108 protein-coding genes, 1 tRNA gene, 1 other RNA gene and 2 pseudogenes (2 of these 112 only partly in view) are annotated in these 115,343 nt (G+C 39.0%); 48 read left to right on the forward strand and 64 right to left on the reverse strand.

What is annotated here, in order from left to right; all coding sequences use genetic code 11:
- From LEPBI_RS05290 to LEPBI_RS05300, 3 genes are all read left to right on the forward strand, one after another.
- Positions 1-1,014: the 3' portion of a PAS domain-containing sensor histidine kinase gene (locus tag LEPBI_RS05290; protein ID WP_012388081.1), read on the forward strand. The gene continues 1,596 nt to the left of window position 1, outside the view; only the last 1,014 of its 2,610 coding nucleotides appear in the window; its start codon lies beyond the left edge, outside the window; the stop codon is at positions 1,012-1,014.
- 66 nt (positions 1,015-1,080) lie between these two features.
- Positions 1,081-1,497 (forward strand): response regulator, encoded by a 417-nt coding sequence (locus LEPBI_RS05295; RefSeq protein ID WP_012388082.1) that lies wholly within the window; start codon positions 1,081-1,083, stop codon positions 1,495-1,497.
- 671 nt (positions 1,498-2,168) lie between these two features.
- Complete coding sequence (locus tag LEPBI_RS05300; RefSeq protein ID WP_012388083.1) at positions 2,169-3,401, forward strand: adenylate/guanylate cyclase domain-containing protein; 1,233 nt, start codon at positions 2,169-2,171, stop codon at positions 3,399-3,401.
- Positions 3,402-3,869: 468 nt separating this feature from the next.
- Here the strand turns inward: LEPBI_RS05300 and LEPBI_RS05305 are convergent, their stop codons facing one another.
- From LEPBI_RS05305 to LEPBI_RS19435, 5 genes are all read right to left on the reverse strand, one after another.
- Positions 3,870-4,736 carry a GGDEF domain-containing protein gene (locus LEPBI_RS05305; RefSeq protein ID WP_012388084.1) on the reverse strand — a complete coding sequence of 289 codons (867 nt, stop codon included), beginning with the start codon at positions 4,734-4,736 and terminating at the stop codon, positions 3,870-3,872.
- Between the two features lie 505 nt (positions 4,737-5,241).
- Positions 5,242-5,460, reverse strand: a complete 219-nt coding sequence (locus LEPBI_RS05310; RefSeq protein ID WP_041769683.1) for a hypothetical protein — start codon at positions 5,458-5,460, stop codon at positions 5,242-5,244.
- Between the two features lie 15 nt (positions 5,461-5,475).
- Positions 5,476-7,380: a methyl-accepting chemotaxis protein gene (locus LEPBI_RS05315; protein ID WP_012388086.1), complete on the reverse strand. Its 1,905-nt coding sequence runs from the start codon at positions 7,378-7,380 to the stop codon at positions 5,476-5,478.
- 49 nt (positions 7,381-7,429) lie between these two features.
- On the reverse strand, positions 7,430-8,593 hold the full coding sequence (locus tag LEPBI_RS05320; RefSeq protein ID WP_012476192.1) for a hypothetical protein: 1,164 nt from the start codon (positions 8,591-8,593) through the stop codon (positions 7,430-7,432).
- A gap of 148 nt (positions 8,594-8,741) precedes the next feature.
- A complete protein-coding gene (locus LEPBI_RS19435; protein ID WP_420804595.1) occupies positions 8,742-9,056 on the reverse strand; it encodes a DUF1801 domain-containing protein in 315 nt (104 codons plus the stop codon).
- Between the two features lie 360 nt (positions 9,057-9,416).
- Here LEPBI_RS19435 and LEPBI_RS05330 point away from each other — a divergent pair, with 360 nt between their 5' ends.
- The 3 genes from LEPBI_RS05330 (at position 9,417) to LEPBI_RS05340 (ending at position 12,817) form a co-directional block, all read left to right on the forward strand.
- Positions 9,417-11,099 (forward strand): 7TM diverse intracellular signaling domain-containing protein, encoded by a 1,683-nt coding sequence (locus LEPBI_RS05330; RefSeq protein WP_226992887.1) that lies wholly within the window; start codon positions 9,417-9,419, stop codon positions 11,097-11,099.
- Between the two features lie 91 nt (positions 11,100-11,190).
- Positions 11,191-12,099 (forward strand): hypothetical protein, encoded by a 909-nt coding sequence (locus LEPBI_RS05335; RefSeq protein ID WP_012388089.1) that lies wholly within the window; start codon positions 11,191-11,193, stop codon positions 12,097-12,099.
- 13 nt (positions 12,100-12,112) lie between these two features.
- Positions 12,113-12,817 (forward strand): response regulator transcription factor, encoded by a 705-nt coding sequence (locus LEPBI_RS05340; RefSeq protein ID WP_012388090.1) that lies wholly within the window; start codon positions 12,113-12,115, stop codon positions 12,815-12,817.
- Between the two features lie 141 nt (positions 12,818-12,958).
- Here LEPBI_RS05340 and LEPBI_RS05345 read toward each other — a convergent pair whose 3' ends face one another.
- The 3 genes from LEPBI_RS05345 to LEPBI_RS05355 all read right to left on the reverse strand — a co-directional run bounded on the left by LEPBI_RS05345 (position 12,959) and on the right by LEPBI_RS05355 (position 15,248).
- A complete protein-coding gene (locus LEPBI_RS05345) occupies positions 12,959-13,390 on the reverse strand; it encodes an LA_2478/LA_2722/LA_4182 family protein (protein WP_012476193.1) in 432 nt (143 codons plus the stop codon).
- A gap of 96 nt (positions 13,391-13,486) precedes the next feature.
- Positions 13,487-13,912, reverse strand: a complete 426-nt coding sequence (locus tag LEPBI_RS05350) for a DoxX family protein (RefSeq protein WP_012388092.1) — start codon at positions 13,910-13,912, stop codon at positions 13,487-13,489.
- Between the two features lie 208 nt (positions 13,913-14,120).
- On the reverse strand, positions 14,121-15,248 hold the full coding sequence (locus LEPBI_RS05355) for a hypothetical protein (protein ID WP_012476194.1): 1,128 nt from the start codon (positions 15,246-15,248) through the stop codon (positions 14,121-14,123).
- A gap of 142 nt (positions 15,249-15,390) precedes the next feature.
- On the opposite strand from LEPBI_RS05355, the gene LEPBI_RS05360 reads away from it, so the two are divergent.
- The 3 genes from LEPBI_RS05360 to LEPBI_RS05370 all read left to right on the forward strand — a co-directional run bounded on the left by LEPBI_RS05360 (position 15,391) and on the right by LEPBI_RS05370 (position 19,248).
- The gene (locus LEPBI_RS05360) at positions 15,391-16,341 is read left to right on the forward strand and encodes an MBL fold metallo-hydrolase (RefSeq protein ID WP_012476195.1); all 951 of its coding nucleotides are present in this window, start codon (positions 15,391-15,393) and stop codon (positions 16,339-16,341) included.
- A gap of 60 nt (positions 16,342-16,401) precedes the next feature.
- Positions 16,402-17,991: a hypothetical protein gene (locus tag LEPBI_RS05365; RefSeq protein ID WP_012388095.1), complete on the forward strand. Its 1,590-nt coding sequence runs from the start codon at positions 16,402-16,404 to the stop codon at positions 17,989-17,991.
- Positions 17,992-18,111: 120 nt separating this feature from the next.
- Positions 18,112-19,248 (forward strand): MBL fold metallo-hydrolase, encoded by a 1,137-nt coding sequence (locus tag LEPBI_RS05370; protein ID WP_012476196.1) that lies wholly within the window; start codon positions 18,112-18,114, stop codon positions 19,246-19,248.
- Between the two features lie 12 nt (positions 19,249-19,260).
- On the opposite strand, the gene LEPBI_RS05375 is transcribed toward LEPBI_RS05370, so the two are convergent.
- Complete coding sequence (locus tag LEPBI_RS05375; protein ID WP_012388097.1) at positions 19,261-19,677, reverse strand: SRPBCC family protein; 417 nt, start codon at positions 19,675-19,677, stop codon at positions 19,261-19,263.
- A 152-nt stretch (positions 19,678-19,829) separates the two neighbouring features.
- On the opposite strand from LEPBI_RS05375, the gene LEPBI_RS05380 reads away from it, so the two are divergent.
- From LEPBI_RS05380 to LEPBI_RS05410, 7 genes are all read left to right on the forward strand, one after another.
- Positions 19,830-20,717 carry an Ig domain-containing protein gene (locus LEPBI_RS05380; protein WP_012476197.1) on the forward strand — a complete coding sequence of 296 codons (888 nt, stop codon included), beginning with the start codon at positions 19,830-19,832 and terminating at the stop codon, positions 20,715-20,717.
- Between the two features lie 71 nt (positions 20,718-20,788).
- On the forward strand, positions 20,789-21,415 hold the full coding sequence (locus tag LEPBI_RS05385; protein ID WP_226992888.1) for a hypothetical protein: 627 nt from the start codon (positions 20,789-20,791) through the stop codon (positions 21,413-21,415).
- Positions 21,416-21,471: 56 nt separating this feature from the next.
- Positions 21,472-22,005, forward strand: coding sequence for a hypothetical protein (locus tag LEPBI_RS05390; RefSeq protein WP_012388101.1), 534 nt, complete (start codon positions 21,472-21,474; stop codon positions 22,003-22,005).
- Positions 22,006-22,044: 39 nt separating this feature from the next.
- The gene (locus LEPBI_RS05395; protein ID WP_226992889.1) at positions 22,045-22,536 is read left to right on the forward strand and encodes a hypothetical protein; all 492 of its coding nucleotides are present in this window, start codon (positions 22,045-22,047) and stop codon (positions 22,534-22,536) included.
- Complete coding sequence (locus LEPBI_RS05400; protein WP_012388103.1) at positions 22,533-23,036, forward strand: hypothetical protein; 504 nt, start codon at positions 22,533-22,535, stop codon at positions 23,034-23,036. The genes LEPBI_RS05395 and LEPBI_RS05400 overlap by 4 nt, the downstream gene beginning before the upstream one ends.
- 63 nt (positions 23,037-23,099) lie before the next feature.
- On the forward strand, positions 23,100-24,188 hold the full coding sequence (locus LEPBI_RS05405) for an alkaline phosphatase D family protein (protein WP_012388104.1): 1,089 nt from the start codon (positions 23,100-23,102) through the stop codon (positions 24,186-24,188).
- Between the two features lie 13 nt (positions 24,189-24,201).
- Positions 24,202-24,768, forward strand: coding sequence for a TetR/AcrR family transcriptional regulator (locus tag LEPBI_RS05410; protein ID WP_041769976.1), 567 nt, complete (start codon positions 24,202-24,204; stop codon positions 24,766-24,768).
- Positions 24,769-24,776: 8 nt separating this feature from the next.
- Here the strand turns inward: LEPBI_RS05410 and LEPBI_RS05415 are convergent, their stop codons facing one another.
- The 6 genes from LEPBI_RS05415 to LEPBI_RS05440 form a co-directional block, all read right to left on the reverse strand.
- Positions 24,777-26,555, reverse strand: coding sequence for a TPM domain-containing protein (locus tag LEPBI_RS05415; protein WP_012388106.1), 1,779 nt, complete (start codon positions 26,553-26,555; stop codon positions 24,777-24,779).
- A gap of 11 nt (positions 26,556-26,566) precedes the next feature.
- Positions 26,567-27,352, reverse strand: coding sequence for a DUF4349 domain-containing protein (locus LEPBI_RS05420; RefSeq protein WP_012388107.1), 786 nt, complete (start codon positions 27,350-27,352; stop codon positions 26,567-26,569).
- 53 nt (positions 27,353-27,405) lie between these two features.
- Positions 27,406-29,154, reverse strand: a complete 1,749-nt coding sequence (locus LEPBI_RS05425; RefSeq protein WP_012388108.1) for an N-acyl-D-amino-acid deacylase family protein — start codon at positions 29,152-29,154, stop codon at positions 27,406-27,408.
- A 104-nt stretch (positions 29,155-29,258) separates the two neighbouring features.
- A complete protein-coding gene (leuA2, locus tag LEPBI_RS05430; protein ID WP_012388109.1) occupies positions 29,259-30,443 on the reverse strand; it encodes a 2-isopropylmalate synthase LeuA2 in 1,185 nt (394 codons plus the stop codon).
- A 198-nt stretch (positions 30,444-30,641) separates the two neighbouring features.
- On the reverse strand, positions 30,642-32,075 hold the full coding sequence (locus LEPBI_RS05435) for a sodium:solute symporter (RefSeq protein WP_012388110.1): 1,434 nt from the start codon (positions 32,073-32,075) through the stop codon (positions 30,642-30,644).
- A gap of 20 nt (positions 32,076-32,095) precedes the next feature.
- Positions 32,096-32,695: a CBS domain-containing protein gene (locus tag LEPBI_RS05440; RefSeq protein ID WP_012388111.1), complete on the reverse strand. Its 600-nt coding sequence runs from the start codon at positions 32,693-32,695 to the stop codon at positions 32,096-32,098.
- A gap of 105 nt (positions 32,696-32,800) precedes the next feature.
- Between LEPBI_RS05440 and LEPBI_RS05445 the strand changes: the two genes are divergently transcribed.
- From LEPBI_RS05445 to LEPBI_RS05460, 4 genes are read left to right on the forward strand one after another with little or no spacing between them, the layout of a single operon-like run.
- Positions 32,801-34,720 (forward strand): AMP-dependent synthetase/ligase, encoded by a 1,920-nt coding sequence (locus tag LEPBI_RS05445; protein ID WP_012388112.1) that lies wholly within the window; start codon positions 32,801-32,803, stop codon positions 34,718-34,720.
- Complete coding sequence (locus LEPBI_RS05450; protein ID WP_012388113.1) at positions 34,717-36,291, forward strand: acyl-CoA dehydrogenase family protein; 1,575 nt, start codon at positions 34,717-34,719, stop codon at positions 36,289-36,291. Before LEPBI_RS05445 ends, LEPBI_RS05450 begins: the two co-directional genes overlap by 4 nt.
- 3 nt (positions 36,292-36,294) lie before the next feature.
- Positions 36,295-37,536, forward strand: a complete 1,242-nt coding sequence (locus tag LEPBI_RS05455) for a sensor histidine kinase (RefSeq protein ID WP_012388114.1) — start codon at positions 36,295-36,297, stop codon at positions 37,534-37,536.
- Between the two features lie 20 nt (positions 37,537-37,556).
- On the forward strand, positions 37,557-37,979 hold the full coding sequence (locus LEPBI_RS05460; RefSeq protein WP_012388115.1) for a MaoC family dehydratase: 423 nt from the start codon (positions 37,557-37,559) through the stop codon (positions 37,977-37,979).
- Here the strand turns inward: LEPBI_RS05460 and LEPBI_RS05465 are convergent.
- Together LEPBI_RS05465 and LEPBI_RS05470 are read right to left on the reverse strand one after the other, a co-directional pair.
- Complete coding sequence (locus tag LEPBI_RS05465) at positions 37,963-38,328, reverse strand: DUF1292 domain-containing protein (protein WP_012388116.1); 366 nt, start codon at positions 38,326-38,328, stop codon at positions 37,963-37,965. The genes LEPBI_RS05460 and LEPBI_RS05465 overlap by 17 nt on opposite strands.
- Entirely contained in the window at positions 38,328-38,621 is a 294-nt protein-coding gene (locus LEPBI_RS05470; protein WP_012388117.1) for an HNH endonuclease, read from the reverse strand. The genes LEPBI_RS05465 and LEPBI_RS05470 overlap by 1 nt, the downstream gene beginning before the upstream one ends.
- A gap of 49 nt (positions 38,622-38,670) precedes the next feature.
- On the opposite strand from LEPBI_RS05470, the gene LEPBI_RS05475 reads away from it, so the two are divergent.
- Positions 38,671-39,783 (forward strand): acyltransferase family protein, encoded by a 1,113-nt coding sequence (locus LEPBI_RS05475; RefSeq protein WP_012388118.1) that lies wholly within the window; start codon positions 38,671-38,673, stop codon positions 39,781-39,783.
- Here the strand turns inward: LEPBI_RS05475 and LEPBI_RS05480 are convergent.
- Entirely contained in the window at positions 39,780-41,156 is a 1,377-nt protein-coding gene (locus LEPBI_RS05480; RefSeq protein ID WP_012388119.1) for a flavin monoamine oxidase family protein, read from the reverse strand. The two genes, LEPBI_RS05475 and LEPBI_RS05480, sit on opposite strands and share 4 nt — an antisense overlap.
- Before the next feature lie 82 nt (positions 41,157-41,238).
- On the opposite strand from LEPBI_RS05480, the gene LEPBI_RS05485 reads away from it, so the two are divergent.
- Complete coding sequence (locus tag LEPBI_RS05485) at positions 41,239-43,377, forward strand: 7TM diverse intracellular signaling domain-containing protein (RefSeq protein ID WP_012476199.1); 2,139 nt, start codon at positions 41,239-41,241, stop codon at positions 43,375-43,377.
- Here the strand turns inward: LEPBI_RS05485 and LEPBI_RS05490 are convergent.
- The 8 genes from LEPBI_RS05490 to LEPBI_RS05530 all read right to left on the reverse strand — a co-directional run bounded on the left by LEPBI_RS05490 (position 43,374) and on the right by LEPBI_RS05530 (position 51,283).
- Complete coding sequence (locus LEPBI_RS05490) at positions 43,374-44,300, reverse strand: 50S ribosomal protein L11 methyltransferase (protein WP_012388121.1); 927 nt, start codon at positions 44,298-44,300, stop codon at positions 43,374-43,376. The two genes, LEPBI_RS05485 and LEPBI_RS05490, sit on opposite strands and share 4 nt — an antisense overlap.
- A 2-nt stretch (positions 44,301-44,302) precedes the next feature.
- On the reverse strand, positions 44,303-44,926 hold the full coding sequence (locus LEPBI_RS05495; RefSeq protein ID WP_012388122.1) for a helix-turn-helix domain-containing protein: 624 nt from the start codon (positions 44,924-44,926) through the stop codon (positions 44,303-44,305).
- A gap of 39 nt (positions 44,927-44,965) precedes the next feature.
- Complete coding sequence (rsmI, locus tag LEPBI_RS05500; protein WP_012388123.1) at positions 44,966-45,652, reverse strand: 16S rRNA (cytidine(1402)-2'-O)-methyltransferase; 687 nt, start codon at positions 45,650-45,652, stop codon at positions 44,966-44,968.
- Positions 45,649-46,476, reverse strand: a complete 828-nt coding sequence (locus LEPBI_RS05505) for an HAD family hydrolase (RefSeq protein WP_012388124.1) — start codon at positions 46,474-46,476, stop codon at positions 45,649-45,651. Before LEPBI_RS05505 ends, rsmI begins: the two co-directional genes overlap by 4 nt.
- Positions 46,477-46,482: 6 nt before the next feature.
- Complete coding sequence (locus LEPBI_RS05510) at positions 46,483-47,268, reverse strand: M23 family metallopeptidase (protein WP_012388125.1); 786 nt, start codon at positions 47,266-47,268, stop codon at positions 46,483-46,485.
- A 312-nt stretch (positions 47,269-47,580) separates the two neighbouring features.
- Positions 47,581-48,822, reverse strand: a complete 1,242-nt coding sequence (locus tag LEPBI_RS05520) for a sterol desaturase family protein (RefSeq protein WP_012476200.1) — start codon at positions 48,820-48,822, stop codon at positions 47,581-47,583.
- An 18-nt stretch (positions 48,823-48,840) separates the two neighbouring features.
- Positions 48,841-49,719 (reverse strand): 16S rRNA (adenine(1518)-N(6)/adenine(1519)-N(6))-dimethyltransferase RsmA, encoded by an 879-nt coding sequence (gene rsmA / locus LEPBI_RS05525; RefSeq protein ID WP_012476201.1) that lies wholly within the window; start codon positions 49,717-49,719, stop codon positions 48,841-48,843.
- Complete coding sequence (locus LEPBI_RS05530; RefSeq protein ID WP_226992890.1) at positions 49,673-51,283, reverse strand: ComEC/Rec2 family competence protein; 1,611 nt, start codon at positions 51,281-51,283, stop codon at positions 49,673-49,675. Before LEPBI_RS05530 ends, rsmA begins: the two co-directional genes overlap by 47 nt.
- Positions 51,284-51,395: 112 nt before the next feature.
- Here LEPBI_RS05530 and LEPBI_RS19220 point away from each other — a divergent pair, with 112 nt between their 5' ends.
- Positions 51,396-51,548 (forward strand): hypothetical protein, encoded by a 153-nt coding sequence (locus LEPBI_RS19220; protein WP_226992891.1) that lies wholly within the window; start codon positions 51,396-51,398, stop codon positions 51,546-51,548.
- On the opposite strand, the gene trpS is transcribed toward LEPBI_RS19220, so the two are convergent.
- From trpS to LEPBI_RS05565, 7 genes are all read right to left on the reverse strand, one after another.
- Positions 51,545-52,513, reverse strand: a complete 969-nt coding sequence (trpS, locus tag LEPBI_RS05535; protein WP_012388129.1) for a tryptophan--tRNA ligase — start codon at positions 52,511-52,513, stop codon at positions 51,545-51,547. The two genes, LEPBI_RS19220 and trpS, sit on opposite strands and share 4 nt — an antisense overlap.
- Positions 52,510-54,483 (reverse strand): hypothetical protein, encoded by a 1,974-nt coding sequence (locus tag LEPBI_RS05540; protein WP_041769978.1) that lies wholly within the window; start codon positions 54,481-54,483, stop codon positions 52,510-52,512. The genes trpS and LEPBI_RS05540 overlap by 4 nt, the downstream gene beginning before the upstream one ends.
- A 2-nt stretch (positions 54,484-54,485) precedes the next feature.
- Positions 54,486-55,067: a LolA family protein gene (locus LEPBI_RS05545; RefSeq protein WP_012388131.1), complete on the reverse strand. Its 582-nt coding sequence runs from the start codon at positions 55,065-55,067 to the stop codon at positions 54,486-54,488.
- 23 nt (positions 55,068-55,090) lie between these two features.
- Positions 55,091-56,050, reverse strand: a complete 960-nt coding sequence (locus LEPBI_RS05550; RefSeq protein WP_012388132.1) for an electron transfer flavoprotein subunit alpha/FixB family protein — start codon at positions 56,048-56,050, stop codon at positions 55,091-55,093.
- A gap of 10 nt (positions 56,051-56,060) precedes the next feature.
- Complete coding sequence (locus tag LEPBI_RS05555; RefSeq protein ID WP_012388133.1) at positions 56,061-56,822, reverse strand: electron transfer flavoprotein subunit beta/FixA family protein; 762 nt, start codon at positions 56,820-56,822, stop codon at positions 56,061-56,063.
- Positions 56,823-56,890: 68 nt separating this feature from the next.
- Positions 56,891-57,190: an LIC10362 family protein gene (locus LEPBI_RS19440; RefSeq protein WP_012476202.1), complete on the reverse strand. Its 300-nt coding sequence runs from the start codon at positions 57,188-57,190 to the stop codon at positions 56,891-56,893.
- A 17-nt stretch (positions 57,191-57,207) separates the two neighbouring features.
- Positions 57,208-58,035: a hypothetical protein gene (locus tag LEPBI_RS05565; protein ID WP_012388134.1), complete on the reverse strand. Its 828-nt coding sequence runs from the start codon at positions 58,033-58,035 to the stop codon at positions 57,208-57,210.
- 84 nt (positions 58,036-58,119) lie between these two features.
- Between LEPBI_RS05565 and LEPBI_RS05570 the strand changes: the two genes are divergently transcribed.
- Positions 58,120-59,466 carry an adenylate/guanylate cyclase domain-containing protein gene (locus LEPBI_RS05570; protein ID WP_041769979.1) on the forward strand — a complete coding sequence of 449 codons (1,347 nt, stop codon included), beginning with the start codon at positions 58,120-58,122 and terminating at the stop codon, positions 59,464-59,466.
- Between the two features lie 3 nt (positions 59,467-59,469).
- On the opposite strand, the gene LEPBI_RS05575 is transcribed toward LEPBI_RS05570, so the two are convergent.
- Positions 59,470-60,942 (reverse strand): HD domain-containing phosphohydrolase, encoded by a 1,473-nt coding sequence (locus LEPBI_RS05575; RefSeq protein ID WP_012388136.1) that lies wholly within the window; start codon positions 60,940-60,942, stop codon positions 59,470-59,472.
- A 374-nt stretch (positions 60,943-61,316) separates the two neighbouring features.
- Here LEPBI_RS05575 and LEPBI_RS05580 point away from each other — a divergent pair, with 374 nt between their 5' ends.
- The 3 genes from LEPBI_RS05580 to thrB all read left to right on the forward strand — a co-directional run bounded on the left by LEPBI_RS05580 (position 61,317) and on the right by thrB (position 65,120).
- Positions 61,317-62,501, forward strand: coding sequence for an acyl-CoA dehydrogenase family protein (locus LEPBI_RS05580; RefSeq protein WP_012388137.1), 1,185 nt, complete (start codon positions 61,317-61,319; stop codon positions 62,499-62,501).
- Between the two features lie 92 nt (positions 62,502-62,593).
- Complete coding sequence (locus LEPBI_RS05585) at positions 62,594-64,132, forward strand: phytoene desaturase family protein (protein WP_012388138.1); 1,539 nt, start codon at positions 62,594-62,596, stop codon at positions 64,130-64,132.
- Positions 64,133-64,166: 34 nt separating this feature from the next.
- Positions 64,167-65,120, forward strand: coding sequence for a homoserine kinase (gene thrB, locus LEPBI_RS05590; protein ID WP_012388139.1), 954 nt, complete (start codon positions 64,167-64,169; stop codon positions 65,118-65,120).
- Between the two features lie 7 nt (positions 65,121-65,127).
- Here the strand turns inward: thrB and LEPBI_RS05595 are convergent, their stop codons facing one another.
- Both LEPBI_RS05595 and LEPBI_RS05600 read right to left on the reverse strand, forming a co-directional pair.
- Positions 65,128-65,766, reverse strand: a complete 639-nt coding sequence (locus LEPBI_RS05595; protein ID WP_012388140.1) for a hypothetical protein — start codon at positions 65,764-65,766, stop codon at positions 65,128-65,130.
- Between the two features lie 2 nt (positions 65,767-65,768).
- A complete protein-coding gene (locus tag LEPBI_RS05600; RefSeq protein WP_012388141.1) occupies positions 65,769-66,086 on the reverse strand; it encodes a hypothetical protein in 318 nt (105 codons plus the stop codon).
- Between the two features lie 163 nt (positions 66,087-66,249).
- Between LEPBI_RS05600 and LEPBI_RS05605 the strand changes: the two genes are divergently transcribed.
- Positions 66,250-67,299, forward strand: coding sequence for a DsbA family protein (locus LEPBI_RS05605; protein ID WP_012388142.1), 1,050 nt, complete (start codon positions 66,250-66,252; stop codon positions 67,297-67,299).
- Between the two features lie 29 nt (positions 67,300-67,328).
- A complete protein-coding gene (locus LEPBI_RS05610) occupies positions 67,329-68,312 on the forward strand; it encodes a malate dehydrogenase (RefSeq protein WP_012388143.1) in 984 nt (327 codons plus the stop codon).
- A 163-nt stretch (positions 68,313-68,475) separates the two neighbouring features.
- On the opposite strand, the gene LEPBI_RS05615 is transcribed toward LEPBI_RS05610, so the two are convergent.
- A complete protein-coding gene (locus tag LEPBI_RS05615) occupies positions 68,476-69,147 on the reverse strand; it encodes an alpha/beta fold hydrolase (RefSeq protein WP_012388144.1) in 672 nt (223 codons plus the stop codon).
- A gap of 340 nt (positions 69,148-69,487) precedes the next feature.
- Between LEPBI_RS05615 and LEPBI_RS05620 the strand changes: the two genes are divergently transcribed.
- Positions 69,488-69,922, forward strand: a complete 435-nt coding sequence (locus LEPBI_RS05620; protein WP_226992892.1) for a MarR family winged helix-turn-helix transcriptional regulator — start codon at positions 69,488-69,490, stop codon at positions 69,920-69,922.
- Here LEPBI_RS05620 and prmC read toward each other — a convergent pair.
- The 7 genes from prmC to fusA all read right to left on the reverse strand — a co-directional run bounded on the left by prmC (position 69,870) and on the right by fusA (position 76,662).
- Positions 69,870-70,757: a peptide chain release factor N(5)-glutamine methyltransferase gene (prmC, locus tag LEPBI_RS05625; RefSeq protein ID WP_012388146.1), complete on the reverse strand. Its 888-nt coding sequence runs from the start codon at positions 70,755-70,757 to the stop codon at positions 69,870-69,872. The genes LEPBI_RS05620 and prmC overlap by 53 nt on opposite strands.
- Before the next feature lie 6 nt (positions 70,758-70,763).
- A tRNA-Arg gene (locus tag LEPBI_RS05630) sits at positions 70,764-70,836 on the reverse strand.
- A gap of 2 nt (positions 70,837-70,838) precedes the next feature.
- The gene (locus LEPBI_RS05635) at positions 70,839-71,471 is read right to left on the reverse strand and encodes a Crp/Fnr family transcriptional regulator (protein ID WP_039936944.1); all 633 of its coding nucleotides are present in this window, start codon (positions 71,469-71,471) and stop codon (positions 70,839-70,841) included.
- A gap of 8 nt (positions 71,472-71,479) precedes the next feature.
- On the reverse strand, positions 71,480-72,535 hold the full coding sequence (locus LEPBI_RS05640; protein WP_012388147.1) for a tetratricopeptide repeat protein: 1,056 nt from the start codon (positions 72,533-72,535) through the stop codon (positions 71,480-71,482).
- A 25-nt stretch (positions 72,536-72,560) separates the two neighbouring features.
- Positions 72,561-73,790 (reverse strand): amidohydrolase family protein, encoded by a 1,230-nt coding sequence (locus tag LEPBI_RS05645; protein ID WP_012388148.1) that lies wholly within the window; start codon positions 73,788-73,790, stop codon positions 72,561-72,563.
- Positions 73,787-74,440 carry an LIC_10271 family cell wall hydrolase gene (locus LEPBI_RS05650; protein ID WP_012388149.1) on the reverse strand — a complete coding sequence of 218 codons (654 nt, stop codon included), beginning with the start codon at positions 74,438-74,440 and terminating at the stop codon, positions 73,787-73,789. Before LEPBI_RS05650 ends, LEPBI_RS05645 begins: the two co-directional genes overlap by 4 nt.
- Before the next feature lie 101 nt (positions 74,441-74,541).
- On the reverse strand, positions 74,542-76,662 hold the full coding sequence (fusA, locus tag LEPBI_RS05655; protein ID WP_012388150.1) for an elongation factor G: 2,121 nt from the start codon (positions 76,660-76,662) through the stop codon (positions 74,542-74,544).
- Between the two features lie 126 nt (positions 76,663-76,788).
- On the opposite strand from fusA, the gene LEPBI_RS05660 reads away from it, so the two are divergent.
- From LEPBI_RS05660 to LEPBI_RS05680, 5 genes are all read left to right on the forward strand, one after another.
- Positions 76,789-78,315 carry a TrkH family potassium uptake protein gene (locus LEPBI_RS05660; protein ID WP_012388151.1) on the forward strand — a complete coding sequence of 509 codons (1,527 nt, stop codon included), beginning with the start codon at positions 76,789-76,791 and terminating at the stop codon, positions 78,313-78,315.
- Positions 78,316-78,384: 69 nt separating this feature from the next.
- Complete coding sequence (locus tag LEPBI_RS05665) at positions 78,385-79,395, forward strand: hypothetical protein (protein WP_226992893.1); 1,011 nt, start codon at positions 78,385-78,387, stop codon at positions 79,393-79,395.
- Entirely contained in the window at positions 79,392-80,291 is a 900-nt protein-coding gene (locus tag LEPBI_RS05670) for a decaprenyl-phosphate phosphoribosyltransferase (RefSeq protein ID WP_012388153.1), read from the forward strand. The genes LEPBI_RS05665 and LEPBI_RS05670 overlap by 4 nt, the downstream gene beginning before the upstream one ends.
- 2 nt (positions 80,292-80,293) lie before the next feature.
- On the forward strand, positions 80,294-80,806 hold the full coding sequence (locus LEPBI_RS05675) for a TlpA family protein disulfide reductase (protein WP_012388154.1): 513 nt from the start codon (positions 80,294-80,296) through the stop codon (positions 80,804-80,806).
- An 18-nt stretch (positions 80,807-80,824) separates the two neighbouring features.
- Entirely contained in the window at positions 80,825-81,598 is a 774-nt protein-coding gene (locus LEPBI_RS05680) for a hypothetical protein (protein WP_012388155.1), read from the forward strand.
- 28 nt (positions 81,599-81,626) lie between these two features.
- On the opposite strand, the gene LEPBI_RS05685 is transcribed toward LEPBI_RS05680, so the two are convergent.
- Positions 81,627-82,502 (reverse strand): hypothetical protein, encoded by an 876-nt coding sequence (locus LEPBI_RS05685; RefSeq protein WP_012388156.1) that lies wholly within the window; start codon positions 82,500-82,502, stop codon positions 81,627-81,629.
- Between the two features lie 57 nt (positions 82,503-82,559).
- On the opposite strand from LEPBI_RS05685, the gene LEPBI_RS05690 reads away from it, so the two are divergent.
- From LEPBI_RS05690 to hemH, 5 genes are all read left to right on the forward strand, one after another.
- Positions 82,560-83,108, forward strand: coding sequence for a polyhydroxyalkanoate synthesis regulator DNA-binding domain-containing protein (locus LEPBI_RS05690; protein WP_012388157.1), 549 nt, complete (start codon positions 82,560-82,562; stop codon positions 83,106-83,108).
- Positions 83,109-83,149: 41 nt separating this feature from the next.
- Positions 83,150-84,034 (forward strand): HEAT repeat domain-containing protein, encoded by an 885-nt coding sequence (locus tag LEPBI_RS05695; RefSeq protein ID WP_012476205.1) that lies wholly within the window; start codon positions 83,150-83,152, stop codon positions 84,032-84,034.
- Between the two features lie 66 nt (positions 84,035-84,100).
- Complete coding sequence (gene cysK, locus LEPBI_RS05700) at positions 84,101-85,015, forward strand: cysteine synthase A (protein ID WP_012388159.1); 915 nt, start codon at positions 84,101-84,103, stop codon at positions 85,013-85,015.
- A gap of 68 nt (positions 85,016-85,083) precedes the next feature.
- A complete protein-coding gene (gene topA / locus LEPBI_RS05705; protein WP_420804596.1) occupies positions 85,084-86,988 on the forward strand; it encodes a type I DNA topoisomerase in 1,905 nt (634 codons plus the stop codon).
- Complete coding sequence (hemH, locus tag LEPBI_RS05710) at positions 86,978-88,066, forward strand: ferrochelatase (RefSeq protein ID WP_012388161.1); 1,089 nt, start codon at positions 86,978-86,980, stop codon at positions 88,064-88,066. The genes topA and hemH overlap by 11 nt, the downstream gene beginning before the upstream one ends.
- Here the strand turns inward: hemH and LEPBI_RS05715 are convergent.
- From LEPBI_RS05715 to LEPBI_RS05745, 7 genes are read right to left on the reverse strand one after another with little or no spacing between them, the layout of a single operon-like run.
- Positions 88,037-89,248 carry a protoporphyrinogen/coproporphyrinogen oxidase gene (locus LEPBI_RS05715; protein ID WP_012388162.1) on the reverse strand — a complete coding sequence of 404 codons (1,212 nt, stop codon included), beginning with the start codon at positions 89,246-89,248 and terminating at the stop codon, positions 88,037-88,039. The two genes, hemH and LEPBI_RS05715, sit on opposite strands and share 30 nt — an antisense overlap.
- Entirely contained in the window at positions 89,245-90,585 is a 1,341-nt protein-coding gene (gene hemN, locus LEPBI_RS05720; protein ID WP_012388163.1) for an oxygen-independent coproporphyrinogen III oxidase, read from the reverse strand. Before hemN ends, LEPBI_RS05715 begins: the two co-directional genes overlap by 4 nt.
- Positions 90,582-91,625: a uroporphyrinogen decarboxylase family protein gene (locus LEPBI_RS05725; RefSeq protein WP_012388164.1), complete on the reverse strand. Its 1,044-nt coding sequence runs from the start codon at positions 91,623-91,625 to the stop codon at positions 90,582-90,584. Before LEPBI_RS05725 ends, hemN begins: the two co-directional genes overlap by 4 nt.
- A 3-nt stretch (positions 91,626-91,628) precedes the next feature.
- The gene (gene hemL / locus LEPBI_RS05730; RefSeq protein ID WP_012388165.1) at positions 91,629-92,906 is read right to left on the reverse strand and encodes a glutamate-1-semialdehyde 2,1-aminomutase; all 1,278 of its coding nucleotides are present in this window, start codon (positions 92,904-92,906) and stop codon (positions 91,629-91,631) included.
- Positions 92,903-93,856 carry a porphobilinogen synthase gene (gene hemB / locus LEPBI_RS05735; RefSeq protein WP_012388166.1) on the reverse strand — a complete coding sequence of 318 codons (954 nt, stop codon included), beginning with the start codon at positions 93,854-93,856 and terminating at the stop codon, positions 92,903-92,905. The genes hemL and hemB overlap by 4 nt, the downstream gene beginning before the upstream one ends.
- Positions 93,853-95,388 (reverse strand): type 2 periplasmic-binding domain-containing protein, encoded by a 1,536-nt coding sequence (locus LEPBI_RS05740; RefSeq protein ID WP_012388167.1) that lies wholly within the window; start codon positions 95,386-95,388, stop codon positions 93,853-93,855. The genes hemB and LEPBI_RS05740 overlap by 4 nt, the downstream gene beginning before the upstream one ends.
- A complete protein-coding gene (locus LEPBI_RS05745; protein ID WP_012388168.1) occupies positions 95,381-96,253 on the reverse strand; it encodes a Rossmann-fold NAD(P)-binding domain-containing protein in 873 nt (290 codons plus the stop codon). The genes LEPBI_RS05740 and LEPBI_RS05745 overlap by 8 nt, the downstream gene beginning before the upstream one ends.
- 109 nt (positions 96,254-96,362) lie before the next feature.
- Between LEPBI_RS05745 and msrB the strand changes: the two genes are divergently transcribed.
- Positions 96,363-96,743 (forward strand): peptide-methionine (R)-S-oxide reductase MsrB, encoded by a 381-nt coding sequence (gene msrB / locus LEPBI_RS05750; protein WP_012388169.1) that lies wholly within the window; start codon positions 96,363-96,365, stop codon positions 96,741-96,743.
- A gap of 40 nt (positions 96,744-96,783) precedes the next feature.
- Here the strand turns inward: msrB and LEPBI_RS19320 are convergent, their stop codons facing one another.
- On the reverse strand, positions 96,784-96,906 hold the full coding sequence (locus tag LEPBI_RS19320) for a hypothetical protein (protein WP_012388170.1): 123 nt from the start codon (positions 96,904-96,906) through the stop codon (positions 96,784-96,786).
- Between the two features lie 133 nt (positions 96,907-97,039).
- Complete coding sequence (locus tag LEPBI_RS05755) at positions 97,040-97,498, reverse strand: LEPBI_I1174 family sigma 54-regulated protein (RefSeq protein ID WP_012388171.1); 459 nt, start codon at positions 97,496-97,498, stop codon at positions 97,040-97,042.
- Positions 97,499-97,603: 105 nt separating this feature from the next.
- On the opposite strand from LEPBI_RS05755, the gene rnpB reads away from it, so the two are divergent.
- An RNA gene (gene rnpB, locus LEPBI_RS18770) (RNase P RNA component class A) lies at positions 97,604-97,952 on the forward strand.
- A 1,151-nt stretch (positions 97,953-99,103) separates the two neighbouring features.
- Here rnpB and LEPBI_RS19445 read toward each other — a convergent pair.
- Positions 99,104-99,493, reverse strand: a pseudogene (locus tag LEPBI_RS19445) (nuclease-related domain-containing protein); the annotation flags it as partial.
- 43 nt (positions 99,494-99,536) lie between these two features.
- On the opposite strand from LEPBI_RS19445, the gene LEPBI_RS05770 reads away from it, so the two are divergent.
- Entirely contained in the window at positions 99,537-100,136 is a 600-nt protein-coding gene (locus tag LEPBI_RS05770) for an LBF_1134 family protein (RefSeq protein ID WP_012476206.1), read from the forward strand.
- A 4-nt stretch (positions 100,137-100,140) separates the two neighbouring features.
- On the opposite strand, the gene LEPBI_RS05775 is transcribed toward LEPBI_RS05770, so the two are convergent.
- Positions 100,141-100,734: a precorrin-2 dehydrogenase/sirohydrochlorin ferrochelatase family protein gene (locus LEPBI_RS05775; protein ID WP_012388175.1), complete on the reverse strand. Its 594-nt coding sequence runs from the start codon at positions 100,732-100,734 to the stop codon at positions 100,141-100,143.
- Entirely contained in the window at positions 100,731-101,525 is a 795-nt protein-coding gene (gene cobA, locus LEPBI_RS05780; RefSeq protein WP_012476207.1) for a uroporphyrinogen-III C-methyltransferase, read from the reverse strand. Before cobA ends, LEPBI_RS05775 begins: the two co-directional genes overlap by 4 nt.
- A 164-nt stretch (positions 101,526-101,689) precedes the next feature.
- Between cobA and LEPBI_RS05785 the strand changes: the two genes are divergently transcribed.
- A complete protein-coding gene (locus LEPBI_RS05785; protein ID WP_012388177.1) occupies positions 101,690-103,453 on the forward strand; it encodes a diflavin oxidoreductase in 1,764 nt (587 codons plus the stop codon).
- Positions 103,454-103,460: 7 nt separating this feature from the next.
- Positions 103,461-105,128, forward strand: a complete 1,668-nt coding sequence (locus LEPBI_RS05790) for an NADPH-dependent assimilatory sulfite reductase hemoprotein subunit (RefSeq protein ID WP_012388178.1) — start codon at positions 103,461-103,463, stop codon at positions 105,126-105,128.
- 200 nt (positions 105,129-105,328) lie between these two features.
- Here the strand turns inward: LEPBI_RS05790 and LEPBI_RS05795 are convergent, their stop codons facing one another.
- The 7 genes from LEPBI_RS05795 to LEPBI_RS05825 all read right to left on the reverse strand — a co-directional run bounded on the left by LEPBI_RS05795 (position 105,329) and on the right by LEPBI_RS05825 (position 112,004).
- The gene (locus tag LEPBI_RS05795; protein WP_012388179.1) at positions 105,329-106,561 is read right to left on the reverse strand and encodes a sulfate adenylyltransferase subunit 1; all 1,233 of its coding nucleotides are present in this window, start codon (positions 106,559-106,561) and stop codon (positions 105,329-105,331) included.
- Positions 106,561-107,469, reverse strand: coding sequence for a sulfate adenylyltransferase subunit CysD (gene cysD / locus LEPBI_RS05800; protein ID WP_012388180.1), 909 nt, complete (start codon positions 107,467-107,469; stop codon positions 106,561-106,563). Before cysD ends, LEPBI_RS05795 begins: the two co-directional genes overlap by 1 nt.
- Positions 107,470-107,475: 6 nt before the next feature.
- Positions 107,476-108,201, reverse strand: coding sequence for a phosphoadenylyl-sulfate reductase (locus LEPBI_RS05805; RefSeq protein WP_012388181.1), 726 nt, complete (start codon positions 108,199-108,201; stop codon positions 107,476-107,478).
- A 68-nt stretch (positions 108,202-108,269) separates the two neighbouring features.
- A complete protein-coding gene (locus LEPBI_RS05810) occupies positions 108,270-109,334 on the reverse strand; it encodes a sulfate/molybdate ABC transporter ATP-binding protein (RefSeq protein WP_012388182.1) in 1,065 nt (354 codons plus the stop codon).
- Position 109,335: 1 nt separating this feature from the next.
- Positions 109,336-110,139: a sulfate ABC transporter permease subunit CysW gene (cysW, locus tag LEPBI_RS05815; RefSeq protein ID WP_012388183.1), complete on the reverse strand. Its 804-nt coding sequence runs from the start codon at positions 110,137-110,139 to the stop codon at positions 109,336-109,338.
- Positions 110,136-110,963, reverse strand: a complete 828-nt coding sequence (gene cysT / locus LEPBI_RS05820) for a sulfate ABC transporter permease subunit CysT (protein ID WP_041769981.1) — start codon at positions 110,961-110,963, stop codon at positions 110,136-110,138. The genes cysW and cysT overlap by 4 nt, the downstream gene beginning before the upstream one ends.
- A gap of 3 nt (positions 110,964-110,966) precedes the next feature.
- A complete protein-coding gene (locus LEPBI_RS05825) occupies positions 110,967-112,004 on the reverse strand; it encodes a sulfate ABC transporter substrate-binding protein (RefSeq protein WP_012388185.1) in 1,038 nt (345 codons plus the stop codon).
- Between the two features lie 179 nt (positions 112,005-112,183).
- On the opposite strand from LEPBI_RS05825, the gene LEPBI_RS05835 reads away from it, so the two are divergent.
- The 3 genes and pseudogenes from LEPBI_RS05835 to flgE form a co-directional block, all read left to right on the forward strand.
- Entirely contained in the window at positions 112,184-113,836 is a 1,653-nt protein-coding gene (locus LEPBI_RS05835) for a flagellar hook-length control protein FliK (protein WP_012388186.1), read from the forward strand.
- A gap of 29 nt (positions 113,837-113,865) precedes the next feature.
- A pseudogene (locus tag LEPBI_RS05840) lies at positions 113,866-114,372 on the forward strand (flagellar hook capping FlgD N-terminal domain-containing protein); the annotation flags it as partial.
- Positions 114,373-114,488: 116 nt separating this feature from the next.
- Positions 114,489-115,343, forward strand: partial view of a flagellar hook protein FlgE gene (gene flgE / locus LEPBI_RS05845; RefSeq protein ID WP_012388188.1) — the 5' portion only. Its footprint extends 540 nt past the window's final position; 855 of the gene's 1,395 nt are visible here — the first part of the coding sequence; it begins with the start codon at positions 114,489-114,491; its stop codon lies beyond the right edge, outside the window.

A 115,343-nucleotide genomic window follows, 5' to 3' on the forward strand; every position in this document is an offset into this window, starting at 1 on the left:
AAGATTATCTCCTTTAATAACAAATCCGTCGAATTCGTAAAAAAAGAGTTAGGTCATACATTATGTAACGGCGATTTTTTTCATGATTATTTAAGTGATAAGCATAATGGAATTTTTGATCATCTTTTGAGAGCATTAGGAGGCGAAGAGTTCGGTTTTGAAGTTCAGTACAAACAATATGATAGGAGTGTAAGTTGGTATTATTTCACGATCAATCCCATCAAAAATAATATGAATCAATCGATTGGGGTTTTGCTATCTATCGAAAATATTTCAGAATTCAAAAAGGAAGAGATGCAACGTTTAAAGCTGACAAATGATTTCATTCAAAGAAATAAGGACCTCGAACAGTTTGCTTATATTGTATCTCATAATTTACGTGCGCCTGTTGCGAATATCATCGGTTTAGCAAGAGAGCTAAACGAAGATTCGTTAGAAGAAGAAAATCGTAAATTATTTGGGAAAGAATTGTCGGTAACTGTTTCAAAGTTAGATGACGTGATTCGGGATTTAAATTTTATATTGCAAGTCAAACGTGAAGTTTTTGAAAATAAAGAAACTATTTTCTTCCAAAAACTATTATTTGAAATTTGGAATAGTCTCGAGACTTTAGCTGAGAAAGAAAATGTAACACTTCAAACTGATTTTTCCGAATTAGAAAAGATTGAATCAACAAAAACATATCTTTATAGTATATTTTATAATTTGTTAACAAATAGTATAAAATATAGGCGCCCAGGTCAGCCTACTTTGATACAAGTGTCCAGTAAAAAGAAACAAGATTCCCTTTTACTGGTATTTAAAGATAACGGAATGGGAATCGATTTGGAAAAGAAAGGCGACCAACTGTTTGGGATGTACAAAAGGTTTCATTTGAATACATCCATAGGAAAAGGAATGGGTTTATTTATTACTAAGACTCAGGTGGAAGCCATCGGTGGAAATATTTCTGTTAAAAGTAATGTTAATATTGGAACCGAGTTTGTAATTGAATTGCCTTTATTGAATGAATGAATACAATTGCGATATTAATCGAACCATATTTTTTACAAAATCAAATTCAGGGCGCACTAGAATAACATGAATTTTCCCAATCGTTTTTTGTTAGTTGATGATGATCCTGTAAACAATGTTTTAACCAAACTCACGATCAAAAGAACATTTAATAGTGTTGAAATCATAGATTTTACTGAGCCAGATGAGGCATTGGCGTTTATTAAGGAGGAATGTGAAAATAGTCCGACCCCTAGTTTATTATTATTGGACATCAATATGCCTTCCTTATCTGGTTGGGAAGTCCTAGAACGACTTTCCGAAATTGAGGGCGCAGTTAAAAAATATTTTGTTATATTTATGCTTTCATCTTCCGTGGATCCTTCTGATCGAGACCGTGCACAGAAGAATCCCATAGTGACTGGTTATTTCGAAAAACCTTTGTTACAGGAACAATTATTAGAATTACCTCCCATGTTTCACTCAAACCTGGAAGAATCTTAGAAACACTTTTCCCATAACAAATTTCCCGTTTTGATGAGTGAAATGTTCTCGCTGAAAATCTAAATTTTGTGAAGGTATTCGAGTCACGAGCATCGAAACTATCTGAAGCGTACAAACTTGATTATGAATGAGGAAACGGTAATCGTTTTTATGAGACATAATCCGGGTGCGAATTGACAAACCCCCACCCGAGTTCGGGAGGAGGGGAGTGGCTCGTGGGATGTGCCACTTTTTCCCCTAACACAATTCCAATCTTTGCGAAACCATCTTACTATTTCCTGAAATTTTTTTTTAAATAGTTCGTATTTGGGAGGAGGATTGGATTCCCTTAATTGAAAAGAAGGATCCTTTTCTCAAATTTAGATTCGAATCCATTGTAAATGGTCTTCCTGGAAATGGTTTGAGTTCATGGAAGGAAGAGGCATTTTTTTTGACGATCGATTGCCTATTTCATTTTCAGTGGAATGAATTTTGAAAATATATACGATCTATAGAAATACATTTATCATTTGTTTATGGTAGAAGATAAGAGATTCTTGGATTTAGTTGTTAGTAGATTCATTTGAGTTGATTTGAATCTATTTCCATTGGATCAAATGAATCCGTGATTTTAAAAATTCGGTACAGACAAAGAGTTGGTTTTTTTGATCCTTACCAAGGCGGAGCATTGAATGAAACAATCATTAGTTGAAGAAATATTAATTGCCAGAGAAATGAAAAACGAAAAGACGGTGGCTCTTGTTCGATTTGTTTTATTTTCTGTCACATCCATAATGGATTTTGTATCTTATTTGGGTTGGATCAACTATACAATCGTGACTCCAAGCTTTATCACCGTAGCATTAGATTTTGTATTTTTATTGTTTGCAAGTATAGTGTTATTTATCGTAAATTTTTTACCTTATCAACCGTATCTAAAATTTTTCACAATTACTTTGGATTATTTTATTATTGGGTTAATGATTTTTTTGGATCCGACGATCCAGAAAGGAAATGGTTTGATATACTTTATTGCTATGACTAGCGCAATTTTCGTTTACCAGTTCAACCAATTGAGACATTCAAAAACGGGAACAATCTACGGAGCTTTTTTAGCTTTTGTTTATTTTGTGGTAATCTCATTCGGTTTAGGGGAAGAGTATCCATTTGATATTTTGCCAATGATGATTGGACTCGCAATGATCCTAGGAGTTGGTTATGTGACAACTGTTTCGAATATTGAAATGGTGAAAGAGGCCAATACAAAACAAATGATGGAAAGATATTTACCTTCCCAACTCGTAAGTGAATTTTACAAAAATAAAGTTCAGTTGGAACCTGGTGGAGAAAATAAGGAAGTCACCATACTTTTTTCCGATATTCGTTCCTTTACTAAATTTTCAGAACAAAGGACTGCAGAAGAGGTGGTTCTTTTCTTAAATGAATATTTGTCTCGAATGACCGATGTCATTTTTAAATTTAATGGAACTATAGATAAGTTTATCGGTGATGCGATAATGACTGTCTTTGGAGCTCCTTTTAAAAATGAGGATGATGCTCTTCAGGCCGTCAAAACAGCCGTGGAAATGATTCGTGAACTTACAAAATTAAATCAAAATATGGATCTAGGAAGTGACGATTTAAAAGTTGGTATTGGGATTCACACAGGTGAGGCGATTGTGGGAAACATTGGATCCGATCGAAGATTGGATTACACCGTAATCGGTGATAATGTGAATTTAGCTTCGAGGATTGAGGGGTTAACAAAACATTACGGGTGTTCGATTCTTATATCGGATACAACCTATCTTCAAATTGAAGGAAAGTATGGAGATCCGGATGGGTTTGTTGTCCGAGAAATTGATCTAGTGGTCGTGAAAGGAAAATCGAAAGCCATCACGATCTATGAAGTCGTAGTTTTATAATGTCGTAATCAAGTGAACATTAGCTGATACCAAAAACACTTGTAGTCGCAATAAAAATTCCAAAAATCTAAAACCTAAATTGATGCGAGTCATAGCTTTGTTCCTGAAAAATTTTTCGTCAAAGAAATGATTTCCCAGGAGTGGGCAAAATGTACGCGAGAATCGGATTTGGGGGCTCGTCCCAGTGGAGTTGCGAAAGGCAACGGCAATCAGCTTTATGTGACATAATGCAGATGAGAATTGACAAACCCCCACCCGAGTTCGGGAGGAGGGGAGTGGTTCGTGGGATGTGCGAATTCCCCCTATACACCATATCCACTCACTTCAATAGAAACTTTCTCAGATTCACAAATTAATTTCAAAAGAGTTCACATTTCGGGCATCGAGCTGAATTTTTCTTTTTTTGTGAGCGGGTAAACATTCAGATCTATCAGGATTCATTGGAATTTTGTATCCAGTTGTAATCTTTTAAGAGGGAACATTTTTTTCCGAATAGATTTGGTTTCTCCCATTTCGTTTGGCTTCATATAAATATTGATCCGCTTGATTGATCACCACTTCTGGGTTGATCCCTTGTTCGTTGCATACAGAGATTCCTACACTCGTGGAGCATTGGATTCGTTTATCTTTGGCATAAAAGGATAAGGAATGAAAGCTTGTTCGAATTTTTTCAGCGACGACGATCGCGCCGTCTAGGTCAGTATTTGGTAAGAGGACCAGGAATTCTTCTCCTCCCCATCGAGCAGGGAAGTCTTGTTTGCGTAGTGAAGTTTTGAGAACAGTTGCAAATTCAATTAAAACCTGATCTCCAAATTCATGTCCATAAGTATCATTGATGGATTTAAATAGATCTAAATCAAATAGTAAGAATGCAATTGGATATGGACCTACACTTCTTTGTTTTCTTGCGAGTTCTATTTCTAAATTTGAAAAAAATGATCTACGATTGGAAATCCCAGTCAATGGATCTGTCATTGCGATCGCCAATAATTTTTGATTCACATCAGTTAATGAAGAAAACAATTTGGATACAATTTGGTTTACGATGAAGGCACTCCCACCTAACAAAATTGAAGAAATGAATATACTCATTAAAGTGGGTTTCACTGTAGGCATTAATATATTTACTGAAGGCAAAATTTCAAAATAAACCAAAAATCCCATCGCACTAAACAAAACAGTAGCAAGAAAAGCATTGTATATTCCGTAGTTTCTATCGAGAGACATACTACTAAGTGCAATGGATCCAAGATATCCTAAAATGAAAAAAGAAGTAATATGTCCAGTTCCAAATGCAAGAACAGTTAACCATATCAGATCAAATGTAGCTGGCACATACCCACTCCACCAAATCTCCTCTTCAACTAACAGATCATAGTGAATTCACAAAAACCAAACAATCGCAAACACTAGATGAATGGAGCCAATAGCGACTATCCAAGGCAATTGAAAATTGTAAAAGACTACTACCATCAACATAGTGTACATACAACGCGCTAAGTTTGCTGTTTGGAATTTCTCCGAAGGAGAATTGGATCTGATATTCAGTTTATGTTCTGAGTTTTTTATTTTCATATCTGATAGAATTAGGTTTTAGAATTTAAGTATCAAAAATTGTGTCATTCAATGTGCTAAAAATGATCAACGTTCAAAAAATAAATTCCGACAGTTTTGATTTGTCCGTAGATTATGGACGAATGTTTGGTTCAAAATAAACAGATCTCTTTAAAAATCTTTTGAAAATAGAAGCTGATTTTAGAAAAAATATGCATCTGAAAACTGAATATTTTTTAAGACAAAGTTTTCAATCAAAGTAGATTGGAAAACAAAACGTGACTTATCAAATGATGTTTCGGATGAAATAAAACGAGTCTTCTCGTTCGGATGTTTCACTTTGATGGCTCTGAATGAGCGGACCAAAAAAACATGGGAATGGATCGTTCGAAAGAATTGACTGTGCGATAATGTTGCGATGGGTTCCATCTCCCAATTCAAATTCCATTAGAATGGAATCGATGGATTTTGAATTGAGAGAGATCGATTCTATGGCGTATCCCACATTTTTTAGTTTCCTTTATTCTAATTTGAATCTAAATTGTTCCACTAAAACCATGAGATGTTCTGCTTGCCGGCTCATTTCATTTGCAGTGGCGGACAATTCTTCTGAGCTTGCCGCATTGTTTTGTGTACTTTCATTCACTAATGTCATTGCATCTGTAATTTGCTGAACACCTACAGCTTGTTCTTTGGAAGAAAAAGAAATGTCTTGGACTAATTCTGCCGTTTTGCTTATCGAAGGTACAATTTGATTCAGCAGTTGACCGGCTTCTTCCGCCGTCACTAAACTTGCATTTGCTAGGTGGCTAATTTCTTTGGCAGCGGCTTGGCTTCTTTCTGCTAACTTTCCGACTTCAGAAGCAACAACAGCAAATCCCATTCCTTGTTCGCCAGCTCTTGCGGCTTCAATCGCCGCGTTTAATGCAAGTAGGTTTGTTTGCCCAGAGATTTCATTGATGATTCCAATTTTTTCGGCAATTTTTGACATTGCTAATACAGTTGCATTCACAGATTCTCCACCCTTGATTGCATCATTTGCAGATTTTTTTGCAATATCATCGGTTACCTTTGTATTTTGGTTGGTTTGTGTGATGGATGCGGACATCTCTTCAACAGCGGCTGTTGTTTGTTCGATGCTTGAGGCTTGTTCGGATGTTGCCTCTGCCAAGGATAGTGAGGTGGAAGAGATTTGGCTGGATGCCTGCGAAATGACGACTGCCGAACTTCGAACTTCAGATAATGCTTGTGATAATTTTTCTAATGCATTATTTAAAGAGTTTGCCAAAGTTTCAAAATCACCTTGGTAATTTTGTGATACCCTTTGTGTTAAGTCTCCATCTGCCATTGCTACAAGTACATGGTTCACATCATCAATAATATTGGAGCTAGTTTTCGCCAAGAGGTTTACACTTTCTCCTAAATCTTTAGCAAATCCTTGTTTATTATTTAATGAAACTCTCGTTTTTAAATTCCCTTTTCCGGCAGCATCAACCACTTGTTGGGTTTCGCTTATCATTAGTTTTAATCTTTCCACCATCCCTTTTATCGAATACAACATACTGATGTTATCTTTTGGTAAAGTTTGAATCGTTAAATTTAAATTTCCTGAAGCGACTTCAGTCACAATTGTATTGGCATATGCAGGTTCACCACCCAAATACTTAAACAATAATCGTAATTCATATCCCGCATACGTTAAAATACATAATGTGATGAATACAAATATGATCACGATCCAATTCCAAAAGTTTTGGCTGGATATTGCGTCATCAACCTTGGATTGAGTACGTTTGTCCAAAAGATCAAAAAATTCAGATACTGGTTTCATGATTTTTGCTTTGTTTTTGTGATATTCGTCATTATGCATTAAACGACGAGCTTCTTCTAAATTTGGTTTGTTTTTGATAGTAAATTTACCATTTGAATCGACATACAAACCTTTTACCATATTCATTGCAATGGTTTCTGTATTCACTAGGGCATCTGATTTTAATTTTGCTTCATCAAGTTTTGCCAATTCTTTTTCTGAAAATCCCTTCTCTTTCATTAAATCTAAAAGTGCGATTGTTTTGGAACTTGGACGAGGTGCTGGTTCTCCTGCCGCAACAAAATCCCAATAAATATTTTCGTATTGTGTGGGTCTAGGTTTGACTCCGTTTCGAATATCAAGAATATCGAAGTATTGTTTTTCCCATTTAGGATCGCCACCTGAGATTACGAAAGTTCTAGCAAGTCTAGTCAAGTCATCAGAACTTTGGCGTAATTCATCTGCTAACAAATAAGATTCATATCGAGAAATCGTAGCCTCTGCTACAACTTCCGAAGCTTTTCTTAATTGCATTGTAAAGATGACAAGTGATAACATTGCGATCGTTATCGTGATAAAAACTGTTCTAAATATAGAACGCATATTTTCTTTCATTTTTATTTCCTTTCTTATGTTTATATGATTAATGTTTGCAAGAATTGACTTAGAATTTCATAGAATATCCAATTTGAACCACAAAGGTATTCTTTACAAAGTCTTGTTGTTGGTATCGATAGATCAATTTTTGTCGCAAATCTCCATCGATGGGTAAATTTCTAATTGTATCGATATTGATTTGGTTTTCTAATCCGTATCGTTTTGAAGGATCAGTGATTCTTTGGTCATTTTGATTGTTATCAGAATATGGAACACCAGTTTGTGGATTGAATATGGCATTGTCCCATAAGTATGTATCAGGTCGATAGATATGGATACCTTTTACAAAAAATCCCCAAAAACTGAGTTTCAGGCTTGTGTTCACATCCGAGATTCCTCTTCGCTGTAGATCATAATCATTTACATATTGGTAACCGATGTGAGTGGCTGGAGTGATGGAAACATTCTCCGATATTTCAAAAGGATGAGAGAATGATAAATTTGAATAAACACTCCCTGTTCCGTAACCATTAAATTCAGAAGTAAATTTATAGTATGTTGCAATCGTTGGGTTGATATATTTTAAGAAAGCAGTTCGCCAAATGAATGCATAGTCGGATGTTGCAAATCTTGAATTATCACCAACGTTGATAAGAACATATAAACCTGTCGAAAAAGATCCAGCTCTGTTTTCCCAATTGAAATAAAACTCACCTAAAGCGGAGTCACCTAGTGCATTTTTTTCAGGTCTTTTTTTGATTTGATTTGGATCGTAAGGCAAAGAACCGGTGTTGAGTGAATGGACTACTGTAGATGTTTGGTCAATTCCACCAGGTCTATCTTGGTAGTAGTAGTCATTGTCTCTGTTTGTCCTACCTACCGTAGGATTGAAAAACATCATATTCGTGCTAAATCTTTTATCACCAGTATTGAAAGCGAGCTCAGTTGTCAAAAACCAAGCATCAGGTACGGATTTGTATTCTGTATTATTTCGCCTCGCGAGACGATCTCCATAAACACTGATCCCACGAAAATTATTCTCGTTTGCCATATATTGAGTCAACACCACGACATGTTCCTTGGTTTCCTCTGCATCGTTAGCCAAATCTTCTTTAACGGTGACGACAGACTTTTTATTGTTTAGATTCGATTGTTGCGTGTTGTTTTTCGTTTTCGATTGGGCAAAAAGAAACCCACCTGAGAATAGGATGAAAAGTAAAATGGCTTTCATGATGAAAATTATGATTCCCTGTCTTGTTCGAATTTTTAAGGATGGGAACCGAACAATTCGTAACAATCCTTACAGATGCGTAACTTTAGTAGCACTATTTACTCCTGCAAGCAAAAATGTATGAATTCCCTTGTATTCGAAAATAATGTTATGATTGTGAATGCCGAGGGATTTGCGCTAGGATATCTACGGGTTCAGTGTTCTCTTTTGATACCTGCCAATCAGGTTTGGATTTTTTTACCAATGATTTTGGCAGTGGCTTTTCGACTTTGAATTGGATCACAGTGGAAGACCAATCGAATCCTGAGAGAGTTTTTATCTTATTTTTGAAGACATTCCCCTCCATTATAAAAAACGATAGGTGGTTTTTAGATGATCGAAACCCCACAGCCCTTTTCCCGAGATAATAAAAGAAGGGAACACCACGACTTAATTTTTCTTCTAAGTTAGGTGAATAGACAATATTTGGTCACGTAAATTTCTAAGGATTGTTTGTTCTTGGATTGGTAGTTTCTGTAGATAAGCGAGGATTTCTATTGTTTGGTTCATCGTCGATCTCAATCTGGTAGAAAAAACTATGTTATTTGATGATTGCAAGCATATTCGCAAACATTCTTTTGGAACCAGGTAGGGTTCGAAAAAAAACTTCTTTTCCTTTACAAGATTCCAAAATGAATTTACGATTTCCACCGTAATGATTCACGTTAGGTTCTATTTCCTACTTTTGTTTCTTCCGTTTTCAATTCTATTGTCTTCTCCAATCAATTCAAGATTCACAACCAGTCTGAAAAATGGCCAAGGGGAATACCCCATAGGTTATCATATGGAAATTTTGAGCCTTTCTCCTGAAACAAAAATCAGTTTTGAAGATGTTCGAAAATTCAAATTATTTGAGGAAAGTAAATCCTTGTCTCCCAATTTTGGATTCACCAAAAATGTCTATTGGGTTCGTTTTGAATTATACAATGAATCAAAAGAAAAAGATTGGTTCATTCATCTTTCCTATCCTCTTTTGGATAAAATTGAATTTTACGAAGGTAATGAAACAACTTGGAAAAAAACCATCACAGGTGATTCGTATGTTTTTTCACAAAGACCCATGGAGGAAAAAAGTTTTATTTTCCCAATACGAATTAATTTCAAAAAAAATCACACATATTATTTTCGATTTGAAAGTGAAGGCACTGTCCAATTTCCGATTACAATTTATTCTCATGAAAGATTTTTAAAACTAAAGGAAAAGGAAAATCTATCTCTCGGGATTTATTATGGAATCTTATTTGTGCTCATCATTTACAATTTGATTTTACTTTTTATGCTGAGAGATTTTGGGTATCTCTATTACCTTTTATACATCAGTTTGTACGGACTCTCTCAGTCTGTTTTAAACGGATTGGCATTTCAAATCTTTTGGCCAAATTCTCCTTATTGGGCCAATATCAGTTTGCCTTTCATTGGTGGTTTTTCCTTATTTTGGGGGATTCAATTTACTCGGAGTTTTTTAAGTACAAAAAAACACACACCAACATTAGATAAAATATTAATGCTGTTAATGGCATTAATGTTGTGTTTGATGTTGTCTTCATTTATTTTCTCTTATTTTGTTAATATTTACCTTCTTGCCTCCCTTGTTATGTTATTTGCAATATTTGTATTTCTAGTAGCAGTTGTTTGTTGGGATAAGGGATATAAACCTGCTAGATATTTTTTGATTGCTTGGGTTGCTTTACTCTTTGGGGTAGGAATTTATTCACTCAAAGGTTTTGGTATCTTACCTGCAAACCTTGTGACTGAGTATGGTTTACAAGCCGGTTCTGCAATTGAGATGTGTTTATTGTCGTTAGGTTTGGCTTATAAAATCAAACTTGCAAATTCTGATAAAAATAAGGCAGAAAGAAAAATTGCTGCTTATAAAGTTAAATTACAGGATGCAAAATTGGTATCCTCTCGATTGGAAGTGGAACTTTTAAAAAATAATATCCACCCTCATTTTTTGCTAAATTCGATCAATGCTACAATTATCTGGTTGGATGAAGATCCAGAGACTGCAAAACAACTGTTAACGGCTTTATCTGAAGAATTACGTTCAATTTTAAAATTAACCAATAAAAAGACAATTACTGTGACGGAAGAAATCAATATCTGCAAACGATATTTAGAAATTATGAGTTTGCGAAAGGAATCGAAATTTGAATTTAAATCGGAAGGAATTACGATCAAAGATATGATCCCTCCTATTGTTTTACTCACATTGGTAGAAAATGGTCTGACTCATGGTTACCAAGGGAAACACTCTGGACTCTTCACTCTAAAGAAAAAAAGAGAAAAAAATAAAACAAAGTACATACTGTTCAATGATGGTTTACCTACTACAAAATCTGATTCACTCGGAACTGGTATCAAATACATCAAATCTCGCTTGCAGGAAGCCTTTCCAAACCGATGGGACTTCTCTTCGAAAGTGGTTTTGGGGGGTTGGGAAAATACGATCACATTGATGGATTGAATTGGTGCCATTCGCACCTTAGAAGTGCATCCTGCACTTTTTTTTTGGTAATTCTTTTGATTGTCTCTATTCTTCATAGAGGGATAATCAAATGAAAACAAACTTAATTCTAATCTACTTTGTATTTCTTGTGACAAACATAAGTATGGCGGAACCTGCGGGCAAAAAAGAGGATAAAGGTACAATCAACCAACAAACACAGCAAAATGAAGACAAAAAAATAGATGATGCAGAAGTGGAAAAATACTACGCAAAATTAAAATACCCACCAGGATTTTACCAAGGTGCATTTTTGATAAGCTTTATGGGTGGTGGAAGTTTAGCTCCAAGTGGATCGTTCATTAGTCATGAAAAAAATTATGATAGTGCCTTACAATACCGAGTTGTTACGAAAGAAGTCAGTCAAGATTATTATCCCCAAGGTGTGGTACGAAACCAAGATCCTGGTCTCTATTTCAAACCTACTTATACGCCAGGTGTCGCTTCCCAGTTCGATTTTGAATATGGATGGAAGGAAAAAATTGGCCTTGGTTTTACTGTAATGCAAAATTCTTTGAAGGCGAAAAGGCAAGATATCATTCCTGGTTTATCGTATTATAAAGAATATGTGGATCCTTTCCCAAGGGAACGCACTATTTATCGAGGTAACTCGATGAGTTTTCTTGCGACCTATCATCCTATACCGAGGAATTTTTTTGATCCATATCTTGTGGTCAGAGCAGGAGTTGTTTCATTTACAGGAGAAGCACATGCAGGCTTAAACCATGATAAATTTGTTTATAGTAACCAGATATCGAGTGGAATTGGTAGTATCGTTGGAGTTGGCGGTGGTTTGAATATTTATTTGGGTCGATACTTCGGTATCAAAGCGGAAGTCGATTACTACCGGGAATTTTTAAAAGCGGATCAATTTTCCATGCGAACCTTAAACTCATACCAAGCTATGATTGGAGTTTTTGTGAATTTATCAAATGTTCAATACCGATTAGAACAATATTAATACGAGGATTTTTTTGAAAATATTAATTGTAGAAGACGAGGAAGTAGCCGCAAGGGGTCTAGAGCGCTTGTTACGTGAACTTTTGGGTAAAAAAATCTCGTCTTTACATGTAGAAAAAAGTTTATTAGGTTCACGATGTTTCCTCCAAGAGAATCCGATAGATTTATTATTTTTGGATTTAAATTTAGATGGTGATTTTGGATTTGATTTACTTAAAGAGTCATCAGCTGCATCTTTTATCACAATCATAACCTCAGGGAATACGGCAGAAGCAATTCTAGCTTTTGAATATGGTGTTTTGGATTTTGTTCCAAAACCAATTTCGAGAGAAAGACTGGAGAAGGCTCTCAAAAAATATTTTTCCAACTCCGGTCAGAATCAAACCAAATACATTGGAATCAAAGAGGATCATCATTTGAAACTGATCCCAACAAAAGAAATTTTGTACATCGAGGCTGATGATAAAAAGGTAAAACTGTTTCAAAAAAATGGAAAGATAGTATCACATTATAAAAGTTTAGAGTTATTATCCAAAATTTTACCTGGCAATTTTAAAAGGATCCATCGATCTTACATTGTAAACCAAAGGTACATCAATCAGATTTTAGTTTCCCCTGGAGGATCCTATCAAGTGGAACTCGTGACAGGTATCAAATTAAAAATGGGTAGAAATTATTATAAGGATTTGAAAGCCACTTTGTATGCAAAGGTTAGCTGATCTAAATTCACGATCTTTCGCCGATTTCTTTCAAAAGACAAATATATTGAATACAATGAAAAACCATCCTAATTGAATGGTTTTTCATAATATTAGTAAAATTCTCTGAACAATCGCTTTCGGGAAAGATTATTAAATGATTTAGTTACCGGAAAGTTTTTGAGCTTCTTCACATTCTGGAATCTTCATTTGATCCTTTGAGCCTTTAAATGATTCGCAGGTGAGTTTCCCGAAGGCGCTGATACATTTTTCAAATGCTTCTACTTGTTCTGCAGTGACTTCCCTTTTTTCTTCGATTCTTTTTTTCTCAGCTTCCTTCATTTTTTGATCGAAGAAGGAAATGCAATTTTCTTCAGATAACATGAAAGGAGGGATCATATTACGGTAGGCAGGTGGTATTTTTGCAAATTCATCTTTGGTGCATTCAATGGTTTTGGAACACATTGTTTTTTGGAACTTTGGGACCAAATCTTTCAGTTTTGCTTCTGGTGATTGGGAAAGTTTGTTACAAGCAAATACAAATAGAAGCATAAACAGGAACAGAGGGATTTTGTTTTTCGAAAGAAGATTCATACGTACATCCATGGTAAGATTTTGACCAAATTTACAATCATTCAAATGTTGAGAAAAGAACAATTTATAAACTCGGTCCATGTACTTAAAATCAATCTAACGATTTTTTGATTTTTCGAGCAAATATCGTAAGGCACCTGTTGAGTAGAGAGCCCAAAGGATAAGAACAGGTTGGAAAAACAATCGAATGAGTCGTTTTGTATCTGTATCGAGTCCAAAGGCACTGATTCCATTTGTGTATTGAGAAATGTTTCCTGGAAAAATAAGGACAAAAAAGATGGAAAGAAGGATACCAACTCGAATTCTTTCTTTTGCCCAAAATAATAAAGCGAGGCCAAAGCTGATTTCAACAACTCCTGAAGACAATACTACAAAGTCCATGAAAGTGGGATCTTGTGGCAACCAACGAGGGACTTGCGCTAAAAATTCTTGTCTTTGGAATGTTAGGTGGCCCACACCCGCAAGGGTCATAAAAAATCCAAGGATTGTCCTTAGGATATTTTGGAGTAAATTTGTTTGCATGATTTTTTCCTCGATACCTTAGACGGAAAATTCATTATGAAACGTTTGGTTTTCATTTGATTCTCAAATTAGTTTAAAAATTCTATCTGCTATTTTGCTTTCCTCAATGGATTCGATTGACACAGGGTCTTACAAATTTTCATTCAACCTCTAGAGTTTCCTGTTTTTTTGATTTTTTAGACTGGAATGGGTATTCATCAAAAAATTTCTAAATATCGATGGGAATGTATGCGGCAATTTCAAGACTATTGAAATTATAATGAATGTTCCCTGCTTTAAAGGAAGTAGTCATGAACGTTAAGCGATAGTTGATAAAGTTGGTTGGAATTTCAGCATACAATACGACTGGAACAAAATAAACTTGTTTTGCAGAAACCGTCCCTCGGTTAATGGAAGAAATGGTTAATAATTCAAGAGGAGTGGCGTCACGAAACATCAATGCTGAGAAAAAAAGTTGTGATGGGTTTACATTCTTAAAATCGATATCACCTTTTGCGGCTAAGTAGATTCCGAGGTTTTGTAAATTATCACCTTGTCCTAAGTTTGCCATGAGTATCGAACTCACTGGATCAGTTGAAATGTCTTGTTGGTTTAAGAGCGATATTCTTCCTACGATATTCGCATAATTATCAAATCCACCGGGTTGTCCTCCGAAGGAAAGTGGCAATACATCTAAAAATGTATTTTGGAAATAGGTATTCCCTGAAAATCGAATTTGTCCCATACCAGCACCGAATCCAAGCCGAGCGTGATCGATTCCTTCCTTTCCAAAATAAAATGCGGGAGCCACAAAGGAGTAATTCCCTGAAATTTTTGTACCAATGTCATCGTTTATGATTTCTGTTTCCGTAGAACTAGAACCAGATGATCCTGAACCACCACTGCTAGAACCAGAAGAAGAACCGGAGCTGGAAGAAGAGCTCGATTCAAAAAAAGATAAGTCTCCTTCGTATCGTTGTCTGGAAATAACAAATGGTTTGGTTCTACCAAGGATGGTGAATCCAAAATTTTCGGAAATTTGGAAATCAATCGACTTTAAATCAAAAAGATAATCCACATTCTGAGCCAAACCAAGGTCAGCGGCCATATCGGCTTTGCCTAACCTTGATTTGATGAGCATCTCCGAAAATCCATAAGTCAAACCAGGATATAACGAGATGTAAGCAGGTCCGTTTTTTTTTCGTAAATTGAAGAGTCCATAACGATCTCCGCTTGTTCCAACAACTTTTGAATTTTTCACTTGAGGATCTGCGCCAATTTCATCAGAATCTTCTTGCGCTTGGAGAATTGTAGAAGAGAAAATCAAAATGAATATTAGAATGTGACGATAGAACATAGACAAACACTTGCTAGTTACTATTTAAAAGCAAGTCTTTGTAGGAATTTATGATCTAAAATAGAGAAATGGGATTTTTTTTTAGAGACAGTTTTTTACCAATGAGTTGGAATCGAGTTTCCTGAGGTAGGTGAGTATTTTTATGGCAGTTTCAATTTTTTCATTTATTTTTGTCCTCTTTGTTTCCTTCATTCCCATTGCATGCCAAGTCAGTTCCCATGACCATAAAACATTACCAATCGAATCGTCCTTAGAACCAATCGCTCGTCCTATCAAAACCCAAATAATGGTAGAGTTTCAGGTGATCAAAGCTGCCGATTGGGAAGTGCCACTTGCGGGATTACTCAATTTAAACGACCCAAATGCAAAACTCGCCAATTTAACTGACAGACCGGAACCCATCTCCATCTACTTTTATTTGATCAAACATCCGAAGTTTGGGGCCTTTCTGATAGATTCAGGTATCGGGGAAAGTTTTACAAAAGGAAAAGACCATCTCCTTGTCAGTTCGATTGTTGCATCGCAAATGAATTTTGATAAATTAAAAATATATGAAACAACAAAGAATTTTTTGACCAAAAATAAGATTTCTTTAAAAGGAATTTTTTATACACATTTACATTTAGATCATGTGATGGGGGCGTATGAAGTAGAAAGGTCGGTTCCTTTTTATGTTGGTCCCAATGAAGTATCCAATAAACAATTTATTAATTTATTTGTGCAAGGTTCAACGAATCGTCTTTTGGGTGAGAATCCAAATTTAATCCAACTTGATTTTGGTAAAAATCAATATCAAGTTTCTGTTTTAGATTTTTTTGGTGATCAAAGTTTTTTTGTCATTTCTGTTCCAGGCCATACTCCTGGTAGCTTAGCATTTTTGATCCCTTCAAAAGAAGGAGGTCATTTGTTACTTGGTGATACATGCCACACACGTTTTGGTTGGTTACAAAATGTGATCCCAGGCTCATTCACTGCAGACTCAGAATCAAATCGCAAAAGTTTGGATGGATTAAAATTCATCGCAAGTTCCTACAAACCTAAGTACATTTACCCAGGGCATCAAGAACGAATCGTTTCGATAGATCTAAAATAATCTATTGATTCTTTTAAAAAACCTAAGATGTTAATTCCTGGTTTTAATTGAGGTCAGCCTATGTTTTTGATCAGATTCTTTGTATTATTTGTTTTCTTACCTTTTATTACTTTGGAAGCTGTGGACCAAACCAATTGGAAAAAAGCAGACAATTTATTAAAAAAACAAGATTACCAATCTGCGTTTCAGCTTTCCGAAGCAATCATCAAATCCGATCCAAAGGATAGTTTTGGGTGGTGGCTTAGGCTCAGTTCATCATCCCAATTAGCAACTAAGAAGGGGAAGTGGCCGGAGGAATGTTTTCAGAGTGCCAAAGAACATGCCCAATTAGTCCCAGAAGAGGAGTCTTCGAGTTTTACCACGGCAATCTGGTGTTTGAATCATGACGCAAGGTATATGGAGATGGTATCTCTCATTCCCAAAGTTCTTCCAAAATCTCGCGAAAAAATTGGGAATGGAAATTATGGATTATTAATCAATACATTAACAATCGCCTATATCAAGTTAAATGATCGAAAGAACGCGAGAGACATCCTATTTGCTGGACTTACTCAATTATCTGGAACACCCGAAGCGATGAATACTGGTTATAATGTGGGTGAACTATTTTATGATACCGATATCTCGCTTAGTGAAAGAGAAAGGTGGCATGAATTGTTTCAGAAGAATTTATTTAAAGAAAAAATTTCGAATCCACTCATTCCCTCCATATCATGGAATACTTCGTTACTAGCAGATGAATATGTAAAGCAAGGGAAATATAATTTTGCTTTTGACACCATTTCTATGTTATATCCTGACATGGATACTCATGTGTCATCCTATTGGAATTTTTTAAGAGACCAACTCCTCATCAAATACAAAGCACTTAAGTTCCGAACCAAAAAACTAAAAGAAGAACCTCGCCGTAAATTGAAAATGGTTTTTATTGTGATCCCAAGGACTCGTCTTTTGGATCCACTCCCTTCAAAATTAAAACCATACCAAAACATTGATGAAGATGTATCAGAAAAAGCTGTTTCCGATTTATTACTCAGTTTTATTTATTTTAGAGATTCATTTGAAGAAGTATCGAATGGAATCCATTGGGATTACGAAGTGATTCGGACCGATTCCGAAATCAAAACTACCAATTTCAGTGATGAATCCTTTCGTTATGTGATGCAACCTTCCATTGAATCCATCCAACCACCCCTTTCAGAAGATGTCCTTCACCAGATCAAAGCCAGTGATGGTGTGATTGTGGTCTGGCCTGGCACAAAACAACCAGAAGGTGTTCTCATCACAAATGGAGGTGGGACAGAGTGGAATTATGGAACAGTGTCTGATCCTGAAATACGATTGACCATCCTTTCTGATTCCAATAAAAATATCTCTTCAGGAAACCATGCCAACCATCCCATTTTTATTTACCATGAATTGTTTCATGTATTAGAATGGGCCTACCACAAATCCAATTTCCCTAAAAAAGACCATCCATATATGAGAAAAAAGGAATGGCCAAAAGATTACCAAGGGATCACGGAATGGGATTTTTATTCGGAAACGTTTCAGAAACGGATGATGACAGAAGACAAGATGGAGCGTTTGTATTGGTTCGGTAGAAAAGAAGGTTTTTACGGAATCAAAGTAAAGGAAGAAAAAAAGTGAAGTTTCCGAGATAAAAATCAGGATTTTGGTAGGAATAGGCAAAAGAAAAATAAAAAACAATTGGATATTGAACTTTCGGGAATTGATTTTCCATCGGCAAATTGTCTAAAGAAAGATCATATGTCAGGAAAAAATACTTTGCCTTCCGCTCTCGTCTCAATTTGTTTTGGTTTCATTTTAACGTTAACCTTTGTTCACTGTAAGGCATTTGGGAAAGACCCTGAAGGTGCCCATAAAGAAAAAATCCAAAAGTCATCCCATTTTGATCCAACTCGCGAACAATTTGTCAACCGCAGACCCGATATTTTAGAGAAGATGAGGGAAGGACAAAACTTTTTTTCCCTTTTCGTTAAGTTTATGTTTGGTGGTGACAAAAACCAAAAACCTTCCGCGAAATTACCGGAAGAAAAACCAAACTTTAAGGAATTTTTGGAACCGGACGAAAGCATTAAATTCATTTGGTTTGGCCATTCCACTTTCCTTGTGAATATCGAAGGCACCATTTTATTTTTTGATCCAGTTTTTTCGGAATCCGCTGCTCCATTTAGTTTTATGGTCAAACGTTTTCAAGATGCAGTGGTCAAGTTAGAAGAAATACCAAAAGTAGATTACATCATCATTTCGCATGACCATTATGATCACTTGGATATGGAAACAATTGAATTTTTCAAATCAAAACAAACACGTTTCATCACACCACTTGGAGTCACATCTCATATAAAGGAGTGGGGTGTTTCTGAGGATCGCCTAACGGAACTTGATTGGTGGGAAAAGCTGGATTTGGGAAAAATTCAAATCGTTTGTACTCCTGCGCAACATTTTTCTGGGAGACGTGGGATGAATGGAAATAAAACTCTTTGGTCTTCCTGGACCATTCTCGGACAAAAGGAACGATTTTACTTTAGTGGGGACTCAGGTTATGATATTCATTTCAAACAAATCGGGGAAACGTATGGACCTTTTGACCTAACTTTTATCGAAAATGGGCAATACAATCCCATGTGGGAAGCCGTTCATGTTTTGCCTGAACAAACCGCAAAGGCCCACTTAGATTTAAAAGGGAAAGCATTGGTTCCTGTGCATTGGGGAATGTTTAATTTATCCTTACATAGCTGGTATGAGCCTGCCGAAAACATTGAAAGAGAAGCCAAAAAACATAACATCAATTTGTTGACACCAAAATTCGGACAATTGGTCAAACTAAAAAATCCAAATCTCTTGGAACGTTGGTGGAAAAAATACATCGAACAAAATTAATGTTCGCTGTATTTAAGAATGTGTTTCGACGTACTGTTTGAAATTATTTAAAATGGACTGCCAACCATCCTTTTGCATCTCGATTGGATTTTCATTTTCAGGTTCAAATTTGACTATGACTTCTGTGTTTGATTGATTGTCGAGGAAGGTAACTGTCACTTTCCTTTGGTCAGTCATGGTATATGAGAAAAATTGAAATTCTTTGATCTCGTCAAAGATTGCTTCGAAATCAAATCCAAAACTTCCATCTTTTGCTTCCATTCGCGCAAGGTAAGTCCCACCTTTTGTTAAATTTACCTTTGCGGAAGGACAATGCCAAGAAGGATCTGCAAAATTCCATTTTGTAATGTGAATTGGATTTGTATAATAGTCCCATACTTTTTTAGTGTCGGATGCAACAAGTGCATGAATTTCAATACTATTTTGCATAAATTAAAATTGAATGAAGGTTTTTCCAAATGAGTCAACGATAATTTGTCCTTTCATCAGAAAGGAATGGAAAGCCTCCCTTTGCGAAACAAGTTTTTTAAAACCAAAACTTAATAAAGTATACCCCTCTCCTTTGATAGGTGGTGTACCCAATGCAAAAAAAAATTCCTACATTCTGTTATTTCAATGTAAGTTTCGTATGTTTGTTCCTCTTTTGTTTGGTGGAATGTTCAAAACCAAACACTCAGTCTCTTTCCCATTGGATCGCAAGTTTGGTCCTACTCGAAACTGACCAAACAAAAGAATTGAACGTAGGAGCAGAGGAGATTCCAGATGAAGGACGAACCAGTCTATATCAGATCTATTCCTTCACTCCGGACATTTTGATCGAAAATACAAGTTTTGTGATGACAGGAAAAAATTTAGATGCTCTTTCCAAGTCCGATGTATTTGGAGAGAGTGCCACTAAGTTGGTCACATTTTTTGAAACTTCGGAAGAACAGATCACGGGTTATCTTAGGTTCTGTCCTGCAAAGAAAATTGAAGTGGAATTGGTAACTCCAAACGTTGGCCGTAAAATACATTACATCCCTTGTCTCGGATCCTTTCGGTATTCTCCTTCATCTTATTTGTTAGAACAAAACCAACCTGTCTCTCTCTTCGGACCTCTAGAGTCGCATCCATACTTGCAAACATTACGTTCTTTGGGAACGATCTCATTTAGCATCAATCCGATTCTTCCCAATGGACTTGTTTTTGACGAGTCAACAGGTGTCGTATCGGGGATTCCTACGGTAACGACGAAGAATGAATTTTTGGTTTTTACTGTTACGGCACAGTTAGATCAAAAGCCATTGGTCAAAATCACATCTCCTCTAAAATTAATGGTTCTCACACCAGAAGAAAAAACGAACAGAACATGTAGGGCCATTTCTGCCACTTCGACTTGTAATGTTCCTTCCCCATATACTTGTTTCAATAGTAGCCAATGTTTTACGAACCAAATGGCGTGTATCACGGATCCTCAATGCGGATTCTAAAGGAAACCACAAAACCTCTGTTTACAAATCAAATCCCATCCGAAACCATGTGATTGTCAGGTGGTCACAGAGTGAAGTATTTTGGAATTTTAATCGTTTCTTTCGGTCTATTTGTTTTACCAATCTTTGCGATTGATGAAAGTAAAGAACCTCAAGTTCAATATACAATCGAAATCAATGGAAAAGAATATGACCTAACAGCAGACGTTCCCAAAAAAATAAATGGAAGTTTTCAAAATTTAAATCTCCTTCTGAAAGCGGGCAAATGGAAGGAATTTTCATATGGTGGAATCCAATTTGTTTACTTTGCTTCTTTTACATGGGAAGCAGACATCCAATCAGATTCAGAGAAAACTTGGGTTCTTTCGGGAAACGATTTCAAAATCATGTATTTTGTTTTGCCAGAGCCGATTACCATGGAGGACTATGTGGATTCTTTTTCAGAAAGGATGGGAAAAGAAAATACACAAATCTTGGAAACGAATGATCGGTTTGGAAACGTTTCCTATTCTGGTAAAAAATTATTCGTGAAACTGGCAGGAGTGGACTTAGTTTACGAAATTTATTTCATCCCGACCAAAGAAGGTTCTCGCATCCTCATCTTCCAAGATTCGCCAGAAAGTACCGACAAAATGAGCCAAGAAAAAATACAAATGATGGATCAGATTCGAAAAAATTTCAAAATTCTGAAACCATAATAGAACCAAACACATACATTTTTTACCTACCTATGACAATCATAAGTAGGTAAAGTATGCGTAAGATTCATTTCCTTTTCCCCCTGTTATTTGTACTTCTTGTACAATGTTCTCCTGATGAAGAAAAAGGAATCATTCCTGGGACCAACATCACAGGTGATCCACTCACGGATGCACTGTTACTGGGTGTATTGTCTGTTCCGCCATGCCAATTTCTCACAACACAAAATGTGAATGCACCCGTTGTCGTAGGAGAAGGGGGAGGATCTGTTTGTAGCACCGAACTTTTGAATGGATCATTACAAGTTTCGACGACAGGTACATACCAAATCAGCGCAACCGCTGGAAAACAAACCCTTTCTTCGTCAAGGTGTCAGTCCAGTTATTTTGACTTTCATATCTCCTTAAAAGAGGGGAGTTCGGAACTCCACTCATCGGTCACACCTGGTATGGCGAATGTGACGTTAACTGTCGGGACCACCTATACATTACAAGCCTCAGGTATTGTGGATCCCAATTTATACGACTGCCAAGGTCGGTCTGTGACCTCCACTGTCACACCTTATCGGATCAATTTTCGTAAGCTCTAAAGTTGTTTCACTCACACTCTCTTTAGGTAGTTTCCGCAATTGCGGAAACCTACCATCGCTTTCCCACCGTTAGGAGGTTACACTCGACTCATGAGGTGGATCGTCTGTATGTTCCTTTTCTTTGTTTCCTGTACAAGTTTTGACCGGATGGTTTTTTTGGGTTATGTCGATGATTCAATCAAACGAAAGAGAAATGATTACCGACAACGGCAAGTTTCCCTTGGATACAGTTTTGAATGTTTGATTTTACCCAATTCTTACTTTCCCTTTCCACGAGTCGAACCTTGTTATTATGGTGATGTGCGTGGTTTTCGATATGAAAGTTTTGTCAGAGTAGAAGGACGAATTCACGTTTGGTATGTTCCGAGTTATGTCTATGAGGGCCATTCTAATTTAGAGTTTTACCAAGACGTGACACTTGGAAGGGGTCCCTTTCACAATCGTGCATTGAAGGAGAATATCCTCCGACAATCGATGCAAGAATCTAGAAATCAAAACCGTAAGATTCCTACCATTCAGTATTCCAAATGAAACGACCGGCCATTCCATTTCGCATGGTTTTGTTACTATTCATCATTTTGATTGTATGTTGGTCTTGTATTGGCCGCCAAACCAACCATAATTATGAAACATTGTCGGAACCCGCAAGACCTCACAGATTTTCAAATGTAAGTTTTGCAAATAAATATGGATACAATTCAGAATGTTTGGTGCTTATGGAAGGTCCCTTACCGAGCCGATTGGAACCTTGTGTTGTTGGGGATATTCGTTCTGCTACGATGATGTACAAAGAGACGGAAGTAACGGTGTCAGGTGACACAGCACAATTTGAATGGCAGATGACAGGAATCGTATACTCTCCTTTTGTGAATGAAACATATTACCAAAATTTTATTTTATACCGAGGTTCTTTCTTTCGGAAATTAAGTTATAAAGATTATCGGCCAGTAAGAAATGAGTATGGCCCACCATATTTTAGAACACCTTCTTCTGGATTTCGAAACCCTGGATATTATCGGTATGGGAGATGAGGATTTACGATTGACGACAAAAGAAAAAAAAACAAACTCAATGTTAGGAATCCAATCCTTATATTGCAGATGATAACAAAAAGCCAAATCCTATTTCCTATTTTTGTGTTTTTGATTTTCATAAGTCAAAAACCAATTTTTGCTAAAGATTCAAATTCGCTTTCGATTGGATTTGGTTCCTGTTTACACCAGGATAAAGAAAGTCCCATCTTAAACACAATCCTTGGAAAAAAATTAGAGTATCTGATTTTACTTGGAGACATTGTATATGCGGATAGTTTGATTGCGGATGAAAAAATTCCTGCATTTGAAAAACAATTCAATCGGAAAGAATGGAAATCTATACAAAAGAACACTCAATTATTATTCACTTGGGATGACCATGACTACGGTTTGAATGATAGTGGTGGTGAATATCCAGACAAAGTGAAATCCCGAAATCTATTTTTATCTTATGTGAAACCACGCATGCCCAAAAAAATTACCTTCGGAACCAAAAACAAGGAAGGAGTATTTTATTCATATTGGGTTTTATTTCATGGAAAAAAGATACACATTGTTGTACCTGATACACGCTATTTTCGTTCCCCTTTGCAGAGGAGTTTTCTTTCTTACTTCACTGGCAAAAGCCATTATAAACCATCAAATGAAACGAACCAAAACCTTCTTGGTGATGAACAGTGGATTTGGTTAGAAGAAGAGTTGTCCAAACCTTCTGACTTGCTGGTCTTTGTTTCCAGTATCCAGGTGTTACCGACAGAACAACCATTTGAGAAATGGAATAATTTGCCAAATGAAAGAGAAAAATTGATTCAATCATTATACAAAGCAAATACGAAGGATATGGTGATTCTTTCTGGGGATCGCCATCTTGCTGAAATTCATGAATATAAAAATATGAATCATCCAAGGTTAGTTGAAATCACATCGAGTTCCTTTAATTTGCCACTTCCTTGGTTGCCTTTAGAATATGATTCTGAGTTAAAGTTAGGTAAGGCCTACAAAAATGAAAATTTTGGAATCCTCCAAATATTTTGGAACGATGGGAAATTACATTGGAAATCTACCATTCATGATAAAGAAGGGAATTCTGTTTTGGAATATGACCCTTCCCAAGAAACAGTTTCCAATCAATCAAAGGGAATCGAATAGGAGAGTTTTGAGTTTGAAACCAAAAGAAAAGATTTTAGAAAGTTCATTTGCATTGTTTAGGGAAAAAGGTTTCCAGGCGACCGGCATTGCCGAAATTTTAGAACGAGCAGGTGCTTATAAAAAAACCCTTTATGATCATTTTAAATCCAAAGATGATATTGGATTTGAGTATTTAAATTATTTATCGGAACAACAACGTATCGTGATGCTTAAGGTTCTTGGAAAAGCGAATGACCTATCTGATTTTATCGAAAAATGGGTTAATTTTATCGTACGGAACCAAAGGAATACTTCTCGGAAAGATTGTCCCATAGCTTTGTTCTCAGGTGAGATTTCACACTTAAACCAATTTGATACGTATAGAAATCGAGCTGTACAACACGTATTAGAAACGGTTGAATTTTGTATTTTAAAGTTCGAACCTAACCTTCGTTCTGATCTTGTCAAATCACTGAGTTATGAATTGTATATGAGTTACTTGGGCGGTTTACGTTTGTATGCTTTAACCAAAGATCGTAAAGTGATTGAACGTATGAAATCTCAAATGATCCATTCCGCACAAAGATTGATCAAAGCCTAAAAATTCGTTTACCAACTACCGCTCGCACCTCCACCTCCTGACCTTCCCCCTCCTCCTGAATAGGAGCTACTTGAAGATCGGTAACTAGAACCGGAGTTAGAACCAGAACTAGAGGAAGATGGAGTGAAAAAATCTTGTGTGCTTGTACTAACTTTGTTTGCCCAACCAATTTTTCGAAAGAATGTAACGAAGAGATAACTTAAGATTGCGGATGCAAACAGAAGTATCATCTGGTATAGGTTAGGTGAATCAGGGATAAGCAATAGTTTCCCTCTTACAATTTGACCAATTATATAAAACAAACCATAAAAGAATAGGATCCCTTCACCTGAAGCCAAACCAACCCAGGTGACAAAAAACATAAGTGCAAATATCAAGTTGAATATGAAATGAGCTTCTGCCATTTTATATTCATTAGATCCACTCTTAATTGTTGCTTCTGTGACTCGGCTTTCCACTAAAGATTTCTGATCTTGCAAATGATTGAGATAGGAATCGATTCCCTCCGCACTTCGGATGCTCATCCAATCAATATCTGCGGATTTGAAATCAGAAGCGATCGCCGAATTCACCATCTCGTTCAAAGTATGGTTTATGATTGTTTTGGGGCTATTTCCATCGGGGCCTTGGATGATTGAATATTCATCCGTAAACACAAAGATTTTTTTTTGGTTCAACGAAAAGAGTAAGGTAATTCCTGGTGATTTACCAAAGTTAAGGTTATGGAAATTTTTTGCTTCGTCGGAAAGGTCATACTTTGTATCTAGAAGTAGGATCTGAATGCCAACTTTATATTTATTTTCTAGTTTTTGAATCGTTTCATTTGTTCTGGTAAAAGAGAAAGTTTCCAAAGCGCCATAGGGATCAAAGATTCCTGTGCCTTTTTCCAATTCAAACTTTTGGTTGTGTTTGATATGATCTAACATATCTAAAAAAGCACGGTAAGTAAAATTGGTAAAATCACCACTATGTCTTTCCTGATATCGATTTCTAAAAATAGTTCTGATTTTGTTTTGACTCAGAGACCAATTGAATTCGGGGCTTGTGACGATCGATCCTAGATAATCAGAATTGGGTGAAGTAACAAACACGATCGATTTTGTATTGGAACTAGACTTTTGTCGGTGTAGGTATAATTTGTTTGTTGCTGCTTCCACTCCAAATTGAGTATCCAAAGGTAAGATACAAAAGTAAAAATCCACCGATTTTAAGCTTTTGATTTCTCTTTGAAGAAATGGAATCGTATCGGGGTGCAAATCACCATTTGTATCACTAAAGGAATTTGGACAATTTTGATTGGTGAGATTCGGGGAACCGGAGTGGAGGTGCTCTAAAATGGCACGTGTTCCATTCAACATTGCTAGTGAAGGATTCCCTGATTTGATATTGGGAATGACTATTTCGTCTATGATTCGTTTGGCGACTAGATCGGTAAGAACCGATTCCAATCCATAACCGACTTCGATCCTTACTTTCCTTTCATTTGGAGCTAGTAGGAATAAAATTCCATTGTCTTTGTCTTTTTGACCTAGTTTCCATTTTTCAAATACGGCAATCGCTTCCTTTTCTATTGTATCTTCGTTTAATTTTTTTGTGATGAAAACTACGACTTGATTGGTCGTGGCCTTTTCTGCTTCGAGAAGCATCGTTTCTAGTTTGGATTTTACCTCCAAAGGAAGGTAAACACTCGGGTCGATCACAGGACCCGTAAGTTCTGGATATGGGTCCTTGGTTCGTTGGCAATATAATATATGGAGAAATGCTAAACAGACAACATATAACTTCATACAAACGTTCGTTAGGTTTCTTTTGGAATTTCCTGAACAAACAACCAAATGATTCCATCTTTTACTTTCCCAAGTCCCAAGTACAAATAATAAAAAGGATATCCAAGTGGTCCTGGTTTGTAATCCTTTTGTACAACAGGTTCCCATTTTTGCCGAACATGTACGGTTACAGTGGATAGTTGGACAGCAGAAGAAAGATACTTTAGTTTTCCTTCCCATCGTTCTATGGATTCGGAAATTTTGCTTAGTTCTGCCTCAACCTTTAATGTCTCTTCCAAAGTTTTCGCTGATTTTAATATTTCCAAAAGCCGGGTGCGCATCTTTTGTGCGTTTTCCAAACGAATCTCGGTGTCCAAGTAATCTTCCGTCACGTCTTTTGCGGATACGTCTTCTGAGTAGTTATGGGATTCTTTTTTTAAGGTGAGTAAAAATCGTTTTAGATTTTCTTGGGGGATCTTCAATTGTATGGTCCCTTGAGAACTGTATTGTAAAGCAAAACCTCCAAAGGATTCTGCGAGTTTGATGATCTCAGTGACTTTGGGTTCCACTTCTTTGGATTGTAAATTCACAACAACGGTATACACCATCATCCTAGGTTGGGATTTGGTTTCTTTTGGTTTTGATTCTGATTTTGGGGATGGAGTGACTCCCGCAGACTGTTTCGCTCCTTCAAAATCGTCATACCGATTCGAGACGGCGGATTCCCGTTCCATAGACTTGGAACTCGAACATTGGATTGTAAAAAGCAGTAAGGTGATGAGGAAAGGTGGAATGAAAAAAATTGACTTTGTCTTCATGGTTTGGTTGGATACTGAATCTATTCGAAACCGTACCCAACTTCAAACCTTTTTTAGACTCCGATTTGAGATTCTAAAAAGCGGCCATAACCGGATTCTTTACCCAAATTTGAAACAGGTTTTCCTCCATCCACAGCCAATTTCCCGTTGATGAATACTTTTTTGATGGTGTCATCATTTCGACGAACCCAACGTTTGAAGTCCTCCATAAAAGGCATAGGAGCTTCCACGTCCTTTGCAAGAGATTCATCTAGTTTGTTTGGATCAATGAGAACAAGATCAGCACGTTTTCCTTCTTTAATATAACCTGCATCGATGCCAAACCAATCCCCAATTTCGCCTGTGAGCCTATGGACTGCTTTTTCCATAGTCATAAATGGTTTGTTTTCAAGTTCAGCATCGCGAACAAGTTTTAACATACGAAGAGGAAAGTTATAATGTGCCATTCCTCGTAAATGGGCACCTGCATCCGAAAATCCGATGAGGATATCTGGGTAAGAAACTATTTTTTGTAATGGTTCCTTTCTATGGTTTGCCATCACAGTATACCATCTAACATCGTTTCCATGTTCTGCCACCAAATCCAAAAAGGCAGTGACTGAGTGGACTCCTCTCTCTTTAGCTACTTCATCGATCGATTTGCCGATGAGTGATTTATCAGGAGCATCCACAATTTTTGTTTCTCTAAAATTTCTATGGAACACTCGTGGGAGGAACCAATTTGTCCATTGCCTTTTGAACCAAGAGCGATACTTTGGATCTTTCATCAATTGTTTACGTTCCAATTCGTCTTCAATGTGATTTGCTTTGGCACCTGCAGCAAATTCTTCAAACACAACCACGTCCATACCATCTGCATACAAATCAAATGGTTCAGGCAGGGCTTGGAACCTGAAATCAGATCTAAAAATAGTATTGGTGATACGACCGATCACTCCCAAAAGTTTATACAATCCTGGATCAAATTTAACATCCATTAATGATATAATGGTTGTCTTCAATGGTTTTCTAAAAATCCCAAATGCTTCCTTTAGAAACATTAAAACATTGATTTTAGTCGAAACATTTGGAACACCTTGGAAAATTTTTCCGCGTTTCCTAAGAGTTCGATTTAAAAATTGATATTCACTCCAATTGGCAAAAGTAGAGGGAAGAGGCCTTGATCGAAACCGAGATCCATCCATTTTATCCCAAACCAATGTATTGATAGAAAGTCCCATAAAACCGGCATCCAATGCTTCTTCCAGGTGTTGGTTCATTTGGTTTAACTCTTGTTTGGTTGGTTTTTCTCCTTTGGTTAAAGATCGTTCCAGTCCCATCACATGAGCTCGAATTGCGGAGTGACCTGCAAAGGAGGTGACATTGGGACCAAGCGGAAGAGAGTTTAAGTGTTTTTTATAATCAACGGCAGAGTTCCAGTTTTTTTTACTCTCTAAAATGGATAATACGTTTTTTCTAGGTATGGCTTCAACACGGCTAAACATATCGGCAAGATCAGTTGGATCACCTAACGCCAAGCTAAGCGAACAGCTCCCTAGAGAAATGGTTGTGACGCCATGCCTTACCGATTCCGAAAGATCCGGAGCCACTTCAATTTCAGCATCATAATGAGTGTGGAAATCAATAAAACCGGGAGTAAGCCATTGGCCTTTTGCATCAATGACTGTTTCCCCTGGGTTTGGAATCAATTCAGTCTTTGAAATCGTATCTACGATTCCGTTTTTAATCCGCACATCCCCAATGAATGATGGATTTGTGCTGCCATCAAAGATACGTGCTTGTTTGATAAGAGTCTCTGCCATGATACCTCCAGAAAAACCAAACGAAATTATGGCAGATTGACAAAGATTTGTCAACGATTCCCGATCATTTGCCTTAAGTTTCTCTGGACAAAAGCCTTCTTTGTTCACTGATAGGTGAGTAAAGATTGGCTAAGTGCCACTAACTCTGCTTCGGTGATTTCTCGATTGTTTTCACGAGATGAGATCGATTTGGCCAAAGAGAACAAATGGTGAATTCCTTCTTTTGAAACTTGGATCCCTCTTTGGTGTAATAAAAACTCTATCGCTTTGTGTCCTGATTGATTGGTGAACGAAATCGTTTCTTTGTCCATTCGGCCAACAAATTCAGGTGAAAAGGTCCGATACGCACCTTTTGATTGGTGTAGGGTTTTTGTCACACCATCTTGATGGATCCCAGATCTATGTGAAAAGATATCCTCTCCGATGATCGGTGTTTTTTCTCCGATCGGAATTCCTGTTAATTCGGAGATTCGTTTTGCAGTAGGATAAATTCTTTGGAAGTTGATATTCAAATTTTCGCCATTCTGGTGTAAGGCGATTGCCGTTTCATATAAATTGGTATTTCCAGCTCTCTCACCAAGACCATTTAAGGCCACTTCGATTTGTTCTGCACCCACATAGACGGATTCAACTGAAGTCGCCGTTGCCATACCCAAATCATTATGAGTGTGAATTGATATGATGGCTTTGTCTTTTACGACATCTTTGATTTCTTTGACCATATTGACAAAAACCATCGGCCGATACCTTTCCACGGTATTCGGTAAATTGATGATGTTGGCACCAGCTTCAATGGCCGTCAAAAATGCTTCTTTCGTGAATGCAAAGTTTTCAATGGCATCTCCAAAATGTTCTCCTGAAAATTGGATTTCGATTCCAGGTCCCACAATGGAGCGAGCAAAGGAAATGGAATTCCGAATTTTTTGAAGTACCTCTTTTTCAGAAATCTTTAACACATGTTTAATGGAAAAATCACTGACTGGGTAAACGATGTGCATACGAGGACAATCTGCTTTTTGGATGGCTTCCCAAGTCACAGCGATTTCGTTTTGATTGGCTCTCGATAATGCTGCAATTGGTTTTCCTTTGGGAGCACGTTTGGACAAAACCTGGCAGGTATGGAATTCGGTTTCATTTGAAGAAGGGAATCCAACTTCGATCCCATCCACGTTAAGTTCGACGAGCAAATCAAAGACTTCGATTTTTTCATCGATGGTCCATGGTCGTTTTAACGCTTGGTTTCCGTCCCGTAAGGTGACGTCTTGGATGTGAATGGTTTTTGGTTTCATGGTTCCTCCGTATCCGCAAAAAGTTGTCACTTCCGACCGGGGGACCAAAATAAAAAAAGCCCACTTCCCGGTTGGGAGTGGGCTTTGTCACATAGCACTCTCTCCCTCGAATTATAAGATTTCGAGGAGGAGGAGAAGCTGAATGTGTGCGAATGATTTCATTGTTACTTTTTAGACGATCGGAAAGCTCTCATTCTGTCAAATTTTTTTTATCAATCGGGCAATGGTCACGAGTCCGTATAAGGTTACAAACCCGATGGGGACAAGGAGAGTAAAGGATAGTTTCCATCCAATTCCCATCGCAAGAGTGATAAGGATGCTTAGGATAAAAAATAAGGAAAAAACACGACCAGAGATGGGGAGGTCCCGTTTTCCTTTGGCGAGGAAAAAAACCGCAACCGAGGGACCTAAGGTATAAGAAAAGATGGTGAGGCCCATTTCTAGAATCCCTTTTTCCCAAGTCTCGACAAGGAAGTAGGGGATGAGGCTTGCAAAAAACAATAAAACACCAAAAAACAAGGATAATACCCTTGGGCTAAACCATTTGTCCATATCCCAATCCCTTGCCCACGTGAGGGAAAGGGAATTGATGGTGGAACTGAGTGTGGACATGGCACTTGCAAGGATGGCAGCTACGAGGATGCCAAGAAAGGGTGAGGGGACTTCACTGATGATAAAATGGCTAAATACCTTATCTGCTGGTATGGATTTTCCATCATAAAACACATACAGCAATGATCCGATGCACAAAAAGAGTAAAAACTGAAAGAAAACAACGATACCACTTCCAATCAAAATCTTTTGGCCTGAGAGTAAATTTTTTGTAGCTATGACTCTTTGGACAAGCATCAAATCCGTTCCATGGGAACCAATGGAGATAAAGGCACCTCCAAGGATAGCAAAGAGGATAAAATAGCTATTATCTCCTGTTTGGTTGTAATCAAAAACAAATACTTTCCACTTTCCTATTGAATCCAATTTTTGTAACGTATCCATTAGAGTTGTGCCACCCAATTGGGAAAGAATCAAAACTAGAGCAAATACCCCACCAAAAATATAAATGATCCATTGGAGTACATCGGTAAATACAATCGCCCTAAATCCACCAAACACTGAATAAATGATAGTCACAATGCTTAAAATAGTAAGAGCGATGATACCCAATAGTTCTGGTGAGATTGAAAAACCCATTCGTTCCAAAAGGAAGGCAATCGGTAAAGAACTCACATACAAACGGATCCCGTCACCAAGTAATCGAGAAATGGTAAAAACGAAAGATAATGTTTTTTGAGGAGATTTTCCAAAACGGTTTCCCACATATTCATAAACTGATATGGTATTTCCTGAAAAATAAGAGGGGAGTAAATACAAGGCAACGATAGTCCTTCCAATGATGTAACCCATTGCAATTTCTAAAAATCGAAAGTCACCTTTATAGGATAAAGAGGGAATACTTAAAAAAGTTAAACTAGAAGTTTCTGTGGCAACGAGAGATAATAAAAGAAACACCCAATGGATTTCTTTTTTGGCTAAATAAAAATCTTCTTCTTTTTGGTTTTTTTTAGCAAAGTGAAAACCAAAATAAAAGACTACTAAAAAATAAAACACTAAAACAATCAAATCCCAAATCATAAATTACCTTTTCATTCACTTTAAACAATCAAACTCAAATTGGGATATTTCAAAAGAAGGCGAAGTAAATCGGACCTAGTGATGATTCCAACTGGTACATTATCGTCATTTACGATTGGCAAACAACCAATTCTTTCTTCGAGTAAAACTTTAGTCACCTGTCTAATTTCTGCACCAGGAGACCCAACTAATACCCGTTTGATCATAATATCGGATACAGGATTTTCTTTTTCATAGGATTTGGTTTTATCGAGTAAATCTCTGTCTGAAACAAAACCTACTAGTTTTCCAAAATCGTCTATGATGGGTAGGTGGCGGATTCCTTTTTCCAAAAGAAAGTCAAGGCAGGCCTCGATGGTTTCATCTCTTCCTTTCGTTAGCACGGGGTTTGTCATCATTTCGTGGAGGAAAAAAACCGGTTTTTCACCGGGAGCGGAAGACTCCTTGTACACATCACTTGGTTTTCTGTGTAGGAAGGAACCTGTGGGGGTGGTTTGGGGTTCACCCTCACCAATTTCACTCGGGGCAGATTGGCCTGTCGGGTGAATTTTCGGGACTCGGTCTGCGTGCGTGAGAGGGGGATTGGGGGAAATGCGACCATCATGGATCCAAAAGAACATAATTATGCCCTACCTTTCTGAAAAGTTTGTCAAAAATAAGAAAAAACTTGCAAAAAACGAACAGTGGTTTTTTATCCATTCTACATTTCCTGTAAAAAGAACCAAATGAAAAGGCAAGAACCCATGAATGAGAACTACCAAATCCTGTACCAAGCATTGGAAAGAGTTGCGACTTCCTTCCCAAACAAAGTTTCCTTTCGGAAACGAAAGTCCGCTACCGAATTTCCTGGGATCAGTTTTGGAGAATTGAAGGAGTTTGTCGACCACTTGACTTTGGGATTCATCGAGCTCGGAGTGGAAGTTGGTGACCGGATTGGATTTTTTTGCGATGCTTCTGTCAATTGGTTGCGAACAGACCTATCGATTCTCACCGCAGGAGCAGTTGTCGTTCCGAGAGGCACAGACATTGTCCGAGAAGAAATTTTATACATCTTAAACCATTCGGAAGCAAAGTATTTGGTGGTTCAAAAACCAAAAGACAAAAAAAGAATCGAAGATTTGTTAGGTGAACTTCCTCACTTAAAACAGATTTTTGTTTTGGAGAATGAACAAGGTGAACTCATCTCTGGTCCCGATTCGATTCTTTTCTTGGTCGAAAGAGGTAAATCCATAGGGAAATCTAGTGGACTTCTCAATTTAACAAATCGAATCAAACAAATTGATCCGGATGCTCTTGCCACTCTCATTTATACTTCCGGAACCACAGGGAATCCCAAAGGGGTGATGTTATCTCAAAAAGGTTGGATCACTGCAATTCAAAATACAATTGTTAGGTTGGATATGAATTCCAATGATAATGCTGTGAGTTTATTGCCACCATGGCATGCATTCGAAAGAGCGATTGAATATGCAGGAATCTTTCTTGGTTTGGATTTTTTAATTTCCAACATGACCAGTTTAAAAGACGACCTTCGTGATTTTCGTCCTACAATTTTTCCATCGGTTCCGAGAATCTGGGAATCCGTTTACAATGGGATTATGGCAAAGGTAGCAAAAGAAGGAGGTTTCAAAGAAAAATTATTCCACTTTTTTTTGAAAGTGGGAGCCACTTGGGCCAGATTTTTTGCTATGTTTATGGGATTTGAATTTGAAATCCAAAAACCAAACTTCCTGGTGTCAATTTGTAAACGTACTTATGCATTAGTCATTTTGATTTTACTCTCACCGCTCAAACTGCTTAGTATCAAAATCTTTTCAGCGATCCATAAAGCATTGGGTGGAAGGATTCGGATTTGTATCTCTGCTGGTTCTGCCTTACCAAGTGTTGTCGATGGATTTTTATCGGCCATTGGACTCAAAGTATTGGAAGGTTATGGGATGACAGAGACTTCTGCGGTTGTTTCCATTCGTTCCAATACCAAACCAACAAAAGGAACAGTGGGAATCCCAATTGATGGGTATTCAATTCGTTTAAAAGACGAAACTGGTAAAGTGCTCACCAAAATCGGAGAAAAGGGCACTTTATGGATCAAATCGAAACAAATTTTAAAAGGTTATTATAAGAGACCCGAACTCAACCAAGTTGTATTTGATGCGGATGGATTTTTTGATACGGGAGATCTCATGATGATCTCTCATCGAAATGAACTTGTGTTTGCTGGAAGGTCAAAAGATACAATTGCTCTCATCGGTGGTGAAAACGTTGAACCAATCCCAATTGAGGACAAACTATTAACATCACCTTATATTGACCAGGTGATGGTTGTAGGTCATGATAAAAAAACTTTGGCAGCATTGATTGTACCAAATTTTGAAGCTGTGGAATCAAAAATTCAAGGAATCTTAAAAGAGAAAGCAATCGAATGGAATACAAATCCGAAGGTGAGAGAATTGTTCCGATCCGAAATTTCAAAAATCATTTCACGCGATAATGGTTTCAAATCTTTTGAAATGATTCCTGCAAACAATTTTTATGTGGTTCCACGGCCATTTGACCCAGATGTCGAAATGACTCGCACTCTTAAAATGAAGAGAAACATCATCTCTGATGTATTTTCAAAACAAATCGAAGGAATTTACCAATGATCAATCCAAAACTAAATCCTTATCTAAATGATGAGGAACGAAGTTTTTACAATACAGTGTTTCAATTTTCAGAAGAAAAAGTGTATCCTACTTCTGAAGAAAGAGATGAAAAAGAAATTTGGTCAGACGAACTTTGGAAAGAGTTCTCGAAGGCTGGACTCACAGGTCTCACGATCCCTACCGAGTATGGTGGTGAGGGTGCCAGTTGTTTACTTTGTTCCATTGCAACCGATGCTTTTGCATCAGGATCTTTGGACGGTGGCATTGGTTTGTCTTGGGTGGCCCATCTTGTCATCGGAACAATGCCCATTGTTTTCCAAGGAACCGAATCTCAAAAAACAAAATACCTCACAAAACTAGCGACAGGTGAATGGATGGCAGGTTTTGCACTCACAGAACCTGCCTCTGGTTCCGATGCTGCATCCCTTCTCACGAAAGCCGAAGAAGTGGAAGGTGGATGGAAATTAAATGGGTCCAAAACTTTTATCACGAATGGTCCTGTTGGGCAAGTTTTTATTGTGATGGCGAGAACTTCTGAAAAAGGAAGGGGACCAATGGGAATTTCTGCCTTTATCGTGGAAAGTGATACACCTGGGTTTAAGGTAAGTAAGGTTTTAAAAAAATTAGGCCATCATACTTCCATGACGGCTGAATTAGTTTTTGAAGATATGATCATTCCAAAAGAAAACCTACTTGGACCTTTAAACACTGGTTTTATGAGAATTGGAAAGGAAACATTGGAATGGGAAAGGACAGTATTTGTCGCAGGACTTGCCGGTGCGATGGAGTTCTGTCTCCGAAAGGGATTACGTTATGCGAATGAACGAGTCCAATTTGGAAAACCAATTTCTAGTTTTTATGGAATGAGAGATATATTAGTTCGTAATTGGGTGTACATCCAAGCAGCTAGACGATTGATTTATTGGGTAGCGGAAAGAAAAGACAAAGGAATCCCATCTCCACTTGAAAGTAGTTTGGGGAAATTAATTTCCTCTGAACTTGCGGAAGATGTCGCTAAAGACACTGTACAATTGTTTGGTGGATACGGTTATATGAAAGAGTATGCGGTGGAACGATTTTACCGCGACGTCAAATTAGGTACAATCGGTGGGGGAACAAGTGAAATCCAAAGATCCATTATTTCGTCATTGTATCCAGGAAAGGAGAAATTCCAAAAGGAATTCAAACGAATTGAATCTCCAAGCAACACTTCTGACAAAATTCAAAATATATTATTTGAAATCGTTCTCAAAATGGACACTGAACCCAATCATAAAAAGCAGCAATCAATTGAATTTGCCTTTGCTGATGTTTTATCTGTATTTGTGATCCTGTATTTATCAGAAATTGACTCACACAAAACGATAGATTCTTATCCAACCGAAGAAAAAATGATAGATCGGAAGTTACTTTCGTATTATCTTGTGGGTAAGTATTTGATGTCTATGAGTCGATTAAACCAATTTGTGCCAAAAGAGTTAGCGGATTTGTGGAATCATTATACACAACTGAGTACCTCCATCGAAGAGATGGTTCATACTCGCTATAGTTCACTCCAGGAGTTCGCCTAAATTGTGAAAGCAGCCGCCCGAATTGCAATTTTTTATCTGTTTTTCGGGTATCTGTGGATTTACTTTTCAGACTACACTATCTCTATTTTCTTTTTGTCTGCTGAAGATACGAGAGAGATCCAAAGTTTTAAAGGATGGGGATTTGTCACCATCTCCGCCTTTATCATTTATTTTTTACTCGTTCGTGAATTAAAATACCAGAAGAAAGTTTTATCAGAAAAATTTGAATCGGATCAATTATTCCAAGTGATCCTCGAACGAATTGAAGATGCAGTCATCGTATTCAATTTAGATACTTGGAAAATAGATTTTTTAAGCGAACAAGTATGTCGATTGTTTGACATCAATACCAAGGACATCCTTGCCAATCCCCAGTTACTGATTGATCGTGTTTTTGAAGCCGACAGACATCGTATGTCTGATATTTGGATGAACAAATTGCGAGAAAATCATACTGGATTACTCTATCGAATTCAAATGTTAGATGGGAAAATCAAATGGGCATTGGAACATAGGTTATTCATTCCTTCCAGAAATGGTACGCCAAACAAGGCAGTCGCAGTGATTTCGGATATGACCAGTTATATGGAAAACCAAACCAAACTGGAACAATCATTAAAAGAAAATGAAACATTACTAACTGAAGTGCATCACCGAGTCAAAAATAACTTAGCTGTGATCATTTCGTTTTTACAACTACAAGTTTATTCTTCACCACCTGAAACTGCTGATATATTAGAACAAAGTATTGTAAGAATCAAAGCAATTGCACTAGTTCATGAGAAGTTGTACAGTGGGAAAAATTTATCTGGTTTGAGTTCGGTAGATTATATCACAAGCCTAGTTGAAAATATTAAACTTATGTATATGAGATCCGATATCCAAATTGAGTTGGATATCCAAACGATGGAATTTAATATTATTGATGCGATCCCTATGGGACTTATGATTACAGAGATGTTAACTAATAGTTTCAGGCACGCATTTAAAATTCCAAAATCCGATGCCCAGATTAAAATCGAATTCATTGTGAAAGAGAGTGGTCAATTTGATTTGAAATACCGAGACAATGGAATTGGATTTCCGATTGGTTTTGATTATCGAAAGGCAGAATCGATTGGATTATCAGTGATTTTTTCACTCAGTAGCCAATTGAATGGTCGCGAAATTGAATGTACTTCAATTCCCAATCAAGGTGTGTTTTATCATTTTTCATTTGCACCCAAAAGAACAAATTCTAAATAAAAAAATCATTGTAGGTCATTATGTATACGAAAGGTAAAAATTTTTCAGAAATCCAAATGGGAGAAAAGGCTTCTTTTACAAAAACTATTTCTGAATCAGATGTTTATCTTTTTGCAGGGATCAGTGGTGATTTTAATCCTTTGCATGTAGATGAAGAGTATGCGAAAAAGACAATCTTTGGAACAAGGATTGCTCATGGTGGTCTTGCCGCCTCATTACTTGCACCAGTGCTTGGAATGAAATTGCCTGGACTAGGAACAGTGGCATTGGAAACCACAACCAAATTTCGAAAACCAGTCTATTTTGGAGATACAATCACTTGTTTGGTGGAAGTAGTAGGAAAACTAGATCGTTTGAAAGCGATCAAAATGAAAATTGTTTGGACCAATCAAAAAGGAGAAGTGGTGAGTAAAGGGGAAACCTTAGTCATTCCTCCCGGTTAAGGAATTGACCAACCAAACCAATCTCGTCTTCGACAAATTCCCGGATTTCTTCCAATTCGTCTTCATCCAAAATTTCTTCTAAGATTTCTTCACCAGACTCATCTTGTCCAATTCGCATCACAATGTATCCTGGAACATCCGAGTCGGGATCATCCATCTCCACATTTACAAATTGGTATTCGTTCTCTGCTGTGGGTAAAAAAACTAAATAGTCATTTCCCATCTGAGAAAAGGAGTAAAACACTTCCCATTGGTAACTGTTTCCCTTTTCATCCACCAAATCAATTTCTTCGGTGGTTCGATTCGGTAAAAAATCATCTGGTTGGAATCCTAAATCTTTGATGTCCATTATTGGAAGAATTCCTTTTCAAAAGGGAGGCTATGTTTTTTTTTGAAGTTACATTCTTTACATGCGGGAACTAAGTTTGCCTTGACAGATTTCCCACCTCGTATAAGGGGAATTAGATGGTCCATGGTTAATTCCTCTACTTTGAATTTTTTTCCGCAATAATGACAAATTCCATTGGAACGTTTGTTTTTCCACCAAGCAGTGTTTTTTAAATCCTTTGCCTTTTTTCGTTCCCGCCTAATTTCTTCGTCATCGATGTCCGAAAAAAAAGGTTCGATTGGGGGTTCGGTCATGATTTAAAAAAATCTGTTTTTTTCTCTTCGTCAAGAAAAAGATGGAGGAATGGGACGACTCATTTATTTAGATAATCTACGTTCTTTCGCATTATTGCTAGGAATCGTTTTTCATTCGGCAATTGTTTATGCTGCCGATATCAAATACGCCATCCAAACCGAAGAAAGAAGTCAGATTCTGTCCTATTTTTGTTATTGGATTCATAGTTTCCGGATGCCTATGTTTTATATGATATCTGGATTTTTTTCTACAATGGTGATTGAGAAAAAAGGGACTAATTTCTATTGGGAGGGTAGATTCAAACGAGTTCTGATACCCACAATTTTTGGGCTGATATTTTTGGCTCCCATTCAATACTTTTTAATGGAAAAAATAAAATCACCAAACGTTGGTTTATTAGAGTTTTTATATTTATTTTTTACAAAGGAAAATTTCCAACATTCCCATATTTGGTTTTTAGTGGATCTATTTTGTTTTAGTATGATTTTCCTCTTGGTTCACAAATGGATTCATAAAATAACAAATTGGGTACAATGGAAGACGTCCAATAGAAGAACATTTTTTTTACTTGGATTCAGTTTTATTTTGGTTCTTTTGGCCCACACTCAAATTGGGAAAGGGGAATCTTATTTTGGAATTTTTAAACTGACCTTTGTCTATCAGTTCACTTTTTTCCTTTCAGGTGTTTTTAGTTTTTATGGAAAAGATATCTTAATTTTGAGACCATCATCTCATCTGAAAACAATTGCCAACTTACTTTGGGCCATCATTGTATCCGTTCTGTTTATGGATTTTGAAATTTTTGATCCACTCTGGATCTATTTTTCTTACGTGAATCCTTGGTATCGGTCTTTTCATATTTTTTTATGGGTGCTTTCGCCTTTTTTATGGACTATGTTTTTTGTATCTTTATTTGGATTTCTCGGAAACAAGGAAGGTAAACTTGGTAGTTATATCATAGATGCAAGTTTGCCGATTTATCTATTGCATCATCCAATTTCTTTATCGTATGCATACATTGTGAGAGATTTACAATTTTCCATTTGGGAAAAGTTTCTCTTTCACAATGTAGTTGTGTTATGTTTCAGTTTTTTAATGTATGAATTTTTGATCCGAAGGAGCAAACCATTACGCTTTTTGTTCGGATTAAAAATTCATTAGGTTTTACTAATCGCTTGGATCGACGACGCAACCGCTGAATCCATACTTCCTGTGTGTAAGGCGAGGTGTTCTCCTGCAAAAAATACCCTTTCGAATGGTTCATTCCAAACATCTTTGATTCCGTAACTTCCAGGTGGAAATAAGGATACAAACCCGGACCTACCTGTCGTTTTTTGAAAACTATGAAAATGAAATGGTTTTTCTGCTATGATTTCAAAATTACCCAACTCTTCGAGCGCGGATTCCATTAATATTTTTTTCTGGCGATCACTCCCTTTCTCAAACAGAGATGCTTTATCACCTGTTGTTATGGATGTGACAGCTGTAATGTTTGCGCCAATGGCAAGATCTGAAACATAAAAAGTTTCAGCTGCTGTATTGGTGTTTTGGAAAAAATTTGATAAACCTGTATTTGATTTCACAAAACAGATGTTTTTCGAAATTTTACCCGTTTGCATTCTGAGTGCGGAATAAATTAAATCTTTTGGCAATGTTGGTGTCCATTTGATATCAAGTACAGCCGCAGAAGGGAGGGTACAAATTACCAAATTCCCTTTGATGGTCCTTCCTGAAGATAACTCGACACTCACTTGGTTTTTTTGTTGGGAAACCTTAGTTGCCATTTCTCCCAATAATAATTCCTGTCCTTTTAATTGTGCGACAAGCGATTGTATGATTTGTTCAGCACCGCCTTTCACTAAGTATTTCGGTTTGAGCGCAGATTGTAATGCTGATAAATCATCGAGAACAGATTCACTGGAAATTTGGTTTAAGTCGGCTCCCAAAATGATCCGATAGAGTTCGTTCATGGATCGGATTTCTTCTTCGGATAAACCTTGGTATCTTGCATAAGAGGAAAAATTGATTTTGTCTAATCCTTGTTTTTGTGAAGTCCCAAGTGACTTGTGTAAGTCGATCACCTTATCTAAAGTATCAATCGAGGTGCTAGAAATTTTATGAGAGTCAGAATTGGTTTTGGAAAGAAGGAATCGCTCTGATATGTTGGCACTTACGAGTTCCAATCCAAGTTGTTTGACAAGGCTTTTGATATCGGTTTGGTTTTCACCGATCCATTCGCCACCTAAGTCTTGTACGATTCCCGATTCGGCATTGGAATAGGTGCTGATCCTGCCTCCGAAACGATCTCCTCTTTCAATCACAGTGACGTCATAACCTGTTTGTTTGAGTAAATAAGCAGAATAAAGACCAGATAGACCACCACCGAGCACTATCGCTTTTTTGGGTCCAGATGGTCGTGGTTTCGTTTCCGCAGTGACCACTCCTGTGGATTGTCCGTAGAATTTTTTGGGGGAAAGGAGGCTCACTCCAGCGGCAGTAGCAGTCAAATTTTTAAGGAATGTTTTTCGATTCATAGAACTTTCCCCTATTTTAACATCCAAAACAAAAAAGGCTAGAAAAATTACAAAAATCGATTCTATTGGCTTTGGCTTTTTTATGCGAAATTCTAAATTCAACATTGTTTTCTCTTCCTTTTCCTCCCTATGTACACTTGGATTCCTACTCTTTGTCCCAGGATTTTTGTCTGCCGCACCTAAAATCAATTTGGCTGCGGAAATGACTGGAATTTCAATTTGGAACCAAGTTTCAGTTTTGGAAGATTCCAAACAATCGATCCCCGCTGAATCCATCATTCATGGTGAAAGGGACCTTGAATTCAAATCTCTCAAATCCCCCAATTTAGGATTTTCGCAATCGGTGTATTGGGTGAGGTTCGAGATTTTCAATCCGACATCTCAATTGATTCGATGGAATTTGGCTTATGATTTCCCGCTCATCGATGAAATCCAATTGTTTGGAAGTCCCCTCCCTAAAGATTCCGTACGAACGCTGGGAGATTCATTTCCCTTTTCTCAAAGAAATGTAGATTATCGCAATCCAGTGTTCCCTATGGAGACACCTCCTAACACTACGAATGTATATTATTTAAAGATAAAATCAGAATCAACAATTCCTTTGATTTTGGAACTTTGGACGGAAAAGGAATTCTATGAAAAGTTAAATAAAGAACAAATGATTTTCGGCATATTTTATGGAATTTTATTTGTGATGATTGCTTATAATTTTTTCATTTATATTTTTACTTACGAAAAAAGTTATTTGTTATATCTATTTTTTATCAGTTCGATCTTTTTCTTCCATTTGGTTAACAATGGATTTGCGTTTCAATACATTTGGCCAAATTGGGTTTTTTGGGCGAATTATTCCTTGCCGTTTTTTATTTGTTTGTCTTGTATTACAGGAATTATTTTTACTAACAACTACTTAAGTTTAAAAAAGCATCTACCTAAGGTTTCGAAATTGATGTGGATTTGGGTTGGTATGCTGATTCTTTTTGTTGGGGTTTCCTTCTTCTTGCGATACCGAGTGGCGATGGTGGCTTCCATTTTAATGACGGTACCAACAGCGTTATTACTCGTATATAGTGGGACATATACTTATCTTTCCAAGGTGAGAACTGCAAGGTATTATTTAATATCTTGGGCGTTTTTCCTCTTAGGAGTTTTATTATACTCTTTAAAAAGTTTAGGTTTTTTATCAGACAATCATATCACACGATGGACCATTCAAATTGGAACAGCACTACAGACGATTTTGTTATCACTTGGTCTTGCTGACAGAATCAATTTTTTAACTAGAAGCCTTCGAGAAAATTTACGTGATTTGTCACATGCAAAGGTGAAGATTGAGGAATCAGAAAAAAGATTCCGTGAAATTTTCCAAGGTTCTGACGAAGTCATTTTAATGATGAATGAAAATTTTGAAATCATCAATGCAAATCGGTCTTTGTCCAAACATTTAGGTTATCGATTGGATGATCTTAAATTCAAAAAAATTACAGAGATTCTTTATACAGGCCGGGACCAAAAGTCAGATTATAATGTGATGTTTGTGAATGATAAACTGACTGATTTAAAAATGACAGGATCCGCCATCAATTTTAAGACAGAACTTTCTCAAAAGTATGTGAAAGAACCAAAGGAGATGGTATGCCGTATCCAATACATTGACTTTGATGAGACAAGAGAAGTTCTCATGACCTTGTCACCTGAGTATGAAGATACCATCATCCAATTGATTGATTCCGAAAAAATAGAACTTTCGATGAATAATTACCTTCGAAATGCAGAACTTGTCTCCCAAAAAATCACAGCACAATTAGCAAAATATCTCACTACAATTGAACAAACTGAAGTTAGGTCATCTGTAAGGGAGATCATCATCAATGCGGTGGAACATGGAAATTTAAATATTAGTTTTGATGAAAAATCAAAAGCTCTTTTGGAAGGAAATTATTTAGAGTTTTTGCAAAAAAGGCAAGAAGACCCTAGATATCGCAATAAAAAGGTGAAAATCGAATATTCGTTTAGCAGTGAATATGTGGCGTTTCGCATCACAGATGAAGGAAAGGGCTTTGATCATAAAAAACATATGGAGAAATCCATCGAAGAAATGAATGAAGCGCACGTGCAACATGGACGTGGGATTCTTATGACAAAATCTGTTTTTGATCGGATTGAATACAATGACAAAGGAAATCAAGTCAGTTTGATTAAGTTTTTAAACCGAGATTAATTTCTTTGCCAATCAAGAACCCACCACTCGTTCCATTCTTTGGAATAGAGGAGTTTACCAGGCAAGTGACTCTGTAATAAACTTAAAAAATCATCTTTTTTTTCTGTGATGATTCCTGAAAAAATAATTCTTGGAGCATTGATTTTTGCCAGATGACGAATGTTTTGTGATAAAACAGCAAAGGTGATATTGGCGATTGCTAGGTCGTAGTGTTGGTTGGATAATTTTGGATTGTCGATCCCTGATTCTTCCACACTGAATTGGAATCCTTTTGGGTATTCGTTTTCTGTCCAATTAGACCAAGCTGCTTTTACAGCATTGGGGTCTATGTCCAAAGCAAAAATTTTGCTAACACCAAACTTCGCAAGTCCAATCGATAAAATTCCCGATCCTGTTCCCACATCACATGCAGAAGTAAATGAGAACTTACCTTCCTCATACAATGAATCCAAATGTTCTAAGATGAGTTTCGTTGTTTCGTGATGTCCTGTTCCGAAGGCAACACCTGGATTGATAAATAGAGGGATTCCACCATTCGGCTCCCAAAGAGAAATGGTATTTGGTTCTTGTTTTTCCCAAGTAGGGATGACCCAAAGTTTTTTCCCAATGGGGAAAGGTTTATAATATTCTTTGTAAGCCTCTTCATAATCTCTTGTTTCGATGATGCGTGATTCCGAGTTAGAATTGTTAGGTGCAAACAGTTTTAAAAAAATTAAAATTTTTAATTCTTTTTCCACTTCATACGTTTGTAAATAAATACGAATGTTTGTGTTGTCACGGATGAGTCCCTGGTCTTTTTCTTTGGGAGCTTCTCCATCAAACAGAATTTCGTAATAACCAGCACATTGTAAAGAATCGAGGAGTTCGTAAAACGGATCTGATAATTCTTTTGGTAAATTGACTTTTAATTCTCTATATTCCAAATTTAACCTATTTCGTCTGTATAGTCCATCACCAAGTACATCAGTGTTTCCTGATCCGTGGGATTGGAATATTCATGTGAGACATCTGCCTTAAAAAACACGGAGTCTTTTGGTTCGAGTTCGACCACTTTTTCCCCTACACGCAAACGAAGTTTTCCAGATACCACAACGAGGTTTTCAGTTGTCCCTGTTTTGTGTGGTTCTGCCACTTCATGGCCACCTGGTTTTAAAATGAGTTCGTAAAATTCTGTTTTGCGGTTTCCGAGGAAGGGAAACAGGGCTCGGCTTGCAAACACCTTTGAATTGGAATAAAGAACTTTGGAATTTTCTGCTTTGAGGATATGGATTCCGTCTTGGTTTTTTTCCTTCAAAAGTTCAGAGAAGGGGACATTGAGTCCGTTGGCGATTTTCCACAAAACAGAAATGGTCGGCACTGATTTCCCTTGTTCAATTTGAGACAACATCGCTCGGCTCACACCACAACGGTTCGCGAGTTTGTCCAAGGAAAATCCTTTGGTATGACGGATGAGTTTCAGATTTTCTTTGACGACGTCTGTTATATAGTCGCCTGATTCTGAAATTAATGGATCTAATCCGTCACTACTTTGTTCTACTTTACTGACCATTGGCCAAGCGTCCAATATAACAGAGGTACTGTCAAGAAACTATCGTTTGTGCCTTTCTTTTTTCTCTTCGATGACAAATACAGGAGGTAACTTCATTCCTTGTGGGAATTTTTTTTGCACTTCTTTGGCTGAACCTCGGAAGGAAGTTTCATGAGCGAACGAGATCCCAAGGCTTAAAAAAATCCGACGGTCATGGGGTAGGAGTTTTGCCAAAGTTTCCAAACAATGTTTGGCCCGGTAGGGGGTTTCATAAAACGCGATGGTGATCCCAAGACCAATGTATTGTTTTAAAGTTCTTTCCCTTTCTTTTTCCTCTCTCGGTAAAAATCCAAGGAATAAAAACGGGGAAGTCGCAAAACCAGAACTCGTAAGGGCTGAAATCAAGGCCGTTGGACCTGGGGCGGAACGTACTTCCACTCCCATATCCCAAGCCAAGGGAACAAGCCATTTGCCTGGGTCTTCTAATCCTGGACTGCCGGAATCGGAGATGAGGCATGTCCTTTTTGTCATCGCCAGTTTCATCCCAATTTCATCCATCTCTGATTTGGTAGTGTGTTCATTCAAAAGATCAAATGGTTTCGAAATCCCAAGTTTTTTTAAGAGGGTAGATGTGGTTCTCTGTTCTTCTCCCAAAATCCAATCGGCATCTTCTAATAATTGTTTGGTGCGCGGAGGAAGGTCTAAATCATTCCCAATGGAATTGGATACTAAATACAATCGATTCATTTTGTGAGAGTTTGGTAGGTAAAGTAGGGTTGGATGAGAATCCCTTTGTTTACACAAGCCTTTACGAATTCAGTATCCCCTTTGTTTATGGCCACACCAAATTCTTTTGCCTTCGTTAACATTGGATAGTCGTTAAATGAATCACCAAACACTAAATCTGGGTATTCTCCGATCCTTTCTTCGATTGCTTTGACTTTCCCTTCCCCATAGGTATAGGGTTCAATGAGTTCATGCGTGTATCTTAGGTTCTCGTCTAGTTTTTGTCTCATGCCAATCACATTGGTTTCCAATACAGGGAAATGATGGGCAATGGCTGCAATCCCTGGTTCGGGAGACGCTGTGACAATATACACTTTCCAATTGTAATGGTTCAAATATTGGATGAGGTCTTTCATTTCCACTTGGGGGAAGACGCCTGTATCTTCATCCGGTTGGTTCACCCGGGCCCAAGCGCGACGAGCGACATCATAATAATCACTGCGTGTGAGTCCTTGGAACAAAAAACAAGTCCATCGGTAACCTCGTTCGATTCCAAATTCTTTTAATTGGTAGGTGTATTCTTCCCAAACCAAATGTTCTTTTTCTGCGAAACTCAGTTGGGTATGGTCTTTCCAAAGTTTTTTGTCACGGAAAAAAATGGATAGGTCCTTTGGTAAAAATTCTAATCCTTCATGGATGAGTTGGTCCATGATTTTCTCACCAAAATCATTTCGGATGAGAGTATTATCAAAATCAAAACAAACAATGCCTGTTCTTTTAGGGATGAGTGTTGTCAGACGGACATAAATTTCATCTGTCCAACTGTTCTTTGTAAGGTGTGTCACAAATACTTAGTCTGCAAATCCAACTAGGTTTGTGGCAACTCCTTCTTCAAAGGGAGTGAGAAAGTTTTCTGGATTCAAATACACATTGTGGAATCGGACTTCGAAATGGACGTGAGGTCCTGTTGACTTTCCTGTGTTCCCAGAAAACGCAATGATCTGTCCTTTTTTCACCACATCACCTGGTTTCACGAGTAACTCTTGGTTGTGACCATACACTGTATGGAAATGGTTCATATCATGGTGGTAAATTTTGACAGCAAGTCCATAATCACCACCCCTGCCAGCTTCTTCCACCACACCATCCGCCGCCGCAAGGACGATCGAATTTTTGGGGATGGCAATGTCGAGACCTGTATGCCAAGTGTTCCAGCGCCTTCCAATCCGAGACGAGATCCTAGATTTGTTGTTGGGAAGGACAGGCCAAATGAATTGGTCAATGGGTGATTCAATGGTTTCGCGAAAGAGTTCCTTTTCTTGGAGGTTTCGCATGTATTCTGCGGAGTAAGGAAAAAATAAAGACCGTTTCAATCGTTTGAGCTCGGCTTCTGTCACATGGTTGATTTCCATTACCTCTTGGGCAAGGATTCCAAATTCAGATGCCTTCTCGAGAAGGGATTTTTTCTCGGCGTATAGGTCGACCCAAAGTCCCCACTGGTCGTTATACCGTTGGAAGACATGGTTGTCCAAAAATACGGGACCGTTCTTTTGTTTTTGGTATGCCGCATAGGCCGAATAGGTCACGACAAAGAGGATTAGGACCAGTATGATATAGTAACTGCGGTTTCGCTTCATCTCATTTCGCCTCAAAAACTATGGTGCAATGCCAAATTCTCACGACCCCTTGCCTGGTCAAGGCGAAGAGGCTCGAATCTTGCCTCAAACATGGCTTTTATGTGACATAAGAAAGCTTTTCCCTTCCGTGTCATTCCCTTTTCTCGGGGAGTTCTCCTTTCTTAACATCGTTTATTATGATCGAAGCGAGGGCACGGATGGGGAAGACGGTTGGGGAGAGGAAAACGTGAGGGATCTGTTGCGTTCTTTTGAAAAAGAGAGGTGGAAACGGATAGGTTTGAAACCGATCCGATCTCCCACTTTTGTTCTGGTTTAGACGGCTTGGGTTTTTTGTTGGCCCGTGCGGTAGAGGTAAATCCCAGCCACAACAAGGCAAACAATACCAATCGCATAATAAGCCCAGTTCACATCAAAGTAACCAAGGACTAAAAATCCAAAAAGTAACCGAGTGATCTCCATGGCCCCAGCCCATGATTTGTTTTCGATCAGGGCATTGATGGCAACAAGGGAGAGGGTCACCCAAATTGTCACAAGGATTTGGGAGACCATACTGAATTTGGGAACAAATAGTAAAAAGGCAAAGGAAAGTAGTAATACCAAAACAAACCAAGTGGTGGTATAGGCCTTCACTTCCGATGCAGGTTTTGGGTCGTATTTTTGAAAACTTGTTGGGCTCACTTCAGGGATCGGTAAAAATCCTGCGGGTTTTTGCCCTTGTCTTGGGATCCAACCTGGTGGTTTGAAGAACACAAGGATTTTGTCTAAGAAATACTCCGCTTGGAAGGCCTGTTTTAACAGTTCCCAATAGTAATGGAAGTTGGCATAAACGGGATTAAAACTTCGCAGTGGTTTTACCGTTCCATACACACAGGGTTCTGTTTCTTCACGGAAGGTCCCAAACATACGGTCGAAAATGATGAAAATGCCCCCATGGTTTTTGTCGATGTAGATGGGGTTGATCGCATGGTGCACTCGGTGGTGGGAAGGGGTCGATAAGAGATACTCTCCAATCTTTCCAATTTTCCCAACGGCTTTGGTATGCACCCAAAATTGGTAAATCAAATTGATCTGTCCACTGGCAAGATACATCCAAGGGTGGAATCCAAAGAGGGCAAGAGGCACATAAAAAATCCAGGAAACAAGTCCTCCGAGACCGGTTTGTCTCAGAGCGACCACTAAGTTGTATTCTTCGCTATGGTGGTGGATCACATGCCCTGCCCATAGGAAATTCACTTCATGGGCCAAACGGTGGGACCAGTAGTAACAAAAATCCTGACCCACGATGCAAAGCACCCAAGCCCAAGGGTTTGTCATGGCAAATTCAAAAAAACGAAAGTGTTCGTAGATATAAAAGTAGGCATATAAGCCCACACCTTTTTGGAAGAGACCCCAAATCTGGGAAATGATTCCCGTACTCAAGTCAGCAATCGAATCATTCAATCGGTAGAGGTCTTTGTTCCTCCGGTAACCGATGTACACTTCAATCCCGATGAGAAGGAAAAAAACTGGGATGGCAAAGGTTACAATTTGAGGGGCTCTGAAATTTTCGAACATAGCGTGGTAGATTTGACATCATTTTGACAAAATGTCAAGCAAATGTTGACCAAGATTCAGAAATTGTTCACGGTTCAATTCTTCTGGTCGTTTGGTCGGGGGGATTTGGGAACGGAGGAGGGCTTCTCCCAAGGCGTCTCGAAACATTGGGTCGTTTGAAAAAGGCGATTCTCGGAGGCTCACTTGGATTTGTTTGCGTTTGCCCCAAAACAGAGTGCGTAACATTCGAGACCAAATTTCCACTCCCTCGTTCGATTGGGGGGACCATTGGTTGTTTCCGACCTTTTGTTTGGGAGTGAGCAGGAGCAAAGCCGAATGGATTTTAGGAATGGGAAAAAAACAATTTTTATGGACTGTTTTTAGGAATTTGATCTCACAGAAAGCAGATAAAAAAACAGAAAGGGAAGAGGTTTCTTTCACAAGGCGCTCAGCAAATTCCTTTTGCACCATAAAGATCCCACCTTGGAAGTGACGGCAATTGATGATGAGTGTGTTTATGATTTCGGTAGTTAGGTGGTAAGGCAAATTTCCAAAAACAAACACTTTCTTCGGATAGATATGGAATAAATTTTCCAATGCGTCGCCTGCATGAAGAATGGCATGGGGAAACTTTGGTAAGATCTCATCTTTTGCCAATTGGATGTAAGCATGATCAATTTCAAATAAATCCGTTTCTTTCTCTAAACATAAAATAGGATACGTCAAGGTACCAAGACCAATTCCTATTTCTGCGAGTGTGACATCTCCCTCAGAAAACAGTGGTTTTGCGACATTGACAATGTACTCCACAATGTTTTGGTCGATTAGGAAATTTTGACCAAATTTTTTTTGGGCTCGGATTCCTTTTTCTTCAAAGAAGCTTTGGATTTGTGAGATGGTGGAGTAAGGGGATTTCAAAATGATCCTCAACGATGAGGATTTTCCAGGCGTTAGAAATCCCAAGTAGTTTTTGGTAGTTGATCCATTCTTTCGCTTCCTTTTTTTTCCAAGGAGGGAAATCGAGAACAAGGTAACCTTGCCAAAGAGATTGTGAATGGGCTCTCTCTGTTTCTTTCAAACTCCCCAAAAGAGAGGTTATTTGTTTTGGATTCCCGTCAAAACGGAACAAGGATAGAAACGGAGTGATCTCTCCTCCCAAATGTTTTGTCCTTTGGATTTGTAAGCCATCTTTGTCTAAAACTGTTCCAAAAGGAGATTGGTTACGGTCAAACCAAATCACCTCAACTCCCTTGTGTTTTTTTTTAAGACGTAAAACGGTCTGCAAACAAGATTCTGACTCAAATTCGATCCGTTTGATGGCTGTGATCGGATTTGGAAATTCCATTCGTTTGTAAGGAGAACAGGTTCCAAAAAGATAAAATCCATCACTGATGACAAAACTAAAATAACCCTTTCCTTGTTGGAACAAGTTTTGGTGGGAACTTGAATCCTGAATCCAATAGGTGGATGGGAAAAATAAACAAATCATACCCACAACAAACATGTTCGTGTATTTTTTTTGGTTCCAATCCATTCGGTGCAGAAACCAAAGGAGAAAGATGAGAAAAAGGGAAACAAAAAGATAACAAATGTTTGCTTCTTTCCAAACTTTGTATCCCCTTTCCCAGAAAGTAATTGTATGAAACAGTTTTAAAAATAAGGAGAGGAGAAAACTCGATGGTGTCCAAAGCCAATCAATGAATAACCCTGACAAAACAGTGGGAAGGAGTGTTTGGATTAAAATTGTGAAATACAAACTAGGAAGTAAAATTCCAGCCATTGGTACAAGACAATAATTGATCCAAATGCCTCCGTAGGAAAACGAATGAAAATAATAAATGAGAATCGGAAAACTACAAAGGGAACATGCAGTCGTTAGGGTAAGATTTTCTTTCCATAGGGATTGGAAACGGGGGAAAACCATTCGGTCCAAACTTGGTTTGAGATAAAAAATGCCAAAGACAGCACTAAAAGAAAGTAAAAATCCGATACTTAAAAAATCAGAAAATAAAAAGAAAGAGATTCCGGCAGACGAAATGAAAAGCAAATCACTCACTGCGATTTTGCGGTAAAACAAAGAAGATACTAATGTTAAAAACGCAAACAAATAGGCTCTGACAAACGAAACAGGAAAATTCAAAACATATAAATAGAAAAAACCAAAACCAAGTGAGATGAGAATTGAGATCCAGCGGTGTTTGTTAAAAATAAAATTGCCGAACCATTGCAAGGCACCAATAAAAATTCCTAAATGGAGTCCAGAGGCAGCAAAGAGATGTAAGATCCCTGATTCTTTGGCGAGTTCTTTGAAGTCTTTGGGAATCTCTTTTGTGGAACCCGTCACAAGTCCGAGAACAATTCGCCTTTCGAAAAGAGAGAGAGGAGATTGTTTCAATTCCTCCATCAAAAAACTACGAAAGAATGGTTTGGCTTGTTTGGGTATGGAAGTTTGATTTGTGTCAGCAAATACTAAAAAAACCAAAGAAGCTAAAATCGCAAAAAAGGCCTTTCTTTCGAAGGGTTTTGTGAATTTCGGTGGTGAGAGGAATACAAAAGTAAGGATAAGGAAAAGTATAAAAAATAGAAATGCGTAAATGCCAGGGGAGTTTGAACCGATTTTGAGTGCCGTCGCTGAGACAAAAATCCCGAAACAAAACCAACCAAAACTTGAATTCGGAAGAAGTTTTGTTTTGACCCTCATAGGAAGAGAGGTTCAAAATCGATCACTTGGTCTCTTTGGAATTTAAAAAGGGTAGATTCCTAATGTGTTTCGGATGGCATCCAATTTTTTTTCTGCCACTTCCTTTGCTTTCTCTTTTCCCGATTTTAAGACAGAATGCACATAATCTAAGTTTTGTGATAATTCTTCTCGTTTGGATCGGAATGGGGCAAAATGAGAGAGAATGGATTCGAGTAGATCTTTTTTTAAATCTCCATACCCAAACCCACCGTTTGTGTATTTTTGTTTTTGGGATTCTTTTTCTGTGTCGGATAAAAATAAAGAATGGATTTGAAAGATCACAGATTCCTCTGGATTTTTTGGTTCTTCGATGGCTTTTGAATCACTCACAATCGACATCACTTTCTTTTTGATCTCTTTTTCCGTGCCAAAGAAGTCGATCGTGTTCTGATAGGATTTTGACATTTTGGCTCCATCCACACCCGGAACCGTAGCTGTGTTTTCATCGATGTCTGGCTCAGGGATAGTAAGAACAGATCCGAATTGGGTATTAAATCGTTCTGCAATATCTCGCGCAAATTCCAAATGTTGTTTTTGGTCTTTGCCTACGGGAACTTTTTCTGCTGAAAAAAGTAAGATGTCACTTGCCATAAGAATGGGATAGGTAAAGAGTCCTGCTCCTGGCACAAATCCTTTGGCAACTTTGTCTTTAAAAGAATGAGCTAATTGTAATTGGGATACGGTAATGGATTGGGATAAATACCAAGTGAGTTCTGTCACCTCTGGCACATCGCTTTGCACCCAAAACACAGTTTTATTTGGATCGACACCAAGCGCGAGTAAGTCGATGGCACATCCAATCGTGTATTCTTTTAATTCTTCTTTGGAACGGAATGTTGTGAGTGCGTGTAGGTTTGCGATAAAAAGAAAAAGTTCTTCTTTGGATTGGTAATCCAAAATCTTTTTGATCGCTGAAAAATAATTTCCTAAATGTAATTTCCCAGAAGGTTGTAAACCAGTAAGGACTCTCAAATACCTTCCTCCGCATTTGCCATATCACTTGCCTCTGCACTTTCGGATTCAGTCGACTCAAGGTTTGGATCTGGATTTGGATTCCCACTATCTTTGTGAAAAGTAGAGTAAGTGAGCCTTTCATATTCTTTATTTAATTTGATGAGTTCTTGTTCAATTTTTCGATGTGCTGTGAGTTTGGAAGTTGTGGTTGGGTCTTTAAAGATCACTGCATAATTGTATAAGTATTTTGTGAATTGAATGAAAACATCTTCTACTTTCATTCCATTGATTCTTTCTTTTGCGACAACTGCTTTGTCATAATGGGGGATAAACCGTTGTGCAATTTTTACCTCTTCGATCACTTTGTCTTTGGTCGATAAAATTTTATCGTTAGTTTTGCCTTTGGATTCAGTCACCTTTGCCATCAGATGGTTTTCCACAATGATGTTCAGTTTTCCTGCAAAACTTCCAAAAAATTCTGATGCATCTTGGAGGGCTTGGACAATTGTCCCCGCGATTTGGTCACTGGCCGCATTACCCGTGCTATAGTCCATTCCATACTGTTGGAAACTGTATTGGAAACTGGGGAATTTTTTATTAAAATTGTCAATGGTTCGAACGAGTGTATTGAGCTCGTCAATTTCATTACGAAAGAGTCCTGGTTGGATGATGAGGAGTTCTTGGTTTTGGTTTTTGTCACCTAACCGCACGTAACCTTCGATGAGGTTGATGTAAACTGTTTGTAAATCTCGTAGTAAAAGATAAACAAGCCTGTGTGGTTGGGATTTGTAACTATTTTTGACGGTTTGGCTTTTTGCCGATTCTGGCATATGGTGAGCCATATAATCATCCACAACGACATTCAAAAAATCAAAACTGATTTTCCCTTTATCATCGATGGAAAAATATCTGGATCTTAGGTTTTGCAACTCTTCTTTTTTGAAAGTCCGGGTGTTGATATCGTCGGAGAGTTTGGCAACAGTGATTTCGACTTCTTTTTGGATCTCACGTGCTGCTTGGAATTTATGTTCTTGGATGGGAGGGACACGTAAGTCTGTGACTATCTCAGGCCACGTGAACATTTTCTTTTTGGCTACGATGTAAAAAGCAGTAATGGCATCAGATAACTTCGGTTTGTTGTTTTCGAGATTGAGAGCATAGTTCACACCTTCCATAATTTTGTTTAGTTTTGGTGTGAGTTTTTCATCCATTTTGACAATGTCAGGTAAGTTGGATAAAATGATGTCTTTAGCATCATCTCTTTGCAAAAATCGAACATAAAACATCTGCATCTTAAGGGAACGTTCTAAAAAGATATCTGCAGAAATTTTGTCTAAGATAAGAGCATCAAGCGAAGCGAAGGCATTAAAAAATTTATTAAAATTGTTGATGATGTTGTATACGAGTGGAGTCCAAATCCTCCAACCTTGTTGTTCGGAAACACGGAGAGCTTGGATGGTGGGAATGAGGACATCTTCCTTTAATCCACGAAAAATTCGTTCCACATTATTGGAAATTGAAGGATTCCTTCCAAACAAACCAATATCGATGGTACCTGTTTCTTTTGCAAATTTCCCTATCGAACTATTGGCATTATTTCCACCACCAAATAAACCTGCCAGTAATCCCCCACCTTGTCTTTGTTCGATGGCTTTTTTCCTTGCGGGATTTTGTTTTTGTTTGGCGCTGTCAATTGTGACTAAATCACTCGAACGTTTTGGTTTTGGGTCGGGCGCTGTGGGCCGAGAGATCACTTCTCTACGTGGTGGTTCTTTTTCTGGCAATCCACGGTCACGACTGTCTTCTTTTTTCGGTTTGTTTTTATTTTCGTAATCCTCATCCACTTTGCGAATGAGGTCAATGCGAATGAACACATCATTCGATTTTAATATGGCTTCATCGATGAGTTGTTGGTGTTCGGGGGTACGGGTTTTTCGATATAAATCCGCAAACACACGATGGGCTTCTGTACGGGAAACTGGGGTCACAATCACTCCTTTTGGTTGAGAGGGTTCTCAACAATCTGTGAGCTTGTGGGAGGTTGGAAGTTAAAGAGTCCTGTCCCGAGTCCGATATTGGTGGCTATGCCAGAGAATGCAATTTCGGTGATTTCATCGTCGGAACGTTTCATTTTGAGTACGCGAGGGAGGTCGTTATCTGAGACGACCAAAATGATTTCATTATAACGTTTGGTTGTGGAAGTGAGGCGAAAGGTTCGGCCGCTGACGGTTACGTTTTCATAACCAGAGAGGAGTCCACCAAGTCCACCGGAGATTCCTTTTAGATCTTGTTTTCCGGCAATGGAGGAGTCTGGGTTGTAAAACCATAAGATACGACCATTGGAAGAGATGATCCTGCCGTCACTGAAACGGACATGGAGTTGGCCTGGGCTTTTGTAAGATACGACACCTGTAAGACCACCATTTAAGGTGACCGAAGCACGGAAACTTTCAAGGGAGTTCATTTTGCCGATGACGGCATTGAGACGGTCACGTCCATCCTCTGCCCAAAGGGAACCCATTTGGACAGAGAAAAGGAGAACAATCTGGATTTTGAGAAGGAAATTCCTCAAAGTGAGATGGTTCGTATTGGGAATTAACCCAATACTTTTTTGAATTCAGAAGTGAGTGCAGGCACCACTTCAAACAAATCAGCGACAACACCGTAAGTTGCTACTTTGAAAATAGGAGCATCTCCGTCTTTGTTGATCGCAACGATGTATTTAGAAGATCCCATACCCGCTAAGTGTTGGATCGCTCCGGAAATTCCACAAGCGATGTAACAGTTAGGGGAGACAGTTTTCCCTGTTTGACCCACTTGGTGTGAGTGAGAAATCCATCCAGCATCTACAGTGGCACGGGAAGCACCAAGAGCAGCACCAAGTGTGTCTGCTAAGTCTTGGATGATAGGCCAGTTTTCTGGTCCTTTGATTCCACGACCACCAGATACGATGATAGAAGCATCCGCTAATTGCACTTTGTTTCCACCGGAAAGGTCTTTGGAAAGTGATTTTGTTCTCACTTCACCAACAGAAGCTCCTGATTTTTCAACAGCACCCGCTCCGTCTTTTGGAGTCACTTCTTGTGAGTTTGCACGCACAGTGAACATTTGGATGTCAGAAGAAACTTTAAAGTTTGCGTACGCTTTACCAGAGTAAATTGGTTTTTTTGCTACCACTTTACCACCGTCAACAGAAAGAGCCACTGCATCCGCAACGATTCCAGCATTTGCTTTGATCGCCACTCTTGCAGAGTATTCTTTTCCTTGAGCAGAGTGAGGCATAAGAACCACTGCCGGTTTTTTCTCTTGGATCACGGCAAAAATTCCGTTTGCATAACCTTCTGGTGAAAATTCACCAAGGTTTGCACCAATCACTGCATCCGCACCAACTGCTTTTAAATCACCAGCAAACGCGTCAACGTTGTCAGTGATGATGAGAGTATGAACTTTACCACCAATGGCATCCGCAATTTTGCGAGCTGCCGAAGTGAGTTCTTTTGAGATTTTTTTAAGTTCGCCGTTTTTTAATTCACCAACTACTAAAACATCAGCCATGTTCGTCTCCTTAGATGACCTTCGCTTCTTCGCGAAGAGCTTTTACAAGTTGAGATGCAAAACCTTGTGCATCTGCTGCTTCCAGTTTTCGACCAGCGATACGTGGAGGAGGTGGTTCGAGAGAGACAACTTCGAGTTTGGATCCAGTTGCACCGAGTTCGTCTGGTTTTTTCACATCGACTGGTTTTTTCTTCGCAGACATGATTCCTTTTAAACTTGGGTATCTTGGTTCGTTCAAACCTTTTTGAGCAGTCACTGCAAGAGGAGCAGATGTTTCCACAACTTCTGTTCCACCCTCGATTTCGCGAGTGGCAGTTACTTTGTTACCGTCAAACTCCAGTTTGAGTGCCATTGCTACGTGAGGGACATTCAATCTCTCTGCAATTTGCACCACTACTTGTGAGCTGTCAGTATCGATCGATTGACGACCACCAATGATAACATCTGCATTTTCTGCTTTGATGAAATTTGCAAGGAGTTCGGAAGTGTATGTAGAATCAAAAGTTACATAGTCATCCACTTTTACATGAACGGCTCTGTCGACTCCCATAGCGTAGGCAGTGCGAAGTGCTTCTACGACACGGTCCGGACCGAGGGAGATAGCGATGACTTCTCCACCGCTTTTTTCACGAATTCTAATTCCCTCTTCGATAGCGAATTCATCATAAGGAGAGATGATCCATTTTACGCCAGCTTCGTTGATCGATTTGTCACCGACCTTGATATTGGTTTCCGTATCCGGAACCTGCTTTACTAGAACAACAATTTTCATTCCTTAACCCCGTTTTCGTGGATTACCTTAAGACCAGAAAACGAGAGGGAAGTGATAAGGGAAGTAATTTATTCTCGAAAGAAGCTGTATTTGGACCAATTATAGGCCCAAATGATCCATAGAATGACGACAAGGACGTTTGCGTCGGACCTGAGGTAAAAATGGAAACCAAAGCTTAAGGGGAGGAGGAGGAAAAGGACAAAGGCCAATATCAGAACCAAGTGGGGAGTATTTTTCCAATCTTTGCCAGCCGTTTGGACTTCCATGAGGAGGTTTCCCTTCGGTCCCTCGGCCTGGGAACGGAAATGGTACCAGTAGAGGAGGCTAAACAATAAAAATAGGGAAATATGCAAAAAGAGAAACAACATATTCCCAATCTTATTTGTTAGGGGAGTGCGGAGAAGAAAAAAATGATTTCGGGAACAAACATCGGGAGGTAGGCGAGTTCCGAGGTTATTTTTTTAGTATTTGGGTTTTGGCAAAATAAATCGGTGACTAGCAACCAAAGATAAGAAAGCCCCAACCCCAAAATGAATCCAATATCTAAGTTTTGGTATCTCCATAACCAAAGGAGAGAGAACAATCCTAAGACAAGTAGGATTCTCACAAGACTCGTCAAATGGCGGGGAGAGACCCAAAGGTTGAAAGTGAAGGTTCCCTGTTCTTTGTCCCAGTCTCTATCGATTTGGTAGGTGAGGAGGACGTTACAGAGGACATGGAGGAAAAAGAAAAACAGAATCCAGTCTGTCTCACTACAGTGGGGAAAGGGGAGAAGGATGCCCCAAGTATAGAAGAAGGATACCAAGATTTCCTTCGGAACGATTGCGATTTTTTGGATCACGAGGACCAAACCTATTCCAAAGGCAAAAAGGAAGGGTAAATTTTGGAAAAGAAACTTCCATTCATACCAAATACCGAGAATACTAACGACAAGGATTCCGATTCCAATCACCGAAGCGATCCCAACTTTGTTCTGTAAATAAAAATTGGAACGAAGAGTTTTTTTACCCGTTTCTTTTTTGGCATCCCAGAGATGGTCCAAAAGATACAGAGCCCAAACAGAAAGTAGATACAAGGAAAGAAGCGAAGTACGGAGCGAGTGTTGGAAGTAATGGGAAAAAAAACTTAGATTGGCAAAAACAGAAAGTACGACATCCAATGATACAAAGGAAAGAACTAAAATGGTCCGATGTATGTGCCTCTTTCGGTACATAGTTCATTGATCCAAACAAGGAATCCTATGGCAAAAAGAAAATTCCCTTGCCACAAAATCTGAAACGACAGGAACTGTATGCCAATGTTCCGCTCCATTCGAAATGCCATCCATTCTGTTTATTGCATCCGTGACCAATTCCCAAGGTATATGTCGGAACTTTTATCGGAAGAAGAAGCAATGGGAGCTCTGTTTGCCGTACGGTTTCGTTATGTGATTGGAATTGCGCTTTTTGCCAGTGCTCTTGCAAATCTCAGCAATATCGATACGATTTGGGGGTATTTAGTCAATTTCATTGCGATTGGTATTTATTTTATCAATACATTTTTACATTTGCATATTCTAAAAAAACACAGTAGCAATTGGAAAACAAAATATGACTATATCAGTCTTTTTGTAGATAATGTGCTCATCACCATGACCATTCTCAATTGGTATTGGATCAAAGGAAATGGGAATCCAAACTTTTTAGTCAAAACTCCACTTTTGATCTTTTATTTACTCCCACTTTCCTTGTGTTTGTTTCAATACAGGTTTTCACTTGTCGTGTTTTCTTTTGTTTGTTTTTTACTCAGTTATTATTCATTCATCGCCGCAGCGTTACTTGACCCAGATGCCATTGTGAGTTTGGATTGGTTTAGTTATGTGTTAGGTGACGAAATCATCCTATTAGATGCTCTCGTTTCCAAACCAGTGATTTATTTGATTTTGGTCTTTGCCATTTCTTATGGAATCTTTCGTAGCCTTCGGATGCTTCTGAAATTTGCTGCTTCCGAAACACAAAAAACAACTCTCTCTCGGTATTTTTCTCCCGATTTGGTTTCGGAAATTGTATCGGATCCGGAAGTACTTGGGAAAGGAAAACGCCAACAAGTAACAGTGCTTTTCAGTGATATCCGCGGGTTCACTCAGTTTTCCGAACTCCTCGACCCTGAAGAGTTATCGATTTTTTTAACGGAATTTCGCAGACGAATGGTTCGTGTAATCTTCCAAAACAAAGGTAGTTTGGATAAGTTCATTGGGGATGCTGTGATGGTGACCTTTGGAACACCACTTCCTTCAGAAATACCCGGGGAGGATTCAAGGAATGCTGTGTCTGCCGCTAAATCAATGTTAGAAGAGCTAAAGAACTGGAATGAAGAACGAAAATCCCTAGGTCAGGTGGAGATCCGAATTGGCATTGGTATCCATTCCGGTGAGGTGTTTTGTGGGAGTATCGGTTCTGAAGAACGAATGGAATATACTGTGATTGGAGATACAGTGAATACGGCCTCACGGATTGAGTCGGCATGTAAGGAACTTCATTCATCCCTTCTCATCTCAGAAGTCGTATGGAGTGAAATTGGAAAACCAAACGAGTGGGAACGATTCGAAGGGATTTTATTACCAGGAAGGGAACAAAAAATTAATTTGTATGCGATCCAACCTTAGGATTTAGGCATTCAGATTTAATTTATAAACTGCTTCGTGTAAGGCGGGGTTGAGTTCCGGATCAATGGTATAAATCACCCTAGTGGTCCCTGCTTGTAAGGCCAAATCCATAATCGCTTTCCTTCGATCAATTTTGATACTTTTGAGATCGAAGTCAGCAATTTTGAATTTAATCCCTTTTTGGAAAATGGGATTGATACTACAGATCCTTTGGAGTTTGGGTCTTGTTTGGTACCTGCCTACATCAAGGACTAGGCAAATATCAAAATGAGCTCGTTTTTCCGAATCCACAGATGCTGTGATCACAAAATCACCGAAGTTGATGATGTTCTCGTTATTGGTGAGAGAACTTCCCACATAATCGAGAAGGTGGCGAATGTTTTTGTTGCTATAAGAAAAAAATGAATCATTGAGAATCATCTTGAGGGCAGTTGATGATTTAAACGCAGGACGCCAAGGTTGGTTCGAGGTGAGAGATGCGTATTCGCTCGCAAGAGACAAAATGGCAATGTCTTCTTCGAAGCTGGAAGTGGTAACATTGTTCTCTTGTAAATGGAGTTGGAGTTCGATGTCTTGGGTGATCCTTTCTTTTCCCACTTCACGATTGTACTTATCACGAACTGACATGAGTTTGGTGAAAAGTGACCTTGGGTCTGGGAAATTATTATTCACGCCATTGCCACGGTAGGGTCTGTGGTGGTTTAAGATGAGTGTCCGAACGTGGGATTCGACTTCCGGAGCCGGGAGTGTCATCAAATAACTGATGATAGGGTGTTGTTGGACAACCGCATACTCTTCCTTTGTGAGTTTAGGAGTTTGTTTGACCTCAAGCCTTGAGTATCCAACATCCATTAAGTAACTTGCCATCATAAGACTCAAATGATCTTTTTTATTGGATTCTTCTTTGCCTTCGTTCACAATTTTACGAGTTCGGACTTTCATTCCCATGGCAACAACCGTCCGTTTGGTCATTAGTTCCGATTCCACAGAAACTCCCGCCACACTGAGAATTTCTAAGATATTAAAGATCCCGAGCTCAAAGTCTGGGTTACTTGTAAAATCTGTGAGGAGTTCATTGACGGAATTTTGAACAAAGACTGCTTGGTCGGAGGAAAAGGATGTTTTTCTTAATTCTTCGATGAGCGCCTGTGATTGTTTGGCGAAGCGTGCCGTTTTTTCAATATCAAATAGTTTGGTGGTTCTTCCTGGTTCTAAGTAAGGTTTCTCAGAACCATTTGGTTTGTTTTTTTTTAACTCGGAAATGAGGAAGTATACACCTTGCATTTCAAATTTTAAAAGTTTGCCAAAGTCTGCTTCTGTCGGGTTTCTTTTTTTATGAATTAATATTTGGCCGTCTTTATTGTATAAATCAAGTGGTATGTTTTGGTTTTTTCGGAAACTATTTAATGATTCTTCGGTTAACTCAAATTTTGCGAGCTTTTCTCTAGGTACTATATTTGTATCGTTTGTGCTCATTGGAATCTACACCCATTCTGCGAATCAAAACTTTCTGAATGTTTATGCGATGATAAAGTCTATTGTTTAAATTGTAAATTCATTCCTATGTTTTATTCTTTGTTTTTATTTTTAGGGAATTTCCGTAAGTATATATCCTAAAGCAAAGTAGTGGATGTTTCCTTTCGTCAGTGAAATGTAATAAGTATAGGAAAGATGTGTCAGGATCGATACATCTGCTAATTTACGTTAGTTTATCTACTGAGATCAGTTTTTGTTTTGCATTGGGAATGTTTTTTAGTCGTTCGTTTTTGAAACAAAATGATCCAAACGGGTGCATTTCCCTCTGATTTTTTCGTTTACAGTTTCAGGAAAAGTACGGAAAAATCTTCTCTATGAGTATTGTTACGACCAAAAAATCTTCTTTTGATTTATTCAATCCAACAGAAGACCATCTCTCCCTACGACAATCCGTTGCTTCCTTTGCAGAACGTGAACTAGACGAACAAGCAAAAGAAAATGATGAAACAGAATCTTTTAATCATATGTTATTCAAACGCCTCGGTTCCGAACTGGGAATCTTTGGGATCACAGTACCTGAAGAAGATGGTGGGCATGGGCTTGATCCACTTGCATCCGTCATCATCCATGAAGAGATGAGTCGTTTTGATCCAGGGTTCACACTTTCTTATTTAGCACACGAAGTCCTCTTTGTGAATAATTTCTTTTATAGTTCGAATGCATCGCAACGCAGTCGTTACCTGAGTAAGGTGATCACTGGGGAATGGATCGGTGGAATGGGAATGACGGAACCTGGGGCAGGGACTGATGTTCTGGGAATGACAACCCAAGCCGTCAAAAAAGGAGATCGATATATCATCAATGGAGTGAAACAATACATCACAAATGGTTCTGTCGGCCAGGTTTTTGTATTGTATACAAAGTTAGACAAAAACGCGAAAAAGATGACCTCCTTTGTGGTCGAGTCGTCGTACAAGGGTTTTTCGGTCGGAAAAAAAGAAGAAAAGATGGGAATGCGATCCTCTCCTACCACACAATTAGTCTTTGAAGATATGGAAGTTCCTGAAGAGAATTTACTTGGCGTAGAAAATGGAGCGATCACACATATGATGCGCAATTTAGAAATCGAACGAGTGACTCTTGCGGCCCAATCTTTGGGAATTGCACGTCGTTGTGTGGACATTATGTGTGATTATACAGTTCGCCACAGAGAAGCCTTTGGAAAAAAACTAATGGAATTTGGTCAAATCCAAAGGTTAATTGCGGAATCTTATGCGGATTACCAAGCGGCAAGGGCGCTTGTCTACCAAGTGGCAAGTGAACTTGGTCCCGATGTAAGAAACTCGCTTGGTGCAGCATCCGCTAAACTTGTAGCTACCCAAATGGCAGAACGTGTTTCTAGGAACGCCATACAGGTATTAGGTGGATATGGTTACTGCCGTGAATACCCTGTCGAAAGACTCCACAGAGATGCCATTCTTTTGAGCATTGGTGGTGGGACAAACGAAGCCATGCAAAAAAACATCGCAAGTGATCTAAAAAAACTTTGGTCGGAGTGAATTGAAAAAAAATCGTTCTGATCAAATCACAAAAATCATTTGGACATAAAATCTTTTTCCCATTCGATTTTCACATCCAGTCTACTGGATAGATGGAAACAGAATGGGATGTGATTGTCCTTGGCTCAGGCCTTGGGGGGCTCAGTGCTGCCTTGGCCTTTGCTACAAAGGGCAAACGGGTTTTGGTTCTCGAAAAAAGTATCTCACCTGGCGGTTGTGCCTCAAGTTTTTGGAAAAATGGATATCTGTTTGAATCCGGTGCCACAACTCTCGTTGGTTTTGAACGAGGATTGCCTTTGGACAGATTTTCGAAAGAACTTGGTGTAAAGTTCCCCATCATACCCTTAGAACGGTCGATGGTCGTCCATCTGAACGGATCCCGAATTGAAAGGTTTCAAGACCGAACGTTATGGATCAGTGAATCCTTACGTGTGTTCGGCGGTGGACTGCGCATGAAATTCTTTTGGAAACTTTGTTTTTTTGTATCTGATAGGCTTTGGAATTTGTCAGCACGCTACAAATGGTTTCCGTTTCGGACTTTTGGGGATATTAGAAAAACAATATTTGTCTTCCGCCCACTTGATCTCATCGTCTTTTTGTTTTCCTTTGTTTCCATACGATTTGTCCAAAAAATTTTATTTTTGCATCAAAACAAAGATTGGAATTCCTTTTTAGACGAACAACTTCTCATCACAAACCAAACCACTGCAGTGGATGCCCCATTTGGTATGGCCGCCGCTGGTCTTACCTATCCGAATTTACAAAACTATATTGTGCCAGGGGGTATGGTCGAACTGGCAAATACCATTCTTCGGAGTTTGTCTGAAAAAAAAGGAGAGATCCTTTATAAACAGGAAGTGGTCAAGGTCAGAAAATTAACAGTTCCAAAAAATGGAAGTCCAGGATCGATCGAAACCAACACAGTTTGGGAAGTGGTTACTAAAAATAGAGAAAACAATGTTTTCCGAGCCCCCATCCTTGTCTCGAACCTTCCTGTATGGAATTTGACCGAACTTGCCGTAGACCTCCCTCGATTGAAACAGAAAGTGGGCGCGATGGAAAAGGGAATCTGGGGTGCTTTTACCATGGGGATTGTCGTTCTGGTAGGCACAGAATACGAGTTGCTTGCATCTGAATGCCTCCACCACCAAATCCATTTGCCAGAGGATTTACCCTATGGTGGAGGAAAGTCAGTCTTTGTATCCATCTCACATCCCAAAGATACCGTTCGCACAAAGGACGGAAGTTATACCCTCTCTCTTTCTACCCACATAAAAGACCCAGAAGTATGGAAACGAGATAAAGACTATCCAGCCAAGAAAAAAGAAATCGAATCCATCCTCATATCGGTTTTGGAAAAAGAGTTTGATTGGTTCCAAAGGGAAAAAATTTTATTTTCTCACTCTGCAACGCCTGTTACATGGCAAACTTGGACAGGGCGAAAATTTGGTAGAGTCGGAGGGATTCCTTCCTCTTATTTTTTTAATCCCTTTCGGATGGTTTCCAATCGTTCGGAGGACCCAAGTCTTTTGTTAACAGGAGATACGGTTTACCCAGGACAAGGGATCCCTGCTGTGGTACTTGGTGGGCTCAATGCTGTGGAACAATTCTACGGAAGAAAGAGAGGTTGATTTTGAAGCCGAATCGTAGAGCCTGGGCGAAACGATGGTTCGCTTACCAAAGATTCATATCAAAGTCCCAGGGACTTCTGCCAATTTGGGCCCTGGATTTGACCTCATGGGCCTTGCCCTTGACATACATAATGAATTCGAGTTCCAGTTTTCCAAAGAAATCACGGAAACAAAAACCGAATTAAAAAATGGAAAATCATTACCTTTTACCAAAAAGGAAGATTTGGTAGAACAATCGTATTTGTCATATTTTTCTAAATTTGCTCCAAAACTCTCTCCTCCACCTTATCATTGTAAAATGACACTTGCCTTACCCTTAAAAGGCGGGCTTGGTTCGAGTGCTTCTGCAATTGTCGCTGGGCTTTCTTTGGCAAAGGAAGTTCACAAACGGATGGATGGGACCTCTGTTCCAACAGAAGCGATGTTCACTCAATTTTTAGCAGAGTTTGAAGGACACCCAGACAATACCTTACCTGCCTATCTGGGAGGGTTTGTTTTCGCCTATTCTACGTTTGGTGAAAAACTCAGATACTTTCGGAAAAAATTTCCATCTTCCGTGGCAATTTTTGTCCTCACTCCTGAATTTTTTGTTTCAACAGAAGAATCGAGAAAATCACTTCCTAAACAGTATGTGACCTCCGATGTCATTTTTAATTTATCTAGGATTGGGGCTTGGATGCATTTTTTAGACAAACGTAGGTTTGGTGACTTACTTGTAGGTCTCGAAGATAAAATGCACACACCTTACCGAATTCCGAATACTTCTCCACTTTTTCCATTGGCTGATACGTTAAAACAAGATGGAATTGGGTATTGTTTATCAGGTTCCGGTCCGAGTTTACTGATATTTTTAGAACGAAAGTCTTTAAATTCCAAACTCAAAGAATTGGAGGATACGGTAACAAAGATTATGGGAGATGCAGGGATTCGTTTTTCCTTTCGTCGTGTCAAACCCGATGGGGTCGGCGTACGCATCCAAATCAAATGATTTTGGTTTAGTCTTCTTCGGCTCCTTCCTCTTTTCCAAATCCATACACATCACCGCGAAACCTTACTTTTCGGTTGATCCCCGGTTGGATTTTTCCCACTTCAAAGGTAAACTTCATCCTTTCCTTACCGGAGCGATTGAAGTAAAAAGATGAGGTGAGGGAGATTTCAATGTAGTTCACCATACGATCTTTTGCGATTTTATCAGAGATTCGAAATTCTGCAGGATGCCCAATGATTTCATAAGAATCAAAGGTTTCTTTTGATTCCATTTTCCCGTAATGTTCCATTCGAGGAGGTTTATAGAAACTGGGACCATTCTTCAAAACGGTGATCGTATAATCTTCGCTATCTCTACTTTTTTTGAACTGGAAGATCAAATGGTCCTCTGTAATGGCATTACATCGTGTGGCAAGATGCCCTGTTTTACAACCTATATTAAAACTTGCAAATCGAGAGAGTTCATCCACCACCAAATCATATTTATCACCGGTTTGGACTGGGATATAACGATCCGATTCCTTACGCAAAAAAATGGGATGGATGAATTGGTTGTACACAACAAATCCTAGTCCCAAGACAGAGATGGTTAACACTCCGCTAAGAACTAGGACAAAGCTATCTAGGATGGCAATGCTTAAAAACAAACTTACCTTTTTGTATCAACCTTATGGTTTTCTGAATCCGAAAGGGGAGTCCTTGTCACAAGAGAAAGTAAATCCTTCACTTCTTCTGGAGAAATGATTTGATTTAATTTTTCTTCGAGTGAAGCAGGTGTTGGTTTTAAGACCAAATCCTCAGGTTTCACTTTTGGTTCCGTTTTTGTTTCCGAGGTAGATTGTACCACAACTTTGTTTGTTTTTTTAGGGAAAGATTCCTTTCCTTCCTCCGACTGTTTTCCCGTTTGCGTGGGGATGGTAGGGGGAATGGATTGGCTGGGATTCCCTTGGATATTAATTGTATTCATAGTTCCCAAACCTCCGTGTTCAGGATCGACATTTGAAGAAAAAACTTTCCTTTTCCCTCCCTCAGATTTTCGGTCTTTTGATCCTTAGCTTTAGCGAAAATAGAAGATTTTTTTAGGATTTTTCGGTTTGATTGCCCGCTTTATGGGCGGGAAGCTGGCAGAGATGGAAAATAATTTTAAATCGTGGATGGCCCAGCCCATCTCTAAAATCTTCATAGGCACCAATTTGGTCTTCGCTCTGCTTTTTTTTGTCAGTGTTCCTTCCTTTGTGAAAGAATACATCACCCAGGATGCCGTAAGCATCGGAGGTAAAAAATATGACCTCAGTGATGTGAAGAACTCCTCTCCGATTGCCTATTCTAAATTCCAATCTGAGTACAAATCCCTTCTCAAAAATACATTTGGTGAATTTGCCCAAGACAAATTATTCGAACTTGTTGCCAAAGACAGAAATATCAAACCTTCAGAAGTATTGAACGAAGGATTGATTTTAAGAGAACCTTCGGAAGAAGATATTATCAATGTTTATATGTCAAACAAAGCTCAGTTAGGTGGGAAGTCTCTCGCTGAAACAAGAGAAAAAATTGTGGGATTTTTAAAAAACCAACAGGAACAAGAACATAGCCGAAACAAATACCGTGAAATCATCACCAAATACCCTGTTGATTTTTTGATCAAAGAACCAGAAGCGATTCGAGTCACTGTTGATGAAAAAAATAACCCAAGCATTGGACCAAAAGATGCCAAAGTCACTGTGATTGAATTTTCTGATTTCGAGTGCCCTTTCTGCAAACGAAGCCAAGATGTAAATAACCAACTCCGAGAAAAATACAAAGGCCAAATCCGTTGGGTTTTCCGTGACTTTCCACTACCTTTCCACCAAGATGCGATGTATGCACATATGGCTGCCAATTGTTCTATTGAAGAAGGTAAGTATTGGGATGTGTTCAATGTTTTATTTGAGAACAGTGGAAACCTAAGTAAATCCAAAGTGGATGAATTTGTTCTCAAAACAGGACTTTCTAAAGAGAAATACCAATCTTGTATGAAAGACCAATCGAAATTAAAGAGCGAAATCGAAGCCGATATCCAAGATGGTCAAAAGGTCGGAGTGAGTGGTACACCTGCATTTTTTATCAATGGGATCTTTGTATCAGGTGCCTTACCATTTGAAAACTTCGATGAGATCATCCAAAAAGAACTGAAACAATAAAGGATTATAAACCAAAAAGGAAAAATTATATGAGCAAAAAAGTGAAAGTTGCTGTAACAGGTGCAGCCGGACAAATCGGATATGCACTTTTATTTCGTATCGCTTCAGGACAAATGTTCGGACCTGACACGGCCGTAGAACTCCAGTTATTGGAACTAGAACAAGCAATCCCTGCGGCAAAAGGTGTCATCATGGAATTGGATGACTGTGCATTTCCTTTACTTGAAAAAGTATCCGTATCATCTAATATTGATGAAGCATTCCGAGACATCAACTGGGCACTCCTCGTGGGATCCGTTCCAAGGAAAGCCGGTATGGAACGTGGGGACCTTCTTAAAATCAATGGTGGTATTTTTACAACCCAAGGGAAAGCGATCGAAAAAAATGCTGCAAGTGATGTAAGAGTTCTCGTAGTTGGAAACCCTTGTAACACAAACGCACTCATTGCTATGAACAATGCAAAAGGTGTTCCGTCTGACAGATGGTTTGCGATGACTGGTCTTGATGAAAACCGTGCAAAAACACAATTGGCACAGAAAGCTGGTGTTCTCGTAAAAGACGTATCCAACGTTGCGATTTGGGGGAACCACTCTGCCACCCAATACCCTGACTTTTTTAATGCAAAAGTGAATGGAAAACCGGCAACTGACGTGATCAGTGACCACGATTGGCTAAAAGGAGATTTCATCTCTACCGTACAAAAACGTGGTGCGGCCATCATTGCTGCAAGAGGTGCTTCTTCTGCGGCGTCTGCTGCCAATGCAGTGGTAGACACGGTGCATAACATTGTCACTCCAACAAAACCTGGCGACTGGTTCAGTGCTGCTTGCCACTCTAATGGTGAATACGGTGTGGACAAAGGCCTAATCTTTGGATACCCTTTGAAGTCCGATGGAAAAAAAGTAGAGATCGTAACTGGTCTTGAAATCAATGCCTTTGGTAAGGAAAAATTTGACATCACTCACAATGAGTTAAAAGAAGAAAGAAACGAAGTAAAAGATATGTTAGGTTAAGAGAAAAAAACCTATCTTTCCTATAGAATTTTTTTATAGGGAATTTGTTTCCTAAAACAAAACCCACTTGGCACTCTTTGTTCCAGTGGGTTTTTTTATAAGTACTACAAAAAAACTTTTGTAGACTCTCATCCATTTTCAATTTACGAAAAAGATTTTTCCATCATTCCATCTCCATGGCTTCGATAAAACGTTTTGGATTTTCGAAAAATGGCAAATGCCCGCAGAAATCAATCACCGTACGTTTCACTTTTGGAAATCGATCGATGATTTTATCCCAAGTATAATAGGGAGCTACCTGGAAATCATACTTTCCGAGAATGAGTTTGATCGGCAGATGGATGGTTGTAAGGTAGTCTTCCACATTGATTTCCACAAACAGTTTGCCAAACAAATGATCAAAGGCCAGTTTATTTGTCTTCACACCCTCCCAAAAGCGCGTAGAATCAACCGAGAGATCATAAAACCCCAATGCATCTTGGCTCACACAGTACAAATTGAAAAAGTCCTGAAGTCCCTCTGGATGGGATTGGATTAGGGATTGAAAATTCGTTTGCAGTTTTTTGTGTTTTTCTTTGCGGTCAAAATTTGCCAAACGTTCAAAGTATGTCTCTCTTTCTTGTAAGGGAGCTCCATGGTTTGGACCCGTAGCCACCATCATCACTTCCGTCACTTGGGTTGGGAATTGTTTGGCATACGCAAGAGCCATATACCCATGTCCGGAGTGACCAATGACGGGGCAGGGAGGGATTTGTAATTGGTTTTGGAACGAAGAAAAATCAGAGAGCACTGAATCAAAATGGTAAAGAGATTCGGTTTCTTCCGCTTCATCCAATCGTTTGGCAAACCCCTGTGGTCAACGATGGTGATTTTGAATGCTTCTGCCAAAGTATCGGGGATCACCCTTGGGTAATAAACTGCACTTCCCAACCAAAATAAATGGGGACCATTTGACTCATTTGTTGCGACAAGAAAAGAAAATCCATCCTTCTCGATTGTTTTGTATTTCCATTCCATACCATTCCCTCGGTGTTATATTCTTAGATCTGTCTTTGGTCAGACCAAAAACCAGATAGTTGCAATATGCAACAATATGGTTGTATATTGCAACTAAAAAACTTGTCAAAAATTGAATGGTTCTCTATCATTGAATGATGATCGAAACCTTTTCTTTTTTGGGCATCCACCTTAGCGATACATTACTGCAAATGAGACGGTATCTTTCCTATGAATTTGAACTAAAGAAAGTAGGGATGAAATTTGAGGAATGGATCCAAATCCTACCGATCACAAAGGAAGAAGGACTCAATCAAAAACAACTGAGTGAACGGTTGGCAAAGGATAAAACTACGATTTCCAGAATGGTGGATGGATGGGTGAAAAAAGGTTGGGTGAAACGGATCCAAACAAGGGAAGACAAACGGGTATTTGGTTTGGTACTGACTGGGAAAGGAAAGTTGATTTGGGAAAAAGGCTTACCAGTCGTGCGAGATGCGGACCAAATTTTCAAAAAGAATTTAAGTGAAGAAAATGAAAAAGAACTGTATATGATTCTATTTAAGATCCAATCTTCGCTTCAGTTTTCAGAAACAAAAAACGTTCCTTATTAGAACTGTCGAGGATCCGACGTTCCGAAACAAATCCCAAGGAAATAGCCAATGATTCTAACTCATGGATGTAGTTTGGATGCGTTTCCATTAAAAACCAACCACCAGGTTTTAATCTTTGTTTGGCGGATAAAAATAGGGCACGATGGAATTCGATGATATCACTGACAAATAGAGCGAGGTGAGGTTCGTAATCCAACACATCTGGCATAATGTCCTTTTTTTCAGAATCAGGGATATAGGGAGGATTCGAAACAATGATATCAAAACGTAAGTGATTGGGAAGGGATTCATCTAAATTGGAAACATAAAATTGAATGCCAGTGAGTTGGTATTTTTCGGCATTGGCTTTGCTTTGTTGGATCGCTTCTTCCGAAATATCAGATAATACCACCGCCTTGGGTTCTAGAAGTTGGGAAAGACTAAGACCGATACATCCACTTCCCGAACATAAGTCCCAGATTTGAAACCCATCAGGAAATTCGGTTCTTAGGGTTTCTTTTTGTTTGAAAAGAAAATCCACGAGTTCTTCGGTTTCAGGTCTTGGGATGAGGACATCTTCCGATACCAGGTATTCAAATTGATGGAATCCTTTTTTGCCTGTTATATAGGCTACGGGTTTACGTTTGCTTCGTTCGACAATGCGTTCTCTATACAGATCAATTTCTTTTTGTGAGAGTGGCATCTCAAATTGAGAATAGAGTTTGATCCGAGGGAGATTGAGGAGGTCAGAAAGGATCCATTCCGCGTCGACGCGAGGGTTTGGAATTTCTTTTTTTTCGAGAAATTCTGTGGATCGTTTGAGATAATAAAGTAGGGTTCCTGGTTGTTCCGCCATATTTTTTGCCCCCAACAGGATTCGAACCTGTGTCCCCAGTTTAGGAAACTAGTGCTCTATCCACCTGAGCTATGGGAGCGTTTACGTAGGTTTACGTTTCTGATTCACTATCCTTTGGAAATCAGAGATATTGTGAATAACAATTTTATCTGGATAGAGGTCCAGTTTCCCAGTTTTTACATATTGCATGAGGACTTTTTGGACTTCGCCTACGGGTTGTGCACACCAATTGGCAATGTCATCCACAGTCGCGGAAAGGATGATTTCATTATACACATCATTATTATACTGCTTTTCGTATAACATCACAAAGACGTCGCAGACCTTCCCGATGATATCATCCATAAGAAGGATCATGAGGCGCCTTTTTTGGTCATAAATCCGAAACGAAAAAATATGGAGTAATTTCATCGCAAGGGCAGGGTTTTTGGTCATGAGCATCTCAAAATTGGCGCGATTGAAATTCAGTGCTTTGACCTCTGTTACGGCAATGGCAGTGGCGGATCTCGGTTGTTCTTCTAAGATTGCCATTTCACCCAAAATATCCCCTGATTCCAATACATCTAAGGTTTTGATGCTTGTCCCGATGGTTTTTGTGATTTTGACTTTTCCTTCTTTGATGAGGTAAAAATCGTTCCCAGGTTCGTATTCGCAAAACAAAACTTCGTTTGGTTGGAATACCTTTCCAAATTTTCCAAACATGGCTTCCAACATTTGGTCGTTCACGATCTCCCTCCTTTGAGTTTGGATTTCGCATCTTCTGAGATACTATCATCCATTGGAGGCATCTGTGTTACCTTTTGAAAGAGTTGTTTGGATTTTTCTTTATCGCCGGAGGCTTCTGTTGCGAGAGCCAAATGGTAAAGGTTTTCTTTCAGCAAAAGTCCTTTTGGGTATCGTTTGATAAAATTGGAAAAATGAGAAATGGCACTTGGGTAATCTTTCGCTTTGAAACTCGATTTACCCATGTAAAAAAGGGAATTTTCGACAAATTGTTCTTCTTCTTGGGTCACGGAATCTGTCCGATCCGAAACCTTTTTGAATAGATCGATGGCATCCGCATACTTTCCCGCATTCATAAATGTCGATGCCTTATCGTATTGGGAAAGGATAGAATTTGGATCGACGTTCGACGTTGCATTCGGCGCTTGCACTGCCATCGTCTTCAACATCTCTTGGAGTTTCCCTGTTTGGGATCCTGGTTCCGGTTTATAAACTAACTCTTGTATGGTGAGAGGAAATGGAGTTTTTTTACGTGCAAGGTCTAGAAGTTGTTTGGCACGATCCAAGTACATTCCGTCCGGATAATGTTGGATGTATTTTTCAAATGCATAAGCCGCATGATCAAAGTTACCATTTTTATAAAAAACTTCTGCGACATTCATGAGTTCAAATGCAGGGTTCTTGGCTTCCCCTTGTCCGAGGATTTCCCTAACCTGTCTATGGACTTGCCGTAGTTGGCTTGAAAAGACTTTGAGCATTTTGATGATGAGATGGGTTTTGTCGGAGACAAATTTTTCAAATTCAGGGACTTTGAAGACAAGGACAGTCGCTGCTCCAATGACTTGTGCTGTTTCTTCTCTAGGATAACGCCCTATGGCACTCTTCACACCAAAAAACTCACCAAGTTTCACATCTTCTTTGAGTTCCACACCATTGATATTCGTGTAAGTTAGTACAACTCGGCCTTTTTGTAGTACAAAGATATCTTCTGCTTTGTCTTTCTCAAAGTAGACGATGGAACCACCTTTGTAATTACGAATTATCGGACCTGTCAACTCATGCCTCGCTTGCACTTCATTTTCAAAAATTAGGTAAAAAAGCCAAACTCTTTTTGTAACCAACACTCTCAGAAACTTGTTTCATGAGTTTTTTTGGTGAACCCGCAACCAACTTGTTTTTCCCATCAATGACAAATTCTTCTGTACTCAATCCAAACTCTTGGAAGAGTGACAAAAATTCCGAAGATCCATAAATCGGATAACCATCAATCACGACCAAATCAATATGTTTCCAATGCAAATCAGAGACATTGAGTTCAGTGCTTTTTTTCTCATCATTCACAACAACAAAGTCACACTTGAGTCCAGGCATGAGGGCATTTGGATTTCCCATTCGAAAGGCTTTCCTTGGATTTTCTGTGATCATTTTGAATAAGTCTGAATCTGAGAGTTCTTCACCATACAATCCAAAGTAAATGGATTTGGCTGTCTTTATTTCTTCTAAGAAATGGTTGGATCCACTCGGGGAGGACTCTGTCCCCAAACAGACGTTAACTCCTCTTTCCAAAAACAGTTTGATATTGGTTGTTTTTCCAAAGATATGTAGGTTGGAAGTAGGGCACCATACCACGGAGGCCCCTTTTTCTGCAATTTTATCTGCTTCTTTTGGTCCAAAGGGCAAACAATGGACAAGGACAGAATGGGCGCCGAGTGCATCCATCTTCTCTAAGTAACGAAGGGATTGTTTGGAATCATCATCCAAACCTTCTGCCAAATGTGTGACAAAGGGAAGGTTTGCATGTTCTGCCATTCGGTATTCGAGCGCTGGACCTTCTCCCCAATCCAAACTATAGTTCCCAACGGAATGGGCTAAGGTATAATCCGAAATCAACTTCACTGGTAAAATCCCGCGAAAAGGATTTTGGACAAAATGAGGGATGTGATCAAAGACAGATGTCACACCTGCAAATAAGTTTTTATAGGCACCAAGGTAATAGAGTATTTCAGGATCAATTTGTTGGCGTTCTGCAAACACACCTGAACTTTTGTATAAATTATCATAGGACAACCATGATAGGTGTTTTTCTGTTCCACCCACTTTTGGCAGGTAACTGGCAAGGAGATGGTCATGGGAATTGATGAAACCAGGGTAGAGTTTTTTCCCTTTTAAGGAAATGGAAAACATAACATTGTTCGAGGGAATGGAGTCTTCTATCTTTGTGATAGTTTCCCCTGTAAAAACGATGTCCTTGGTTTCCATTTTTCCATTTTGGTACATGGACGCGGATTGTAGTAAGATGGGACGGGTCATTCATAGCCCCTTTGTAAAACCAATTCTGGATTGAGATTGGCTTTGTTTTGGTTGATTTGAAAATAAAGTCCCTTGTCTTTCGATAGGATTCCCAATCGATCTTTTGCTTTCACTTCTTGTCCCTCTGTGACTTGGATCCTTTCCAAATTTCCATACACCGAATACAGTCCATTCTCATGTTCTAAAATCACAAAGTTTTCATAACCATCCATATAATCCACATGGACCACTTTACCAGAGAAACTGGCACGAACGAGGGAAGAGGTACCTCGTTGGAATTGGATTCCTTTGTATGGGTCGTATGTGAGTTCGGAAAACTTCTTTTGGATTTTTTCTTTCTGCACAAGAGGGTAGGAAATTTTTTCTTTTATCTTTGGATCCGACGAAATGGATTTGATTTCATTGTCTTTCGGGATTCGTAATTTTTCATTTTCGTATAAATTTTCTTGGATGGTGCGACCGTTTAACTTTGCCAAGGTTTCCGGAGAAACCTTCAATTTACGTGCAATTCCATACCAGGAATCCCCTTTTGTCACACGGTAGGTAGAACCAATTCCATTCTTAGGAGATGGTTTGGGATTTTGTTTGGCGATGATCGAAGAAAAAAGGAAAACCAATCCCAAAGAAAGTAAAATGCTCTGTTTTCGCATAAAATCCCTAAGGGAAGTATCGACAGGAAAAAGGGAGAGGGCAATAAAAAAGGCGGGAGGACCCGCCTTTTCCAAAATCAATTGGTTGTAAAAACGAAGATTTATTCTTCGTCTTTGTTATTGACTTTGTATTTTTTCATGAGCTCGTCTGCTACGTTTCTTGGAACAGGAGCATACTTGGAGAATTCCATCGCAAACTCAGCCTTTCCTTGTGTCGACGAACGTAATACAGTCGAATACCCAAACATATCAGCAAGAGGAACTTCTGCTTCAATTTTCGCATAACCGTTCTCTTCTGTCGTGTTTAAGATCATACCACGTCTTTGGTTCACAGAGGCAAGGATGGCTCCTTGGAATTCTGTCGGTCCTTCCACTTCCACTCTCATGATTGGCTCAAGAATGATCGGAGCTGCTTTCGAGAATCCTTGGCGGAATCCGTAACGAGCACCAATTTGGAAGGCCATATCCGATGAATCCACATCATGGTAAGCACCGTCATTGATCACACAACGAACTCCAATGATAGGGAATCCAATGAGAGATCCTCTCTCTAAACAAGAGCGAAAACCCTTATCGCAAGAACCGATGTATTCGCGAGGGATGGATCCACCCACAATTTTATCCACGAATTCGTAGTCTTTTCCTTCTTCTTGGGGGATTGGTTCGATAAAACCTGCCACTCGAGAGAACTGACCTTGACCACCCGTTTGTTTTTTGTGTGTGTAGTCGAAATCGGCAGCCTTAGTGATGGTTTCACGGTAAGCAACTTGCGGAGCTCCTGTGACTAAATCCACTCCGTATTCCCGTTTCATACGTTCGATGTACACTTCGAGGTGGAGTTCTCCCATCCCTTTGATGATGGTTTGTCCCGACTCTTTGTCGATTTCTGTTTGGAAAGTTGGGTCTTCCTTTGTGAATCGGTTGAGAGCTTTCGCAAGGTTTGGAAGTTGTTTGGATTCTTTACATTCGATGGTAAGTGAAATCACCGGGTTTGGAACAAACATAGACTCCATCGTCACTTTTGCTTTTCCATCAGTGAAGGTATCCCCAGAGGCACAATCAATACCAAATAGAGCAACAATGTCACCTGCTTCTGCTTTTGCGATATCTTCCATATCGTTTGAGTGCATACGAACCAGACGTCCAATGTTATGGCGTTTGTTGTTTGAGGAGTTATAGATCGTCATCCCTTTTTCGAGTCTACCTTGGTAAACACGAACGTAAGTTAACTGACCGTATCGCCCGTCTTCTAATTTGAAGGCAAGGCAAACGAGTGGTTTTTCTGGATCGGATTCCAAATTGAATTCGTTTTCTTCGTTTCCAATTTCTTTTGCTTTGTTTTCCACATCGTATGGAGATGCGAGGTAATCTGCAACGCCATCAAGGAGTCTTTGTACCCCTTTGTTTTTAAACGCGGAACCCATAAATACAGGAACAAATTTCAGTGCGAGTACTCCACGACGGATCGCTTCTTTCACTCGCGCTTCAGAAGGAGTTCCTTCCAACATCTCTTCTGTGAGTTCGTCACTGAAAAGGGAAACTGCATCCAGAAGTGCCTCACGTTTTTCGTTGGCTTGGTCTTTTAACTCATCTGGGATATCAGTGATTTTGATGTCTTGTCCGTTTGGACCTTCAAAATAATATGCCTTCATCTCCACAAGGTCAACGATCCCTTTCAGGTCGTTTTCGAGTCCGATGGGAAGTTGTACTGCATGTGCGTTGAGGTGGAGTTTTTCACGAAGTTGTTCGATGACGCGCCATGGGTTCGCACCTGTTCTATCAAGTTTGTTGATAAAGGCAACACGCGGAACACTATAACGTTTCATCTGGCGGTCAACTGTAATGGACTGGGACTGAACACCCGCAACCCCACAAAGGACCATAATCGCAGAGTCAAGGACACGAAGGGAACGTTCTACTTCGATCGTGAAGTCAACGTGGCCCGGAGTGTCAATGATGTTGATGGTGATGTCTTTCCATGTCGCATACGTTGCTGCGGATTGGATTGTGATCCCTCTTTCTCGTTCGAGGTCCATACTATCCATCGTAGCACCCACACCGTCTTTTCCACGTACTTCGTGGATGGCATGGATTTTGTTCGTATAAAATAAGATACGTTCTGTAAGGGTTGTTTTCCCAGAGTCAATGTGTGCGGAAATCCCGATGTTACGGATTCTTTCCAATTTTGGATCACGTTTGGTTGCTTGCGTCGCAGAGGTCATATTTTCCTCAAAAATAAGGTTAAAGTTGAATTGATTCTACCAAAATCTGAAATGGACTGCGTTTGTAAAGTACTTGGGATTTTTGGTTAGAGGGAAAATCCTGGAGAAAGTAGAGAATAGGGAAATATGCCACTTGTTCGTTTCAAACGATTTTTTAGGACTTTGTCTTTTGCCCGCTTGGTCTGCCTGGGTTTTTTTGCGGCCATTTTCCTTGGTTCCTTTGCCCTTTATATTTCAGAAAGGGGAGAATTGTCGTATGTGGATAGCCTTTATCTATCCGCTTCCTCCATCTGTGTGACGGGTTTATCTCCCATCCCCCTTTCCGGTCTGAATCCATCTACCCATTGGATTATGTTATTTCTCATCCAACTGGGGGGCCTTGGGATCATCAGTTTTACGGTGATTGTGGGGTTTCTCATCACGAAAGGGATTTCTAGGAATGCTCGGTTCAATGCCTTTGTGGGTGCGGCCATCGACACTCAAACCGAAACTGAATCTTTGGCCACCAATGAAGTGAACCGGATTTTACTTTCTGTTATCAATATTTCCTTCTCTATCGAAATCCTCGGAGCCATTGGATTGTACCTTCACATGCCAGAAGGTGCCGAAGGGAACAATACTCGTTGGTTTTTTTCGCTCTTTACCGCTATCTCTTCATTCAATAACGCTGGTTTTTCGATCACCGATGACTTAAGTGCTTTGAGGCTCGATCCATTTTCTCTCTACATTGTTTCAGGTCTTGTGATTTTTGGAGGGATTGGATTCCCTGTCATCATCCTTTTAGAAAAAGTCCTTCTGACCATTTTTGTAAGAATTGTATACCGAATTGAAGTGGTGGCCGAAACCTTAATGATGGAAAAGGCTCTCAAAACAGGGAATGTCCCTCGGTTTTTGTTATTACCTGCACAATTCTCTGCCATATTAGAAAATCGAATTGAAGAATACAATAAACACTTACGCGGTGAAACCACACGCATCCAATCCAAACTTTTGGTGTACGGATCGTCCGCTTTGTTATTATTTGGTTTTATTGGAATTTATTTTTTGGAACGATCCAATCCCCATACCTTTCACGGAATGGATTTGGTGGATAAAATATCCAATGCTTTTTTTATGTCGGTTTGTTCGAGAACCGCTGGATTCTCCACGATGGATTTGGGGCATTTGAATGATGCGACTGTGATCATCATCACCGTACTCATGTTTATCGGTGGTGGTCCTCAGGGAACGGCCGGTGGTATTAAAATTACCACATTCGTTTTGTTACTTGCCTATTTGAAAAATGTCATCCAACCTTCGAAGCCTGTGATGTTATTTGGGGAGACCGTTTCCAAATATTCTGTTGCAGTCGCCATTCGCGTTTATTTTTTAGCAACAGTTTCTCTTGCATTTGTTTTCATTTTACTTGGAATTTTGGACCAAAACCAACATTCTCTTCATGTCATATTTTTTGAATTGATCTCATCCTTCTCAACTGTTGGTTATAGTCTGAATCTTACCTCGCAATTGGGTGACATCGAAAAATTATTTTATGCGGCTGTCATGTATGTGGGTAGGGTTGGGATTTTTACGGTTCTCATTGCTGCCACAGGCCACTCTGGAGTTCCAAAAATGGGAACCGTGGATGATGGCGTAAAAATCCAAGTGGGTTAAAATGAATTCAAAAATCAGTTTTAGTATTTTAAGGGAAAGTAAGGATTGGTAGTTGTGAGTCTAGGTATCATGAAATCGATTGATTCTTTATGGAAATCTCCAAATCTAACGAAAGAGGAAGAGGAAAAAGAAAAAACAAAGTCTGATCTGAAGGAAAGTCTCAAACGATTAGAATCGAGATTGGAATCAGCAGAGATTTTAATCACAAATTCTCAATTAGAAGATGCTAAAATTATTTTGTATCACCTGAGTTACGATTTTATCAATTTCCAGAAAAAAAGGAACAAAGAGACGCCGATCGTTCTTGGAGCCGATGTATCTGGTTTTGTGATTCCAGAATCTCCGATTAAAATCCAACCATTTCAGTTTCTAACACAACTCCCCTCCTTATCGACGTTAGACGAGGACGAAACCGATACTTACTTGGAGGAATGTTTCAATACTTATGATTTTTTGTCCCATGCGGTGGGAAAAGAAATCAAATCCATCTACAAAACTCAACTCGACGACTATCGTAAGCTTCGTCGAATTCAAATTTTTGGTTTCATTGTGATTCTCGTAACTACAATTTCTTCCTACTTGTATTACCAGTATAAATATCCAGAATTTAAGGATCAAAACATCGAGTTATATTCTTTTTTGGACAAAGAACATTCTCAGACCACAGAGGATTCTAAACTTTCCATTCCTTTGAAAAAAGAAGAAATTGGTAAATGGGTCGAACTGAGTTTCCCAATACCAGAAGCTATGAACCAGTTCGGTGGACTACGCATTGATCCTTTGCAACAAAGGGGAATTCGATTTGTTTTGGATGATTTGCAGATTCTCGATGCCACAGGAAAGATTTTATATTCGAAAAAATTTATCGTCGGCAAATCTTTATTACCAGAAGACTACCAAGATTTTTTAGCCATTGTGGATGTCAAAACCGCAGGAAAACAAGAACCTGGTGAGATTGTTGAGATGATCACTACAGGAAGAAATCCACAAATCCATTTGGTATTTCCTATGATTTACAATGCCAAAACCATCAAACTGAAAATGAAATACATAGAAGCCCATAAAGTGAAGAAAAAATGATTTATTTCTACTTAAAACTCATGCGGATCCCTCAGTGGATCAAAAATATCATCCTATTTGCTGGATTGATTTTTTCCAAACGGATTTTTGATCTGCCATCTTTGACTAAGGTCTGTTTGGCGTTCCTTTGTTTTTCTTTAGTGGCAAGTTGTCAGTATGTATTCAATGACTTCCTCGACCAAAAAGAGGATGCGAAACACCCGGAAAAAAAACATAGACCCCTTGCGAGTGGGGATTTGGATTCTGGCATTGCACTTGCCATCACAGGAGTTCTACTTCCAATTGCATTGATAGGTTCTTATAAACTTTCACCAGTTTTCTTTTACCTTACAATCTTCTATTTACTCTTCAATATGTTATATAGTAAGGTTCTCAAACACATTGTGATTTTAGATGTGATGAGTATCTCCATTGGATTTGTACTACGTGCCATCGCTGGGGCCGTTGTCATTGGAGTTGAGTTTTCTCACTGGTTACTTCTTTGTACATTCATGTTAGCTCTTTTTTGGGGATTCTCCAAACGAAGGGGAGAGATTAATATATTAAAAACAGATGCTGGCAAACATCGAAAAATATTGGAAGAGTATTCGATTGAATTCCTCGATCTGATGATGGCTGTTGTGGCAACACTAACTCTCGTTAGTTACGTAATGTATGCTGTGAGCCCTGAAACCGCAAAAAGTTTAGGAACTCCTTATATGGTGTATACAGTTCCGATTGTGGTATATGCCATTTTTCGTTCCTTGTATATCATTTATATTAAAAACATGGGCCATAACCCAACGAGGGCCATATTGACAGATGTGAGTGTTCTCGTTTCGGGTGCGATTTGGCTTGTTCTGATCTTATTTTTGATGTTTGGGAACTTATCGGGTCATCCACCAGTCTACCAATAGAGATGATGAAAATTTGGAAGCAGTTACCTTATGGCTGGAAGGTGTTTTTTGCGTTTGTTTTCTTTTTTTCGGCAACATTAGGATTTGCTTATTTTAAAGCCAGAGACACAAATCCCTCTGTTCCGATCGAAGCACTCGCCACGACACCTACAGAAGCAAATTCCTGGAAAGGACACCCAAAGGTTGTGTATTTTTGGGCTACTTGGTGTACGGTTTGTAAGGCTTATACTCCCATCCTCGAAGCGAATTTAAAATTTTTACCCAAAGAGACCCTGTTTTTGTCCGTATTGGAATCCGAAGATTCGGAAGAAACCAAGGAAATTCTCTCACAATTATCCACTGATTCTCCTTATCCCATTTACACCGCCGATTATCGGATGTTAAAAGAGTGGAGGATCTCAGCCTATCCTACGACTTTATTTCTAAACCGAGAGGGAAAGGTGATCTTTGCCGATTCTGGAATTTTGAGTCCCTTAGGATTTTGGCTCCGTTCTTTTCTGTTGCGCTTTTTTTAGAATGTCGATGATTACAACATGGACTCGAGTTTCAAACCCAAACCTCTTCTGAATAAGTCGGAACTCCGACAAATCAAACGAAGTAAAACTAGGGTAGAAGGGAAAAAGGTCATCACTGATGACGTCAAAAAACTAAAATCCCTAAAAGTCACCCCCGAACTCAGTTTCCAAGAATCCATTGATTATTACAAAGAACCAATTTGGATCGAATATTACATTCCCAAAGAATCTAGATTTGCGTTTGAAACCAAGTATCTTTTCATCTTACTTGTAGATCCCAAAATCACAGACGAAGAATGTGATTTGGCCAGAAAACAAGCAGCGGAAAAAGGAGAGATTGTTGATATATTTGCTTATATGGAATCTCATCCAGAATCGATTAGACTCATTGAAGATTCTTATCATTCTACAATCTCAATGCACGAATCCATCCATCATATTTATCGAAGTTACAAAGAGACGGGTGCAACCGAAGATTTAAAAACTGCCTGTTACCTTACAGAAGCATTACTCAAATATGAACCAACCATCGCAGGATTGACATACTTTCGCGACTATAGTATTTATAATTTGAATTATTGGATTCGCACTTTGAATCGATTGAAAATTGATTTTGCTTTAGAAGATGCAACCGTATCCTTACTCATCAAAAGAAGGAATGAAATTTGGGAATTGGAGAATCGAGTCGAAGATGAAGACTTCGACTTATTAGCAGCTTTATTTTTTGAACAAGCTTTCCCAAACCGAGGTGCTGGTGAACTTTCCAGTGATGATATGTTGTTGTTCGAATGAATGGGGTCATTCCATTCATTACGTTCGTTTAAAATAACTCCAACCAACGAAATAAATCAATCCGATCCATGGTTTCCAAATAAAGTGAATGTGGACTCGCAGAAACAATATTTGTTTCCATTTGTTTCATAGAGACAGGAATTAATTTTTCTTGGAAGGAAAAACTTAGTTTTGAGACGGATCGAGAAGTTTCTTTCCAGGATTTGATCTCTTCTGAGTCTTCAGAGAGTGGAAAACTTTCCAAAAATACTTTCCAAAAATCTTTTTTGTCAACGAGGACTTCAGAAATTCCACTGATACCCATTTTTAAATCACGATACAAATGTTCTTTAAAAAAATCTTTGATCCCGATGGACAAAAAGGCTCTTTCTCCTTTGATTTTTTGTAACTGAGGGACTAAGTTTTTTGCATCTAATTGATCCCAATCCAAAATCAAAAAATGGCATGGACCAACTAACAATCTTTTCATTAAAAATTCAGAATTTCCTTCTGTATAAACTTTGTAACCCATCGATTTTAATAAAAGGGAAATGTTTTGATCAAGAATTTGATTTTTGGTAAAAACCACCCATGTTAATTTTTTTTCTACCAATGTTTGGGTAGGGAAAGTATAAATTTTTTGAAACGGTTTGTCCCATAACATAGAGACTCCAGCAAACTGGTAAGTTTGTTTTTCCTCAGAAGAAAATTTCCCACATAATATTGGTTCTATGCTCCAATCTAAAAGTTCTTTTGCTAATTCTGGGGAGGGTTTCGAAAACATTCGGACTGAGTTTGGGAAATCCTTCCAATTTTTACTTGTACATTCTTTCACTACGAGTCCATTCACTTGTAACCATGAAAGAAGGAGATCTTTTTCTGGTTCAGGAAGTTGTGTCAAAACGGCACCGAATAGTGAGTCCATACGATTGTATTTTAGTTGACCCCCTAGGCTTGAAAGTCATTTTAAAAAGCATCTCCAATGAAGCTACTCAAGCGATACGCAAACCGCAGGCTCTATGATCCAGAAACAAGTTCCACGATCACCTTAGAAGATGTGGCAAAGATGATCATCGGCGGAGAAGAGATCAAAGTCCAAGACAATCTTTCGGGAGAAGACATCACTCCTAAAATCCTCGGCCAAACATTTTTGAAAGTAAGCCTTGGCCAAAGGAACGAAGATTTTTCGAATTTTATGTTAACCTCACTGATTCGGGAAACAGGCCGAGATGTTTCGGGGCTTTTTGAACGGCTGGTTCTCGGAGGGATTGGTGCCAATTACCTGACCCGGGAACGACTGGAAAAAATTGTGAATTCAATGGTAGAATTGGGTGAATTAAAGGAAGTTGATTTTAGCCTCTACCGAGAAGATTTGCTCCGCAAAATGGCGTCTCGTGCGAGCGAAAAAAAGGAACAAATCCAAAAGGATTTGGAAAAATTCAGCCAATCGATTTTGGAAGAAGACAAAGCCACACTCGGTGACCTTTCTGAAAAATTAAAAGAAGTCGCAGAAAAATTAAAAGAAAATTAACCAAAATCGGTTACAATGTCCTCCGATTTCGGGGGAAATGAATGAAATTCCAATATGTTCTTTTGTTACTTGTACTTACCAGTGGGAGCGTTTTCTCAGAACAAGACGAAGTATTTTTTGAAACCCAGAGGAAACGTTTATCTTCTTCTGATATTTTTGAAATTCGAGATGCGATCGATCGTCTAACCTTTATTAAATCCAATCGAGGGATGAGGGATATCCTTTCTGCCTTGGAAGGTACACCTAATTTCCCTACGAGTGAGAACAATGCTCCCGCTGTTAAGTTTTATGCAGCAAGAGCTCTTGCCAAAAAAGGTGACAGAATTGCCATACCTGTCCTAATCAAAACGTTTCAAAACGAGTCATCCTCTCTTGTCGAATACAATCGCCCAAAAACACGAAAGATCAGTGATGGAGTCGGCAATCGGTTTTCCAATGCGAGCCCCTACTTTTATGAAGACGGTGAAATTTCAATGGTTTTGGCATGCGGAGAAATCTTACGCACATTAGGTTCTTTACCTCATACGGAAGCTTCGGAAACAACGATTAAACAGGCTTTGTCCCACCCGAATTTTTATATCAGAAGTTCGGCTGCTGATGCCATGTATGAATCCAATCGAAAAGAATATCTTGCCACACTTACCGAAGCACTCGGTAAAGAACAAGTTCCTTATGCGAAAATTTCGATTTTGGCAGGCATTGTTGGGATTGAACGATTGCCAAACCAGAATTTCAAAGTGGTGACGGAAATGTTATCGGACTTGGACCCTGAGGTGAGAAAAAAAGCTTCTTTAGGTTTACGACGATTGGATCTCCGCATTGCCGCACCTTACTTAGAAAAGGCGATCGAAGTGGAAAATCATCCATCTGTGTTTGCACAGATGAAGGAAGACCTTTCCTTTTTGATTTCGTTTCGTAACCCCTGATTCCCAATGATTTCATTGTGGACAAATCTAGATTTTCTTTCAAAATGTGACTGAAACGGAGAAATTATGAAATTTAATAGTATTTTAGATGCCATAGGCAATACACCACATATTCGATTGTCTCGTTTATTTGGAACCGATCACGAAGTATATATGAAGTTAGAGAGACAAAATCCAGGTGGATCCATCAAGGATCGGATTGCTCTTGCGATGATCGAAGACGCAGAAAAATCTGGAAAATTAAAAAAAGATTCAATCATCGTGGAGCCAACTTCTGGAAATACAGGAATTGGCCTTGCGATGGTTGCAGCTGTCAAAGGTTATGCGATCACACTTGTGATGCCAGAACATATGTCCGTGGAAAGAAGACGAATCATGGCGGCATACGGTGCAAAATTTGAGCTCACTCCAAGAGAGAAAGGTATGCCTGGCGCGATTGCCAAAGCACAAGAAATGGTAGCGGCAAATCCAAATGCTTGGATGCCACAACAGTTTGAAAACGAGGCGAATATCCAAGTACACAGAGAAAAAACCGCAGAAGAAATCGCTAAAGATTTTCCAGATGGTTTGGACTATATCATTACAGGAGTTGGAACTGGTGGGCATATTACTGGTTGTGCAGAAAATTTGAAAAAACGTTTTCCAAAACTCAAAGTTTTTGCTGTGGAACCAGAAGGTTCTCCTGTTCTCAGCGGTGGTAAACCCGGCCCACATCCACTCCAAGGGATTGGTGCTGGTTTCATTCCTAAAAACTGTAAAACTGAATTATTAGATGGAATCATCACTGTCGGTAAAGAAGAGTCATTTACCATGGCTGTCCTTGCTGCCAAAAAAGAAGGGATCTTCATCGGAACATCGTCCGGCGCAAGTCTTGCTGCCGTTTCTAAAAAATTAAAAGAAATCCCAGCAGGATCCAAAGTTCTCACTTTCTGTTACGATACAGGAGAAAGATACTTATCTGTTGAAGGACTTTTCGTTTAATTTTCGTTTGATGGGATTTTAAAATCACCAATCTATTAATTGTCGAATCACCTACAAAAGCGGCAACCATCACTTCTTATCTCGGTAAGGATTGGTTGGTTGTTGCAACAAAAGGTCATATCAAAGACCTACCACCCAAATCTTACGGTGTGGATCTTTCTAATCAATTTGAACCTGAATACGAGTGGTTAAAAGGCAAAAAAAGTCTTTTTACAACCATAACCACCAAAGCCAAAAAATGTTCCCTTATTTACATAGCAAGTGACCCTGACAGAGAAGGGGAAATTATCGCCAAACATTGTTTCGATGAACTTTCCAAGTTAAAAAAACCTATTTATCGTTTGCGATTGAAAGAAATCACAAAAGAGGAATTACAGTCGCAAATTCAAAAAAAAATTGGTCTTGATCAACAAGAAATTGAATCACAAATTGCAAGGCGAGTGATAGACCGAATCTTTGGATTTGAAGTATCTCCCGATTTATGGAAACATTTAAAAATTCCATCACTTTCCGCAGGACGGGTCCAATCGACCGTATTACACTGGATTTGTGAAAGGGAAAAAGAAATCCAAAACTTTTCCAAAGAGAATTATTTCCAACTCAAATTGATTGGTACGCTCAATGAGAATCCAATCGAACTCAAATACCAATCCAAAGAAAAACTAAAACAAGAAGAAATACAAACTATCTTAAATGAGATCCAAATATTACCGGATCCGTCCCGATTGAAAAATATAGTTTTATCCAATCTCAAAATTAAAAAAATCAAACGAAACCCTCCGAAAGCATTTTCTACTGCAAGTTTACTCGAATCAAGTTTTCGTGCCCTACAATTTGATTCTAAAAAAACAATGCGACTGGCTCAAAGTTTATTCGAAGGTAAAAAACTTCATGCAGGTGAGACAGTAGGTCTCATCACGTATATGCGTTCGGATAGCACCAGGGTATCGGAATCAAAACAAGACTTAGGTGAGAAGTATCTAAAAGAACATTATCCAAACCTGTTATGGGAAGGGAGTCGTAACCAGGGAAAACAAAAAAAGTTTTCACAGGATGCTCACGAAGCAATCACTCCAATCAACCCAAGTCTTTCGCCAGAACAAATCAAATCGTTTTTAACATTGGATGAATGGAAATTGTATCAATTGATTTGGGAAAGGTTTTTAACCTCACTTTTGAAACCAGAAATTGGAGAAGAGATAGTATATGAATTTCCAATCGGAAAACATATCTTTGAACATTCATTTGAAACGATATCTGATCCCGGATTCAAAAATTTTCCACGTCCCAAAGAGAAACGTGAAAAAATCTCGTTGAATGCAAAAATAGGAGATCTCTTTTTTTATGAATCATACTCAGTTGAGGAAAAAGAAACAGAACCACCACAACGATACACTCAAGGAAAATTGATTCAAAAAATGGAAGACACCGGAGTGGGTCGACCATCGACTTATGCGACTATCCTCGAAACTTTGAAATTGCGAAAGTACATTGTGGAGTACAAAAAAAACATCGGCCCCTCCCAACTTGGTTTGAAGGTGGATTCTTATTTGTTTTTGAATTTTTTTGACTTAATCGGTGAGTCATTTACCAAAGACCTAGAATCAAAATTGGACCAAATCACAGATGAAAAAGCATCACGAGTGAAGCTTGTGGCTAATTTTTATGATCAATTGAAACAAATTCTAAAGTCTCCACGAAAAAAAATGGTAAGTATAGGCAAAGAAAATCAATCCAAAGTCAAATATGATACGGATGAAAAACAGACACTTTCCGAAAAAGTAAAAAATGGCAAAGGGAGTGAGAAGAAAGGTAACACTAAAAATCAGAACCAGAGTCTAACTTATATTGAGAATAAAACTTGCCCCAAATGTTTGGATGGATATGTGAAAACCAAACTAGGGAAAAATGGAAAAACCATTTATTTTTGTTCCCGTTACCCGCACTGTGACTACATCACCTATGATAACTAACAAAGTAAAAACATTGATCCTTGTGAATTTAGGTGGGCCAAGAACTCCATCTGAGATTGAAGTTTTTTTAAGAGATTTATTTTCTGATCCCTTTGTATTTGATTTACCATTACCTGAATTCTTACGCCTTAGACTCGCACGTTTCATTGCCAAAAAAAGAGCTCCCAAAGTGCAAAAATCCTATGAATCAATGGGATTTGGTGGTGGTTCTCCACTTGTGGAGGAGACAGCAAAACAAGCACATGCGCTCGAGTTGGCACTCAATGAAAGAAGTTCGGAACAATGGAATGTAAAGGTAGCCATGGCATGTGGTTATCCCAATATGCGAGATATTGAATTTGGGAAACCCAATCAAGATACCGTCTATCTTCCGTTATACCCTCAGTTTTCTCGTTCAACTGTTCTATCTACACTAGCCATATTGGAAACAAAGTTTGGTGAGTGTCCCGTTGGAAGCGGTGGTTATGTTCCCCATTTTGGATTAGATCCAAACTTCCATTCAATCTCTGCGAAGTTCATTTATGAGTTTTTTACAAACCAACTTCCAAAAGACCAATACTTACATTATCCAGAAGAAAAACCCAATTGTGATTGGAGAAATTTGGATTTAGTATTTTCTGCACACGGAGTTCCCATGCGACTCATCCATAAAGGCGATCGATATATGGAAGAAGTGGAGTTGTCGGTAAAAGGTATCGCAGACGAACTTTCAAAATTTGGGTTCAATGGAGGTGTGCACATATCTTACCAGAGTAAGGTGGGACCAGCTAAATGGACAGAACCAAGCACGATCCAAATGATTTCTTCCTTAGCGAAACAAGGAAAACATATTGCCGTTTATCCCATTAGTTTTGTCAGTGATCATTTAGAAACGTTGGAAGAAATAGGGGAACAATTTAAGGATTTAACTTGGGAAATGGGAGGGAAATCGTTTGTCCGAATTCCAGCCTTAGGAATCTATCCAAGTTTCATTCAATTCCTTGCAGAGAAAGTGATGCATTCTGATCGGAAGATCCAACATTGTATTTGTAGAGAAAAAGGTGGTGAATCACTCCAACATTGTCGATTCAAAGATTGAGCGAAGGCCAATGCCTTTGCGATAGTTCCCGTAAAATTGTATGTCCAATCCTTTTGATTTCCACTCGGTTTCTAATTGATCCAGTGTTTGATTAAAGTCATATAAATTTTTATCATAAGCGGGAAAAACCCCTTCCCAGGTAGTTTTGTAAACAGCCTTCGGTTCTTCGACTTTTCCAGTGATAAGAGCTCTATCTTTTTCTAAGATGGAATACATTTGAAAATCGTTTTCCATACCAGCTAACTTTGGATAAATCCAAGTTTCAGAATTGTCAGAATTCGTGACTCGGCCATCGAAAATATCGGAGTTACACAAAACTCCCAACGCATGAATGCCTTCGTTTTTACCAAACAAAACTCCAAAACATGGTTTTTTGGTAAGTTTCGTTTCACCAAATCGAGTGATAGTGGATATCGTTAGTAAATTTGGTGAAGTGTCTTGTTTTAGTATGGGTTCTAAAATGGGTAATAAATTCTTTAAGGATGTACAAATGCGAACGGCCCCAGTTAAATTTTGTAACTCCTCGACATTTGAAAGCGAGACACCTGTTTTGATATTCATTTTTGGAGAAAGATAATTTACCAAATGGGTGACCAAATCTCCCATTCCATTTGGGAAAGATACTGTGCCGTAAGTTCTTTTTTTGTGTTTTTTAATTTCTTTGAAAATTGTGCTCTGTCCTCTTCCATCCCATTTAGAAAATATGGACTCAGGTTGCAGCTCGGTTAATCTAGTTCCGTAAATTCCACCTAGCGCTGGCTCGATGATATTTTTAGTTACGGAAGAACCAAACATTCGATTTCCCCATTCTTCAAAATTTAAGTTAGGATCAAATTTTAGTTTTTTTAGAAAAATAGAATATAAAAGTTTTGTTCCTGATAAAATGGAAATAGGGAATTGAGATAGTTTTTGATTTGTCCAAAAATACCTACGTTTGGATGCCTTTTTGGGAAAAACAGGACTGAGTCCAATCTCATCTAACATCGATTTGATATCGTCTGTCAAAAGGATTCCGTTGGCCGCAAGTTCTACAAGTCCTTGTTTTTCTTTTTTAGTTCCGATCACACCGCCGAGTGTGTTTTTTTCTTCATAAAGTGTCACCTGATTTCCTTTTTTGACATGGTGGTAGGCGAGAAACAAACCTGTGATGCCACCACCGAAGATATGAATGTCTTCTTTCATATTGCTTTTGAAAATACAGGTTTTGTTGGTTGGCTTAGTTGCAGTTTTTCATCAAATGCCATTGCCACGATTCTTAAAAATGGTTTTCCCGTTTCTGTCACTACAAGAGTATCCTTCTGCCAATTGACCAAATTGTCTTTTTCCATCTCGGTCAAAAATTGTCTCACATGGCTTTGTAAGTCATTCGGTACTTTTACTTCCCAAGATGTCATAAGTTGTAATATCAATTCCTTTCTTAATTGGTCTGAGTTTGTGAGTTTGTGTCCTCTGAGAATGGGTAGGATACCATCCACTAGAGACTTTCGATACTTCATTTCGAGTTTGATATTTTGGAAAAAAAGATTTGGTGTTTCGGAAATGGCAGATGAACCGAGTCCAAGCATGACATCAGTTTTGGAATCACTATACCCCATAAAATTTCTATGTAATTGTTTAGAATGGAATGCCTTCCATAATTTATCATGTGGGAGCGCAAAATGGTCCATTCCAATTTCCCGATACCCTTCCTTTTCTAAAAGGGTTCTTCCCATCTCATATAACTCTCGTTTGAGTGTTGGTTCTGGTAAGTCATTTTCAGTGAATAAACGTTGGGATGCCTTAATCCAAGGTACATGAGCATAAGAATAAAAGGCAATACGATCTGGTTTGAGTTCCAATGTTTTTTCAATCGTGAATTTCATGGAATCTAAGGATTGTTTTGGTAACCCATAAATTAAATCAAAATTAACGGAATCAAATCCAAGTGCTCTTGCTTCTAATGTAATATTTTCAGTGAGTTCAAATGGTTGGATGCGGTTTACAAGCCTCTGAACTTCTGGATCAAAATCTTGGACACCAAGACTTATCCGATGGAAACCAAGTTGTCTTAAAAGTTTTAATTGGGATACTCTAGTTCGTCTTGGATCCACTTCAATGGAATACTGCGGATTTTGGGAAGGAGCCAGTTGATTCAAAATGGATTCGATTGTAGACTGGAGGTTGTAATCAGATAAATAAGTGGGACTACCTCCACCTAAATGTAGTTCGCTGAGTTCTTTTCCTTTGAGAGAAGGGACATTTTTTATGTATAACAGTAATTCCTTTTGAATTGCGCTCACGTATGGTTCTTCGACGGTATGGTTTTTTGTGATGGAAGTGTTACAACCGCAGAATGTACAAAGTGTCTCACAAAAAGGGATATGAAGGTAAACTGCCAATTTAGATTCTTTCGGGAAAAGATATGTTTCGAGGGATTGGATACATTCTTCCGTCGTTGGAGAATCTGTCCAATACGGAACAGTAGGGTAACTTGTGTAACGTGGGGCAGGTGTATCGTATTTTTCTAGCAATTGTTTCATTTAGTAAACACCTTTCTTGTTTCTTCGATTAGGGAGTGGATAGAAGCTTCAGGAGTGAATTGTAAAACTCCATGCCCAAGGCCTGCAACCCAACCAACTCGATCTTTTGGATCCATATCCTTTATCGGTAAAAGATACTCTTTTATTTTGTGTTTGAGAGTCACAGGATCTGCAAATAATAATTCTTGGTCAAAATTCCCTTGGATGAATCCTTTGCCACCAAACTCATGTAAGACGTTTGGAATGGAAAAACGATGGTCAACTCCAAATCCTACTAAATCAGGAATTTTGTGAATCTGGCGTATATGCTCTTCTGTGGAATTTTTAGCATAATATCCAATTTGATTCGGGAACGTTTTTGTAAGTTCGGCAATAGGTTCTGCCACGTATCGGCGAAAATTATTTGGATCAAGCATTCCTGCAGCAGTATCAAACATCATTACTACTTCGGCGCCACCTTGTAATTGTAATTCGATATTTTTTTTGAGTAATGGGAGTAAGATTGTATAGAATTCATCTACAAAGTTTTGATTGGTTTTGATAAACGATAGATTCCCATCATGTTTTCCGATACTGGCATATGTCATAAGTGTAAAAGGTCCACCGACAAAACCAATGAGAGATACATCTTTTGGTAAAACTTCTCGTGTCCGAATCACAGCTTGTTTTTGGAAAACCAATCCTTCGATTGCTTCCTCTACTGGTTTTAGTTTGTTTAGGTCTGTGATCGATGTCAGAGAAAATGATAATTTGGGACCTGGATCATAAGTGAGTCCCATCCCAAGTGCTTCGAGTGGAAAGAGTAAATCTGAGAACAAAATACTCACGTCAAAACCAAATTCTTTGACAGGACCTAAGGCAACCTCAGCAGCAAGTTCTGGTTCTTTACATAACTCCATAAAACTGTATGTTTCTTTGAGTTTACGGTAATGTGAATGATACCTTCCCGCTTGGCGCATAAACCAAATTGGTGGAACATCTTGGGGGACTAATTGAATTGCATTGGCAAATCTTTCGTTATGGTATTTGGTAGTGATCATGGATTAGTCCTTTAATGCCTTTTTGGTTTTTTCGAGGGTGAGGTTTATGATATCGTTTGTATGAGCAGTCGATAAAAATCCAACCTCATATCCACTTGGGGCAAGATACACTCCCTGTTTAAGAAGTTTGTGGAAGAGGGTGGCAAAATTGGATTTATGAGTTCCAGGAATTTGGTCTATTCGGCGGATCGGATTTTCTGTTTTTCCTTTCAGCCAAAACAAACTTCCAAAGGTGACAGCCTCCCAATTGGTATCACCTTTTTCGGATAGAAGGGTTAGAATTCCATCTGTGAGTTGTTTGGTGGCAGATTCTAGAGCAGGGTATGGATTTTCTGTCCAAGCTTTGGTGAGAGTTTTGAGTCCTGCACGCATCCCAATTGGATTAGCAGATAGTGTACCAGCTTGGTAAACTGGCCCACTCGGTGCTACTAAATCCATTAGTTCTCTTTTCCCTGCATAAGCACCCACCGGAAATCCACCTCCTATGATCTTTCCGTAACAGACTAAATCAGGAATGATACCAGTGATCCCAGCCATTCCTTGAAAGGAGACTCTGAAACCCGAAATCACTTCATCAAAAAGAAGTAATACTCCATATTTGGTTGTTAACTCACGACACTTCTTTAAAAATTCTATCCTTTGCGGGAGGAGTCCATAATTGGCGGGGAGTGGTTCGATCGCCAAACAAGCGATATTTGAGCCTTCTCTTTGGAATAATTCTTCCAGTTTTGATTCATCATCTAATGGAAGGACAAGTGTGTTTTGGATGATTTCAGGACCAATCCCTTTACTATCACTTGAACTGAGACCTGCAAGGCCCGATCCGGATTTTACTAAAAGTTGATCCAAGTGACCGTGATAACATCCATCAAATTTTAAAATTTTATTTCGGCCAGTTGCAGCTCTTGCTACCCTTAGAGCACTCATCACAGCTTCAGTTCCTGAATTCACAAATCGAATTTTTTCTACCCAAGGGATTCGTTCTGTGATGAACTCGGCTAGTTCCAGAGAATACGGTTCACAGGCACCGAAAGACCAAGCTTTGTTTACCGTATCTTCGACCACCTCTTGGATTTCAGGATGTCGATGTCCAAATAAAAGTGGACCAAAACTCAAACAATAATCGATGAAATCATTTCCTTCGACTGACTTAAGATAGGCGCCTCTCGCCTCACTAAAAAAAATGGGAGTCCCACCTACTGAGGAGAATGACCTGACAGGACTGTGGACTCCTCCTGGAACCACTTGTTTTGATCTCTGGAATAATGTTTCCGAATTCATGAATACAACCTTTGTGCAATCCTTGCACCATACGTGATTAAAAATGAAGATCCGGCTCTGCGAAACACGTCCCATGTTTCTCTTAAACCATCTTCAAAATTGAGAAAACCTTCTTTTGCTAAGTAAACGAGACTTGCATACTCGCCACTCACTTGGTAAGCACCAGTAGGGAGTCCTGTTTTATCTTTGATAGGACCAATCAAATCAATAGAAGTCATCCCTGGTTTTACCATTAATAAATCCGCACCTTCTTCTTTGTCTCGAATGGAAGTTTGGATTGCAGTTTCTCTGTCTCTAACATCCAATTGGTATCCACTTCTATCACCAAACTGCGGTGAGGAGTCGGCAGCACCACGGAAGGGACCGTAAAAATGACTTTTGAATTTTGTAGAATAACTCATGATGGGAACATGGGAATGGTTGTTTTCATCGAGAATCTTTCTATGTGATGCAACCCTTCCATCCATCATATCACTAGGTGCAATACCGTCAGCACCCGCATCTGCATAAATCAATGCTAGTTCAGACAATCGATTTAATGTTAATTTTAAATCAATGTTACCTTTAGGATGGAAGTGGCAACAATGTCCGGATGTTGTCACTGAGCAGATACAAGTATCTAACCATAAAAACATTTCAGGGAATGTTTTTTTTATGGCACTAATATTTGAATGGTAAAACTCTTTTGAAAAACTGGTGTCCGATTTTTCGTTTGGAACCATAAATAGCAAAAACTGCGAGACACCTGATTTTAAATCAGACTCAATTTGTTTGAAGATGGTTTGGTTCGTATCGCGGTAAACATCTGGTAACCCTTTGATCGGTTCTTTTTCGGTAAGACCTTCCACAAGGAATAAAGGTTGGATCATTTTGTTCACATTTAAGGAACCTGATTCGCTCAGATGACGGAGTGACTTGTGGGAACGTAATCGAAGTGTTTGTTTTTTCATGGTTTGATGTACCTCTCCACCCAAGAATCAAATGACAGGGAAACAAATACTTTGTTTTTGGAACCATTTTCACCTAGTGCGTGTTTGATTTTTCGAAACGTTGATCCAGGTCCAACAAAATGTATGACATTCAAAAGTTCCGGGTATCTTTTGGTGACAATGTCAAATTCAGATCCACTACGCCAGTAAGCGGCTTTGATTTTAGAAGTATCAAATGGGATTGGAATTTCGGGTGCAGAAACAAAATACGTAGGAATCACGGGATAAATACTGGAGTGTTTGTCCGAATCCATATGGCTGAGTTTGACAAATTTTGTTTTTCTACCTAATATGGTATCGATTTCTGGTGGTTCACTCTCTCCAAGACCATCACAGGTTCCATTCACCCAAAAACCACGTAATGCTAAATCTTTCCATGTAGATAACCCTGCTGACCAAAGGATTTGATTACTTGGATTGACTGATAAATCCAAAGGAAAGGCATACCCACGAGAAACAAAAACATCCACATCTTTGGGAATGCTATAAGTTAATCTTTCCCTTTGTCTTGCCGCCATTTTTGCGTTAGGTGGCCATACTTCATCTCTGGAGAAAGAATAATTTGGGCTTTCTGAAAGTTCTTTGGTTTGCAAAATTTGACCATCTTCAGTGATTCCACGTATGAAGCATACCTTACCATACTCTCTATGTAAAACAGTGACTCCAATTTTTTGATGGCAACCACCACCATATCGAGAGAGGATTTCTCTTTCTTCATTTGTAGTCAGATTGGTTTCAGAATCTGAAATCTTTGACAATAAGGTTTCGAGATGTTTGTCTTCTTTTCTGATTTCAGCACATAACGCACCTTGTGCGGGAGCACTTGGGAAGATTGATGAAGGTAATACCATAAAAAGCGATACATTCATGGTATCCTTAATGAGTTGTTGTATTTCTTTCAGTTCTGGTAAAAGTTGGTCGGGGTCTTGGAAGTTTAGGATTCGATCTAAGGCAGCTTTTGCGACTAAAATTCCACCTGATTCGTGATCCAAATATTTACGTAATCTTGTTTGTATGTTTCCCCGAACGGATTCGATTTTGATTTCAAAATTATTGATGGGTGTAGGAAAGTAATTCCTTAAAAATTCTTTGATGTGGTATTCTCTTCTAGGTGAAGAAGTTAAAATGGTAATTTCATTTGGTAAATTGATCCATTTGTTTTTTTTAAAGAGTAAAACATCTCGAACATCTTCCCTTGGTAAAACAGGGATCAGTGTTGTTTCTTTCCTTTCTTTTAAATCCATATCTTTATAGGAATGGATCACGATATCAACTTTGTGGTTTAGTAAATCTTCTTGTAAATCTTTGGTAAAGATCCCTTGTCCACCAAATTGCCAAAGTGGGGTGGTTAGGTCTTTATCACCACTTGATTCTCTGAAAATCGTTTCGAAGTTTAGATCTTTGTTTTTTTCTTTGAGGGCATTCGTAACAGTGTGGATTTGTATGCGAGAGAGTAGGGAGGACCTACCTCCTATTTTGATTGTTTCAGACAAGTAAATCTTCCCATCCATTCATGATATGTAATTGTTCTTCCTCCCGTTCCCGAGTCAGTTCCGTGAGAAAATATTGTAAGTCCATTTTTACATTTTGGATTTGTTCATCCGTTTCTTGTAGATCGTTTAGGATCTGTTTGAGTGGGATGTAATGTTGGTAATTATGGTTTTTTAATGAATCTTCCCTAAAGTCAAGAATAAGTGATGATGATTGTATCATCTCATCCCAGTTAAACGGTAGAAAACTTGATGCAATGACGATTGCTTCGTTTCCTGGCGTATAATCTTCCCAGTGAAAGGTTGTAATGGGGAATGTTTTTTTTAGTTCTTCAAGCCGATGATGATTCCTTCCAATCAATCGTACGTTTTTCTGTTTGGAAACTAAGTAGGGTAAAATGGAATCAACAAGTTTCCCCGTTCCAAGAAGTGTAACTTCTTTATGGTTTTGCAAGTAAGATTCGGTAACACTTCCGTAAGTTTGCCTTCCAATCCCCGTTAAATACTTGGATCGAATTTGTTTAGTATGTTCCAAGATTTGGTCTCGTAACCGTTGTAATGAAATGGCAAAGTTTGAACGTTCAGTGTTTTCTTCACGGAAACGATCTCGAAATTGTGCTTGGATTTCGGATTCTCCAAAAAGTTTGGAACGTAATCCCGAAACCACTTCTAATAAAAAACGATACGCATCATAACCTTGATACAGCTCCCATCCATCCAAAAATCGCTCTGATTTTTCGATCGGATAGATCCGTTTGTCAGAGAATACAAGAGTCCTTTGACAAGTTTGCCAAACTTCTAGGCGAGAATCGTCTAAAGGTTTAGCGATGGGATCAGTGGAATGGAGTAGAATCAGGTTTGACCACATACAATTATTCTATCAAATACATCGTTGTAACTGTCACAAGATTGTCAGTTCCTAAAAAAATAAAATGTGATATTGATACTTAATCTCAATTAGAAAGGCGAAGGAAAGAATGGAAAACAAAAATTGGAAAGAAATCCTCACACCATTACAATACCAAGTGACTCGTGAAAAGGGCACCGAACGGCCGTTTACTGGTGAATACTATGCACACAAAGAAAAAGGAACTTATCTTTGTGTTTGTTGTGGAGAGGCTTTGTTTTCTTCCGAGACGAAATATGAGTCAGGGAGTGGTTGGCCTAGTTATTATGAACCGGTTCGTTCAGATGCAGTGTCCACTGAAACGGATCGATCCCATGGAATGACGAGAACCGAAATCCAGTGCCAAAATTGTGGTGCTCACTTGGGCCATGTGTTCCCAGACGGTCCGAAGCCAACGGGACTCCGATATTGTGTGAACTCCGCTTCTCTCAAATTTCAAAAATCCGAATAAGAGAAAAAAGCATCGAACGTTTTGTACGAAAGTGGTCATCTTACGAACGGGAAAATTCACATCGAAGTAAACTTTCATCAAAGGAAATGTTTCCTTTGATGAATCGTTCCATCTGGTGTAAATTTTCATCACCGGAAATGTTTCCTTTGATGAATCGTTCCATCCGGTGAAAATTTTCATCAACAGAAATATTACCTTTGATGAATCGTTCTATCCGGTGAAAATTTTCATCAACAGAAATATTACCTTTGATGAATCGTTCTATCTGGCGTAAATTTTCATCCTCAAAAGGAATCTTATCGGTTCCCTGGATCTTGTAACCAGGATACTTCTTCGCAAGTTTCCCAGGTACCTGTTCTTTGTTCAGATTTTGTCGATTTGGCGATCACATCGGAACGGACCCCCACACGCCGAACAATTTGATTGGCTAGTGATGAATAATGAAGTGCCTCACAACGATGACCCAATTTTTGTTCTAATTTTGCCATTTGGAAAAGAAGTTGTGCGTTCCCTTCCGATTCTTTCATTCCGATGGATTGTTTGAGTAAAATTGCTTTTTTCAAATCGTCTCTTGCTGCCAAAAGTTCACCTGATTCCATTTTTTGAACGGATCGTGCCTCTAATTCGGCAATGACAAGTGGGATTCGAGAGAGTCGTGTGTGGCTCAGGATCTCATCGACCGATTGGTCAAGGTTTTGGTCTGCCCACAAACCCATGGAAATGATGAAAAAGAGTGCGAAATGGTAAAACTTCATACGTTGGTTCCTTGCCGTTTTCAATTCATTCTACAAGGTGCATAAATTGTGCCAAAGTATCGAAATACTCCTCGACGTGAGAGGATTGGAGGATTCTATGAAGTTGACTCTGGCCGAGCGGTCGCCTTTTTCCTTTCTTCAGAAAGGTTGGGGGAGGAAAGTCCGGACACTAGGGGACAATCGGACCAAGTAATGCTTGGGCTTTTTTTTCCAGAAATGGAAGGAAAGGGACGGAAAGTGCAACAGAAAGGATACCGCCTACGTTAGTAGGTAAGGGTGAAATGGTGGGGTAAGAGCCTACCGCTTTGTTTGTAAGAACAGAGGCAAGGTAAACCCTCCGATGTGCAATCTCAAGTAAACAACCGTTATGAGCCTGTCCCGCCAGGTTGTGGGTAGAGAGCATTAGATAAATGATCGCCTAAAACAGAATCCGGCTTATGGGCCAGAGTCACCTTTTTTTAAAATGGTTTGGATTACCTCTTCTTCGTTCGGCGGATAAAAGACACAGACCAAACTTCTAATTTTTAAAATAGTTTCAGCTAAACTGTTTTTTGTTTCTGTTAGGTGCCAATTTTCAAACCCAATCAATATCCCACATGTTTCTTCCATGCCGGCAAATGCTTTTGTAGAATAATGTCGCATTTCATTTTCCACTAAAAATTGTTTGAGTCCGTTGTTTTGGATGGTTTCTTCAGTGTGATACAAGACAACAATTTCATCGTTTTCTATTTCTAATACCTTTTTGGCATAACCATAACACCAGCGAATTTGATCGGTAAGGTCATCATCAGTTTTGATGAACTGGATATCCGAAAAATGATTTTGCATCGGTGTTTCTGAAAAATCATTGAGTAGACGATTGGCAAAGGATACAATTTCCGGGGAATTTCTAATGTTTCGTTTGATATCCCATACATGTAATGGAATCGATTGTAAATAATCCAAAAATGGAGTAGAAGTGTATTTCAATCGTCTGGAAACAAAAAGTATCCATTCTTTTTCTTCCCAAAAGTATTTGGATAAGTATAAGAAGATGTCTGACTGTGATTTGTCATTTAGGATATCTTCAATTCCGTCCACTATCAAAATATCAATATGATTGTGTTTGATTTCTGAAAAATGGGAGATGAGTTCAATGTTATTTTTTTCAGGTATATTTTTAAGTTCTTCCTTCCAAATTTCGTATAAGGCTTTTGCACCTTGCCATAAAAGAACTTTTTGCCCCTTCCTTGCCTTTTGGAGAGCAATCTCACCGCATAATATTGATTTGCCGGATCCTGGACTTCCAAAAACCAAGTTATGCGGAAATGAATTGATCCCTTCAACCAGTGAAAATTGTTCTTTGGTAAAAAATAATAAATTCTCTTCCTCTTTTTCTTTCTGAGAACGAAATGTCTGGAAAAAGTTTAGATTTTTTTTGATGATTTCATGCGCTTTGACAAGTACAGAATCAGGAAGTGGTTCTCGATTATTTTGATATAAAATAGATTCTAAAACAGAATTTAGGTTTGTTTCGTCACTGACTTCCTTACCACCAAACACGAATAAGTTTTGGTCATTGGGAAGATGGAATTCTTTTCTATCATTTTTTAAAAAGAAAATGGCACTATCATAATATTCTTTTGGGAACAAATCCACAAGTTGGTTGTGATTTTTGAAAAACTCCCGGATGATTTCCCTTTGAGTGGTGACTTGTTCGATTGGATTTTTATATGATTTCCCTTCGACAGGTTCCCATTCGCGACCTCGTACATTATAAAATTCCCATTCCCCTTTTTTTTGCCTCCACTTTCCATTTTTTAATTCAATGGTGATAACCCCATAGGGTGAGACCACAAGGAAGTCAATTTCGCGCATGGGGACATCGGGTGTGATGAGGGTGAGGGAATAATAAATATTGCAGGGAATTGTAATCTCTTTTGCAAATCGGTGGTAATAATGGGATTCAAGCGAGATGTCTCTCGTTTTTCCATGAAACTGTTTCGGATAGATCATTTTTTAGTTCTGTAAACTTCGCTTGGTGTTTATTAATGACGATATGAAACGGATACCACAGACCATATTATTCTGCCTATTGTTTTGTGCCTGCGCCGGTGGGAATATCAAAATAAAGATCAATTCAGACCTTTCAGGAGACTTGGTCATTTACCAAAAAAAAATCACAAAAAAACAGAAGGGAATTTTTTTAGGTTCTGGCCTTAAGGATATAGGGGAAGTGGAGATCACTTTAAAAGAAAGATCTTACCAATTTGGAAACTACACCCAAATGTTACCTCCTGGATTTCGTTTCATTCAATTTACCGAAGACCAAACACTTGAGATCCAACTCGCCATTGACACAAGTAAGGACTCACCATTATTACAAACTCTTGAGATCAATCGAGAGGAAATCGGTTCCATTCTATCTGAAGCAAAATTAAGAGATGACCTTTTGCGATTTAATACCTTGGTTGAATTCATTCAATTTGAAGTTCATTTTCCATTTCCTATCGCGAAGGTTAAATTTTTAGATCCAAGGACTGCGGGTGAGTGGACCGTGCGCTTAGACAATCCCAATAAATTGATCGTGAACCTTCCATTACATTCTGTTTGGGCAGGTGAACACACTTTGACTGTCGTACAAATTTATCCTGAATGAAATTTTAAGGTTTATGAAAGTATTCTGAATTCAGCTTTTGAATGATTGCTTTTAATACCTTTCTTCGCTCTTCTTGGTTGGGGAGTCGTTCTTTTAGGTTTCTCCTCATCATAAAGAGAGTCTCGAGTAGCTCGTGGTCTTCTTCCGGTAGAACCTCTTCGAATAATTTTCGTAAGGTGGCAGAAACTCCGGCAAACATCCCGTCTGTGGATATGGCAAACTGAATGGGTCCCACTGTGACGGTTGAGGAAGAATAAAAATCACAGTTTTTGGGATCGTCCACTGAGTTCACCCAAATCCCCTTCGCTTTGGCCAGGGCTCGAAACTCTTTGTTGGTATTTGGATCACTGGTTGCTAAAAAAATAATATCCCGATGGTTGAGATCTTCTTCTGTGACAGCCCTTGTTTCTACTTTGATTTGAGGGTATTTTTCTAGGAAAGCTTTGACCTCATCACTATAAGTGATGGAGATGAGGTGAAGGTTTGCTGCCGTATGTTCAAGGCCCATCAATTTTTCTAAACAAGCATTACCACCACCAACAACGAGGATGTTCCTTCCTTCCAAATTGAGAAAGATTGGATATTTTTTGACTGTCATAAGGATTCCAAAAAAGAGGAAGCGGAGTGGATCACGTTTTGAATGGTTTTTGTATTTTCCAAAAGGGGACGAAGTGCTTCTCCCACATACAAAATCCCTGGACCTTTTGTTTGTTTTCCCATTCCCTCTAACATCGTATTGGCGAGAGTGGAGACTGTATATGTGGCATTGGGATTTCCGGCATTTTCTAAAAGGACAATGGGGGTAGTTGGGAGGACACCTTTTTGGATGAGTCTTTCGGAAAGTTCCTTGGTTTTTTGGCTTCCCATTAGGATCGCAATGGTCCCTGGAAAATTTTCCATTCCCATCCAACTGCGTTCATCTTCCAAAATGGTATGCCCATCCAGGATGATGATTTGGCGAGAAAGTCCGCGCACGGTAAGCGAGAGACCAAGGTCTGCAGCACCTGCTGTCACGGAGCTTACTCCTGGTATCACTTCATAAGGAATCCCAGCGGCTTCTAAGCTTTGGATTTCTTCTGACAAACGACCAAAGATCGAAGCGTCACCACCTTTGAGGCGGACCACTTTTTTTCCCTGATGGGCAAACTCGACGAGGAGAGCATTGATTTCTGTTTGGGTGCGGTAGTGTTCTTTGGCTCGTTTGCCCACGTAAAGGATTTGGGCAGACTCAGGGAAGATCTCTAAAAAACTGGGATCGAGTAAGGCGTCATACAGAATCACCTCTGCTCTTTCAATGCGAGATTTTCCACGGAGGGTCAGTAGGTCAACGGGGCCTGGACCACCGCTCACGAAACTCACAAAACCCTGTTCTGTCTTATTGGAGGACATATCTGTTATACCTTGCAATCCTGCTAGAAATAGTCAAGTGATTGGCCAATAATTTCTACAAAATCTCCATTTTTTTGGTTTACTCGTCTCGAACCCCAGGAAAAGATTCAATTTATAAGACTTTTTGGATGTTTTACTGGAATCCAACACAAGCATAGGTTTTTATGTTATCCGATGAGAAACGCAATCGATTTTTACAATTACTGAAAGAATCCACAAAAGATGAATGGGTGTGGATGTCGGGTTACCTATCAGCGCTCACCCAAGCAAGCATTGGGGGGAGTGTGGATGTTTCCTTGAATGCCCCGGTGAGTATTTCCTCAAATGACCCTTCACATGGGAATTTGAAAGCCGCGCCCATCCAGTGCACTGTTGTGTATGGAACAGAAACTGGGAATTCGAAAAAACTGGCTACAGAACTTGTCAAAAAACTAAAAGAACTCGGTGTCCAAGCAAAACTAAAAAGTACTGACACGTATAAGGCAAAAGACCTAAAAGAAGAAGAGTATTTGTTTGTGATCGTATCCACACATGGGGACGGCGAACCGCCTCAAGCCGCAAAACCCTTCATTCAAATTTTATCAGATGCAAAAGATTCTTTGTCAAAAATGAAGTTCGCCGTGCTTGGATTAGGTGATACTAGTTACCCACTGTTTTGCCAAACAGGAATTGATGTGGATTCAATGTTGGAAAAATTAGGGGCTGAACGTATCCACGATCTTGGAAAATGTGACGTAGATTTTGAACTGGTATCAAAACCATGGATAACAGATCTCATTTCTAAACTCAATGCTATATCCAAAACGGCAACCACACAAGTCTCTAAACAAACTCAAACGACAGCGTCCAAACCTAATTCAGGTGGAAAAGTAGTATATGAAGGTACAATTGTCACAAATCTTGTGTTAAACGATATTGGGGCAACAAAATCCACTCGTCATATTGAAATCAAAAGCTCTCTTCCTGTTGATTATTTACCAGGTGATAGCGCTGGATTTTTAGCATACAACCGCGAAGATGAAGTGAATCGAATTTTGGGATTATTACAAACAGACAGAGAAACAAGGGTCACCTACAAAGGGGAAACTTGGATGTTGTACGATTTACTTCGCAAAAAAGTATCCATTCGTTTTTTACCTGACCGAGTGATCCAAAAGTATGTATCACTTTCTAAAAAAGAAATTCCTTCTGGTAAATTGGATTTAGATGTATTATTGACACTGTATCCAAGTGATACAAAGCTCGAGATTCAATCGATCGTTGATATTTTGGAACCGATAGTTCCAAGGTATTATTCCATTGCATCTAGTCCATCGGCACATGGAGAAGAGGAAGTCCACCTAACGGTAGCTGAGGTGGAAATCGAAACCTTCACAGGTATCAAAACAGGTTTTTGTTCTGGGTTTCTTTCTTCATTAAAAGAAGGAGATACAGTTCCATTTTTCATTCAAAAAAATAATTCCTTTCGCCTTCCTAGTCCCGATACTGATATCATCATGATTGGGCCAGGAACAGGCATTGCTCCATTTCGCAGTTTTTTATTTGAAAGGGAACAGTCTGGTGGGAATGGGAAAAATTGGTTATTTTTTGGGGAAAGAAATTTTGTCTCTGATTTTTATTACCAAACAGAACTTCTCGAGCTAATGGACACAGGTGTACTTCATAAATTGAATACAGCATTTTCTCGTGATACAAAAGAGAAAGTTTATGTCCAAGACCGAATGGGTGAAAATGCAGAAGAACTTTTGAAATGGATTCAAAATGGTGCTGTCATTTATCTATGTGGGTCAAAGGATCCTATGAGTAAAGACGTAGATCGTAAGTTAATTGAAATTTTATCGGAAAGAACTTTTGATACTGGAAAAGAAGCTTCTGATTATCTAAAAGAATTGGAAGAAAACGGCCGTTACATCAAGGACGTTTACTGAGGAACCCATGGCAGAAACTAAAAAAGAAACTCTCGCAGAAAAAGTAAAAAGACTAAGCCGGGGCCTTCGAGGATCACTCGTCGATAGTTTAAAGGATGAACATACTGGTTCTTTACGTTCTGATGACCAACTTTTACTTAAGTTTCATGGAATGTACCAACAAGATGATCGGGATCGAAGAGATGAACGTGCTCTTAAAAAATTAGAACGTCTATATTCCTTTATGATTCGCTTGAGGATTCCTGGTGGAATGATTGGCCCTGTACACTGGGAAGCCTTACATAATGTAGCTGGTGAAAATTCCACTGGAACGATCAAAATCACCACAAGACAAACCGTCCAACTCCATGGTATTTTAAAATCCAAAATCAAACCAACCATCAAAGCATTTGATTCTGTATTTTTGGATTCCATCGCGGCTTGTGGAGATGTCAATCGTAATGTTACATGTACTTCGAATCCAGCGGCAAGCCCCCTCCACAAAGAGGTGTTTGGTTATGCAGGGGAAATCAGTCGTTCCTTACTTCCCAAAACGAGAGCGTATTACGAAATTTGGTTAGATGAAAATCTTTTAGCAGAAAAAGAAGAACCAGAAGATCCTTTGTATAAGGATGTTTACCTTCCTCGTAAATTCAAAATCGCCATCGCGATCCCGCCGTATAACGATGTGGATCTTTTTACAAACGACATTGGTCTCATCGCCATCATAGAAAATGGACAATTATTGGGATTCAATGTAGCAGTGGGGGGAGGACTTGGAACAACTCATGGGAATCCCGATACTTATCCTAGGGTTGGAACTGTATTTGGTTTTATTCCTAAAAAAGACATATTACGTGTTGTTTACGAGATTGTCACTGTCCAAAGAGATTTTGGAAACAGAGAAGACCGCAAATTGTCTCGATTGAAATACACATTGGACCGGTTAGGTGTTGAGTTTTACAAACGTGAAGTTGAAAAACGTGCAGGTATTAGTTTTGAGTCAGCAAAAGATTTTCAATTCACAACAAGGTCTGATGATTTTGGATGGAAACAAGATGCGGCAGGAAACTGGCATTATACCGTATTTGTTGAAAATGGAAGGGTCTGTGACGAACATGGGTATAATCTAAAAACAGCTCTTCTTGAAGTTTCCAAAACAAGACGTGCAACATTTCGTTTCACTTGTAACCAAAACTTGATTTTGTCCGATATCTTTCCAAAGGACAAGGATCTCATTGAATCGATTCTTGTAAAATTTGGAGTCCATCGAAAGACTGCTGAGGTATCTCCTATCCGTAAAAATTCCATTGCTTGTGTTGCGTTAAACACTTGTTCATTGGCGCTTGCGGAAGCACAAAGATACCTGCCAAGCCTCATTGATAAAATCGAACCAATCCTTTCCAAACATGGGCTATCAGAGGAACCAATTTCCATTCGGATGACAGGTTGCCCCAATGGATGTGCAAGGCCTTATATCTCCGAAATTGGACTTGTGGGAACATCCTACGGTAAATACAATTTACACGTAGGTGCCGACGCAGAAGGATACCGTCTCAATAAAAAGTACAAAGAAGATTTGGATGAGTCGGCAATCTTACAAGAATTAGATGGTCTATTTGGAAAATTTTCAAAGGATCGAAAAGGTAAGGAATCCTTTGGAGATTATATCAATCGGATTGGGATTTTGAAATAAGAATCGAAACCAAACGAAACCAATGGTTCAAGGATATTGGATCATTGGATGTATTTTTTTCATAAAATTTCCCACCATAAAACAGCGTATACCTATCCAACAAAGTGCAGATCACAAATTAATTGATTTCGAACTCCTTTCGATTGATTTTACTAAACGAGTTAAATCGAAAATCAATTTCGATTTTGGAAGCCATCTCTCTACAATAACATTCCTGCCGCAACGGTTTGGTTGGTTCCTTCATCGACTAAGATAAAACTCCCTGTGCCCCTAATTTTGGAATACGGATCGTAAGCGACAGGTTTTGCCGTCCGAATGGTTACTTTTCCAATTTCATTCAAACCAAGACTCGTTTGTTCTTTTTTTTCGTGAGTGCTTGTTTCCACTCTAAATTCCAAAGAACGGATGGATGCCTTCACTGCGTTTGTCGTTTGGCGGAGTAAATATTTGGATCCTGGAGTGAGGACTTTTTGGTCCATCCAACAAATATATGCTTCCAAATCTTGGGAAATTTTGGGTTCTTTACCCGTGACAACAAGCATATCTCCTCGGCTCACATCAATCTCATCTTCCAATCGAATGGTAATAGACATTGGTGCATAGGCTGTTGTGAGTGGCCCATCAAAACTATCGATGGCTTTGATTTTGGAAGTGAGTCCACTTGGTAGGACTGTGATGGAATCACCCACAGTAAAATGGCCACTTCTGATTTGTCCCGCATAACCTCTGTAATCATGGTATTCTGTTGTTTGTGGACGAATTACATTTTGGACTGGGAATCGCGGAGCAGGGGATTCTTCTTCCGTATGGATCTCAATTTCCTCCAAAAAGTGAAGTAAGGATTTTCCTTTCCACCATGGCATAGATGGGGATGTATCCACAACATTGTCTCCATTTAAAGCGGAGATGGGAAGGAAGTGAATGGATTTTAAATCCAAATCTTTTGCAAATTCCAAATATTGTTGTTTGATATTCAAAAACACTTCTTCAGAAAAATCCACCAAATCCATTTTGTTCACGCAAACGACCACATATGGGAGTCGTAATAAAGAAACGATGTATGAATGTCTGTAAGTTTGTTCGATCACTCCCTTTCTTGCATCAATGAGGATGATGGCAAGGTCTGAATTGGAGGCACCTGTCACCATATTCCTTGTGTATTGGACATGGCCTGGTGCATCTGCGATGATGAACTTACGTTTAGGAGTCGAAAAGTATTTGTACGCGACATCGATTGTGATGCCTTGTTCTCTTTCTGCTTTGAGACCATCGGTGAGTAGGGCTAAATTGATTTGTCCATTCACTTGGCCTGCTCTTTCGATCGCTTCCATCTGGTCTTGGAAAATGGACTTACTATCGTATAACAAACGTCCGATGAGAGTTGATTTCCCATCGTCCACACTTCCTGCTGTGATAAATCGTAAAATATCCATTAAAAATACCCACCTTTTTTTCTATCTTCCATTGCAGCTTCCGATCGTTTGTCATCCAATCGAGAACCTCTTTCCGTTGTACGGGAAATTTGGATCTCACGAATGATGTCATCCACAGAGTTTGCTTCCGATTCCACTGCTGCAGTGCAAGTCATATCGCCAACAGTACGAAACCGAACAGTCCTTGTTTCCACCTTGTCGGTATTGTCTAAGCTGATAAATTTTGAGACAGGGAAGACCAAATCTTCTCTCCAAACAATTTCACGCTTATGAGAAAAATACAAGGAAGGTAGTCCAATATTTTCTTTTCGGATGTATTCCCAAACATCTAGTTCTGTCCAGTTACTGATCGGAAAAACTCTTACGTTTTCGCCGACATGGATTTTTCCATTATAAATATTCCAAAGTTCAGGACGTTGGAGTTTTGGATCCCATGATCCAAACTCATCTCTGACTGAAAAAATTCGTTCTTTGGCTCTTGCTTTTTCTTCATCCCGACGCGCCCCACCAATACAGGCATCAAATTTAAATTCGGCGATCGTATCAAGGAGAGTCACAGCTTGGATGGCATTACGACTTGGAAATTTACCTTTTTCTTCGACGGCTTTCCCTTGGTCGATTGAATCTTGCACATAACGTACAATTAATTTTTCACCGATTGTATCTGCCAGTTCATCTCGGAATTTCAGCGCCTCATCAAAGTTATGCCCAGTATCAATATGAACGAGTGGGAAAGGAAATTTACCTGGTCGAAAGGCTTTGAGTGCTAAATGCACCAAACAAATCGAATCTTTACCACCTGAGAATAATAATGCGGGTCTTTCGAATTGGGCAGCTACTTCCCGTAAGATATAAATTGCTTCTGATTCTAATTGGTCTAAATGTGAAAGTCGATGTGTGTTTGTCATGGCCTGTTATCCTTTTTTCGGTGTGAGTTTTCCATCTACCCAATGCAAACCACACTCTTTCTTAGATTCTTGTTCCCACCACCACCTTCCCGCACGAAAGTCTTCGCCCGGTTCGATGGCTCGTGTGCATGGTGCACAACCGATGCTTGGGAATCCTTTGTCATGCAAAAGATTATAAGGTACATTGTGTTCGCGGATGTACTTCCAAGTATCTTCAAAACTCCAATGGAGTAGGGGTTGGTATTTGATTAAATTTCGTGCTGGATCGGATTCGAATAAAGACATCTCTGTCCGAAATCCGGATTGGTCTTTTCTAAGGCCAGTCACCCAAACTTCCATCCCAGTGAGTAAGGAATCAAGAGGGACTAGTTTTCGGATCCGACAACATTCTTTTCTTAGGTCTTGCGAATCGTAAAATGCATTGGGGCCGTTTGTATCCACAAAATTTTGGATCTCTTTTGTATTGGGAAAATGGGTTTCAATATTTGCCCCATAACGAATGTTTGTTTTTTGCCAAACATCATAGGTTTCTTGGAAAAGCCGTCCAGTATCCAAAGTGGCGATGCGGATGGGGATTTGTTCGGATAGGATGGCATGGGTGATGGCTTGGTCTTCGAGTCCGAAACTTGTGGTGAAGACCACTTTGCCCGGGAATTCGGAGCTCAATTGGCGTAAACCATCCACAAGCGAGCGGTTGGCATAAGATTCTGTCAAAACTTCCAAATTTCCCATATTTTCCCCGTCCTAGCATCCAATGTTTTGTATATTGGACGATTTGTAAAGTATATTAGCGGAAATTATTAGATAGAGAAGTCTTCTACGTAAACTTTTGCCTTTTTGATCCGCAGGAAAACGGTCTCCCCAGGGAACAAATTCAGATACTTATAGGTTTCCTGTTCAAGGACAGATTCGATGAGAGTCCCTGTATCCACTCGTTTTAACTCCACTCGCACATTCCGGCCCGTCGAATGGATGTATTGGATTTCTGCTGCAATGCCTTGGTCTTTTTCTCTGACGATTTCCACATCATAAGGTCGGACGTAGGCAACGGCATCTGATTCTTTGATGTTTTGGTGTTCGGAGGAGTCTAGGGCAAGGTTTCCTATTTTTGTTTTCCCTTCTTCGATTCTCCCATGGAAAAGGTTCACGTCACCTAAGAAGTGAAAGACGAAGGGAGATTTGGGTTTGTTGTACACTTCGTCAGGACTTCCGACTTGTTCCAATTGCCCTTGGTTTAGGATGACAATCCGGTCACTCACTTCGAGAGCTTCTTCTTGGTCATGGGTCACAAAAACACTGGTGATATGGATCTCATCATGGAGCCTTCGTAACCAATTCCTAAGTTCTTTTCTCACTTTGGCATCGAGTGCACCAAAGGGTTCATCGAGTAATAAAAATTTGGGTTCGATGGCAAGGGCACGAGCAAGTGCTACCCTTTGCCTTTGCCCACCGGAGAGTTCATGTGGGTATCGGTTGTGAAATTTTTCCAATTGGATGAGGGTGAGAAGTTTTGTGATTTTTTCTTGGATTTCTTTTTTAGATGGTCTCGTTTTTTTGGGTCTGACTTCTAAACCAAAGGCAATGTTTTCAGCAATCGTCATATGACGAAAGAGTGCATAGTGTTGGAAAACAAATCCTACTTCACCATTTTGGATTTTGGATGAGGCCAATTGTTCACCCACAAAACTCACCGAACCAGAGCTAGGTTCTTCGAGGCCTGCGATGATTCGTAGTAAGGTTGTTTTTCCAGAACCAGAAGGACCAAGTAAGGCCACAAGTTCTCCATCAGGGATGGTAAGGTTCACATCTTTTAAGGCTGTAAACGATCCAAAAGTTTTATGTACATTTTGTATTTCAATAGGCATGTTATGGTCTCTCGGTTCGTTTTTCCAAAATCAATTTAAAGATGAGGGTTAGAAGTGATAAAAACACTAGTAAGGTGGCACAAGCAAACGCACCAACGGAATCAAATTCATTGTATAACATTTCGATGTATAGGGGAAGGGTTGTGGTTTTACCACGGATGTGACCACTTAAGACAGAAACGGCTCCAAATTCCCCCATAGCTCTTGCATTACAAAGGATGATCCCATATAACAGACCCCATTTGAGATTTGGCAAAATGATTCGCCATAATAATTGTCCAAAACTTGCTCCGAGTAACAATCCTGCTTCTTCTTCTTCACGACCCTGGCTTTGCATGAGTGGGATGAGTTCCCGTGCCACAAATGGAAACGTGATGAACACGGTTGCAATGATGAGTCCTGGAGTATTGAATACAATTTTAATATGATGCTCTGATAGGAAGTCACCAAAGGTACCTTGCCTTCCGAATAACAACAAAAAGATGAGTCCAGATACCACAGGAGATACCGCGAAAGGAGAATCGATAATCGTCACGAGTAAATTTTTCCCTGGAAACGAAAACCGAGTGATGGTGAAGGCCGCAGTGATTCCAAATAAGGTATTTAAGATCACGGATACAACCGAAACCTTGACTGTAAGTCCAATGGCAAAAAGTGCATATTCACTTGTGATGGAGGACCAATACTTATCCAATCCTTCGGAAAAAGCCTCAGAAAAGACTGTATAAATCGGCAAAATTAACAATACAGCAAACAACGTGTATGCGATAATTATCAGTAAGAAGGGAACAAGTTTCAATTTCATGTGAGTTTTTTCGAAGCCCGTTCTTGTAATAAATTAATAAGAAACATAAAGAAAAACGAAGAGAGTAACATCACAATCGCAATGGATGTTGCCTTCTCATATTCGTACTGTTCTAGTTTGGTGACAATGAGTAGGGGCAAAATTTCTGTTTTGCCAGGAAGGTTCCCTGAAATAAAAACGACTGAACCATATTCCCCTATGCTACGTGCAAACGCCATTCCCGTTCCCGCAAGAAGTGACGGCCAAAGTTCAGGTAATAATACTCTCGTAAATGTTTGGAAGGGAGTCGCACCAAGGCAACGAGCACTTTCTTCCAATTCTTTCGGAAGTTCTTCGATCACAGGTTGGACTGTTCTTACCACAAAGGGAAACCCAATGAATACCAGTGCGATCACAATGCCGACTGGTGTATAAGCAATTTGAATCCCCCACTCGGCAAAAAAGGAACCAATGATACCTGTCTCGGAGTAAATTGTCGTCAGTGCAATCCCGGCAACCGCTGTGGGTAAAGTGAAAGGTAGATCTATGAGTGTATCAAAAAATTTTTTGAACGGAAACTGATAACGAACAAGGACCCAAGCAAATAAAAAACCAATGAAGAGGTTCAGTAGGGCAGAAACAAAACCTACAGTGAAACTCAAATACAAAGCAGATCGAATGCGTTCATCGGTAAACACTTCCAGGATTCCAGAGATTCCAATTCCCAAAGAATGGATCAAAAGTCCAAGAAGTGGTATGATGACAATGGCGGACGAATAAAAGACAGTTAATCCTAAACTGATTCCAAAATGGATTTTTTTGTACGGCCGCGTTTTAATTTGCATCATTTATTTGGTTTTGTAGATGGCATCAAATAATCCACCATCTGCAAAATGTTTTTTCTGTGCAGAGTCCCAAGTTTCACCTAAATCGGATAGAGAAAATAATTTTAGATTGGGAAAATCTTTCGCCGTAGATTTAGCAATGGTTGGATCAATGGGACGGAAAAAATGTTTTGCGATGATGGTTTGTCCTTCTTTTGAAAAAAGGAATTCAAGGTATGCACTCGCTTTTTCCAAGTTACCTTTTTCTTTTGCCGTAGTTGTGACAATAGCGACGGGAGTCTCTGCTTTGATGGATTCAGATGGGTAAATGACTTCCAAACTATTTTTTCCAGAGCGTTTTTCTTCATCTAACGCAAGTTTTGCTTCGTTTTCCCAGGTGATGAGAACATCTCCAATCTTACGGTTGACGAAGGTAGTGGTGGATCCTCTGGCACCTGTATCCAGAACAGATGTATTTTTGTATAAGGATTTAATGAATTCGTTTGCTTTCTCATCGGACTTATATTTACGTTTGGCATACCCATAAGCCGCAAGGTAATTCCATCGAGCCCCCCCACTTGTTTTTGGGTTGGGAGTGATCACAGAAATCCCTGGTTTTACGATGTCATCCCAATCTTTGATTTTTTTGGGATTCGATTTCCGAACAAGGAAGATAATTGTAGAGTAATAAGGAATACTTTTATTTGGAAGTTTGGTTTGCCAATTCGATTCAATTAACTTCGATTTGCTGGCAATACTGTCAATGTCATACGTCAGTGCTAGACTGACAACGTCTGCATCGAGGCCATCAATCACCGCACGAGCTTGTTTTCCCGAACCGCCATGAGATTGTTGGATGGTAAACTCGTTTCCCTTTTTCTCCTTCCAATGTTTGAGGAAGGATTTGTTGATTTCTTCATACAATTCCCGGGTTGGATCAAAAGATACATGGAGAAAATTTGGATCTGCAAAAAGAGAAGTGACGATCCCAATTCCCAAAAAAATGGACAATATGACAGAAAATCTCGGTTTAAATTGGAGGAATTGGGTAAAATAATTCATTTCTGCACCTATTTGATCAATAAATCAAACTCATCCTCCAATTTAGTGAATATTTGTCAATGGAAAATCTGCCGAGTTCTCCTTTGGATTTGGATTCTTGACATAAACCAGAAAAGGAAGAAGATAATTCTCTCAAGGAAATCTGGGGAAGTTCGATCCTTAAGGGAGAAGGCACCCCAATGAATGTAAACGTTGACAAACAAAACTTAATTCCTTTTCCGCAAACTGAATTGCGGGTGAATCAACGGGATGGTGCAAATAACAACTACTTTGCGGTCAAAGAAAGTTTTGGAGAGATTTTAGAACGTGAATTCCAAATCCATTCGGACAAACCAAAATCAGCCTCTGATTGGAAACCTCTCCATGCCGACTCAAATTCGAATGAACCCGAAACACTTTCCGTTTCCAATCGAGAAGTCGAAAACCAAACATCACCAATCAATGGCCCAAAAAATCCTGAGACGGAATTTACTTCTAGCCAAAAGTCAAAAGAAGAGTCCACTGAGGAAACTTCAGAAGAAGAAGATTTAGACCGAGAGGCACTTGAATATAGCATTGGGATTTTGTCCAACCATAGCCTTTGGGAAAAACAAAATCTCCCTGCGAATGAAGGGAATGATTCCTTACAAAAGGAAAAAACAATTGCTCTTTCGTTACAGAAATCTGCGGAAAAGAATAATCTGTATGGAAATAAAGAATCCAAAAGTTTTTTAGAAGAAACAAAAAAACTTGCAGAGAATTTTTTGAAAACGGAACTTTTGGAAACCAAACAAAACCTTATTTCAAACAAACAATCGTTTGCTGATAAAATACCAAACAATCTTTTGAGCTTTCCTGGTTCACAAAAGAAGATCCAATCGGAAAAATTGGGTAACGATTCCAATACCAATCCAAACCCAGTTTCGCAGAAACTTGAAAATGTTCCAAGTGGTTTCACTTTAGCGGAATCTTTTTTGCAAAAGGGAAAACAAATCCGGGGTGTAGAGAACGAAAGCCAATCGGAAGGATCTCTTCGTAAACTGGATTCACGAACCAAAACTAATAAAAATCAAAAATCGGAATTTTCATTCACGGATTCATTTACGGAAAAAGAAAATGGAAATGTTTCCATCACTTCTGACAAAATGATTCGTTCTCTTGGTTTGAAAGAAAAAGAATTCCAAAAACAAAATGAAAACAAAAACCAAGTTCTAAACGAAAAACAAAAGATAGAACAAACTTTGGTAAACCAAATTCAAAATGTTTCTTCTTCTAAGATGGGTGAAGAGAATGGAAAGTCCTCTGATGAAAGGGGCACAAAACAGGGATTCAATCTACATTCAGTAGAAAACAAACTCCATACTAAATCAGAAGAAGTAAAAACTCTCGAACGAAATCAAAAACCTAAAGAAAACAATTTGAAACAGAACTTGGATGAACTGATCAAACAAGCAAAGTTTGACATTGTTCAAAATGGAAAATCCAGTGCGGAAATCATCATGAACCCGAAAGAATACGGTCGATTGACTCTTCAGGTTTCTGTGGATGGGGAAAAGGTAGAAGGTCGGATCTTGGTAGAATCGGAAGAACTACAAAAATCACTCCAAAACGAAATCCAAACGATCAAAGAAAATTTAAAAGAATCTGGCCTTGATTTACAAGCGTTAATCATCGATTTATGGGATGATGGAAGCCAACTTGCAGACAGACAAAACCAAAACGAACTTTACCAAACCTTAATGGAAACGGCCAAAAATCGTGGAAAAATGGGTATGTTAGAACAGGAAGAAGGTTTGGACTTAGAAGGAATTCCTTTGCCACAAGATTCCAAAGTATTAGAATTTTTCGCGTAATTGAAACATAAATAAAGATCGAGGACAATATGCCAGACGGAATTCAAGATTTATCCACACAAAATTCAACACGAACCAAATACTTTGAAGGGGATAGAAGTTTTAATATCCGCAAACATTTGGATCAATTGGAAAAAGAAGAAACAAGTGGTTTGAAAGGGATTGAAATCAGAGAAAAACAAAAAGAGTTAGGGAAAGATGATTTTTTGAAACTACTCTTAACTCAACTTTCTCACCAAGATCCAACAAACCCAGTGCAAGACAAAGACTTCATCGCACAGATGGCACAGTTTTCTTCACTTGAACAGATGAAAAATATATCTTCTGGAATTGCCAGAATGGAATCAAAACAAAGTTATTCGGTAGTAGGAAAAATTGTATCGGGTCCAGATTTGGTAACCGGTGAGGATGTCACAGGTCTTGCTGGTGCCATTCTTTTTGATAACGAAGGAAAAACATACGTTAGAGTGAATGGTCGGATGCTTGATGTTTCTAAAATTAATTTAATCTCTGATCCAGAGTTGTTAAAATCGGAAACACAATTCCAACGTCCAACTAACATTCCTGAGATTCCTAATAATACATTAAAAAAACAAGAAGCTTATCAGGATTAATCAAAAAAGGTCGATAAAAAAAGAGAGGATAGTACGTTATGATGAGATCACTTTATTCCGGTGTTTCCGGATTGAAAAACCACCAAGTTAGAATGGATGTTATTGGTAACAACATTTCTAACGTTAACACACATGGATTTAAAACAGAACGTGTAACGTTCCAAGATATGATCTCACAAGAATTGCAAGGTGCTTCTGAACCAAATGAAAGGATTGGGGGAACAAACCCAAAACAAGTTGGTCTTGGATCACTCATTGCTGCCATTGATAAAATCATGACACAAGGTGCTTTACAAACCACAGGTAAAAATACAGACCTAGCCGTTTCTGGTGAAGGGTTTTTTGTTGTGAAAGATGGAGACAAACAATTTTACACTCGTGCTGGTGCCTTCAACGTTGATAAAAATGGATTTTATGTAAACCCAGCAAACGGGCTAAAGGTGCAAGGTTGGAATTCAAGGCTTGATGAGTCAGGGAATAAATACATCAATTCCGCAGGATCATTGGAAGACATTGTGATCCCTCTTTACTCCAAAGAACCTGCTCGTGCCACTCAGAATGTTGACTTTCAATCCAACCTCAATGCTAGTGTTGCTGCAGTTCCACCTGACGCAACAGAAGAAGACATCCAACGTTATATCAATGATCCGGATCCTCGCCAAAGAAGAGGCCATGTAACATCCATTAATGTTTACGACGAACTGGGTAACACTCGCCAAATGGGAGTGGAGTTCTACAAAATGCGTGAAAATGTTTGGAAGATGCGCTTTAAATTAGAAGATGCAAGCCAAGTGTCAGTGGATGTGAATGGAACAGGTGGTGAGAATACGAGTGTTTCTGGTAATACAGAACTAGAAGTTTCTTTCACACCGGATGGAAAGATCATCAGTGTG

This window comes from Leptospira biflexa serovar Patoc strain 'Patoc 1 (Paris)', assembly GCF_000017685.1.
In the GTDB taxonomy this organism is placed as follows: domain Bacteria; phylum Spirochaetota; class Leptospiria; order Leptospirales; family Leptospiraceae; genus Leptospira_A; species Leptospira_A biflexa.

Excerpts from the sequence above, each read along its gene's own strand:
- LEPBI_RS19320 (WP_012388170.1), bottom strand. The coding sequence starts at position 96,906 with ATGGAACGATTCATCAAAGGAAACATTTCCGGTGATGAAAATTTACAC.
- LEPBI_RS05465 (WP_012388116.1), bottom strand. The coding sequence starts at position 38,328 with ATGGACATCAAAGATTTAGGATTCCAACCAGATGATTTTTTACCGAAT.
- rsmI (WP_012388123.1), bottom strand. The coding sequence starts at position 45,652 with ATGAATCGATTGTATTTAGTATCCAATTCCATTGGGAATGATTTAGAC.
- LEPBI_RS05790 (WP_012388178.1), top strand. The coding sequence starts at position 103,461 with ATGGCAGAAACTAAAAAAGAAACTCTCGCAGAAAAAGTAAAAAGACTA.
- LEPBI_RS05460 (WP_012388115.1), top strand. The coding sequence starts at position 37,557 with ATGTATACGAAAGGTAAAAATTTTTCAGAAATCCAAATGGGAGAAAAG.
- LEPBI_RS05420 (WP_012388107.1), bottom strand. The coding sequence starts at position 27,352 with ATGAAGACAAAGTCAATTTTTTTCATTCCACCTTTCCTCATCACCTTA.
- cysK (WP_012388159.1), top strand. The coding sequence starts at position 84,101 with ATGAAATTTAATAGTATTTTAGATGCCATAGGCAATACACCACATATT.
- LEPBI_RS05485 (WP_012476199.1), top strand. The coding sequence starts at position 41,239 with ATGCGAAATTCTAAATTCAACATTGTTTTCTCTTCCTTTTCCTCCCTA.
- LEPBI_RS05605 (WP_012388142.1), top strand. The coding sequence starts at position 66,250 with ATGGAAAATAATTTTAAATCGTGGATGGCCCAGCCCATCTCTAAAATC.
- LEPBI_RS05835 (WP_012388186.1), top strand. The coding sequence starts at position 112,184 with ATGAATGTAAACGTTGACAAACAAAACTTAATTCCTTTTCCGCAAACT.
- LEPBI_RS05810 (WP_012388182.1), bottom strand. The coding sequence starts at position 109,334 with ATGCCTATTGAAATACAAAATGTACATAAAACTTTTGGATCGTTTACA.
- LEPBI_RS05795 (WP_012388179.1), bottom strand. The coding sequence starts at position 106,561 with ATGGATATTTTACGATTTATCACAGCAGGAAGTGTGGACGATGGGAAA.
- LEPBI_RS05450 (WP_012388113.1), top strand. The coding sequence starts at position 34,717 with ATGATCAATCCAAAACTAAATCCTTATCTAAATGATGAGGAACGAAGT.
- LEPBI_RS05510 (WP_012388125.1), bottom strand. The coding sequence starts at position 47,268 with ATGAAGCGAAACCGCAGTTACTATATCATACTGGTCCTAATCCTCTTT.
- LEPBI_RS05650 (WP_012388149.1), bottom strand. The coding sequence starts at position 74,440 with ATGCGAAAACAGAGCATTTTACTTTCTTTGGGATTGGTTTTCCTTTTT.
- LEPBI_RS05570 (WP_041769979.1), top strand. The coding sequence starts at position 58,120 with ATGTTCCGCTCCATTCGAAATGCCATCCATTCTGTTTATTGCATCCGT.
- LEPBI_RS05390 (WP_012388101.1), top strand. The coding sequence starts at position 21,472 with ATGCGTAAGATTCATTTCCTTTTCCCCCTGTTATTTGTACTTCTTGTA.
- LEPBI_RS05575 (WP_012388136.1), bottom strand. The coding sequence starts at position 60,942 with ATGAGCACAAACGATACAAATATAGTACCTAGAGAAAAGCTCGCAAAA.
- LEPBI_RS05805 (WP_012388181.1), bottom strand. The coding sequence starts at position 108,201 with ATGGGAAATTTGGAAGTTTTGACAGAATCTTATGCCAACCGCTCGCTT.
- LEPBI_RS05370 (WP_012476196.1), top strand. The coding sequence starts at position 18,112 with ATGTCAGGAAAAAATACTTTGCCTTCCGCTCTCGTCTCAATTTGTTTT.
- LEPBI_RS05445 (WP_012388112.1), top strand. The coding sequence starts at position 32,801 with ATGAAAAGGCAAGAACCCATGAATGAGAACTACCAAATCCTGTACCAA.
- LEPBI_RS05600 (WP_012388141.1), bottom strand. The coding sequence starts at position 66,086 with ATGAATACAATTAATATCCAAGGGAATCCCAGCCAATCCATTCCCCCT.
- LEPBI_RS19220 (WP_226992891.1), top strand. The coding sequence starts at position 51,396 with ATGCCAGGGGAGTTTGAACCGATTTTGAGTGCCGTCGCTGAGACAAAA.
- LEPBI_RS05495 (WP_012388122.1), bottom strand. The coding sequence starts at position 44,926 with ATGGTCAGTAAAGTAGAACAAAGTAGTGACGGATTAGATCCATTAATT.
- LEPBI_RS05770 (WP_012476206.1), top strand. The coding sequence starts at position 99,537 with ATGAAACGGATACCACAGACCATATTATTCTGCCTATTGTTTTGTGCC.
- hemB (WP_012388166.1), bottom strand. The coding sequence starts at position 93,856 with ATGAAAAAACAAACACTTCGATTACGTTCCCACAAGTCACTCCGTCAT.
- LEPBI_RS05585 (WP_012388138.1), top strand. The coding sequence starts at position 62,594 with ATGGAAACAGAATGGGATGTGATTGTCCTTGGCTCAGGCCTTGGGGGG.
- cysT (WP_041769981.1), bottom strand. The coding sequence starts at position 110,963 with ATGCAAATTAAAACGCGGCCGTACAAAAAAATCCATTTTGGAATCAGT.
- LEPBI_RS05785 (WP_012388177.1), top strand. The coding sequence starts at position 101,690 with ATGTTATCCGATGAGAAACGCAATCGATTTTTACAATTACTGAAAGAA.
- LEPBI_RS05520 (WP_012476200.1), bottom strand. The coding sequence starts at position 48,822 with ATGTTCGAAAATTTCAGAGCCCCTCAAATTGTAACCTTTGCCATCCCA.
- LEPBI_RS05335 (WP_012388089.1), top strand. The coding sequence starts at position 11,191 with ATGAAAACAAACTTAATTCTAATCTACTTTGTATTTCTTGTGACAAAC.
- LEPBI_RS05345 (WP_012476193.1), bottom strand. The coding sequence starts at position 13,390 with ATGAATCTTCTTTCGAAAAACAAAATCCCTCTGTTCCTGTTTATGCTT.
- LEPBI_RS05565 (WP_012388134.1), bottom strand. The coding sequence starts at position 58,035 with ATGTACCGAAAGAGGCACATACATCGGACCATTTTAGTTCTTTCCTTT.
- LEPBI_RS05425 (WP_012388108.1), bottom strand. The coding sequence starts at position 29,154 with ATGGCAGAGACTCTTATCAAACAAGCACGTATCTTTGATGGCAGCACA.
- LEPBI_RS05365 (WP_012388095.1), top strand. The coding sequence starts at position 16,402 with ATGTTTTTGATCAGATTCTTTGTATTATTTGTTTTCTTACCTTTTATT.
- hemH (WP_012388161.1), top strand. The coding sequence starts at position 86,978 with ATGATAACTAACAAAGTAAAAACATTGATCCTTGTGAATTTAGGTGGG.
- hemL (WP_012388165.1), bottom strand. The coding sequence starts at position 92,906 with ATGAATTCGGAAACATTATTCCAGAGATCAAAACAAGTGGTTCCAGGA.
- cysD (WP_012388180.1), bottom strand. The coding sequence starts at position 107,469 with ATGACAAACACACATCGACTTTCACATTTAGACCAATTAGAATCAGAA.
- LEPBI_RS05375 (WP_012388097.1), bottom strand. The coding sequence starts at position 19,677 with ATGCAAAATAGTATTGAAATTCATGCACTTGTTGCATCCGACACTAAA.
- LEPBI_RS05470 (WP_012388117.1), bottom strand. The coding sequence starts at position 38,621 with ATGACCGAACCCCCAATCGAACCTTTTTTTTCGGACATCGATGACGAA.
- LEPBI_RS05635 (WP_039936944.1), bottom strand. The coding sequence starts at position 71,471 with ATGTTGGAAGCCATGTTTGGAAAATTTGGAAAGGTATTCCAACCAAAC.
- LEPBI_RS05825 (WP_012388185.1), bottom strand. The coding sequence starts at position 112,004 with ATGAATTATTTTACCCAATTCCTCCAATTTAAACCGAGATTTTCTGTC.
- prmC (WP_012388146.1), bottom strand. The coding sequence starts at position 70,757 with ATGGCGGAACAACCAGGAACCCTACTTTATTATCTCAAACGATCCACA.
- LEPBI_RS05360 (WP_012476195.1), top strand. The coding sequence starts at position 15,391 with ATGGCAGTTTCAATTTTTTCATTTATTTTTGTCCTCTTTGTTTCCTTC.
- fusA (WP_012388150.1), bottom strand. The coding sequence starts at position 76,662 with ATGACCTCTGCGACGCAAGCAACCAAACGTGATCCAAAATTGGAAAGA.
- LEPBI_RS05435 (WP_012388110.1), bottom strand. The coding sequence starts at position 32,075 with ATGATTTGGGATTTGATTGTTTTAGTGTTTTATTTTTTAGTAGTCTTT.
- LEPBI_RS05440 (WP_012388111.1), bottom strand. The coding sequence starts at position 32,695 with ATGTTCTTTTGGATCCATGATGGTCGCATTTCCCCCAATCCCCCTCTC.
- LEPBI_RS05680 (WP_012388155.1), top strand. The coding sequence starts at position 80,825 with ATGGACTCGAGTTTCAAACCCAAACCTCTTCTGAATAAGTCGGAACTC.
- LEPBI_RS05610 (WP_012388143.1), top strand. The coding sequence starts at position 67,329 with ATGAGCAAAAAAGTGAAAGTTGCTGTAACAGGTGCAGCCGGACAAATC.
- LEPBI_RS05550 (WP_012388132.1), bottom strand. The coding sequence starts at position 56,050 with ATGGCTGATGTTTTAGTAGTTGGTGAATTAAAAAACGGCGAACTTAAA.
- LEPBI_RS05685 (WP_012388156.1), bottom strand. The coding sequence starts at position 82,502 with ATGGACTCACTATTCGGTGCCGTTTTGACACAACTTCCTGAACCAGAA.
- LEPBI_RS05660 (WP_012388151.1), top strand. The coding sequence starts at position 76,789 with ATGCCACTTGTTCGTTTCAAACGATTTTTTAGGACTTTGTCTTTTGCC.
- LEPBI_RS05580 (WP_012388137.1), top strand. The coding sequence starts at position 61,317 with ATGAGTATTGTTACGACCAAAAAATCTTCTTTTGATTTATTCAATCCA.
- leuA2 (WP_012388109.1), bottom strand. The coding sequence starts at position 30,443 with ATGAAACCAAAAACCATTCACATCCAAGACGTCACCTTACGGGACGGA.
- LEPBI_RS05300 (WP_012388083.1), top strand. The coding sequence starts at position 2,169 with ATGAAACAATCATTAGTTGAAGAAATATTAATTGCCAGAGAAATGAAA.
- LEPBI_RS05380 (WP_012476197.1), top strand. The coding sequence starts at position 19,830 with ATGCAAAAAAAAATTCCTACATTCTGTTATTTCAATGTAAGTTTCGTA.
- hemN (WP_012388163.1), bottom strand. The coding sequence starts at position 90,585 with ATGAAACAATTGCTAGAAAAATACGATACACCTGCCCCACGTTACACA.
- cobA (WP_012476207.1), bottom strand. The coding sequence starts at position 101,525 with ATGTCCTCCAATAAGACAGAACAGGGTTTTGTGAGTTTCGTGAGCGGT.
- LEPBI_RS05480 (WP_012388119.1), bottom strand. The coding sequence starts at position 41,156 with ATGAATCGAAAAACATTCCTTAAAAATTTGACTGCTACTGCCGCTGGA.
- LEPBI_RS19440 (WP_012476202.1), bottom strand. The coding sequence starts at position 57,190 with ATGTTGTTTCTCTTTTTGCATATTTCCCTATTTTTATTGTTTAGCCTC.
- LEPBI_RS05350 (WP_012388092.1), bottom strand. The coding sequence starts at position 13,912 with ATGCAAACAAATTTACTCCAAAATATCCTAAGGACAATCCTTGGATTT.
- LEPBI_RS05295 (WP_012388082.1), top strand. The coding sequence starts at position 1,081 with ATGAATTTTCCCAATCGTTTTTTGTTAGTTGATGATGATCCTGTAAAC.
- thrB (WP_012388139.1), top strand. The coding sequence starts at position 64,167 with ATGGTTCGCTTACCAAAGATTCATATCAAAGTCCCAGGGACTTCTGCC.
- LEPBI_RS05665 (WP_226992893.1), top strand. The coding sequence starts at position 78,385 with ATGAAATCGATTGATTCTTTATGGAAATCTCCAAATCTAACGAAAGAG.
- LEPBI_RS05670 (WP_012388153.1), top strand. The coding sequence starts at position 79,392 with ATGATTTATTTCTACTTAAAACTCATGCGGATCCCTCAGTGGATCAAA.
- LEPBI_RS05675 (WP_012388154.1), top strand. The coding sequence starts at position 80,294 with ATGATGAAAATTTGGAAGCAGTTACCTTATGGCTGGAAGGTGTTTTTT.
- LEPBI_RS05315 (WP_012388086.1), bottom strand. The coding sequence starts at position 7,380 with ATGAAAGAAAATATGCGTTCTATATTTAGAACAGTTTTTATCACGATA.
- cysW (WP_012388183.1), bottom strand. The coding sequence starts at position 110,139 with ATGAAATTGAAACTTGTTCCCTTCTTACTGATAATTATCGCATACACG.
- LEPBI_RS05725 (WP_012388164.1), bottom strand. The coding sequence starts at position 91,625 with ATGATCACTACCAAATACCATAACGAAAGATTTGCCAATGCAATTCAA.
- LEPBI_RS05415 (WP_012388106.1), bottom strand. The coding sequence starts at position 26,555 with ATGAAGTTATATGTTGTCTGTTTAGCATTTCTCCATATATTATATTGC.
- LEPBI_RS05555 (WP_012388133.1), bottom strand. The coding sequence starts at position 56,822 with ATGAAAATTGTTGTTCTAGTAAAGCAGGTTCCGGATACGGAAACCAAT.
- LEPBI_RS05645 (WP_012388148.1), bottom strand. The coding sequence starts at position 73,790 with ATGACCCGTCCCATCTTACTACAATCCGCGTCCATGTACCAAAATGGA.
- LEPBI_RS05715 (WP_012388162.1), bottom strand. The coding sequence starts at position 89,248 with ATGAAAGAAGACATTCATATCTTCGGTGGTGGCATCACAGGTTTGTTT.
- LEPBI_RS05320 (WP_012476192.1), bottom strand. The coding sequence starts at position 8,593 with ATGAAAGCCATTTTACTTTTCATCCTATTCTCAGGTGGGTTTCTTTTT.
- LEPBI_RS05690 (WP_012388157.1), top strand. The coding sequence starts at position 82,560 with ATGAAGCTACTCAAGCGATACGCAAACCGCAGGCTCTATGATCCAGAA.
- LEPBI_RS05400 (WP_012388103.1), top strand. The coding sequence starts at position 22,533 with ATGAAACGACCGGCCATTCCATTTCGCATGGTTTTGTTACTATTCATC.
- LEPBI_RS05695 (WP_012476205.1), top strand. The coding sequence starts at position 83,150 with ATGAAATTCCAATATGTTCTTTTGTTACTTGTACTTACCAGTGGGAGC.
- msrB (WP_012388169.1), top strand. The coding sequence starts at position 96,363 with ATGGAAAACAAAAATTGGAAAGAAATCCTCACACCATTACAATACCAA.
- LEPBI_RS05355 (WP_012476194.1), bottom strand. The coding sequence starts at position 15,248 with ATGTTCTATCGTCACATTCTAATATTCATTTTGATTTTCTCTTCTACA.
- LEPBI_RS05330 (WP_226992887.1), top strand. The coding sequence starts at position 9,417 with ATGGAAATTTTGAGCCTTTCTCCTGAAACAAAAATCAGTTTTGAAGAT.
- LEPBI_RS05475 (WP_012388118.1), top strand. The coding sequence starts at position 38,671 with ATGGGACGACTCATTTATTTAGATAATCTACGTTCTTTCGCATTATTG.
- LEPBI_RS05745 (WP_012388168.1), bottom strand. The coding sequence starts at position 96,253 with ATGTGGTCAAACCTGATTCTACTCCATTCCACTGATCCCATCGCTAAA.
- LEPBI_RS05775 (WP_012388175.1), bottom strand. The coding sequence starts at position 100,734 with ATGACAGTCAAAAAATATCCAATCTTTCTCAATTTGGAAGGAAGGAAC.
- LEPBI_RS05755 (WP_012388171.1), bottom strand. The coding sequence starts at position 97,498 with ATGAAGTTTTACCATTTCGCACTCTTTTTCATCATTTCCATGGGTTTG.